74 protein-coding genes and 4 pseudogenes (1 of these 78 running past the window's edge) are annotated in these 115,343 nt (G+C 44.9%); 23 read left to right on the top strand and 55 right to left on the bottom strand.

Going from position 1 to position 115,343, the window contains the following annotated elements; genetic code table 11:
• Window positions 1-742 carry the 3' portion of a hypothetical protein gene (locus QUA83_RS03710; protein ID WP_333291603.1) on the top strand. The gene continues 17 nt to the left of window position 1, outside the view, so the window shows 742 of its 759 coding nt (coding positions 18-759); the start codon falls outside the window, past its left edge; it ends in the stop codon at window positions 740-742.
• A 265-nt stretch (window positions 743-1,007) separates the two neighbouring features.
• Window positions 1,008-1,634, top strand: a complete 627-nt coding sequence (locus tag QUA83_RS03705; RefSeq protein ID WP_333291601.1) for a hypothetical protein — start codon at window positions 1,008-1,010, stop codon at window positions 1,632-1,634.
• A 144-nt stretch (window positions 1,635-1,778) separates the two neighbouring features.
• On the opposite strand, the gene QUA83_RS03700 is transcribed toward QUA83_RS03705, so the two are convergent.
• Window positions 1,779-7,223 (bottom strand): CHAT domain-containing protein, encoded by a 5,445-nt coding sequence (locus QUA83_RS03700; protein WP_333291600.1) that lies wholly within the window; start codon window positions 7,221-7,223, stop codon window positions 1,779-1,781.
• 710 nt (window positions 7,224-7,933) lie between these two features.
• Here QUA83_RS03700 and QUA83_RS03695 point away from each other — a divergent pair.
• From QUA83_RS03695 to QUA83_RS03675, 6 genes and pseudogenes are all read left to right on the top strand, one after another.
• Entirely contained in the window at window positions 7,934-8,629 is a 696-nt protein-coding gene (locus tag QUA83_RS03695) for a calcium-binding protein (protein WP_333291598.1), read from the top strand.
• 59 nt (window positions 8,630-8,688) lie between these two features.
• Entirely contained in the window at window positions 8,689-9,702 is a 1,014-nt protein-coding gene (locus QUA83_RS03690) for a calcium-binding protein (RefSeq protein ID WP_333291596.1), read from the top strand.
• 624 nt (window positions 9,703-10,326) lie between these two features.
• Window positions 10,327-10,566: a DUF1496 domain-containing protein gene (locus QUA83_RS30525; protein WP_333483986.1), complete on the top strand. Its 240-nt coding sequence runs from the start codon at window positions 10,327-10,329 to the stop codon at window positions 10,564-10,566.
• 727 nt (window positions 10,567-11,293) lie between these two features.
• Window positions 11,294-12,130 (top strand): hypothetical protein, encoded by an 837-nt coding sequence (locus tag QUA83_RS03685; protein WP_333291594.1) that lies wholly within the window; start codon window positions 11,294-11,296, stop codon window positions 12,128-12,130.
• A gap of 1,041 nt (window positions 12,131-13,171) precedes the next feature.
• Entirely contained in the window at window positions 13,172-15,094 is a 1,923-nt protein-coding gene (locus QUA83_RS03680; RefSeq protein ID WP_333291593.1) for a serine hydrolase, read from the top strand.
• Between the two features lie 389 nt (window positions 15,095-15,483).
• A pseudogene (locus QUA83_RS03675) lies at window positions 15,484-16,443 on the top strand (IS630 family transposase).
• A 169-nt stretch (window positions 16,444-16,612) separates the two neighbouring features.
• Here the strand turns inward: QUA83_RS03675 and QUA83_RS03670 are convergent.
• The 6 genes from QUA83_RS03670 to drmA all read right to left on the bottom strand — a co-directional run bounded on the left by QUA83_RS03670 (window position 16,613) and on the right by drmA (window position 28,460).
• Window positions 16,613-17,911, bottom strand: coding sequence for a ParB N-terminal domain-containing protein (locus QUA83_RS03670; protein ID WP_333291591.1), 1,299 nt, complete (start codon window positions 17,909-17,911; stop codon window positions 16,613-16,615).
• Window positions 17,912-18,511: 600 nt separating this feature from the next.
• The gene (gene holA / locus QUA83_RS03665; RefSeq protein ID WP_333291589.1) at window positions 18,512-19,507 is read right to left on the bottom strand and encodes a DNA polymerase III subunit delta; all 996 of its coding nucleotides are present in this window, start codon (window positions 19,505-19,507) and stop codon (window positions 18,512-18,514) included.
• Entirely contained in the window at window positions 19,504-21,048 is a 1,545-nt protein-coding gene (gene dnaX / locus QUA83_RS03660; protein ID WP_333291587.1) for a DNA polymerase III subunit gamma/tau, read from the bottom strand. The genes holA and dnaX overlap by 4 nt, the downstream gene beginning before the upstream one ends.
• Entirely contained in the window at window positions 21,045-22,481 is a 1,437-nt protein-coding gene (gene dnaN, locus QUA83_RS03655) for a DNA polymerase III subunit beta (protein ID WP_333291585.1), read from the bottom strand. The genes dnaX and dnaN overlap by 4 nt, the downstream gene beginning before the upstream one ends.
• A 201-nt stretch (window positions 22,482-22,682) precedes the next feature.
• Window positions 22,683-24,548 carry a DUF1998 domain-containing protein gene (locus tag QUA83_RS03650; RefSeq protein ID WP_333291584.1) on the bottom strand — a complete coding sequence of 622 codons (1,866 nt, stop codon included), beginning with the start codon at window positions 24,546-24,548 and terminating at the stop codon, window positions 22,683-22,685.
• Window positions 24,549-24,656: 108 nt separating this feature from the next.
• Complete coding sequence (drmA, locus tag QUA83_RS03645; protein WP_333291582.1) at window positions 24,657-28,460, bottom strand: DISARM system helicase DrmA; 3,804 nt, start codon at window positions 28,458-28,460, stop codon at window positions 24,657-24,659.
• Between the two features lie 158 nt (window positions 28,461-28,618).
• Here drmA and QUA83_RS03640 point away from each other — a divergent pair, with 158 nt between their 5' ends.
• The gene (locus tag QUA83_RS03640) at window positions 28,619-29,035 is read left to right on the top strand and encodes an element excision factor XisH family protein (protein ID WP_332968503.1); all 417 of its coding nucleotides are present in this window, start codon (window positions 28,619-28,621) and stop codon (window positions 29,033-29,035) included.
• The gene (locus QUA83_RS03635) at window positions 29,023-29,370 is read left to right on the top strand and encodes a XisI protein (RefSeq protein WP_333291580.1); all 348 of its coding nucleotides are present in this window, start codon (window positions 29,023-29,025) and stop codon (window positions 29,368-29,370) included. The genes QUA83_RS03640 and QUA83_RS03635 overlap by 13 nt, the downstream gene beginning before the upstream one ends.
• 139 nt (window positions 29,371-29,509) lie before the next feature.
• Here QUA83_RS03635 and QUA83_RS03630 read toward each other — a convergent pair whose 3' ends face one another.
• The 15 genes from QUA83_RS03630 to QUA83_RS03560 all read right to left on the bottom strand — a co-directional run bounded on the left by QUA83_RS03630 (window position 29,510) and on the right by QUA83_RS03560 (window position 52,932).
• The gene (locus QUA83_RS03630) at window positions 29,510-33,589 is read right to left on the bottom strand and encodes an Eco57I restriction-modification methylase domain-containing protein (protein ID WP_333291578.1); all 4,080 of its coding nucleotides are present in this window, start codon (window positions 33,587-33,589) and stop codon (window positions 29,510-29,512) included.
• A gap of 66 nt (window positions 33,590-33,655) precedes the next feature.
• Window positions 33,656-34,258 (bottom strand): hypothetical protein, encoded by a 603-nt coding sequence (locus QUA83_RS03625; protein WP_333291576.1) that lies wholly within the window; start codon window positions 34,256-34,258, stop codon window positions 33,656-33,658.
• Between the two features lie 81 nt (window positions 34,259-34,339).
• Entirely contained in the window at window positions 34,340-37,492 is a 3,153-nt protein-coding gene (gene drmD / locus QUA83_RS03620) for a DISARM system SNF2-like helicase DrmD (protein WP_333291575.1), read from the bottom strand.
• Window positions 37,493-37,835: 343 nt separating this feature from the next.
• The gene (locus QUA83_RS03615) at window positions 37,836-39,233 is read right to left on the bottom strand and encodes an AAA family ATPase (protein WP_333291573.1); all 1,398 of its coding nucleotides are present in this window, start codon (window positions 39,231-39,233) and stop codon (window positions 37,836-37,838) included.
• 465 nt (window positions 39,234-39,698) lie between these two features.
• Complete coding sequence (locus QUA83_RS03610) at window positions 39,699-39,893, bottom strand: hypothetical protein (RefSeq protein WP_015211718.1); 195 nt, start codon at window positions 39,891-39,893, stop codon at window positions 39,699-39,701.
• A 385-nt stretch (window positions 39,894-40,278) separates the two neighbouring features.
• Window positions 40,279-40,593, bottom strand: coding sequence for a helix-turn-helix domain-containing protein (locus tag QUA83_RS03605; protein WP_333291571.1), 315 nt, complete (start codon window positions 40,591-40,593; stop codon window positions 40,279-40,281).
• Window positions 40,565-40,912 carry a hypothetical protein gene (locus QUA83_RS03600; protein WP_333291569.1) on the bottom strand — a complete coding sequence of 116 codons (348 nt, stop codon included), beginning with the start codon at window positions 40,910-40,912 and terminating at the stop codon, window positions 40,565-40,567. Before QUA83_RS03600 ends, QUA83_RS03605 begins: the two co-directional genes overlap by 29 nt.
• Before the next feature lie 100 nt (window positions 40,913-41,012).
• Window positions 41,013-41,597, bottom strand: a complete 585-nt coding sequence (locus QUA83_RS03595) for a hypothetical protein (protein ID WP_333291568.1) — start codon at window positions 41,595-41,597, stop codon at window positions 41,013-41,015.
• A gap of 91 nt (window positions 41,598-41,688) precedes the next feature.
• A complete protein-coding gene (locus tag QUA83_RS03590; RefSeq protein ID WP_333291566.1) occupies window positions 41,689-42,306 on the bottom strand; it encodes a hypothetical protein in 618 nt (205 codons plus the stop codon).
• 1,066 nt (window positions 42,307-43,372) lie between these two features.
• Window positions 43,373-43,918 (bottom strand): tyrosine-type recombinase/integrase, encoded by a 546-nt coding sequence (locus QUA83_RS03585; RefSeq protein ID WP_015211723.1) that lies wholly within the window; start codon window positions 43,916-43,918, stop codon window positions 43,373-43,375.
• Window positions 43,919-43,973: 55 nt separating this feature from the next.
• A complete protein-coding gene (locus QUA83_RS03580) occupies window positions 43,974-44,177 on the bottom strand; it encodes a hypothetical protein (RefSeq protein ID WP_333291564.1) in 204 nt (67 codons plus the stop codon).
• A gap of 236 nt (window positions 44,178-44,413) precedes the next feature.
• Window positions 44,414-45,007 (bottom strand): hypothetical protein, encoded by a 594-nt coding sequence (locus tag QUA83_RS03575; RefSeq protein WP_333291563.1) that lies wholly within the window; start codon window positions 45,005-45,007, stop codon window positions 44,414-44,416.
• A 725-nt stretch (window positions 45,008-45,732) separates the two neighbouring features.
• On the bottom strand, window positions 45,733-50,421 hold the full coding sequence (locus QUA83_RS03570; RefSeq protein ID WP_333291561.1) for a plasmid replication protein, CyRepA1 family: 4,689 nt from the start codon (window positions 50,419-50,421) through the stop codon (window positions 45,733-45,735).
• 547 nt (window positions 50,422-50,968) lie between these two features.
• Entirely contained in the window at window positions 50,969-52,213 is a 1,245-nt protein-coding gene (locus QUA83_RS03565; RefSeq protein WP_333291559.1) for a helix-turn-helix transcriptional regulator, read from the bottom strand.
• Window positions 52,214-52,599: 386 nt separating this feature from the next.
• Window positions 52,600-52,932: a DNA primase gene (locus tag QUA83_RS03560; protein ID WP_333150568.1), complete on the bottom strand. Its 333-nt coding sequence runs from the start codon at window positions 52,930-52,932 to the stop codon at window positions 52,600-52,602.
• Window positions 52,933-53,698: 766 nt separating this feature from the next.
• Here QUA83_RS03560 and QUA83_RS03555 point away from each other — a divergent pair.
• Complete coding sequence (locus tag QUA83_RS03555) at window positions 53,699-54,022, top strand: transcriptional regulator (protein ID WP_333046225.1); 324 nt, start codon at window positions 53,699-53,701, stop codon at window positions 54,020-54,022.
• A 152-nt stretch (window positions 54,023-54,174) separates the two neighbouring features.
• Window positions 54,175-54,450 (top strand): lipase, encoded by a 276-nt coding sequence (locus tag QUA83_RS03550; RefSeq protein WP_333291557.1) that lies wholly within the window; start codon window positions 54,175-54,177, stop codon window positions 54,448-54,450.
• Between the two features lie 354 nt (window positions 54,451-54,804).
• Here QUA83_RS03550 and QUA83_RS03545 read toward each other — a convergent pair whose 3' ends face one another.
• From QUA83_RS03545 to QUA83_RS03495, 11 genes are all read right to left on the bottom strand, one after another.
• The gene (locus QUA83_RS03545) at window positions 54,805-55,578 is read right to left on the bottom strand and encodes a hypothetical protein (protein WP_333291555.1); all 774 of its coding nucleotides are present in this window, start codon (window positions 55,576-55,578) and stop codon (window positions 54,805-54,807) included.
• A 16-nt stretch (window positions 55,579-55,594) separates the two neighbouring features.
• Window positions 55,595-57,673: a hypothetical protein gene (locus QUA83_RS03540; RefSeq protein WP_333291553.1), complete on the bottom strand. Its 2,079-nt coding sequence runs from the start codon at window positions 57,671-57,673 to the stop codon at window positions 55,595-55,597.
• Between the two features lie 34 nt (window positions 57,674-57,707).
• Complete coding sequence (locus tag QUA83_RS03535; protein ID WP_325314634.1) at window positions 57,708-58,424, bottom strand: hypothetical protein; 717 nt, start codon at window positions 58,422-58,424, stop codon at window positions 57,708-57,710.
• A gap of 24 nt (window positions 58,425-58,448) precedes the next feature.
• Complete coding sequence (locus QUA83_RS03530) at window positions 58,449-59,579, bottom strand: hypothetical protein (RefSeq protein WP_333291551.1); 1,131 nt, start codon at window positions 59,577-59,579, stop codon at window positions 58,449-58,451.
• Between the two features lie 99 nt (window positions 59,580-59,678).
• Entirely contained in the window at window positions 59,679-60,686 is a 1,008-nt protein-coding gene (locus tag QUA83_RS03525) for a hypothetical protein (RefSeq protein ID WP_333291550.1), read from the bottom strand.
• A 5-nt stretch (window positions 60,687-60,691) separates the two neighbouring features.
• A complete protein-coding gene (locus tag QUA83_RS03520) occupies window positions 60,692-63,943 on the bottom strand; it encodes a hypothetical protein (RefSeq protein ID WP_333291548.1) in 3,252 nt (1,083 codons plus the stop codon).
• A 21-nt stretch (window positions 63,944-63,964) separates the two neighbouring features.
• Entirely contained in the window at window positions 63,965-64,675 is a 711-nt protein-coding gene (locus tag QUA83_RS03515) for a hypothetical protein (RefSeq protein WP_333291546.1), read from the bottom strand.
• Between the two features lie 21 nt (window positions 64,676-64,696).
• Complete coding sequence (locus QUA83_RS03510; protein WP_333291545.1) at window positions 64,697-67,024, bottom strand: hypothetical protein; 2,328 nt, start codon at window positions 67,022-67,024, stop codon at window positions 64,697-64,699.
• 110 nt (window positions 67,025-67,134) lie between these two features.
• Entirely contained in the window at window positions 67,135-67,557 is a 423-nt protein-coding gene (locus tag QUA83_RS03505; RefSeq protein ID WP_333291543.1) for a plasmid mobilization protein, read from the bottom strand.
• A gap of 487 nt (window positions 67,558-68,044) precedes the next feature.
• Window positions 68,045-68,302: a hypothetical protein gene (locus tag QUA83_RS03500; protein ID WP_333291541.1), complete on the bottom strand. Its 258-nt coding sequence runs from the start codon at window positions 68,300-68,302 to the stop codon at window positions 68,045-68,047.
• A gap of 689 nt (window positions 68,303-68,991) precedes the next feature.
• Entirely contained in the window at window positions 68,992-72,870 is a 3,879-nt protein-coding gene (locus tag QUA83_RS03495) for a hypothetical protein (protein WP_333291539.1), read from the bottom strand.
• A gap of 145 nt (window positions 72,871-73,015) precedes the next feature.
• Here QUA83_RS03495 and QUA83_RS03490 point away from each other — a divergent pair, with 145 nt between their 5' ends.
• A complete protein-coding gene (locus tag QUA83_RS03490; protein WP_333132173.1) occupies window positions 73,016-73,246 on the top strand; it encodes a hypothetical protein in 231 nt (76 codons plus the stop codon).
• 318 nt (window positions 73,247-73,564) lie between these two features.
• On the opposite strand, the gene QUA83_RS03485 is transcribed toward QUA83_RS03490, so the two are convergent.
• From QUA83_RS03485 to QUA83_RS03465, 5 genes are read right to left on the bottom strand one after another with little or no spacing between them, the layout of a single operon-like run.
• Window positions 73,565-75,076: a DUF2357 domain-containing protein gene (locus tag QUA83_RS03485; protein ID WP_333291537.1), complete on the bottom strand. Its 1,512-nt coding sequence runs from the start codon at window positions 75,074-75,076 to the stop codon at window positions 73,565-73,567.
• 37 nt (window positions 75,077-75,113) lie between these two features.
• A complete protein-coding gene (locus QUA83_RS03480; RefSeq protein ID WP_333291536.1) occupies window positions 75,114-76,814 on the bottom strand; it encodes an AAA family ATPase in 1,701 nt (566 codons plus the stop codon).
• 10 nt (window positions 76,815-76,824) lie between these two features.
• The gene (locus QUA83_RS03475; RefSeq protein WP_333291533.1) at window positions 76,825-77,655 is read right to left on the bottom strand and encodes a ThiF family adenylyltransferase; all 831 of its coding nucleotides are present in this window, start codon (window positions 77,653-77,655) and stop codon (window positions 76,825-76,827) included.
• A 22-nt stretch (window positions 77,656-77,677) separates the two neighbouring features.
• Window positions 77,678-78,409: a hypothetical protein gene (locus QUA83_RS03470; RefSeq protein WP_333132176.1), complete on the bottom strand. Its 732-nt coding sequence runs from the start codon at window positions 78,407-78,409 to the stop codon at window positions 77,678-77,680.
• A complete protein-coding gene (locus QUA83_RS03465; RefSeq protein ID WP_333291530.1) occupies window positions 78,393-79,109 on the bottom strand; it encodes a hypothetical protein in 717 nt (238 codons plus the stop codon). Before QUA83_RS03465 ends, QUA83_RS03470 begins: the two co-directional genes overlap by 17 nt.
• 208 nt (window positions 79,110-79,317) lie before the next feature.
• On the opposite strand from QUA83_RS03465, the pseudogene QUA83_RS03460 reads away from it, so the two are divergent.
• Window positions 79,318-80,913: pseudogene (locus QUA83_RS03460) on the top strand (IS1182 family transposase).
• A gap of 21 nt (window positions 80,914-80,934) precedes the next feature.
• Here QUA83_RS03460 and QUA83_RS03455 read toward each other — a convergent pair.
• The 8 genes from QUA83_RS03455 to QUA83_RS03420 all read right to left on the bottom strand — a co-directional run bounded on the left by QUA83_RS03455 (window position 80,935) and on the right by QUA83_RS03420 (window position 84,754).
• Window positions 80,935-81,642 (bottom strand): hypothetical protein, encoded by a 708-nt coding sequence (locus QUA83_RS03455; protein WP_333291529.1) that lies wholly within the window; start codon window positions 81,640-81,642, stop codon window positions 80,935-80,937.
• Between the two features lies 1 nt (window position 81,643).
• Window positions 81,644-81,892 carry a hypothetical protein gene (locus QUA83_RS03450; RefSeq protein ID WP_333291527.1) on the bottom strand — a complete coding sequence of 83 codons (249 nt, stop codon included), beginning with the start codon at window positions 81,890-81,892 and terminating at the stop codon, window positions 81,644-81,646.
• 2 nt (window positions 81,893-81,894) lie between these two features.
• Entirely contained in the window at window positions 81,895-82,092 is a 198-nt protein-coding gene (locus QUA83_RS03445) for a hypothetical protein (protein WP_333291526.1), read from the bottom strand.
• Between the two features lie 28 nt (window positions 82,093-82,120).
• Window positions 82,121-82,822 carry a hypothetical protein gene (locus tag QUA83_RS03440; protein ID WP_333291524.1) on the bottom strand — a complete coding sequence of 234 codons (702 nt, stop codon included), beginning with the start codon at window positions 82,820-82,822 and terminating at the stop codon, window positions 82,121-82,123.
• Window positions 82,823-82,884: 62 nt separating this feature from the next.
• Window positions 82,885-83,157 carry a hypothetical protein gene (locus QUA83_RS03435; RefSeq protein ID WP_333075417.1) on the bottom strand — a complete coding sequence of 91 codons (273 nt, stop codon included), beginning with the start codon at window positions 83,155-83,157 and terminating at the stop codon, window positions 82,885-82,887.
• A gap of 109 nt (window positions 83,158-83,266) precedes the next feature.
• Window positions 83,267-83,962, bottom strand: a complete 696-nt coding sequence (locus tag QUA83_RS03430; RefSeq protein ID WP_333291522.1) for a siphovirus Gp157 family protein — start codon at window positions 83,960-83,962, stop codon at window positions 83,267-83,269.
• A 3-nt stretch (window positions 83,963-83,965) separates the two neighbouring features.
• Entirely contained in the window at window positions 83,966-84,217 is a 252-nt protein-coding gene (locus tag QUA83_RS03425; protein WP_333291521.1) for a hypothetical protein, read from the bottom strand.
• A 42-nt stretch (window positions 84,218-84,259) separates the two neighbouring features.
• Entirely contained in the window at window positions 84,260-84,754 is a 495-nt protein-coding gene (locus tag QUA83_RS03420; RefSeq protein WP_333176504.1) for a hypothetical protein, read from the bottom strand.
• Window positions 84,755-84,949: 195 nt separating this feature from the next.
• Here QUA83_RS03420 and QUA83_RS03415 point away from each other — a divergent pair, with 195 nt between their 5' ends.
• The gene (locus tag QUA83_RS03415; protein ID WP_333291519.1) at window positions 84,950-85,954 is read left to right on the top strand and encodes a hypothetical protein; all 1,005 of its coding nucleotides are present in this window, start codon (window positions 84,950-84,952) and stop codon (window positions 85,952-85,954) included.
• Between the two features lie 31 nt (window positions 85,955-85,985).
• Here QUA83_RS03415 and QUA83_RS03410 read toward each other — a convergent pair whose 3' ends face one another.
• The 4 genes from QUA83_RS03410 to QUA83_RS03395 all read right to left on the bottom strand — a co-directional run bounded on the left by QUA83_RS03410 (window position 85,986) and on the right by QUA83_RS03395 (window position 91,568).
• Entirely contained in the window at window positions 85,986-86,477 is a 492-nt protein-coding gene (locus tag QUA83_RS03410) for a hypothetical protein (RefSeq protein ID WP_223300929.1), read from the bottom strand.
• A gap of 416 nt (window positions 86,478-86,893) precedes the next feature.
• Window positions 86,894-88,978, bottom strand: a complete 2,085-nt coding sequence (recG, locus tag QUA83_RS03405) for an ATP-dependent DNA helicase RecG (protein WP_333291517.1) — start codon at window positions 88,976-88,978, stop codon at window positions 86,894-86,896.
• A 472-nt stretch (window positions 88,979-89,450) separates the two neighbouring features.
• Window positions 89,451-91,133, bottom strand: a complete 1,683-nt coding sequence (locus QUA83_RS03400; protein WP_333291516.1) for a relaxase/mobilization nuclease domain-containing protein — start codon at window positions 91,131-91,133, stop codon at window positions 89,451-89,453.
• A gap of 87 nt (window positions 91,134-91,220) precedes the next feature.
• Entirely contained in the window at window positions 91,221-91,568 is a 348-nt protein-coding gene (locus QUA83_RS03395) for a plasmid mobilization protein (RefSeq protein WP_333291514.1), read from the bottom strand.
• A gap of 759 nt (window positions 91,569-92,327) precedes the next feature.
• Between QUA83_RS03395 and QUA83_RS03390 the strand changes: the two genes are divergently transcribed.
• From QUA83_RS03390 to QUA83_RS03375, 4 genes are all read left to right on the top strand, one after another.
• Complete coding sequence (locus QUA83_RS03390) at window positions 92,328-93,509, top strand: ParM/StbA family protein (protein WP_333291512.1); 1,182 nt, start codon at window positions 92,328-92,330, stop codon at window positions 93,507-93,509.
• Complete coding sequence (locus QUA83_RS03385; RefSeq protein ID WP_333291510.1) at window positions 93,502-93,981, top strand: hypothetical protein; 480 nt, start codon at window positions 93,502-93,504, stop codon at window positions 93,979-93,981. The genes QUA83_RS03390 and QUA83_RS03385 overlap by 8 nt, the downstream gene beginning before the upstream one ends.
• A gap of 158 nt (window positions 93,982-94,139) precedes the next feature.
• Complete coding sequence (locus tag QUA83_RS03380; RefSeq protein WP_333291508.1) at window positions 94,140-95,021, top strand: mobilization protein; 882 nt, start codon at window positions 94,140-94,142, stop codon at window positions 95,019-95,021.
• Complete coding sequence (locus QUA83_RS03375) at window positions 95,018-95,701, top strand: DUF6753 family protein (RefSeq protein ID WP_333291506.1); 684 nt, start codon at window positions 95,018-95,020, stop codon at window positions 95,699-95,701. The genes QUA83_RS03380 and QUA83_RS03375 overlap by 4 nt, the downstream gene beginning before the upstream one ends.
• A gap of 1,079 nt (window positions 95,702-96,780) precedes the next feature.
• On the opposite strand, the gene QUA83_RS03370 is transcribed toward QUA83_RS03375, so the two are convergent.
• Window positions 96,781-96,927, bottom strand: coding sequence for a hypothetical protein (locus tag QUA83_RS03370; protein WP_333291505.1), 147 nt, complete (start codon window positions 96,925-96,927; stop codon window positions 96,781-96,783).
• Between the two features lie 1,178 nt (window positions 96,928-98,105).
• Here QUA83_RS03370 and QUA83_RS03365 point away from each other — a divergent pair.
• The 4 genes and pseudogenes from QUA83_RS03365 to QUA83_RS03350 form a co-directional block, all read left to right on the top strand.
• Window positions 98,106-98,257 (top strand): annotated as a pseudogene (locus QUA83_RS03365) (IS701 family transposase); the annotation flags it as partial.
• Window positions 98,258-98,732: 475 nt separating this feature from the next.
• Entirely contained in the window at window positions 98,733-102,200 is a 3,468-nt protein-coding gene (locus QUA83_RS03360; protein WP_333291503.1) for a caspase family protein, read from the top strand.
• Window positions 102,201-102,230: 30 nt separating this feature from the next.
• Window positions 102,231-106,826, top strand: a complete 4,596-nt coding sequence (locus QUA83_RS03355; RefSeq protein WP_333291501.1) for an nSTAND1 domain-containing NTPase — start codon at window positions 102,231-102,233, stop codon at window positions 106,824-106,826.
• Window positions 106,827-106,993: 167 nt separating this feature from the next.
• Window positions 106,994-111,928 carry an nSTAND1 domain-containing NTPase gene (locus QUA83_RS03350; protein ID WP_333291499.1) on the top strand — a complete coding sequence of 1,645 codons (4,935 nt, stop codon included), beginning with the start codon at window positions 106,994-106,996 and terminating at the stop codon, window positions 111,926-111,928.
• 31 nt (window positions 111,929-111,959) lie between these two features.
• On the opposite strand, the gene QUA83_RS03345 is transcribed toward QUA83_RS03350, so the two are convergent.
• The 4 genes and pseudogenes from QUA83_RS03345 to QUA83_RS03330 form a co-directional block, all read right to left on the bottom strand.
• Window positions 111,960-112,163 (bottom strand): LysM domain-containing protein, encoded by a 204-nt coding sequence (locus QUA83_RS03345; RefSeq protein ID WP_333291497.1) that lies wholly within the window; start codon window positions 112,161-112,163, stop codon window positions 111,960-111,962.
• 65 nt (window positions 112,164-112,228) lie between these two features.
• Window positions 112,229-113,176 carry a glycosyl hydrolase family 18 protein gene (locus QUA83_RS03340; protein WP_333291495.1) on the bottom strand — a complete coding sequence of 316 codons (948 nt, stop codon included), beginning with the start codon at window positions 113,174-113,176 and terminating at the stop codon, window positions 112,229-112,231.
• A 273-nt stretch (window positions 113,177-113,449) separates the two neighbouring features.
• Window positions 113,450-113,893 (bottom strand): annotated as a pseudogene (locus QUA83_RS03335) (IS1 family transposase); the annotation flags it as partial.
• A gap of 60 nt (window positions 113,894-113,953) precedes the next feature.
• On the bottom strand, window positions 113,954-115,033 hold the full coding sequence (locus tag QUA83_RS03330) for a competence protein CoiA family protein (RefSeq protein WP_333291494.1): 1,080 nt from the start codon (window positions 115,031-115,033) through the stop codon (window positions 113,954-113,956).
• Window positions 115,034-115,343: the final 310 nt, after the last annotated feature.

The following is a 115,343-nucleotide window of genomic DNA, read 5'->3' as shown; positions in this document are numbered from 1 at the left end:
AAAACAAGGAGTAACTGAAATGGCAAATATCAACGGCACTAAATTCAATGACAACAATACTATCAACGGCGACGCTAAGTTGCACAAATCATTAGTGGGAACCGATCAACAATGGGAGCAAAGTCCGAATGGGCCAGTATTAACGCTTGGTAATGATGTAATCCACGGCTTGGAAGGCAATGATCTCATTGAGGGTCGTGGAGGAAATGACATCTTATACGGCGACAGTGGTGACGATCGCATCTACGGCGGTTATGGCAACGACAACTTGTACGGTGGCACTAACAACGACAACTTATACGGTGGCGCTGGTAACGACAAGCTGGATGGTCAAGCAGGCGATGACAATCTGTATGGTCAAGCAGGCAATGACGTTCTCACAGGCGGTAGTGGCAAGGATTACCTTAACGGTTTCGGTTCCGGCCAAGAATACGACATCCTCACTGGCGGTACTGGAGCGGACACATTCGCAGTGGGTTCCGCTGTCATTCCTAGCATTAACTACCTTGGGGCTGGCTATGCCACCATTACAGACTTTAAAAAGGTAGAAGGTGACAAAATTCAACTCTTGGACTTGGAAAGCGACAATAACCAATACTCCCTTGGGGCTGGCAACTGGCAAGGTAGCAACGCTCTAGACACTGGAGTCTTCTACAAGGGTGATTTGATTGGTGTTGTGCAAGACACAACCAATGTCAGCTTCCAAAAAGACTTCACCTTTGTCCCATACGTCGTTGGCTAAGCAATAGCTGTAGTAGGGTGCGTTAATAACACACCCTACAAAGAGCTTGCCCTCAAAAAGAACAGAGGGAATAAATCAAGTTTCAACGATTCAAAGCAATGTAGTAGCGATCGCACAGGTCGCTCAATCTCTACGTCCTAATTACTTCTAGGAGCTGGCACTTTTTTACCTCCTATTTATCCCAGACTTTCGGTATACCTGTGCATAAACCGGAAAAGTCTAACCAAATAAAAATTCTGTAACCCTCAAAAACAAACAAAAATTCATGCTTGTTTCAACTTTTGAAATTCTTCTCAAACCTCAGCTACCCAAGAATTTTTCCCAGCTAGGGAACGTCAGTCGTAAAGTCCTTCAAGGCTATTTTTTAACGATTGCTAATCCCAATAATTTCAACGTATCACTGGAGCTTAGTTTTACGGTTTCACCATCATTTTTTACTGAACTTGCCCCTGCTGCCCCTAATCAGTTACCGTTTGGTAAGATTGATGAACCTTCCAATTTTAATAGAGTTTTGGTTTTCTTTGATGTAAATGGAGGCAATCAGAAACTTACACTTCAGCCTACAGAGCGTCCTGATACAAGAATAGCTTCACTATCTATTCCGGCTAAAGATACAGGCTTATTCATTTTACAGCCCAGTCCTTTTGTACTAATCCCAGTTGCAAATCCCCAACCTCCTGATCCAAAAAGCAAAACACTACTGGATGTGGCAAATTTTGAAGTTCGTGGTTATGTAGAAATTGAGCGAACTTCACCAGCAAGCCCTGTTAAACTATTACTAATACCGGAACACCGAGGAACCTTTTTCAAAGATTTAACGAGTTCACCTCAGCTCGATCAAATTGCTTACAGCCTTCCTACTGCTACTGGTGGTTCTCTTTTCACTTTGTAAAAGCGATCGCCTAGAGTCCTGAAACTCTCGCCCCTTGTGTACCAGAAAATGACCCGTTTCTGGTACACATCATTTTTTATCGTGAAGCCAAACAAACAAACATCTAAAATCCGAAATATAAAATCTAAAATTGCCTCGGTCACTTTATTGGGCTTCACCCATCAGGGTAAAGGCTGCCCAGTTGTCGGGTTGCGGGTATTGTTTCATTGTCATCAGCATTGCCTGACGTAGTGCTTGGGCTTTGTCGGGATTTGAAGAGAGATGGCGATAAAACTCGGTCATCAACTGGGCAGAAGCAACATCCGGTACCGCCCACAGCGACACAATGGTACTCGGAACGCCAGCGACAATCAAGGAACGAGATAGCCCGATAACGCCATCTCCTGTAATTTTCCCCTGTCCTGTGTCACAAGCACTCAAAACAACTAATTCGGCGTTGAGCTTTAGCTTTAAAATTTCCCCAGCGGTGAGGAAGCCATCATCGTTGGCTGAGGGCGCTAGCGCTATGGCACCCGGTACGCCCAATTCCCTGATATCGTCGAGTAACCCATGAGTGGCAAGATGTATTAGCCGCGCAGAGGGCAATTGCTGCAAAATATTGACTTTGGTAGCCCGATCGCCGACGATGGCTTGGGTGTTCAAAAGTCGGGCAATCTCCTTGGCTTCCTGTTCAGACGCTGGTAACGACGCTAACCGATATGGCTTTTCTCCACTCTTTTTGAGTGTGGGCATTGTCGGATTACCCACTACCAAAACCTCTTTTCCTTGAGGCGGTTCGGGATATTTTGCCGCTAATTGCTGACGTTGTTGATTGGTTAGCGTCAGGACATCAATGGCTGGAGCTGTTAAGAGTGTATGTTTCTCAATTAGGTATCGACCAGCCGTGTCTCGTAAGGCGGGAAAGGGCAACAAAAACATAGATTCTTGGGGAATGAAAATGACACGCGCGTTGGGGTCTGTTGGCAGAAGATCGGCAATCGGTGCGATCGCCAATTGATGCAGTTTCGTTCGTGCTGCTTCTCCTTGACGTGTCCTCGGTCCCTTTAAAATTCGGCTGGTAGCTACGAGGTTTTCCAAGGATGTCTTTTCCTGTTGCAGGAATTTGAGGTCAACCCGACGAAAGGCGATTTCACCCGTTGGTTTGACAGCCCAAATAAACAGTTCGGAGTCCTGGGGTTCTCCCGTTTGTTGAACGGATGCGCCGTGCGGAGTCTCGACAAATTGCTCGCGAATAATTGAATATTCAACGAGCGTGGCATTCTGCTTTTTGGCAGTGCGTTGGATTTCCTCGATTGAAGGGAACTGAGCTTTTTCGCTAACCGCTTCCCTCGATTTGATGCGTCTGGCTAATAACTCCACAAAAGCACGGGCACGCCCTCGCTCAGCAATTTCTAAAGCGGCATTGAATTTATTCTGGGCGCTGAGGACTTCTTGAAGATTGCGGTAGGCAGTAATTTGCGTTTCAAAAATGGAGACTTTGAAGGCATCATTTGTCCCCAGTCCAGCACGCAGAGATTCCCAAAGCTTAATTCCATCGAATAGGACTCGTTCGGCTTCAACGAGCTGGTTTAAGCGAAACTGGGCATCTCCTAAATTGGTCAGCACGATGCCTTCACCGAGGCGAGCCCGGACTTCCCGGACGAGCACTAAACTCTGTTGATGGTATTCCAGCGCCTTGGCATAGTCTCGGCGGTAAGAGTAGGTCGTACCCAGACCCAAGAGGGCTTGTGCCTCCTCTAAGCGATTGCCTAGTTTCCGCGCCAGACTTAAGCTTTGTTGCAGGTACTCAGTGGCGCGATTAAAGTTACCGGAAATTGCATGGGCATTCCCTAAGTTTCCCAATGCCTGCATTTCTCCGTGGCGATCGCTAATTGTTCTAGAAAGAGCCAAGCTCTCTTCTTGATACTGAATGGCTTTTTGATAATCTTTTTGAGCGAGATACGCATTGCCCAGATTTCTCAGCGTTAACGATTTCCACTGCGGGGCAGATTCAACAGGTGTAATTCCTAAGCTTTGAGTGTAGTAGCCGATCGCTTTTTCGTAGTCCCCAAGGGCAGCATAAGCTGCACCCATGCCTGATAAAGCAATACCTTCTTGGGCGCGACTGCGAGCCTGTCGCGCTCTTTCCAGTTGCTGCTGGTGAAACTCAATTGCCTTAAGGTAGTCTCCGACTACGTAATAAGAAATGGCTAAATTGTTCAGCGCATAAGCTTCCCAGTCAAAACTTTTTTCCTGTTGGGCAACCTCTAGATTTTGCTTGTAACACTCGATTAGGTTGGCATAATTTCCTCCAGTGCGCTGACCTGCCCCAGTCGTGTTGATCGCCTTAACCTGTTGTTGGCAGTCTTGCATCTTTTGCGCGATCGTCGAACCCTGCTGAGTATTTCGTTCTGAAGAGGAAGTGGGGTTCTGCTCTGTTGATGCCGAAGAGGAACTTTCCGAAGGTGATAAGGCAGTAACAGACCTATCCGAATTGGTGCGTTCTGGTTTCGCAGACGGCGAATCGTCTGCGTCCGGAAGATTGGGTTCTCTGGGAACTGAGGAACCTCCCGATCCAGGCGGGTCTGTTACCTCTGGAACATCAGGTTGAGCTACTCGTGCAGGTGCGTTCTGAGGAATGGGTTCTCTGGCAACTGAGGAACCTCCCGATCCAGGCGGGTCTGTTACCTTTGGAACATCAGGATCAACTATTGGTTGAGGTGTTATTGGTATTGGTGGACGTTGAGGAGTTCCATCACCAGTTCCTTTATCAGGTGGGTTCACATGGGGTGGAAGTGACAAGATGAAATTAGGGTAATCTGGTGGCATCGTGAGGGGTGTCCCATCGCGTGGCGCGCCACCAAGTCGATCTGATGCAGAGCCGACAGCCGGTGTACTACCCGATCGGCGCTGCGATTGAGTTGGAGGAGTTAGTAATAGCGAAGGCTCGGGCAAAACGCCTTGAAAGATTGCCAGTTCTGTAAGGGAAGGTGACTGAGCTAGCGATTCCCCTGTTAGCGGTAGCTGTTCGCGTCCGGGTGGGAAGGTAAGGGGTAGCCCATCCACCGGATCGGCTTGGGGAGGTTGCGGTAGATTGGGGTCTTGGGGCGGCGGTGGATCGCCGCCTCGTGTGATCGATCCATCGCCACCTCGTGTGATCGATCCATCGCCACCTCGTGTGATCGATCCATCGCCACCTCGTGTGATCGATCCATCGCCGCCTTGGAGCTGAGTGAGATTAATCGCAATTGGAACTGGAGCTGATGTGGAGACGTTATCAGTTGCACGAATAGTAAAAGCGTTTACGGAACCCGTGGCATCTTGGGGTGGTGTGTAGACTAAAACATCACTGGCGTTAATCGTATCACCCGCACTGAGCACGACTCCATTTCTGGTCAGTGTTCCTGCTGTGATCGCATCAATCCGGATTGAGGTATTGTCGCCATTGGCATCGCTCGCGATCGGATTTAAATCTGCAAAAGTAAAGGTAACTGGCTGATTTTGTTGAGTATCAGTTAGCTGGGGATTTGCCGTTAGCGTCGGTGCTTTGTTAATAAAAGTCATACTAATCCCATCGATATTAGGATTACCGGCTACAAAAGTATTATCATTGGGGATTGAGGTATTATTATCCGGAATAGTTTGCGAGACAATTTGATTATTGCCCGTCCTAATTGCTCCAGCAGTACCATTATTAGTCGCATCCCCCACAACAAACTGAAAGTTATCCAATCCACCTTTATGTTGAATTAGAACGGAACCTGCCTGAAAATTTCCTCCGGTGAAGATGGTAGTACCTACAGGCACTGAAGGATTGCCAATTATTGTTCCCTCTCCCCTAACAACTCCGTTAGCAATGATGCTCACATTGCCACCAATTCTTATCCCTTGGGTGTTGATACTGTTAAAGCTGATATCACCATTAGTTGCATTAAGGTTAATATCGCCCCTATTACTTCCCAAATTAGCCGTATTTAGATTCCCCGTAGTGATGATTGCTCCGGAAATTGTTAAATCTCTTCCGTTAGTTGTAATGGATTGAGTTCGATCCATCGAAAAAGACCCAATTCCATCACTCATTCCTGCATCTGCTTTAAACGTAATCGACCCACCAGCAGACGCAAAGTTAAGTGATACACCATTGGCGATCGTAATATTATTACTAGCCTCTAGAACAACATTTCCTCTCTGAGCTTGAAGAGTTCTAGCATTGATCGTAATTTCCCCAGCCACATCACCTTGAAATATATCTGGCAAGGCGGCATTAACCCCTCCGGTACTGGGCTCATTAGAAATAATGATATCTGTCGGGTCAAGCAGCAAAGTCCCTAAATTGCCGTTACTAGCATTCACATTAACAGTGCCATCAAATATCAAGTTTTGCTTACCCGAAACCTCAACAAATCCCCCATCACCCGCCTCGCTACCACCACGAGCGCTAATATTGCCGTAGAAAGTAGTCACTTCATCTGCCCAGGCAATCACTCGACCGCCATTCCCATCAAGCAAACTATCCGCAATAATTGCCGAATTATTACTAATATAAGTGCGAGACGCATTCGGCACCGTTCCCTGACCTTTGTAATCACCACCAATTAGCACCGTCCCGCCACCCGACGTGCCAGACGCATTAATCAGGGCGCCCAAAAGCCCTACCCTATCTCCCAAAACCTGCACAGTACCCCCAGTTTGACCAGGTGCTGTATTTGACACATCTAGACGACCAGAGGTAATAACTGTGCCTGCATCTGCATCTACTTTTAAACCAGACCCGGTTAGTGAGATCGTGCCATCATCATTAACCGTCACTGCTTTAGCACCAGCCAAATCTCCCCCTGTCAGTAATTGTGCCAAAGACAGAGGGGTGAAGGGTAGAGAATTTGGTTGATTACTCTCACTAGAGCGAAGTTCCAAACTCAGCACCATCCCATCCTGGCTAATCCGCACTGAGCTGTTGTCCGGTACTGCTACTACTGTAATCCGCCCTCCCGGTGCTGAGATAGTGCCAGTATTAATCACAGTGCCACCTAGAAGAGTTAAGTTCTGCCCCTCTGCCACTGCCAAGTTCCCAGCATTGATGATTGAGCCGAGTTGAGAAGTCGTGAAGGCAAAAGTGTTGGGGTTTCCTACCAAGGCAGCATAACTATTAGCACCAACAGCATTAAACCAACTTTCCCCAAAACCAATACCCGTAGCTGTGGTTGCCGTGAAAGCAGCAGGCACGTTTAGCCTTGCATTGGAACCAAAAATTATGCCTGCTGGATTCATCAAAAAGAGGTTTGAATTTCCCTGCGTGACCTGGATTAAGCCATTAATCACCGAGACCTCGCCACCGACAATCCGACCCAGGATATTTTGAATTGCTGGGTTAGACACAAAGTTAGCAGTCTGTCCAGAGTTAAGTCCAAACTGCTCAAAGCTATGGAAAAGATTGGCTCCTGACCGAGTGCCGCCACTGATGTCAAAGCGATTTCCTTGAGGAGTAACAACAGTGTTAGTGCCATCTGCACCTGATTGCGGTGTAATGGGTTGTGCTTGGCTGTGTCCGGAAGCGAGTGCCGGGAGAACTAAGGTTAGCAACCAACCCAAGTGTTTTGTGGATAGTTTCATCACGCGCTCCTTCAAAAGCTCTGATATAGAACTCCAGCAATGTCAATTTATCCTGGTTGATTAAACCTTTTACAAAAATTAGTTTTTGCCATGTCCCTATAGCACTTACTGCCCTTATCGCTCCTATTCAGCCAGATGGGCGGACGAGTGTAAGGGAACCCCAACTTCTCAAACTGTAGCTCATCGAGAGAGCTTTTCCTTCACCTATGACCAAAAACTAGCACAAACTACTTGTTCAGGTTTCAGCACTTACCTTCTATCAAAAATTGAAGTCCAAAAGCTCATACTTGCGTAAAAGTACATACTCCGAAAAAACTCACCTCAATAAGCCAATCAAAGGGTTCACAAGCTAAGTTTCTTGCCAAAGTGCATAATCCAAAAAACTTACCCCTAATAAGCCAATCACAGGGTTCATAAGCTAAGTCTATTGCCAAAGTGCATAATCCAAAAAACTTACCTCTAATAACCGAATCACAGGGAACACAAGCTAAGTCTATTGCCAAAGTGCATAAACCAAATAACCCATCCCCAATAAGGCAATCAAAGGGTTCACAAGTTAACGTTCTTACCAAAGTGCATAAACCAAAGAACCCACCCCTAATAAGCCAATCAAAGGGTTCACGAGCCTTAGCTCTGGCTCAAATACATCATCCTAAAACCCAATTTCAATAAACTTTCCCCAACACTTTGAATAACAAGGAATCACTGAAATGGCAACTATTAATGGCACCAACTTCAATGACAACAACACTAATAACGGTGGTGAATTTCGCCCATCGCTAATTGGAACTAATCAAGCTGACTCAATCTATGGCAAAGCAGGAAATGACATATTGTCGGGTCTTGGTGGAAACGACTATCTGGAGGGTGGCACTGGCAACGACAAATTGTACGGTGGCACTGGCAACGACGACCTGCGGGGCGAGGCTGGGAACGACTATCTGAATGGCGGTATTGGCAAGGACTATCTGGATGGTGGCACTGGCAACGACAAATTGTACGGCGGCAGTGGGGACGACAATTTGTGGGGCCAGGCTGGCAATGACATTCTCACTGGCGGTATTGGCAAGGATTACCTTAACGGTTTCAGCAACGGTACCGAATTTGACACCCTCAGTGGTGGCGCTGACGCGGACAAGTTCGTGCTGGGCGCGCAATCCTACTACAATTTCTACACCGGAGATGGTTTCGCCTTAATTACAGACTTTAACTCATCACAAGGCGATAAAATCGCACTCTTTGAGACTGTAGATAAATACTCTTTGGTGTCTGGAAACTTTGGGTATGGTAACCCGAATGTTCAAGATACTAAGATATTGTTCGGAAAGGATGAAATTGGTGTGTTGCAAGACATCACCAATGTCAAAGCAACGGACTTCATCCTTGGTGATCCGTTTCCTGGCTAAGCTGACAACCCTCTGCCTGGTTAAACTTAGCCGTATTATTTGACGGCGCTACAAAAGTTATGGCAGAGGGAATAAATCAAGTTTCAACGATTCAAAGCAATGTAGTAGCGATCTCACAGGTCGCTCAATCTCTACCTCCTAATTTTGAACAACAAGGAGTAAGTGAAATGATTATTAACGGCACTTCTTTTAATGACAACGGTATCGACAAACCAAAGTTAGTCGGAACTAATCAAGCTGACTCAATCTTTGGCAAAGCAGGAAATGACATACTGTCTGGTCTTGGTGGCAGCGACTATCTGGATGGTGGCACCGGTAGCGACGATATGTTTGGCGGCGCAGACAATGATACCTACGTTGTCGATAGCTGGAATGACAAAGTTACCGAGAACTTTAATCAAGGCATCGACACCGTTATCTCTTCCGTCACCTTTGGGCTGGGCTACCGCCTAGGCGAGAATCAGGAGAACCTGAAGCTGAGCGGCAACGCATATGAAGGCTACGGCAATGCCCTCAACAACACCATCACAGGTAATGCCGTTGGCAACTGGATCGATGGTGAAGCTGGTAATGACTATATTGCTGGTGCAGGTGGTAATGACAATCTCTATGGTGAAGCCGGAAATGACACTCTCATCGGCGGCTTTGGTGATGACTATCTATTTGGTGCAGCCAATAATGACAGTCTCGTAGGCGGCTGGGGTGATGACAATCTCTATGGCGACAGTGGCAATGACATTCTATACGGCGGAATCGGTAAAGATTACCTTAATGGTTACGGCAACGGCACGGAATTCGACATTCTCACTGGTGGCACTCAAGGGGACACATTCGTACTCGGTTACTCCACCATCGGTTACTACCTAGGAAATGGTCACGCCACAATTACAGACTTTAACTTATTACAAGGCGATAAAATCCAGGTTGCTGGCAGTACGCAGGATTACTCGCTGGTGAAGTTTGGCAACAACACTAATATCTTGTACAAAAACGATTTGATTGCTGTTGTCCAAAACGTCGAGCTTAACCAAACAAACTTGGTTTCTGCCCCTATCGTCCCCCCTCCACTTTAGGCTTAGTTCTGGGATTTGGAGGCGCTGTACGAGTTGGTGGTGATCACTGAGTGGATTTCTAGTTCCAGGCATTCTATTGGCAAACATAAAGCCTGTAACTAGAAATCGACCCTTGATAGCGCGAATGAATTCTAAGAAACTCTGTTTTTCCCAGAGGCTGAGTTTCTCACTGGGCTGAGAGCTTGCCCTCAAAAAGAACAGAGGGAATAAATCAAGTTTTAGCGATTCCGAGAAATATAGTAGCGATCGCACAGCTCGCTCAATCTCTACGTCCTAATGTTGAACAATAAGGAGTAACAGAAATGGCAACTACTAATCGCACCAATTTCAATGACAATGGTATCGACAAACCAAAGCTAATTGGAACCAATTATCTATTGAAATAATTTCCCATACCCCCTATATTAATAATAATGGTATCGACAAAGTAAAGCTAGTTGGAACTAATAAAGGTGACTTGATCTATGGCAAAGCATGAGATGACATAAGGCTATTGATCAATCAAATGCATAATCTCAAAAACCCAATCTCAATAAGCCAATCAAAGAGTTCACAAGCTAAGGCTCAAGCTCAAATGCATAATCTCAAAAACCCAAACCTACATTTTTTTAAGGAGGAAATTTCATGTTGAATCGCAAGCAGATTTTATCAATGGCATTCCTGGCTATCGGAGTAACTATGATACAGACAACAGCATTGGCGAGTCCAACACCAGTAAATGCTCCCACCAACAGAATTACACAACCTCGAATTGTAAAAGACTGTTACTATGCAGGGCAGCGATACAGTGAAGGTTCAGTTATTAAAGGTAGCGATGGAGTACAAGTACAGTGTTCTGAGAATCGATGGGTTCTCAAGTCATAGTAGCGATATCGTAGTTTCTGTTTGTCAAGGATGGACGGCTAGCGATACACAACCATTAGATCGCAATCTGTATAACAAATACGCTGTAGGTGGAGTTAGCTTATTGTCTGTCTAACTTTCTTCTTCTCCCTCTGGAATTGTCCAGGGGGAGATTTTTTTGTCATCCTTTAAAGGCACTCCAGACAGCGAACGCTCTTTTTACCCATCAAATCTAATTAATTGCTAATTCCAAAGTCTCTTACCTTGCCTTTTCGCAAACACACAGAAAGTCCCACACCCCACAAGCATACTAACTCTAATTAGTAAATCAAATAAATTTATAAGCTAAGGCTCTTACTCAAATGCATAATCCTAAAAACCCATCCCGAATAAGCCAATTAAAGGGTTGATAAGCTAAGGCTCAAGCTCAAATGCATAATCTCAAAAACCCATCCCGAATAAGAAGTCAATCAAAGGGTTCACGAACCAAGGCTGAAAAATAGGTGGAAGTCAAGTTGGGAAGGCGACCTCTAGCAAGCTGCCATCGCTCTTAACCGAGTTAGTCGTCCAAATTAAGAGGAGAAAAAGAAATGTTCAAACACTAAAAAATATTGATTGGTTCAATGAACCAATAATTTTATTCCCCTTTTCACTTAACAGTTTTAGCGAAAAAACTGCTTACATAAAGTGAATTGTGCAGTCAAAACACTAACATTCAGTTTCTCAATATCTAAAAGGACTCTAAACCATGAAACGCCAAATAATAAACTGTAAAACACTCGTAGCAGCACCAATTGCCATAGGACTAATGCTCGGCAGCATCGCTTCAATCGGTTCAGCAGCGCCCGCAAAAACCGTAAACATTCCCGTTCCAAAGGCTGCTGTCGCCGCCGCCTTCAACGTTGCGTTTAGTTCAACAAAGATCCATCTCGACAATTTTGGGCCGAAGGATGGAACAAGCTGGCATAAAGACTCCAGTTACGTTCAATTGCCTAACGGAGCGGAGAAAGCATTTCCGATTAGCGAGTTCACCTTTGATATTACCAAGTATCGGAAGCTCAGGTACTATGTTGATGATGTGAACACGTCGTCTATTCAAGCCACTATTAATGGTAGCAGCATTGAGGCAACAGCACAGTTTGAAAGCCAGGGTGAGGAAATTAAGGCAAAATGTATTCGGAGGCTGGTAGGCAAATGGAATGAGTGTTCGCTCGACATGGAACGTGACATCCACTTGGACAACTCGGTTCTTTCTATGTCTCTCACACCTGTCGCCTACAATGGCTCTATTTCATACGCGAATCCGAAAGTAGACTTCAAGACCGACCTCCGTATCCCCAACAAGCTGTGCCAAGCTTTCAGTGGTATCTGTAGCAAAATCGAAGGCAGAATCAAGGGAGAGTTAACCAAGACGATCGAAGATCGGCTTACCCATGGTCTAAACGATCCAAAGGTGAGAGACAAGGTTGCCGAAGCTGTGAAGAAAGCGCCTAGTATCAGCAACTACATCGGGCCGAAAGCGAAGATTACCAAAATCACCTCTCAAGGCAACAACTTTGTGGTGACTGTGGAGCTTCCAAACTAAATCAACGGTATGTCAGTCTTGGACTTTGGACAAATGAAGAACTCCTTGTGTAGACGGGACACTACGTAGCATTAGTTCACGGTCTTTGGGAGTTTGTAATCCCTAGCCCAAAAAAACAACCCTAATAAGCGTTCACTTAAACACTAGAAAACTTACGTCAGAGGAAAAATAATGAAATTCCCAACTAAATCCATCTGTCTCGGAACTTTGATAACTATCTCAATGGCAACTTCCGCTCTAGCTTCAATTTCAATAACCCAGAGAGTAAGCCAATTGCAACCCAATCGCGAGACAACCGATCAATTGCGCCGAGTTCCACTAGAGCAAGGTTCCCGCACTCCAACTGGGAATCCATCAGGAGATAACCTCAATCGAATTCCGAACAAGCCTAAAGATACAAATTATGAATGTAAGGGTGTTCACTGCAGTTGTTCTGGTGATGACGATTGCAACAACATGTTCCTGAAGGCAGGGTGCGGAGATATCGCTGTTTGTTATGAAGACGGAACATGTGAATGTCTACTGGTTCCCTAGTTGGTTTTCATAGAGGAACACCCCAGCGAGAATCCTATCTACTAGGTGAAATAGCTCTCAGTTCCCACTAACAACTAATAATAACTAAATCCATCACTGACCTCTAGTGTCAGTGGTGTTTTTTTTTGCTATAGCTTAACGTACAGGTTTCCTTTTTAGTGCAGTCACCTCCGCGTGCATAAAAAGATGGATACAAACCTATGGAATCAGTGAAGGAAGACAACAAAACTTGCTTGGGAGAGCTTCTCCTTCATCTATGACCAAAGACTAACATAGCTACTCGCTTAGCCCCCAGCACTTAGCTTTTGCCAATAAATAGAAGCCCCAAAGCTAACCCTTCTTTCAAAGTGCATAAAAGTAAAAAGGCAACCCCAATAAGTCAATCAAAGGGTTCACGAGCCTTAGCTCTTGCTCAAATGCATAATTCCAAAAACCCAATCTCAATAAGCCAATCAAAGAGTTCACGAGCTAAGGCTCAAGCTCAAAAACATAACATTAGAGGAAATTATGTCAGACTCCCCATTTTCCGTCACTGCAAAGCATGACATGACCAGCAAAGAATACGCCGACGCCTATTTCAATCTCCAGGATAAAGGCTATCGCCTTCAATGCGTCAGCGGTTACGAGGAAGGCAGCGCGATCAAATTCGCCGCTGTTTGGAAAAAGGAGATAGGTTCTCCTTTGGCGAGCTTCCACCAACTTACTGGTGCCGAGTACCAAGAAAAATACAATTTCTATGATGGGCAGGGCTTCAAGCTCACGTTTATTAATGCTTTCCGGGCGCAAGGCAAGATATGGTACTCCGCCATTTGGGAAAAAAAGGACGGACCTGATGTGAAGGGTTTCCACGGCATGACTTCCCAGGAGTACAACGACAAGTATGTCTCCATGAAAAATTCGGGCTACCGCTTGCGTTGCGTCAGCGGTGTCGACGGTGGCAACCAGGCATATTTTGCGGGCATCTGGGAAAAAACAAGTGGCCCTTCCCTTGCCACTCACCACATGATGACCTCGGCGGATTACCAGGAAAAATTCAACGACTATGGCGGTAAGGGCTATCGCCTTTCACACCTCCAGGCATTCGTCGCGGACGGCAAAGACTACTACGCTGCCATTTGGGAAAAAAACGCCGGTCCTGCACAGTGGGCTCACCACCGCCTGAGCGAGCCAAATTATCAAACCATGGTGCTCAACTACTTCTACCAGGGCTTCACCATCGAACAAACCTGCGCCTACACGCTGAACGGCAAAACGACCTTCGCCGCCCGCTGGAGTCCTGGCAAGTTCAGCGTCACCGAAATCAAGAAAATCAGCGACAAGGTGGATGCCTTCCTGAAAAAACACGAGCTCCCCGGCTTGACCATGGCAATTGCGAAGGACGAAAAGCTCGTCTTTGCAAGGGGCTACGGCTATGCCGACACCGAGAAAAATTTGCTGATGGGGCCTCAGCACATCGGTCGAATTGCCAGCGTGAGCAAGCCTATCACCGCCGTCGCCATCTTGCTGCTCGCCGAAAAATTTCCAACCAAAATCACTTTGAACAGCAAGGTTTTCGGCTCCGGCAGCATCTTCGGCTCCGACTACGGAACGAAGGATTTGAGCGCCAACGAAAAAGCCATCCAAGTGGACAACCTCCTCGAGCACACCGCCGGCGGCAACGTTTGGGACAACAACGACGTGCAAAACCAATCCAACGCCAGCCCCCAGGCAAAAGAAGATCCCGTCAGCTACGATCCCATGTTTCAATATCCCGGCATGTCCCATTCGGAGCTCATCACTTCGGTGATCGATGACCGCGACCCTGATTATCCGCCCGGCAAGTTGTTTGCTTACTCCAATTTTGGCTACTGCGTGCTGGGAAGGATTGTCGAGAAAATCAGTGGCGAAAGCTATTCCAGTTGGGTGAAAAACAACGTACTCAAGCCTTGCGGAATCACCCAGATGACCATTGCCAAGAATGATTTGGCGGATAAAAAACCCAATGAATTTGTGCTTTACGGTCAGGATGGGGAAAAACCTTATGGCTCGGATTGCACCCGTATGGATTCGCACGGCGGCTGGCTTGCTGCGCCCATTGATTTGGTTCGCTTCGCTGTGCGGGTAGACGGCAAGCCAGGCAAGCCCGACATTATCAACGCTGCCTCTTTTGCAGCCATGACTAGTTCCACCAGCTATGCAACAAATCCAGTCAACACGGCGAGGTACGGAAAAGGCTGGACGCTGACCAACGGCGGTTTCCAGCACGGGGGCGACTTGCCGGGCATGAAATGCAAGCTTGCTGTTCGCAACGACGGGTTCACTTATGCCATCCTTGTCAATTCCCGCGTCATTGACAAGGACACAAAAGGGGCTTTTTCTTCGGATTTCGACAGCTTGATATCCAACTTAATTTCGGAGATTGGGTCTTGGCCCGAATACGACCTGTTTTAGTAGATTAGGGGTAAGGAGATTCAGGTCATATCAAAATAGAAATAGGCTGAAACAACTTCCCACTCAGCTTTCAGCCTAAAACTTCAGAGAAGCGGATACGAAAAACCGCTTATGCAGTTCAGAGATAACCTATTTCTCAATCGAGTTATACACACGACTCGATTGAGAAAATTTTTTGTTATATAGCCTTTCTCAGAAAGATGAGGTATGATGTTACTGACACTCACTCGTGAGGGTCAAACAGAGAAAACAAGCTCAAATAAACTATAATTACATGGTTCAGTAAAGCCACGCGAAAGCGATACCACACATAATAGCATTTTTTTGACAGCACGATCTGCTTGACTCACACCACGTTTACTTGTACCCCACTTCATACATTGTTAAAAATGAAAGCTTATTCGATTGATTTTAGGCAAAAAATTCTTGATACTTATCATGCTGAACCCATTTCACAAAAAGCAATAGCTAAGCCTTTTTCTGGAGCCTCGGAGTTTTGTACAAAAATTGCTTAAACAATATCGTGAAACAAAAAACCTTACTCCGAGAACTGACAGATGTGGAGTCAAAGGCAAACTCAATGCAGAGCAACTACTCATCGGGAGCGGAATTGGTTGAAGGAAATAATGATGCAACTCTTGAAGAACTCCGTTATTTACTTTATGGAAAAATTTGATTTTCCGTTAGTAGAGCAACAATAGGAAGAATGATAAAACTCTTAAACATTACTGTCAAAAAAAAACTTTCTTCCCTTCAGGTAAAGGCACGGAGCTATTTCTAATCCTGCGAGGTGAGTTCTGGAAAATAATTAAAGAGATTAGTTTGAAAGACTTAATATTCCTTGACGAATCGGGAGTTAATTTGGCAATGGTTAGGTTATATGCTAGGTCTTTAAAAGGTGAAAGAGCTCTCGTGACCAAAACCAACTAAACGTGGCAAAAATGTCTCAATAATTGGAGCAAGGTCAGTCAAAGAAATTTTGACTTCGGTTAATCTAATAGGCGGAACTGATGCAATTACATTTGAAGCTTTTATTATCAGAAAACTTGTGCCAAAACTCTGGAAAGGTGCTTGTGTAGTGATGGATAATTGTCCCATTCACTTGGGAGAAGAAGTGAAAAAAGCGATCGAAAAAAAAGGGGCAAGATTAATATACTTATCACCTTATTCACCAGATTTTTAACCAATTTAAAATCTGTGGTCAAAACTTAAAATTATTCTCCGTTCTATCAAGACTACTAATTATCAAGAATTAGGAAAAGCACTCTTAGTTTGCGTTCGGACAAGTTACATCGTCAAATATTTTTAACTGGTTTACACACTGCTGTTATTATACCTCATCTTTTTGAGAAAGGCTATAAGAGGGTAGGGGCGATCGCGTGACGCCGACAAATTCTAGTTGTGCGATCGCCCGAACGAGGGGTTGTAGCAGTAGCCAAAATACCTAGATTTACCGAGAATTTAAAGGGTAAATTCAAGGGCTAATTACGAATTTAGTGCCAGCAAACAAGAGCCTAATTATAAAGCCTGCTCGATCGCCCGTCGCGCCAACTCCACCTGTTCCACAGCATCCAGATAAGCTAGCGCTGCTGCATCCCAAACCACTTTTCTCTGCATCCTGTTCAAGACGATTTTCCCAAACTCGTACACCGTGCCGAAGCTTTGCAGCCTGAGAATTCGCTCAGCTATTGAGCAAAAACTCGGCGTTGGGTTCAATATCGTCACCACATCCGATTGAAGGAGCGATACCACCTCTGAACCCATATCGACTTTCAAAGTCGCTCCAACTTCCACAATCCGGCCCCAAAATCCATTCCACTTCCTTTCCGCTATTTTTTCTTTAGGAATAAAAGGGATTTTGACAATAACCCATGCCCCCGCGTTGTCTGAACCAAAGCGCGTTTTGACTCCCTCACCCGTAATTGGTTCGCAAGGAGTGCAAGTTTTACATTCTTCACCGCAATCGCTTTCTTGAACCGGCTCGCTATTACTGCTGCCCTCGGTTTTCTTCGAGGCGGAAGATTTTCTCAAAGCACCCTTAATCAGAGCTTTAGCTTGTTTCGGGGTTTTCGCTGCTCCCGACGCGATCGCTGCCAACGCCACTACTCGCTTGTCCTCCTGCATCTTCGCAAGTTGATACCCTACATCTATGCTGTGGTCATTAATAATGTCCAACCACTTTGCAGCCAATTCGGGGCGATCTTTCTTGAGCTCGTCGGCAGCTTTGACGGCAATGCGCCCTTTCCTGTAGTTCCTGCCGCACCCCAACCCGACTATAGCCGCTACAATATTTTCCGTCAGTTCCATTTCCCTTGGAGTCAGACCTAAGTCGATCGGGTTCAATGGAAAATTTTCCATCAGCGGTTGCTGGTTGTCCGACGGCGGCTCTGCTGAGTCAGCAGCTTGGTGGGGAGCTTTCTTGGCAGCATGTCTGTTCCTCAGCTCTCTAGCTATAGGCTCCACAACAATTCCTTCCCGAATTCTCTGTACTGGACTTTGGTGGCGGTGGCGGTTTTCTGCCACCAAGACGAAGAGCTCGTAATCTTCAGTCTGGAAGTGGCGGACAATAACTGGGACCGACTCCCAGCCCAGCGCTGCTAGCGCCCTCCACCGCCGATGACCGCTAACGATCGTGCCATCTGTTTTGATGGTCAGCGGTTGGACGTAGCCTTTGAGTTGGATCAACTCTACCAGGTCAGCAATACTTTCGGTGCACCCGTAAATTTCCTCATTGCGAGGGTGAGGCTTGAGTTGGTCAAGACCAATATGCTGAATCGCGTCGCTGACTGAGAGCGACACAGTTTCATTTTTATTCATTTGGATAGCCCTGGTTGTTTATTTGGGGATTGGGGCTTTGTACCTTTGCCTGCTAAACCCAATAAGGTTTCCTAACAGAAAGTTGGGGTTATTCTCTGTCGGGGCGGCGCGGGTTGTATCGGCAGGTCGCCTTCACTGTCAAAAGGTTCGCTGCTTTTACATTCTTAGAATAGCATATTTCTTAAACTAGCAATGCGCTACATTCTGGTATAAGAAAAGACTATTATGCTTAAAATCTTTTTAAATAATTATTGATTATAATGATAGCGTTTCTGATTAAAACGGGAGAAATAATTAAAATTAATTATAACAGAGCTTTTATCACGTTGTATTTCAAATTAACAATTACTACAAACATAATGTATGTGGGAGACTTTAGCCCAGTCCTTACGTATTTTCCACATTTCGGGCATCTCTGTGAGGGTTTTATTTTTTGATTAGCAAGCATTAACATTGGAGTGACTTTAGTTTAATTAATAAGTTTTATAAGGTGTTTTGGTAAAAAAAAATTCCCCGTTTAACTTGTTGCATTAGTTAAACGAGGGAAATGAACACTCGCGCTCGCCCCTATATCGCCCCTACATCACTTCTATATCGCCCCTATATCGCCCCTACATCGCTTCTACTTCGCGTTTCCTTGCTTTCTTGAGGAAACAGTTGGGCGATCGCCAGAATTGCAGGCAACATGGAATCCCCTTTACGCCCAAGCTTCAGCGAACCCTCTAAGTCAAGCAGCAGGGACACCGCAGACGAAAGGGATGTTAGAGAAGCAGCAGCTACTTCTTTTCTCAGAAAGTACACTCGCTTCGGGTTGACAATTTGACAAATCCGGGCAATTTCAGCGTCTTGCTTAACTCCTCCAACTATCGCCGCTTTCACCCACAACCAAGTTCTAAATTGAGCAATCAGCGTCGCACAAATCGCCAGCGGGAAAGTTTCTATTGCCAAAAGGTCAAGCAGCAAATAGACTGCTCTCTTAGAGTTATTTTCCCTCAGCGCTTCGGCAAGCTGAAGGCTATTTTGAGTGGTTGAAGGAACCAGCGATCGCACTTGGTTTAAAGTGAGGGAAGCGCCGCTGCTCAGGGTCGCCAACTTGTGCAGTTCTGATTCGGCGCGAGCCGGATTGTTGCCGATCGCAACCGCCAAATAATCAATAGCATTTGAGTTCAGCGACAGCCCTATTGCCAAAGCTTGAGTTCGGATAGATCGGGCAATGAGATCCGTTCGCCAGGGGGGGATAAGGTCGAACTCGAACAGCTTAGCTTGAGAAAGCAGGAATTTTGCCACCTTCAGGCGTTTGTCAATAGAAGGCGCTACAAAAACCAGGTGCGTCTTTTCCGGTACCTGCGGGAGCACCTGAAGAACCTCCAGCGCCTCTTCAGTAAACTGTTTGAAATTACACCCTTCTACCACCACTAACTTTGCTTTTTCCGTTCCCAAGGCGGGAGTCAGGGCGCAGTCAACCGCCTCATTCAATGCCGAAGCATCAAAGCGGTGATAATTGAAGCCAATCCAAGCGGGGTTGAGGTTCTTTTTAAAGGCAGAAAGCTTTTTGTGAATCGCGTGGAGGTCATCCCCTATCAGCAAGCTAATCATGGGTTCTTCTCCTCGAACAACACTTGATAGCGGACGCCCGTTGCCGCTAGAAATATCTTCTGCACCTTAGCTGCGTTTCGGTTGAATTTGTCCAGGTATTGGGCGGGCACTGCCAGCACCGCTTTCTTTTCCGTCAGTGCTACCAGGGAAGCAGCACAGAGTAAAGCGCGGTTCTTCTCAGAAGTTGCTGAGAGCACTTTTTCCCAAATGGCTCGCTCTTTGGAACGGGGCGATCGCAACTTGGAGGAGGTGGGCAGCTTCTGGGTGCGGTCGGGCTGCCTGGGGTTAGCAAGAGCGCCAAGAGCGACGTGGGGTTTTAATTGTGGCACCTTTGCCAATCCCAGCAAGCAGAGTTCCAGCCACAGCGTTGGGTGAGCGCTTTTGCTGAGCTGCCATTCCGAAGCCTGCAACTGTTCGAGGCCAGCAGCGATCGCATTGCAGTCCCAAGCAGAGGCAATTTCCATCAGGGCCGAGTGCGAAATGCCGCTAACTAGCATCAGCGAACAGTCCGGCACGCTCGTTGCAAGCAACAAGTCCCGGTAGCAGGCTAGCAGCGACGCCAGCAGCATTTTAGGGCTTTTCCCGCTGTCAATGAGTTCGCGGGACAGTTGCAGCAGCTTCAGCGCGTTGCCGGTGCGGGCCGATTTCAAAATTGCAACTAAATCCGACTCCGGTATCCGCCCCGACAGCTCCAATACGTGAGAGCTGGTAATTTCCTCTCCTAATAAGCTCAACTGGTCGAGCAACTGCAAGGCGTCCCTCATCCCGCCATTCGCGGCGCGGGCGATCGCAATTTTAGCTGCTTCGGCAATTGCAATTGACTCTTTTTCAGCTACCATTGTTAGCTGTTTGACAATGGCTGGGATTGGCAGCGATCGAAACAGAAACGTTTGGCAGCGGCTGTTAATTGTTGGCAGCACTTTGTGTTGCTCTGTTGTACACAAGATGAACACTACATGATGCGGAGGTTCTTCCAAACATTTTAGAAGAGCGTTAAAAGCTTGGGAACTTAGGCAGTGAACTTCATCTAAAATAAACACTCGGTAGCGGCTGATAACTGGTGCGAAGTGCGATCGCTCGATCAGGCCGCGAGCGTCATCCACACCGTTGTGGGAAGCTGCGTCAATTTCAGCAACATCTAAGCTGCTGCCTTTTTCAATCGAGCGGCAGGACTGGCACTTGCCGCACGGCTTTACTGTGGGTTTGTCTGCACTGGTGCAGTTGAGAGATTTAGCTAAAATGCGGGCCGTTGAAGTTTTGCCCGTTCCCCGTTCGCCGGCGAACAAGTAAGCCGGAGCAATTTTATTAGTTTTGACCGCATTGGAAAGTGTCCTTTGGATGTACTCCTGTCCTGCCAGTTCAGACAAGCTACGAGGGCGGTATTTTTGAGGCAATGCTGCGTACATGATTGAATGGTTAGGTGTAATTGTTTGCTGAGAATTAGAGTCATATTTGCGGAGTTTGCACTCAGAAGAAGAGAGAAGTAAAAAACTCAATATTTTTACTTCTGCCAAGCGAGCCTTTTCTGCAACAGACATCATTCTTTGAAAATCGGCATTAACAAGTATTTGGCATCCATTAGGATGTTGGGCTTGGAGCGGTTGCCAGCAGGAACTAAAATGGCGGGGCCGTCGCGCTGAGTGAGGTGCATTTGGAGTTGGGAACTAGCGATCGCTTTTGCACCTTCCAACAGGTATTTTATGTTGAATGAAATTGACAAATTGCCGTCTGGGTTAACGTGCGCTGCCATCTGTTCCAAACCGTTTCCAAATTCTCTGAAAAGCGACAGTGACACTTGCTGTGCTTCGCTATTAATGCGGATGCTGAGCGTTTTTTCTTTCTTGTCTGCCAGCACAGCAATTCTCTCTATAGCTTTGATGAAAGGTGCTTTTTCCAGCGTTACCTGATGTTGGAAATCCTGCTGCAATAAATCGGGATAAGCTGGGTATGCGCCTTCTAAACAGCGCGTTACTAAGCGCTGCGCTCCCCACCGGAATTCTATCAAAGCGCTCTCAGTGCTGTAAGAAAGCTCTACTGGGTCAGCGGATGTCCTACTCGATAAAATTCGTTCCAGTTCGGCAAGCGATTTAGCTGGGACTGTAAGCTCTAGAGGCTGTGTAATTTCCGCTTGTTTCTTCTTAGAAAAACCTTGAATTGAAGTATTGAGGACAACTAAACGGTGACCGTCTGTGGCAGCAAATTCGAGGCTATCTTGGCCGATTTTGAAGTAAACACCTGTTAGGATTTGCTTGCCTTCATCGGTAGCGGTGGCAAACAGTGACCCTTTCAGCCCTTCTTTCAAAATTTCAGCGGGGATGCAAATTGTTTGCGCTGTTTTTACTTCAGGAATAGCAGGGAATTCTTCACTCGAAATCCCTCGAACTTGATAGCGACCGCAAGCAGCAATTAGGGTAGCAACTGGACTGTTGCTAACAGCCTCTGGCAAGGTGATGTTATTCCCGCTATCTTCGCTATCTTCACCTTCGCGATTCAAGGCTTCGCGACTGACTAAAGTGATATCTCCGGGCGAGAATTTCCCGACAATATCACTGAGAAGTCCGACTGGAATAGTCATGTCGCCGGGAGATTGAACGTTTGCCTCAAAGGAGGTTTGAATAGCCAATCTCATGTCGAAGACGGTAAGTTGGACTCGCTGCGTTTTTTTGCAAGCAACTAAGAGGACATTTCCTAACACGGGGTGGGTGGGTTTTGCTGGGACAGCTTTGCTGACAAGTTCGAGATGGTTGGCTAAATTTTCTTGCGTGCAGACGAGCTTAATTTCTGCTGGCAAAAGCTGGGGAGAATCGCCTGCGCTATTGGAGGAATTGCGATCGGATTTTTCTTCAACTTTTAGTTCATCTTCGACCAAAGGTTCGGTTTGTTCCAAGGGAACACTTGCCTTTGGTTTAATTTTGGAAAATCCGCTCTCTTTTTTTCGGCTTTTAGCTGTCGCGGTGTGGGATTTGGTTTGCATCTTTGTGCGTTAAAATAGCTGCTAAGCGGGGGCAGCGCTAGCTGCCCAGAGAATAGCTTGCATTAGCAGCTTGTTAATTGACTTTAGATATAGCAATCAATCCTAAATCATTTGTGAATTTCTTACTCCCTCCCCAAGGCATCGGGGAGGGCTGGGGTGGGGTAAAAAAATTACGACTCCTGCAAGGATTACTATATAAGATTATTGAAAGAAAGCTAATTCTGATAAATCAGCATTCATAGTAGGAATTAACAAAGTGCGATCGAGATATTTATTTCCCCGTTCGCAGGATGTTTCAGGACTAAACAAACAAGCATGACAAGCCGCCCAATGCAAAGAAGTTGTATTTTGTAAAGGGCTATGTTCTGCACATAAAGGGTCAGAAGCACATAAACCAATTTGTTCTAAAGCTTGGTCAATATGACGACCCAAAAGGCCCGGTTCACCTAAACTGACTAATCCCCCTAGCGTACCTTCGCTGTCTGGTGCGGCTGTATAAATCAATACACCTGCCATTGGGCCATTATCTTCATTAGGATCTTTTGAGTAAATGCGTTCCCGCAAACTAGCAGCATTGTAACCACATTCTATTACTAATTGCCGCATCAAAGCATGAGCAAAGGAATGAAGTAAAATATAACGAATACCGGGAAAATTAGTATCAGGGTCTAAGGAACGCGCCCTGCGCCAACGACGATGCGCGTCTAAGCTTTGTTGTTTGTATTTTGTTAATCGAGGTGTGCTGGATAACCATTCTTGTAATATTTCCTCTTGAAATTGCATAAAAATACCTTCGCCGCGCACTTCAGAAGCTGGCACCCATGTAGGTTTAGAACGACTCAAAGGAGCCCAGTATTCTTCGGGTAATTCTCCTGTTTCAGCATAATCACCAGGAGATTCGATGCGGGTAAAACCAACTAAAGCACGAACTTCTCGCAAGCGTTCTACTAAGACAACTTTTTCAAAATAAGCTTCGTAACCATCAGGAGCGGCGACAGATGTTAACCGAAAATCAGCGCTATTTAAACTGGTGTTTACGTTAGAAAAAACTTGCCATTCGGGGGTTTTGATATCTTTCACATCCAGAAGGGGGGCTTCCCCAGCCCCCTGACGTTTTTGTGCGATTTCTTGCCAGATTTCACCATCTGAATATTTAGCAAATTCTTTGAGTTGACCGATTTGGCGGAAAGCAGCTAAAATATCAATCGTAGTAGCTTTTTCTAACACCGTCCAATGTTTATCAATTAGTTGCCCCAGTTGATTAATAGTAGTGGGAATCGAGAGTACAGAAAGGGTGATAGGAAACCAGCTATTTGATGCACCGAGTAAGATACTTTTCATTTGCTTGGTACATCCGTCTTCTGCAAAGTTGCGTAAATGGGGATGGCGGCCGCGACACTGAGGCATATTCATTTTACCAAGTTCGCCAAAGGCATCGGACATTCGGCGAGATTTACCGCAACTATCGCATTTTACTTCAATATCGGTGGCAGACCCAGAGATACCATATTCATAGAGACGCAGAGAACCTTTGCAATTACTGCTACCTCTATGAACGAAGTAGCGCCAGGGAAAATCATCTAAGTGTCCGTGTTGACAAGCTACTAAAAATCTCGCAGGGATGGCTGTTGGAGAAAAATTGCGGCAATTACTATGAATGTAGCGATTTTGGTCGGGTCGATGGCGGTCGGTTTTTAACTCAAATAGCCCCGCTCTTAAAGGTGCGAGTAATCGACATTGGGGACAAACTACCCAGGTGGGGAAAGGTGAGACTGGAATTCCTACTTTGGCGCTTTCATCAAATAAGTTAGGGATAAGGTTGTTTGATTGAGATATAGGTGGCGTTAGCAGTTTTTTGACTTGAGTACCGATTTCTTTTTGCACTGCTGCTAGTAACCGGGCTTCTCCTAATTCTGAGGCGTGAGTGAGTTCCCAATCATCTAATCCCATTACCATAGTTGATAAGTTGGGTAAATCTACAATAGAACCAATGCCTGAAGAAAATAAAATTTGGCTGGGTCGGAGTTCGCCGACTTTGTTTTTAGAAGAGGATTGATTTGTTGTCATTGTATTAACTAATATATGGCGAACCTAAATGATTTGTGCAAATATCTAGCGGTTGTGCCGACGGCGTGCCCGCCCGTCGGCTGACAAGGGAATCGTGGGGAATTGCTTCTACAACTCTAAATCAAGTGGGGTAGTTTCACTCCTTGATTGTATTGGACGATCGTCATCATCGGGGATACGATCGTCTAAAATTAATCCAATATTCGGTTCAACATTTCGCAAGGAATTTAAACAAGTAAATGATTGCCAATTGCTTTGTCCGGGTTGTTCTAATAATCCCATTGTCAGCCCGTCTTTTTTAGTCTGATATCCTAATATTTTTCCTCCCGTTGTATCCGCTGCTTCTGCTAACCAATAGTCTAATTTAGCTTCTAATTCCTGTTTTACTAAATCGCGGGTTTTAGTATCTCCTACTGCCAAAGCCCGATCGCAAATCGCATTAATAGCAGCTTCCACATAAGGATGATGGCGAGAAATCCTACCGGCTTTATCATTCGCGTTTAATTCGCTACCTGCCAAACGCACTAAAGACACGAATAAAGCAGCTAACCCTCGGTCAATGGCCCGGGGAGCAAAAGGAGTAATTGAGAGGGCTTCAACGTGCTGATAGAAGGTAGCATGATAATGTTCAAATTGCTCGTAATGAGATAAATCTCTCGGTCTGGCCCAGTTATAAACAGTAAATACTAAACCGGGGAAACTTCGCCCTACCCGCGAGGTTGCTTGGATGTATTCAGCAGTGTTTTTTGGTTGACCTGTCACTACCATTACGCCTAAACGTTTTACGTCTACGCCAACAGAAATCATGTTAGTAGCTAGTAAAACATCTAACGGTTTACGATTGTTATTTTTGGTGGACTTCTCTGAAGAAAAAGGAGTTTCTAACCAATTTAATACGATGGGAATATCGGTAGAATTTTTGCGCGATGTCAATTCTTCTACTTCCAGCCTCAGACGTTTTGCTAACCCTCGGCGGTCGGTTTTTCCTAAGCGAGATTGAATGTCATCATCCACTAAACGCCTGGTTCCTCCTAATTCCCGCATGGAGTTAAAATAACCCACTAAGGTCATCCAAGGATCAACAGAATCGCCATATTTTTCAAACAAATATTGAGAGGCTGCCAATACTGCCGTATAAACGCGAATTAATGCTGCTTTTAATCGCCTTCCTGTGGCACAAATCCCCAAATATCGCCGACCTGGATAATCCTCTGAAGGCGGACGCTGACAGGAAAAAAAGTTATCTTCAATATCTAATCCTTGGGGGGGGAAAACTTGTACTTGGCGCAAAAATAGGTTATGTACTTGGTCACGCGCCTGTCTAATTGTCGCAGTGGAAGCGATTACTTTTGGGCGGACTATTTTACCGTTCACTTCCCACGATGCAAGTCGATCTACGGCGGTTTCATAGAGTCCGACTAGGGTTCCTAACGGGCCACTAATTAAGTGTAATTCATCTTGAATAATTAAATCTGGTGGCCGCAAGGGATTGCTAGGAATTGTTTTAGCAGTGGGGAGTCCGTATTTACTGGGGTGAGAGTTTGTATCTTCGATTTCAGGAGAACGAAAACCGTGACGGGTGCAATATCCGTCTACTTGTCCGAATAGCATTTGTACAGCACCATTCCAAGGCATTTGGGCAAATTTGTCAACAGTTGCTATCACTAATGTTGGCAAACGACGATAGATTTCTTCATCTACAACTACGATGGGTAAACCTTCGGTGGGAGATTGTTTTTGGGTAAATAAACATTTGCCTAAAGCATCACCACAATAAATTAAAGTGCGTCCTTGTCCTTTGGCAAAGGATTCTACTTTAATATGTTGTTTGCCGGGGTCAATTTGAGAACCACACCAAGGACAGTTAGTTAATTGATGGGGGGAACCGCTGCTAGTGGGTTGGTATTGTCCGAGTTTTTGTTTGAGAAATTCATTGCTTTGTTCGGTTCGGTTTGGTGTGGTTTTCATCCCTACCCATAACCCAATTCTAAACGGTTCTTTTCCCCATTTATTTTCATCTTGGCGGCGGATTTCTTCGCAGGCGCAAATTAAGGTTGTGGCGCGTTGAAATTGTTGTAATGTTAAGAGGCGGAGGGTGTAGCGCATGAGGACAGCAACGCCTGCTGCGCCGGAACGTCCGGCAATATTTCCTTGCAATCTTCTCAGTCCAATGGTGTAGGCTGTTAATCCTAGATAGGCTTCGGTTTTACCGCCGCCGGTGGGGAACCAAAGTAAATCTGCGATCGCATCTGTGGGATGACATCGATCTGGGTGGTCTAATTCCGTGATACTGGGAAGATTTAGCAGGATAAAAGCTAACTGAAACGGTCGCCAGGTGCGATTTTTGGGAATATCAATATTATCCCATTCGCTGGCTTCGCCGCGCCGTTTATTTTCGGCATAAATTGAGTGAATTCGCTGTTTCCACATGGCGACATTCATAAATTGGAACGCTTCAGCAGCCTGATTATTTGTTTGTAATAAGGTGATTCCTGCTTGAATACGATCGCAAGTTATTTGACAATTTGCTAAGGCAGATTTTGCCGCCTCCTGATAATCGCCTAAATCGGCGGTGGAGTCGGCAATTTTCGCAGTTTGTTGGGTAATCCATTCACTATAAGCAATAGTTAAAGAACTTAAAGCAGTTGATAAATCGGGAATTTCTGCGAGTTCTTTCATATCTAAAATTAATCCCGCCAGTCCCGGTATTTCCTCAATAGTCGGCGGCGTAGTTTGGGGAATTTCGTAGGCGGGGACGACTTTAGTCGCAAGGCGGATAGCCCGATGCTTTTGGCTGGCTTCCCCATCGCACTTTCCGCCTAAAAGTTCCGCGTGTACGCCTGTCCCGTGTCCAACGGCAAATTCTATGCAGTCGCGGTACTGCATCGCCATTGCTTGTTCTTCGGCAAATAAGACGGGGTTGAGTTTACCGAGTTGGCGTTTCAGCCGCCGTTTAATGAAAATCTCGGGATATTTGGGGTCGGCAGACTCAACGCTTAGTTCTGGTTGAAATAACCAAGCGCTATCGCGTCTAATTTCCGGTTCTTTTTGTCCATTAACTAAAAAGAGAGTCACAATCCAATCTTGATGCTGTTGGCGAATTTGACCTTGAACAAATACTGCTTTTTCTGGATCGATTTGCCAAGGATTAATCGCGCCTACTTTTAAGATTATATCCGGTGAGGTTCCTCGAATCGGGTAGCGTCGCCACAAGGTTTTTGCTTCGCCAGTGGAAGTTTGGACGCTTTCGCTTTTCCCTTTTTCGTATTGTCCCCACCCTGCTTTTACTTTAATTGCTTTGGCATTTCCATCAACACAAAAAGTCATGCCAATTGCCGAGGGAAACATTTTCTCGGCGGGGAGAATGTTACTTTCGGTTGTGCCTTCTTCTAAAGTACCGCTACCGGAAATGGCTAATTCATCCATTTGTTCGGGCGTTTCTTCGAGTTCTTCGGGTACAATATGCCGATCGCTAGGTGCGATTAATCCGACGAGATAGCGATCGCTAACTCGCATTTCGTCTATTTCTTCATAGTCTCCCCCCGCAGGGCCGAGTAAATCATCTAATATTGCTTGTTCTAATTCTGCCCGAATTTGATAATAAGTTGGCGTTTCTAAAATAGAAGGATGATTGTTTCCACTATTTTGATTGGTATTCTTTTCAATATTTGGATGGGTATTGAAATAATGTACAACTTTTTGAGCAATGTTATCGGACATGGTAGGATTTTCTAAGTCGATGACATCGCTATCATCTAAGCTAAGACCCTTTAATAAAACTGCTAAATGTTGTTCGTTGGCAGAAATGACGCTACTCCAATCTAGTTGGGCGGCGCGATTTTTTAACTGTTCGTTAATCGCTGCGAGGTCTAAGTTGCCAGGTAGTATAGCAGGGAGTTGGATAATATTCATAACATTGCAATATTTCGTAATATTCATAAATTAGCAATTTAGCATTTTAGCATAATACCACATTTAAATACGTAGGGTGCGTCACGGCTACGCTTAACGCACCATCTTTCACTAAATGTGATAGTTTTAAATTGCACCTTTATATCAAATCGTCTATTGTGGCTAAGGATCGTTTTCATCAAGTTGTTAAAACTGCTCTTACTAAGGATGGGTGGAATGTTACTCACGATCCACTTAAAATTAAAGTGGGCGGTGTAGATATGGAAATTGACTTGGGGGCAGAAAGATTACTGGCAGCAGAGCGAGGAAATGAGAAAATTGCGGTAGAAGTCAAAAGTTTTTTAGCTAGTGCATCGGCAATTTCTGAGTTTCATACAGCACTGGGGCAGTTTATTAACTATCGGGCTGCATTGCGTCGTGAAGAACCCGATCGCATTCTCTATTTAGCCATACCCGATTTAATCTATAACAGCTTCTTTCAACGTGATTTTCCAGCATCAATGCTGCAAGAAAATTCCGTAAAATTGATTATTTACGATATTGAACTGGAGCAAATTTCACAATGGAAAAACTAACGGATCAATTAACCAACTATCAGCAAATTGTACAGCAATTATTGATAGATTACGCAGAAATTAAGCCAGCTTATGGTGATATTGAAGTTGAAACTATCTTTGATACACAGCGAAATCACTATCAAATTGTGCATCTGGGTTGGCAGCATAAACGCTGGGTACATGATTGTATAATACATCTTGATATTCGCAATGAGAAAATCTGGATTTTTTACAATTCAACAGAACATGATATTGCAGCAGATTTAGTCAATTTGGGTGTACCAAAACAAGATATTGTGTTAGGTTTTTATCCTCCTTTCATGCGGGAAATGAGTGATTATGCAGTGGGCTAAAAGTAGAATAAATTTCGTAGTAAGCACTTTAGTGCTAGAGGGACTAAAGTCCCTACTACGAACATTTTACGTTTGTAGTAAGCACTTTAGTGCTAAAGGGACTTCAGTCCCTACTACGAACGTTTGTTTCATCTGCTAATCAAAATAAGCTTAACTGTCCCTCAGATGATACCTGTTTTTTAGCAGTTTTCCCCCCACTTTTCCCCTTTTTCTTCCCTTTATCGTGCAACCCTTGGGCGACTTCTTCGGCGTAGCGTTCGTGATTCAGCAGCAAGAGTCTATCTAGCACTTCCCGGCGTGCCGTTTCGCTGATGGTGTAGCGCAATCCTTGTTTGGTTTCGTGGAAGTCATGCCCTAAGTCTATGTCTTGCCAACCATAAGCGGCGGCAACGGCGTTATCCATTTCTACGTGCAATTCTCGCAGTTGTTGAATATCGGCGGCGGTTTCGTCTCTGTTGTGGAAGCAGTTGTAGGTTTTGGTTAATCCTTCTTGGCGAGTTTGCATGATGTTTTGGCGGTGGGTGTAATATTTTTCGCCTATTTTTTCTAGGTTTGAGGTTAATAGGGGGAAGGGAAAGGTTTCAAAGGCATCAGAACCGGAATATCTTAAGTCAGTTCTCATATTGCTACAGTATTCAAAAGTCCATGCGCGATTAAGAGAACTCATCATAACCGCCAATAAATCATCTGAATCTATTACAAAAATGTAGATTGTATTAGCAAATATACTGTTGTTAGCTAAGAATGTAAAAGCAAGTGTTTGGCTTGTTGCTGCTACGGCAAGCACCCGATCGCATCCTGTGATCGCATCATAGAGTCCTGGACATCGTTCTGCAAACTGCCACCATTTATCCCTGTAAACCTTTTTGTTTACTTTATCTCTTTGGGACTTAACCTTCTCTTCTACAATCGCCAAACAATTGGGATAATCAGCAGCATAGGGCGCACCTTTCGGCTTCTTCGGATCGTCATGTTCAGCATCCAAAGGCCAATCCTTAAAGTTTATCACCCAACGACTCGGAGATTGATCCAGGCGAGAATTCAAATCTTCACCATTCAAATAAGGAAACAACACATCTTTATTTCGAGCATCTTTTTCAATCAATGCTTGTGCTTCTTCTGGAGTCAAAACAAAACCCATACCCAGCACAACCGAACCTTGAAAAGATTTATCTTGATTCGCTACTAACCGATGAGGTTTTCCTATGGCTTTACCTGGCGTTGTCAAAAATGCTGTAATTCCATCAACAGGCTTTTCATCTAAAATAAACTTCCCCTGCCACTTCCCTTTTCGTAACCAAACATGAGATACTTCTAAACTAGCCGTTCCCTCCCATTTGCGGCTAGAAACAGCACGGGGGATCGCACAACCATTGGCAACTAATTGGTCTAAACCTACTTCGCGGGTATCCCCTTGGGCGATCGTATTTGTCGCTACTAAACCAAATCCTCCATTAGAACTAAGTAGCTGTTGCGCCCTTAAGAAAAAGTAAGCACATAAATCAGCAACTCCTTTTTGTCCACCTGCAATCCTTTCTACTAGAAAATCTCGATAATCCGTACCGAGTACACCCGTAATCTTTTTCCCTCCCTGAAACGGTGGATTTCCCACTAAAGCTGCAAACCCCTTGGGTGCTGAATCATCCAAAAACACCTCTGGAAACTCCAGATGCCAGTGAAACGGTCGCAACTTCTCCAAATCCGGCAACACCTGACGCACCCGATCAGAAACACTTGCACCATCCCGAAACACCGTTAACAGCGTTTGCCTTAACCCTTCTCGTTCCACCTCAGACAAATCGTTAAAATAACTCGCAACCAGCAAATCGCAGCCATCGCGCAAATCATTTGCAACAGCATTTGCCTTCGCCAACAAATAAGCCTTCTCGGTTTGGTCTTGCGCCGTCATCCCTGGTTTCGCTGCAATTTGCCGCCGCAACTCAATAACCTGTTCAACCTCCCGGCGAATCTTATCGGCAAACAAAGCAGGCGTACCAGTCGTGTCCAAATTCCAGTAGCGCAACTGTTCCAAATTCACCCCAACCAGCGAATCCCCCCACTTGAAGGCATGATCTAAAAACGTAAACGGACGCGCTTTCGCTAACGTAATCAACCACAGCGATAACTTCGCCATCTCCACCGCCAGAGGATTTTTATCCACCCCGTAAAGACAGCGTTCCGCCACAATCCGCCGCGCCACCGTCAACCGTTCGTCGCTATCTTTAGGAATCGGACACTCATCAGGACGAAACTTAGATAAAGTCCCCTCCGGCGCAATCACCACCTTCCCCGGATTTTCCCGTTCCAACCCTTCCCACGCCTCCACCAAACGTTCCGCCAAATAGCGACAAGTCTGCACCAAAAACGCCCCACTCCCCATCGCCATATCGCAGACTTTGAGTTGCAGTAACTCCGTCGCTGACTTGAGCCGCCACTGTTCCTTCGGCTTCCCCTCTGCCACCCCTTCATAAACCAACGGTTCCAGGGTATATTGCACGATAGGTTCGGTTAAACTGCGCGGTGTATAATGCGTCCCCGTTTCCCGACGATTTGAACCTTGGGTGACGTAGACACTGCCCTCTGGAATCACCATTGGGTACTCCAGCGTGTCCAGGCGAATCAATCCGGCAAACGGCAAAACGCGCTGATACAATTCCCCATCATTATTGCAAGCCGCCCGCAACCGCTCCTGCACCCTTGGCGAAATCACCACTGAGAGAGCCTTACGCAGCGCAGCAGGGGACTTATTCGACTGCTCTTTGACAAATTTGACAAAATCCTCCTCGCCCTTAGCTTGCAGCCGCTCCAACTCCAAAAGCCCCACCTCTGGTTCCCGTTCCCGCGTCCCAATCAATCCTAAAACCGGAGACGTTGCCCGGACTGCGGTATGGTCGAGCAAGCCTTCATAGACATGACCGATTTGCTCAATATCCAGCGCCCGAAACGAAAGTCGGCGCGGTTCCAGCGTCCCACCCACTCTGATTTGCAAAATTTGCAACGCTTCCAACAAATGCAACACAATCCGATTGTTCACAGGGATAGGTTCAGCAGAAATCTCCTGCCAGCGAGTTCCCCGCCCTCGCCCCTCCAAAAACGGGAATCTGTCCGGGTCGAACAAACTGCCACCATAGGCCGGAATATCCAGCAAATCGTGGCGAATTCCCCCATGCACAGCGCGAAACGTCGCCAACAACCGACACCACGCATCGCTGCGGCGTTCCAACACCTCCTCACCAAACTTATCCGCATCGCTGCGCAACTTAGCGGAAATGGTAGAAACCGCATAATATTCGTGATAAAGCGCTTCTCCCCCCGCCGAAGGAATCAACTTCCGTTCCTCCGCTGAAAACAGAAACACCAGACGCATCATCACCGTCAGCGCCGCTTCGTAAAGCTGAGGTTCCGAAATATCTTGCAAAAGAGTGCGATTTCTATCTTGGTCGATGCGGTCTAATGCCTGTACCAGCACCTCCACCGCCCGCCGTACCTGATAACCCAATTGGTCAGTAACTTCTTGCTGGTCGCTAATACTTTGAATTAGCAAAGTTTCCAGTATTTCGGAGTCATCCACCCCAAAAAACCGCCTTACCCCCAACAAACTGCGAAACGCCCGCAAAGTCAAATGTTCTTCCAACCACAGCGTCCCGTACCAAGAAATAAAACCCGTGGTTTCACCTCTAGGCGCATTGACTAACATCCAATGTTCGCCATTAGTTACTAACCCCAACCGCACATTAGCAGCGTGCAATAATTCCATCATCCGAGTTGCGGGACTTGCTTTCCAGCGCTGTCCTGCCAAAGGTTTCTCCAAATCCTGTTCGGCAGGTACAATCTGAACTAATAGCCGGGGCCTCCCTGCATTGGGTGTTTCTTGAGGATTAACAATTACCCAATCCGGCCGGAGAGTTTCGCCCTGTTGTGCAACAGTGGTTTGCAATCCAGGCGGAATGCGCTGCCCTTCTAACAATACCTCCTCCGGCAATTCCAAAGTCTGCCGCAAAACAAATTCCACCCAAGCGCGATGAATCGCTTTTTCAGGACGCGCCCCCAGTTGATTATCCTGCCATTCTTCATAGGCTAACCGTAACAGCTTAAAATGTTCCGAGTCATGGGCATCTAACCCGCTGGGAAACACTTTCAGCAATACCGGTAAACTTAAAAAAGGCCCGGAAGCTTCAACCAGAGATAACCATTCAGCGTGGTGACGTGCGGTAGACATGATGGGTAATGGGGAATGGGGAGTGGGGAGTAGGGAGTAGAGAGTGGGGAGTAGGAAGTGGGGTTTTTATTGCTGTTGAATGGCGCTGACTAAGATACCTAAAATTTTCTTGATATCCTTAATATAATATTCGCTTAAATCGATCGAAATTACTTTATCCTGTAACTTTAAAAATTGCCAAATCGTGCCGATAGTGATTACTCCATAAATACTTTTAATTTCATTTTTTTGTTTTTCATTAAATAACTGTGCTGCTACCATTTCCGCAATACACTGCGCCAACCCCGATTTTAAGTTTTCATTGTTCGTCTCCACCACCGTAATTACCGGGGCGCGAATAAATAACTGTTCTTTCGATGAACTAATGATAAAATCACAAATGCCATTTAAACCTTGTTGGACATCAACCGGAAAGTCCACCCCCGAAAATAAACTAATTTTATCCTTAAATTTGCGCCTAATCTCTAACAAAACTGGACTAATAATCATTTCCGAACGGGCTTTTTCCGTATTAATCGCCACCGCCAAATCGACATTTTCACCGAGAATTGTCACCAGTAAATCGCTACATTCTGCTTCCGGTACATCCGCAAACATTCCCGACGCTTCATTCACCGTCAAACCAAACCGTTGACTTACTTCATTTAACTTAAAATCGCTGTACGCCATTTGTTTTATCTCCATTTGCACTAAAGTGCTTACTACTAACTTGTTTGTAGTAGGCACTTCAGTGCCTTTATTGATATTAATTTACCTCACAAGTTTCTGCGGAACTAAATAAGTAACCGCCAAAGGAAACAATCGCGGCGTTGGATTAGCAAATCTCGCCCTAATCATCCCCGTTTCCTGTTCAATCTCGCGAGGAATTTGCTCAATCCTCAACTTTAAACTATTGACATTTCGCTCAAACTGTGCCTGTTCCTCCGTATTAAATAACTCCAATTGCTTAAACTCCGGTTCCTCAAACTCTTTTTCAATACTAAGCTTTAACTCAGTTAAAATAGCCGTAATATCCGCCACCTCTTTATCAGCCCGGTTCTGCAAATCCCGTTGTAAACTAACAGTTCTCTCATTCATCCGCGCCTGCAAAGTTTTTAGCAATTCATCGGCATAATTCGGCCAAAAATTTGCTAATTTTTGTTGAACGCTATCTGGCGCTGCGTCTGGTAAAAATGCATTTAACGCCTTTTGCAATTGCATCACTTTTAACCGAGTAAATTTCCCATCCTTCAAGATTCCCCCCGCCGCAATCACCTCTTCATGTAACCGTTGTTGGTCGGTTCCTAAAATCACCAATCTACCATAAGCAACCACCGCCGGAGTTTCCAACCCCGAACTAGCAGAAACTAACCTCGCCGTCACGCGATGCAAGCATTTTCTTTCCTCCCCAGACCACACCTCAGCCCGCAACAAGCGCAAACACATTTGTACTAACCGATGATTCAAATGTGCTAACACCACATTATCTTTACCCTGGGCTAATTCCGGGTCAAAAACAATGGGGCGAACCGCCTTGGTATGGGGATGGGCTAACCCTTCGCTACACATCGCCCAACTGCTTTTTAGGGCTGGTAAATAAAAAGCTTTTCCCTTTAAACCTGCTATCTGAGTTTCTATCAGTGGCGGTTGTTCTGCTAATTCTAACCCAATTTTTACTACTGATTCTATATTATCAGGAGTCAACCGTAAATTTTGGCGAGTTTCGTTTAATTGTTCCCGCAATTTATCAATCTGTTCTCTCACTTTGCGCTCAAACTTTAACATCCGTCGCACAGGTTCCGATTCCCGTTCAGATTTGCTAGTATCTAAAGTAGTCCGATATCCTAACATTGCTTCTTCTACTTGCTGGGCAATCACCATGCCCACTTTACCCAAATCTTCTCTAATATTATTAACTTTTAATGCCGCCCGCATTAAAAATTCTAAATCACCTTCTAAATCACCCGGTTTAGTTCCCGTTACCGAATTTTGTTTATAATCTTTGCCGACAAAATGATAAACTAAAACCTCCCGAGCTTTTTGTCCGTGACGGTCAATTCTGCCATTCCGCTGTTCCATCCGATTCGGATTCCAAGGAATTTCATAATGAATCAATTTAGAACAATAATTCTGTAAATCTAACCCTTCCGAAGCTGCATCAGTTGCCAGTAAAATCCGCACAGGGGAAATATCAGGGTCGGTTTGAAAAGCTGCTTTGACTTTTTCCCTATCTTCCGAAACCATCCCGCCATAAAGAGTCATCAATCTGTCTCCTTCGATTAATCTTTCGGCTGCTAATAAATTATACAACCATTTTTGAGTAGCGCGATATTCGGTGAAAATAATAACCCGTTCTTTCGACCATTTTCCATTAGGTTTGATCTGAGTATGAATCCAATTCAATAACTCTTGAGCTTTGGCATCCGGTCGTTTGGCGGCATCTTCTGCCCATTGTCGCATTTCTTGTAATAATTGTTGTTCTGCTGCCGAAAGTGGGCGAAATAATCTGCTAGTATTAGTAATTGCCTCATCAGTTGCTTCTTCGTAAACCGCATCATCGGCAAATTCTTCTTCAACTTGCTCTAATTGACGGCGTAAAATTCCCTCAGTTGGTCGTGATAGAGTGGTAGCAGTCCGGCGGCGGGCAGAAGTTAAAGATTTTTCGTGCTGGGCTAAGGTAATCGCAAAAGCTTCTGGTGAAGAAAACAAGCGTTTCTTTAACAGTTTTAAAACAAATTCAGTGGCATACTTTTCTGTATTATCGGCCACACCTTTACCGCGTAATTCGGTGTAATGTTTTAAAGCTGCGTGCGCCCTCCGTTCTGCTGCGGGATAATCTACTAAAATAGGGGCTAAATTCCGTACTGGAAATAAAGGCGAACCATCCCAGTTTTGCATCTCCTGTTTTAGTCGCCGCACCATGACAACTTGCAGTTGGTTTTTGTCAGGAGAAACACCCCTAGCAAATCTTTGGGAGTCTAACAATTCTAATAAAGCGGTGAAACTTTCGGGATAACCGTTATGGGGAGTGGCGGTTAAAAATAATTTGTGTTCAAAATGAGGAACTAATAATCTAATTGTAGTGGTTCGGAGGGAGTCAACTGCATATTTTCCGCCGCCGGATGGTGCGACGTTGTGCGCTTCATCGACAATCAGCAAGTCAAAACGGCGGGGATAGAGGGGTTCGCCTTCGGCGGGGAGGAGTTCGCGAAAAAGACGCAGGGGGCGAGCGCGCTTGATAAAGTCGATCGAGGTAATCAATCTGGGAAAATGCTGCCAAGGATTAACATGAATCCCGCGAGAACGCCGTAACTCCTTCATCAAGTTACTATCCACAATCCGAAAATCTAAACCAAATTTATCCCGCATTTGGTCACGCCATTGAATTTGTAGCGCTGAAGGGCAGATAATCAAAATGCGACGGCAACGATGGCGAATTGTCAACTCCTGCGCGACTAATCCCGCCTCAATGGTTTTCCCTAATCCTACATCATCAGCAATTAGTAAGTTAACACGGGGCATTTGAATGGCACGCACAACGGGGTCAAGTTGATAATCTTCAATATCAATACCGCTGCGAAAGGGAGATTGTATAGTACGAATATCAGCAGTTGAAGCGCCCCCCCAGCGTACCGCATCCAAAAAAGCGTCTAATTTAGCGGGTTCATCAAAACCTGTAGGTGGCGGTAGTTCCATCCGTTCGCGAATAAAAGCCCCCGGTTCTAATTCCCAGATTACCTGTAATTCTTCTCCCAAAGCATCATCTTCCACAGAGGAAAGCATCACCAGGTTTTGCAACTGCTGTAACCCTGGTAGCATGGGATTAACAGGTATGGCAGTTGGACGTATTTCGGTGACGACGTATTGGCGCGATCGCACTTTGACTAACTGACCCAGTTCTGGAATTGCTCTAGTTAAACTCATACCATCCTCTGGAAAACTTTGGCACTACTTCCGTCTGTGTGGCACTGTTTTAAGTTGGTGCAACTTTTTTGGTGAGATAAAGAGTGCGATCGCAACCTAACAATTTTCTCAGCTTTTACTCCCGTATTGTTATTGTACCCCATGCTATCTTTATATAAAGATTACTGTAATCGCCCTTGAGTACGATTAAAAAAGTAGCACATTTCAAGGGCGATCGTCTGGTCAGACTGCAAGCAAGTAGGAGTAGCTAGCGTTCGACGGTTTGCGCTCAGCCGGAACCGTCGAAGTCCGCAGGCATCGCCCTTAAACTCTAAAAGTGCCATTCAGCCAATATAAACTAGGCTTACTTAGTAACAAAAACCCGCTGCTTCGCACGACTACAACTTACGTACATAAGCTGATTGTGCGCTCGAATACTGTCGCGGTATTCTTTGAGAAATTGAGCTTTTTGATTAGGCAAAATTTGAGCGAGATACAGCAATTTACTAGCGACTTTCCTGCCGATATCACTGCTATCAATTCCCACCTCCGTGAAGGTAGATCCTTGAGAATTGTGTACAGTAATTGCCCAACAATTTCTCATATCTGCAAAGATTTCACAATGGTCGTACCATGCCTTCCATAAGCTCGGATTGCTTTTAGCATTTTGCAGCAACCTAGCATTGTCCTGTTGGAATCGGCAAGCGTCACTTTCGTGGAGGATGTAGATTTGGCGTTGGTCGCCTGCATCGGTTTTAACCTGGAGATTCCAGGCTTTATAGCCAGAGTACCTATCCTCTTGAAATTCGGCAATTTCCACTTCTGCTGATGTGGGCAGGATGACGGTTTTGCCGTCGGGAGCAATAACGGGAGCTTTAGCAATCAACCTCTCTCCAATAATAAATCTGGGAGCATTTTTTCCGTAGATTTTGGCTCTGATTTTGCTATTCCAGTAGGCGACGCGCTCGTTAGTGTAGCAGAGGATGCGAAAGCAATCAGGGTCTTGAGGGAAAGTAGAAGAGAACTTTTTTAAGGCGTATTTCAGCAGCGTTTTTTCTCTGACTAAGAAGGCTCCGTTTTTTTTATCAAGGCTGAATTTGGAGAAGGGTTTGAACGCCTCTTTGCTCTTGACAGCCGTGCGGCAAGCTGTTACGAATTCTAGCAGGGGGCTGCCCGCACCTTGCCTGACGACCTCTGTTAAAACGGCTTTTTCAGGCACGCTGAAGGATTGAGATTTTTTCTCTTCTATTTCGCCCTTATTAACAGGAGGCAATTGTGCGGGGTCGCCCATAACAATAAGCTGCCGATTGCTGCCGATGAGTAAAGCGCTAGCAATTCTTTCTTGAATAATATTCCACAGTTCTGCTGTAACCATACTGCACTCATCGAGAAAAATGGTGTCGTACAGGTGAAGGAAAGAAGGAGAAACTTGTTTGAGGATTTTATTTTGCCCCTGTTTGACTGGAGCTAATCCCAATAGCTGGTGGATGGTCATAAAGTCTACTCCTCTCAGTCCTTTTTCAGCAGCCATCCGTCGCAATACGCCTACAGCTTTATTGGTGGGAGCGGTGAAAACGACTCTCTTTCCGGCGCTGACTAATTGTTCTGCTACCAGGTTGACAAGGGTTGATTTTCCCGTACCTGCATATCCAAATAGCCCGAATACCCGTTTAGAACTTGCTACAAATTGTTCGAGGAGTTGGAGGGCGTTGTTTTGTTGAGAAGTTAATTGAAAATTCGGTTTTACCAGTGTTTGAATCATAGGGTTGGTTTCTTCTACTATCTTTCAAACACTAATCAGCGCTAGCTGAAATTTACACAATAATTAATTCAGGACTTACGCAAGAACAACGTATTTCTGTCATTACGAGGGTCGCGAAGTAATCGCAAAGCCTTGTTACACCGTTACAATGCGTAAGTCCTATAATTGATGGAGACGATAATAATAACTCTAACAGGACTTACGCATAACCTCTATATGTAGGGTGAGCCGTAAGCACCTTACCGCTACCAATAGTGTATTTAAACACTTGGGGCGTAAGTCTTGTATAATTTGTTCTGTTGATTTGACTGCTACTCAAATTTTACATAGTTAGGACTTATGCACCCATCAAAAACTCTCCCAGTTATCAGTTGGATTGATAACTAGGAGAAATTGTGGAGAAGCGGAGTTATTAATCTAATGCAGGTACTTTGACTAATTCGACTTCAAAATAAGCTTGGCCCATCAATCTTGAGGCAAAACAGGCTGTTCTTGACTATCAAAAATAATCACAAATGTGCGATGTTTAACCAACCGTTGCAAAACCCGCAGATGCTCATCTGCATCGTTTCTCTTGCGAAATCGCGCCACAACAATACGCTGGCAATTAGGAAGTAAGCGAATTAAGCACCACGGGTGCAACTTCTCAAAATAGGTCATTTTAACCTCCTGATAACAGTAACAAATTGTGTTTGTGTTTGATTACCTGCCATTACCTTAATTGAAACAATATTGTCAAAGACAGGTCACGGTGATATTGACAATTGACTATATTTGTGCTGAAACCAGCTCAAATTATCTTTTGATGCTGAAAAGGCTTGATGTGTATAAAATCACAAACAATAGTGGCGCGTCTATTTGGAAATGAGGCATTAGAAATCTCCTCAGAAACTCGCAGGGAAGAAGGGGAGAAGGGGAGAGGGGGAGAAAGAGTTTCTTTGATCCATAACGGGTGCTGGGCCTCCGTGAAACGCTTTGAAGTTTATCAATTTGAGAAAACACGGGCAATTGTTCAATGCCCTAATTTCAAGCAGACGCGCCACTACTAATGCACGCTATTATCTTCAGCAAGCCGACATAGCAAGGTTGCCAGTGCCTCTGGAATTTCCTCAAAATGTTCCAGCAGAAAGTCCATTACTGCCAGATGACGCAAATCGACAGGAGTAGGAAATCTTCGATTTTTTCCCTTTTTAAACCAACCCCGCACTGTAGAATTAGAACGGGAACAAATAAAAGCGATTTCCTCGTAACTCACCGCCCACTTGCCATAAAACTGCTTCGGCGTCATTCCCAATTGGCATTGGCTGTAAGCTGCAATTAAATTGCGCTCTCTATCTGTCAAAGTCTGCGGCTTTTTCATCCTCAAACCCCTCCAAATCTTCCTCCCACGCCGTATCAAACTGACACCAAGCTGCGCTCTTGGAATTAGCAGCCAGCCAAATTATGTAGCACCACATCCAACAGTACCGGCGCGGTTCGCAGTTGTAAAATTTGCCAATAACTATCCCCCAATCAGCTTCTTCGCCAACACCCGTCCAGCGCACCATCTCCCCGCACTCAAAGCGCGGCCTGTGAATTTTGGCAAAATTAGCAGGCAATTCGATTGAAGGTGGCATCCCCTTCAAATCTCTTAGCGGCAGCGCCGAAATCAAATCTCGACTTCCTTTTAAGATTGACATAAGTTCATAGCTGTGAATCGATTGCACCTGACTTTTTTTGACAGGTTTTTAGGCAAATTTCTTGATAAAGAAATTGCAGCGCGATATTCCCCTAAATCAATCAACTGAAATCAAGCTGTGTAAATTCCTTTCTCCGGCATAATTGCCCTGTTTTGAAGTTAAATGCTAACCCGTGACCCGGGCAGGTTCCTAAATTAGGGTGCTTGGTATTTGGCAAAAGTTTATAACCTTTGTGGGGGCAAATATTACCAGGCAGCAAGGAGCAATTCGAGTAAGCTTCCTCCAAGCGTGGCAAGAAGTTGTAGTCGGCTGAAAGGATTGGTATATTGCGGTAGCACAAGCGCACCACTTGTTTTGTTTCGATAACTTCACAAGCTAATTGAACTCGTGCTTGCCAATCTTCAGCAGTTTCCCCATCTGTGAAGAATAAGTTGATAAGTCGGTCATGCCAAAAGCGAAAGTCAAAGTGATAGTGGAGCGGTTCAAACTTGAGAATTTCTGCATCAGAGTGTGGTCGCTCAGGAAGTATAGGAATCCAGAAAGGGATGATTTTCCCTGGAAATCTTGATTCCAAACTGGGAGGACACCAGCTTTTAACGCATTGTACAAGCGCTCTTTCTCCAATGGCTACTACTTGATTCTGTGTTTTATTTTTGTTAGGGGAATAGGCAGAGTTTTTGGCCATTAATTAGTGTTGCTAGGAATTGGCACTAATACCAATCTCTCTCATAGTTACAAGGAAAGATTGCGTTCGCTTAATGGTAATGATTCTGTTGTCAAAATTTTTTATGGATGCGTTGCAAAAATCTTTGCAGTACAGAAATCGCTGTCCAATTACCTTTATTAGCAGCTTCGAGATATCGCCGGAGCAAATCTTCAGTTACTTGTTGGTCAAGCCAATGCCCCAATTCTACTAGCTCCTGCTTTTGTTGTTGATTGTGCCCTGCCAACAACTCAAACATCCCCAACTTCTGGAAAGTGGAAATGTCAAAGTTTGCCAGTTCTTCCTCAATCCTTTGCCGTTGCTGTTCAACTTCTTCTGGTGACAGAGTGGGCAGCGGCGGGTGCTGGATGTTGAGAAATTTCTCTACTTCTGGGTAATATCCGACGTACATCTTTCCTTCCAAGCGATCGCACACAATTGCATGGGTGGGAAATTCATCATCGGAACCGAGGTGGTATGGTTCCAGATCGAGGGCGAGAGCGGGATGTTCAGTAAGTGGCTCGTACACGGCATAGTAACTGAAAGTCCCTAACCCTCTACCATCAGTCCAAGTAGCTTTGCTGCCCATATAAAACATGGCGAAGTATCGGGAATCAGCAACGATACCCACCATTTCTGGCAGCATGGGCGGTAGTGGTACTGGCAGTAAATTCAAGTTTTGTCCGTTCATGGCGAGATAGCCTCCCTCTTTGAATTTTGTGTGGTTAATTGAAAGGGAGCCAGTTAACTGAAATAGAAGTCAATCCTAATTCTTAACAGCTAACTGGCTTTTTTGAGGGCGATCGCCCGTGATGAAGGCTTTCCTAGGTGAATGCGTTCGCTATTGTTAAAAATGGATGAAACTTAAATGAGCAGGTCACTCCCAATAGCGGCGATAGCCGCTCTTTGACCAGCCCGCTGGCTGAGTGCGATCCTCTTCGAGAGCTGCGCTAACGACGTATTTACGTCATCCTAGGTACTCGCGATCGATAATCAACAAGATTTATTGTCGATCGCGGTTGAAAAAAATCAGAGCGAGCGATCCTCTTCGAGAGCTGCGCTAACGTCGTCAACCAAATGGAAGGTGTTTGAGAGCCTTCTTCACCACGCTCCTACTGGGCTGCCGCTCTTTGACAACGCCAAACCTGTCTTGAACTGACAAATTTGTCAGTTCAATCTTCTGACTATCAATGAATATCCCTAAATTTTTACAAGGGCTTTTCGCCCGAAAATAGCTTAATTCTTTGAGCTTTTTTTTAGTGATATAGTAGTTGCTACCAACCAAAATTACCCCAAATATCTAACTTTTAAGGGGTCAATATTGGCGGTTTGTGGGTGTAATGACAATCATGATTCCGGTGTATTTACTGCTGGTGTCGCACTGATAAGTACCTTCGGATTGTTGATTGGTGGAGTCATTTTTAATGATTTGGGCATTTCCTAGCATTTGCAGCAGTACGTATATATCTATCTGCCCTTTGACTGGTTCCGTAAGATAGTTTTTATGGAGTTATGGGGATTACGTCAATTACAACTCAAGAGTCAGGAAAGCTTATTCACACCTCACTCTTGAGCAGGCGGCTCAAACCAGTCAGGATTGTCGCGGATAGCAGTTGCCTTTGTTTTAGCTAGCCAGACGGGAAGAAATGGGTAGCCATCGCGAGCCTTGCGTCCAAATATCGCCTCAATTCAAAGAAGACTTACGGGAGAGCCCTTCAACTGTTGAAACAATCTGGCGAACCAAAGTCGCGATAGCTTCACTTCAGAATCCCGAGTGCCTTGACAAGCTGTTCCGGCTGCACTTCTAAATAGCGCTGGAGGCTCGACAAATTTTTGTGACCTGATATCTCCATAATCACCCGCAGTGGCACCCCAGCATTGCTCAAATTCGTGAGTGCTGTCCGCCTCATCGAATGTGTGGAAGCTCCCTTAATTCTTACCCGTTTGCAAGCTTCTTTAAAAATCAAGTCTGCCTGAGAGCGTGTCAAAGGCTTCGTACCCTCTCGCCCCGGAAACAAAAAACCCGCATCTGGATTGTAAGCCAATAAAAACTTAGCCAACATGGGATGTAGCGGCAGCGTTCGCGTTGCTGACTTGCCCTTAGTTGTCGCTTTCCGCAGCGTCACCACACCGCCAACAATGTCCTGAGTTGTTAAAGCTAATGCCTCTGAAATACGACAGGCACAATAAAAAGTCACAGCAAACAAAAGCCTATCCCTTGCTGTAACAAAACCCCGGTCGAACAGCCTAGATATTTCGGCGGGCGTCAAAATCTTAGCACGCCCGTTGCCTTGAACCTTCACGGCGCAGCCCTCCAAAATAGAAGCTCCCTTATTATTGGACGAAAGTGCGTTTTCGTCAAGTCTGCCGAAAAGCTTTTATCGCTTGATGGGCCACTTGCGGGGCGCTGCGCCGAGGATGCCGGAGCCCGCGTCCTTTATTGCAGTTAGATTGGCTTTTATTGCTACTCAACTGACTTAAATTCTCAGGCAAATTGATAATTGGCAAGGTGGCGATCGCATCTATGAGGTCTAGGAAGGTAACAGGTTTAAGTGCCGCCATAACAGTACGCTCAAATAGAAGTGGCGCTTGTAAGAATTTGATTATACTATTTTTTGATTCACTTTGCAAGTTGTTTTGCTAGTTTTGTTCCCCTTTAATAAAAAATTAGGATTTTATTGGAAAATCGCTTATTCTGGTCAAAAGAACTGCCCAAGCCTTCGTAAGGCTTGGGCATTGTTATAAGTTTCGGAGGGTAAACGAGTACGCTGGTTGGTTGAGAAACTTTTCGTTCGCTGTTAGGACACTGAACGCGCACTTTCACCTAGTTCGGAAGTAGCAGATGCTAGAGTATTTGCAATCACCGCTTTGGGAGCAAGCTTGAGGATGATAGGCATCACAATTAGGGGAGAATTTTCCAGCCGATTTTTGATTTGAGCCTGCAACCATTCAATAGAGGAATCAGAGCCGTTAACTTTTTGCTTGAACCCCAGTTCGGGCGCAGCAGCTTTGATGGCGCTAGCAATTTTGCGAGCTTGCCTAAGTGAAATTATTGAAGTATTAACGGCAGGAACTGAGGTTGTGCTTGCGCCTGAATGTGCGGCAAAATCAATTGGTTTTGCTGGTTTGTTCGGTGTTTTTTTGCCTGTGGTCTGATGGCGAGTGTGATGGGAGCTGGCTGGTTTCTCAATTTCAATTGTTGCTCCATTTACGGCACTGCCAATACCATCGGATGGTGTTGCGACTGTTGACACATTTACTTCTTGGGTTCGATTGTCTGTGAGTTCTTCTTGGGCTGCTTCAGGTTTGTGCAGGAATACTGAGGCTAAGCAAAAGAGAGTGGTAAAAAGGAAAGGGGGAAATAGTACATCGTTGATAGTTTGGATAGTCATATTAACAGAAAACTCCAAATCAAAATTTTCGCGGTAAGCATTGCTAACCTTTTTTAGATTGCAACAGTTGACAACATGGTGCAGCATGGCTACACGGGCTGAAAAAACGGATAATTAACTTCAGCCTTTTGGATGATTAACTGAGGAGAAATACACCTCCTCTGATAATTAATTCAAAGGCTCCGACCTGCTGTACGAGGATCTAAGCGGTTTCAGGAAAGCGAAAAGTTGTGTTTTCTTTCTTTGCGATCGCCTCGCGCGTGACGGGCGCCAATGCGAACGGGACATTGGCGGATGAGCGTTCAGTCGTCACAATTAGCACTTTCTGCGGAGAGTGGTTTCAGTAGCTCGCTTTGTTTGTAGGCCGGGTGCGGGAATTGTTAGTTCAACTGTCTTCCACTCCGCGACGGTAGGCGCGGAGATAAAAGTTAATCAAAAATTAATCGGACATTACTGTCATTTCACCCATAACTTGGCACGCTAGATGGAACCCTAAAATTGCACTAATAATGCCTGCAATGCTTAGAACTTCGTACCGCTGCTATAGAGGGAGCAAGCGCATAACTTACGTATACAAAAGCAGTAGCTTGCTGAAAGGATAAAGTGGCTACTGCTTTCGTTATGGGTGAAGTGACAATTACCGAATGAGCAACTTAAAAAGTATGTTGAGCAGCAGGCAACTCCTGAATAAATACTGAGCATCAATCGCGATCGCCATAAATAACTCATCCTGTCCCCCCTTCTGCAAGCTCCAAGCGGTGTGTATAAGTGTTGACGAATTGCCCCGAAAACAGGGATTTCACCATTACCTGAGCCCCTGCAACAGCTCTAACGACATATTTCTGAACTTCACCGCAGAACCTCACTACCGAGCCAACTTTCAGCTCAGACGGTGCTATTTGGGGTACTTTTGTCTCATAAGTGGGAATAGCATGAGTTTCGGGCTCTATCGCCTGATATGAAGCTGCAACTCCCATCCCTTCTGTTGTTAATGTCTCCCCAGGTGCAGCTTCCACTCCAAACACTTGAGTAGTGTGATCCCATTCCTCATCCAGAGGCGACACACCCTCTGATATCTTTATATTATTATCCGACCCTGTGCCAGCAGTTCCCACCTCATTAATCTGTTGAGGAAAACCAAGGGGAGGCACACCCCCTGACATCTCTATACTATTATCCGACCCTGTGCCGACAGTTCCCACCTCATTATTTTGTTGAGGAAAATCCTGAGAAAACACACCCTCTGACATCCCTATATTATTATCCGACCCTGTGCCAACAGTTTCCACCTCATTATTTTGTTGAGGGAAATCCTGAGAAAACACACCCTTTGATATCCCCATATTATTATCCGACCCTGTGCCACTAGAAACCCCTTCTAAACACTCTCGTGCACCTTCCGCCGACACGGCCTCTTTATCCCGCTGCTGCCAAACCTCAAAAATCGCCTCCCTGCCATCCTGGGGAAACTCAAACTGGTAAACCCTAATGCGTTTGGGCCGACCTTTAGCATCTCGTTCCTCCGACCTTTCTTGGCGAACCCGCCGCAAAGTAAAGCCCAGCTTACCCCTTAAAATATACTGCACCACTTCCATTGGTGTCATCTGAGGACTGACACTAATACCCAGAAAATCCTTAATATCAACACTGCACTGCTTCACTCGCTCCGCAAAAGCTATCACATCCGCGTCAGTCCCCCGGTACTCCCGGTTAACATTAAACAATGACTTTATCCCCAACGCCTTCAAAGCTTCCACACTTGCCGTCAGCAAACGCAAATCTTGAGGACACACCTTTCCTTGCCCCCTTTCCCGATGCCCCGCCAAGTGATTTTTATCTCGAAATCTGACCAACTCCGGGTCATAAATTAAATAGTAATGTAAGCGAATTTGAGGCAGCCAGCCAGCATCATCCTTCAACTTAAGTTCAGGCGTGATGGGCACTCCATAAGTCTCTTGTAATTGATACTTGCGCTGCTGGTTTAGTTCATCACGAGTCTTAGCCCGTTTGTCCTTCAATTCTAAGTATTTAGAAAGAGTAATGTCAGAAGCATTATTAACAGCCTGCGCTTCTAACAATTTATTCTCTTCTTTGATAGATGTCGCTTCTGCACGGATGCAAGCGGCTACCGTTTTCCGCCTATCTAACTCCGACTTTAATTTTTTGTCTTGGGACTCTAACTCTTCCAATAAATCCCAATTTTGAGCATTGTTTGCTGCAAGCTGTCGTAACAGCAAAATTTTGAGTTCTTGTTGTAATTGATTCTCTCGACATAGCGAAATAGAATGCCCTTCAGCTTTTAAAGCTTCCCAAATAGCCTCCCTGTAGTTCCACATCCCAGCATTAATTCTCGCCCCCATTTTAGCCCAAGTCCGCAAGTGAATTGGGTCGTAAGCTTCATCAATGTCAAAATCCACATTTTGCAACAATTTGAGATTGGTTGTGATGACTTTTTTCTGAGATTTGAGAATTGCTTGGTAACTTGAACTGCCATTGCCAATTTTACCCACACCAAAGGGCGCAGTCCAGACAAACCAAGGCACTGTTTCATCTCGAACTCGCGCTAGGGCTTGCAAAGCATCGTTAACAGCAATTGCTCCTTTAAAAATGCCGAAAACGGCTGTAAAATGATGGCGAAGGTCAATGCTAACTCCTGTGCCAATTGTGGGACTGGCGATGATGATATCATAGTTTTGTATGAGCGTATTTAGTTGGTCAATGCAACCGTAAGCGGGATGATTGGGATCTGATACTGATTCGCTATCAATCCTGAGAATTCGCTGATGAGGAAAGCGTTTTTGCAGTTGGGTTTCAAGGTTGCGACAAGACCAATTTCCTGTAACTTTTTGTGAGTCTTCTACAACCATAATGCGCGGTCGATATCGCTCTACAGGGTGATATTCAGTAGGTGTTTTTAAGTTACATTCAGTAAAGTTTATTGGGCGACATTTTGCGGTTGTTTCACAATCACACTTAGCAGGGTTTTTACAGTCATATTCACTAGGGTTTTCCGAAACATATTTAGCAAAGCATTTAGAGTCACATTCAGTGCATTTTACAATAGGACATTCACCAGAGGTTTTTTGATAATATTCAGCACGGATTTTACAGTCACATTCAGCAGGTTTTACAATAGGACATTCACCAGAGGTTTTCTGATAATATTCAGGATAGCTTTTACAGTCACATTCAGCAGGTTTTACAATAGGACATTCACCAGGGGTTTTCTGATAATATTCGGGATGGCTTTTACAGTCACATTGAGCAGGTTTTACAGGACACTTACCAGAGGTTTCTTGACCATATTTAGCACAGATTTTACTGTCATATTTAGCGCATTTTACAGGATATTGATCTGAGGTTTCTTGACCATATTTAGCACAGATTTTACTGTCATATTTAGCGCATTTTACAGGATATTGATCTGAGGTTTTCTGACCATATTCAGTATGGCTTTTATAGCCATATTTAGTACAGGTTATCGGAGAGCATTTTGCAGGAGTGTTAAAGCCATATTCAGCACAGGTTATAGGACAAAAATTGGCACGGCTTTTTAACCCATATTCACCCTGGATTACAGGAGAACATTTGACATGGCTTTCAGAACTACATTCAGCAGGATATTTACCACCAAATTCGGCACAATTTAAGCTTATAGGACAGCATTCGGCACGGCTTTCAATGTCACAAGAAGTGACTTCTTGAGAGAGAATTTGCTCCATTTGCACATACAGCGAAGCCGGATTAGAAGTGGCAAAAAACGTCACATCTCGCCCTCGTTTTGGCTGCCACTCATTGATAACAACCCAAGGGGAAATAGGGATGCCTGCTATGGCTATTAGGTAGTCGATGCTGTAATCGGATAAGTCGGCATCTTGGGCAACAACTAAGCCGCCACTTGTCAAGACATTGTGGATGAGTTCTTGCAGAGTTTGCAAGATGGTGACTCGGTTTTCGCGGCAAGTTGAACTGTTTAAGGCGTGCCAGATGACTTGTTCGCACTCATCGATGATGACGATCGCGCCTTCCCAATCTTCAGGATTAAAATTAGCTTGAGATAGGGGGTGGAGGCTGTCTATGCACAAGCCGTATCCGAACAGTTTACCCTCGGCTGAGTCTCTGGTTTCGTCGATGTAGTTGATTCCTAAGCTGGCACAGATAGCCCTACCCAGTTGAATCCTATGGGTAATTATCAGCACGCGGCGATCGCCTGTGGAAAGGGATTGTGAGACTAAGTTAGTCAGGGCTTGGGTTTTGCCGGTGCCTTTAGGGGCTTTGATGCAGGCTAACCCGGACTCTGGATAGGGGAGTTTTCCCAGATAGCGAGAATTTAGCTTTAAAGAGGCGGGATAGGTTAAAAGCCATGATTCCCTATCAAGCCAGAATTGGAAGCCTTGCGCTTCATTTTTGAGGGCGCTGAAGGCATCTTCGCCCTTTGATAGCACGAAATCGTCAACGCCTTTTTCTGGCCCTGGCAGGTTGATGACTTTGACGGGGCATTTGGCGGCTGTGAACAGGCGACCGAGTTTGCCAATTTCCCGGTTGACGTTTTGGATGGTTTGGCGTTTGCTGTCGCGGTCGAAGCAGATGTAGATTTCCCGCCCTGGGGTGGCGAAGTGTTGGAGTTCGGGGATGAGGTAGGGGTCGCATTTTTCCCCTTGAGGGGTTTTGGTTCTGACACCGCCGGTGACACCGGGGAGGGCGATGGCGGCGTAGCCCAGTGTTAGTAGGCATCCGGCTTTTTTTGCGCCTTCGACGATGATGACGGGGATGTTGTTGAGCCAAACCCATTCCCAGAATTGAAGCGGGTTTGGGGGAGAGGGAGCGGGGGAGAGGGGGAGAGGGGGAGTATAGGAGAGGGGGAGATTTTCGTCCTCCATCTCCTCTCTGCCCCTAGCCCGTGCTGCCCCTAGCCCGTGTTGCCCCTCTGCCCCTCTGCCTCCCTGCTCCCCCGCTCCCCTGCTCCCCCTCCCCCCCTCTCCCAAATCCTCTAGGTCGATGGGGACGCCGTGGCGTTCTGCGACTTTTGCCCAGATGTGGTCCGGGACTTGCAGGAAGAAGGCTCTGGTGGGGGTTTTGGGGGGGTGTTCGTATTTGACGGGCTTGGTTTTACCGTTTGGGTCGAAGCTGTTGCGGGGCTGATAGGGTTTGAAGCAGCCCCAATACATGGGCTGCCAGTTGTTGAGGGGGTCAAGGCCCGAACACCACCAACCACCGTGTTCGATGTGGCTGTAGTGTTTTCTGGCCCACCGCCATTGTGCGTCGGGGTGGACTCTGCCGGAGGCGGCGGTGATTTCGTACAGGAGGTATTGGTACGGGGTGTCGCCTGAGAGGGTTTGGATGTTAAGGGCGATGAGGTCGGGGTCTACGCCTGAAGCCAGCCATTCGGACAGGGGGGAGATGGGTGATGTCATTGGACACCCCCGGTGTTGGTGGAAGGTAGGGGTGTGAGCCTTTGTGGGTTAGGTGGAGTTGAGCGGGCTTTTCGTAGGGGTAGGGGTGTTTCTCTGGTGTCAGCAAGGCTGCGGGCAATTCCCGTACGCTTGGTTTGACGGCAATGCTTCCAGCACCTCAGATAAATTTCTCTCGTCACGTTTTATATTGGGCAGAATTTGAAATCAATCCTTAGCCTGTCTGACTCGGCTGCTGTGGTTAGTGACACTCCGTTAAACTACTCAAACTACTCAGGAGATTTTTAGGCGCTGAAAGCTATACAGGACAAAGGTTTCAAATTTACAACTTTTCCGAATACCCCCTAAACTTTTCCGAATACCCCCTAAACTTTTCCGAATACCCCCAAAGTGTTTAGGCGCTGAAACCATTGTCAGATAAGAGATTCAAGCAAATTTGCCAATTTTTTAGGTGTTTAGCGGTTTAAACACTCTGCTGCTCAAAAAGCTAAAAAGACCCCCTGAATTGGGAGTCTTTCCGCTGGATGCAAGATGCCTTTTGGTTGGCTAGTTACTCATTTAAGCCAAGGTGACGAATTATCTTGGTTTTCAGGCTGGGCTTGATGGTATGTGGATAGCAGCCGTTCTCAATCTGAGATAGCTGGGATGCTGAGATACCCAGCTCTTTTGCCATTGTTCTCAGGCTTTCTTCCATAGTTTTCCGAGCTTCTCTCACCCATTGACCAAAAGCTATGGGTTCGGTTAGGTTGGCTGCTGGCTGAGCTGACTTCTGCTTGTGGGCGGGTCTTTTGGGCGGTTGCGGTTGCTCTGGTTTTGGTTCGGGTTGTTGTGGGTGTTTGGGTAGCGCTTCTGGCTGGCGTAAAGTCCCGTTAAGTTGTAGCCAGGTTTCAAACCAGTGATTAGGCTTTTTGACTTTGCTGTTTGGATGCGCCCAGTCAGGGACATCGGGCTCGTAGTCAAAGAGGTAGGGGTATTCAAAATTTCCCAGTGTTTTTAGCCCTCGATCGAAGCTGCGCTTTAAATTCGAGGCAGTAACTCCGTTTCTCTTGGCTGTCTCTATGTCGTTCTTATACCCGATTCGCGTCAGCAGTGTTTCTATTTGATACCGACCGCTTTTGTGCTGTTGCAGGGCAAATAGGGCAAAATAAGCCAGTCTGAGAGCCATTTTTTCCTGGTAATTATCTAGTTTTAGCGCCTCGCTGGTAATGTAGCCAAATTCCCGCAAGTATTCGTGACCTGCAAATTTGTCAAACCATTTGCCAGGGCGATAAGTGATTTCAATATCGATCAAGGTGTTTTTTTCTTGATGAAACACCTCGGTAATTTGAAAAATCTCCCAGAGATTGGAGTGTTCAATAGTAAATATTTTATTGCGTATCCGCCAAGCTTTAACGGAAACTTCTAATCGTTTTAGCAGATATCCATGATAGGCTAAGGCTCTTAGTTTTTCTTCTTTAGAAAGGTATCGGGCTGGCTGGCTATTGGCGTCTCGTTCGGCTTTTGGGATGTAGTGTTTCTTTTTGTTATTCTCACCAAAGTCAGCTAGGAGTTTAGATGCTGATACTGTAATTTGCTCTCTCCCGACTTCGGGCTTGCGGAAGGCAATCATTGCCAGTGCATAGTGCAGTTTGAGGGTTTCTTCTCCGAAGTTCTGGGCGATAATTTCCTTGGCTTGATAGGCAATTTCAGCAAAGTCTGTTAGGTCGAAACGATCGCGGATTTGCAATTCCACTCGACCTTTGGAAAAATCTTTTCGACCATTCAAACTGGTTTCGCTTATTTCCCAGAAATCCATACCAGTGACTCCAGCCGTATAGATTGTATCTGTGATTGCACTACTGGGGCATTCTTCGTAGAATTTTCTTTGGCAGAGGCGGGGTTCTGTAGATGACTTATGTGACCGTTGCGATTGCTTTGGCTCCGCGTAGGAGCTGTTGCTAAGGTTATTAGAGTCTATATTAACCTCAAGGTTTTGATGATCGCAGATTTTCTTGCCAGACATGGGGGTGATCTGTCTCCACCTGTTATGGTCGGTCCATCGTGCTTGTCAGGTTGATGGGTTTGCTAATTACAAAGTTTTATCGTCGCATCACGAAGTAAATCGCTCTTCTGTGGGGCCGTTGCGATCACTCACCCAGTAGCGGCGGTGGCAGGGCTGGGGGTAAATGTCAGCGATCGCGATCAACTCTCCTCCGTCTTCGCGGTTTCTGAGTTCTTTTGCTTTTGCCAGTCTTTGATTGCCCTAATGACTACGTAAGCAGCGCCGTTGGCGGCAATTGGCGTACCGGTGATCAGTCCGTAGCCTTTGGGGTAGCAGCGGTATTGAGTGCCATCGGCTTTGTCTACCGTCCAGCCGTTGGTTACGGCTTCTTTCATTTGGGCGGGAGTCAGTGGCTTTTGCTGCCAGCCCGTGCCTTGAGGGACTTTCTTGCCGTCGAGCAAGCAGAGTTGCCAGTCTTGAGGAATCCGCGACAAGCCCTGGTACAGGCGGGTGCTTAGGTCGTTGTAGTGCATTTTGGCTCCTATTCCAAAGGGTAGAGGAAGCCGAATGTTGGAGCAGTAAATGTCTTAAATACTAGAAATTCTAAGACATACCTATTGATTCAGTGCTTCTAATGGTTTAATATGGAAAAACCATCAAGGCAGCTTTAACAAGTCGGCCAGAGATGTACCATCATCAAAAGCTGGTTTCAACAAGTCGGCCAGAGATGTACCATCATCAAGAGTCGGCTCCAACAATTCGGCCGATAGATGTGATGTACCGCCATCAAGAGTCGGTTAAGTCCGGCCGATGGAAGTACAGTCAAGAGTCTGCCCGGTCTGGCAGTTAACTCTTAGTCAGATGACAACTTCAGTAGCTCCGGTGGCTATCGCTGTCAAACAGCCGTCGGTGTTTAATGTCTGGGAAGAGTCCAGTTCAGAAAAAAATCAGAATGGGGATTCTAAGGTTGTTTTTCTGTACAACTGTATCTCTTCCACTGGTAGAATAGCCTCACTTGCGATTCCGACTAGGATTAGGGTGAGGCAAAATTTTTTGAGGGTCTGATAAAAGTATTTATCATTTAACTAGCATATAGCCGAGTAGAACTTTGATCAAGTAAAGAATTGTTACGTTTTGGGTCAAAGTATTAGTGGCTATCATTATCCCGTCTAAGGCTAGCGATTGGAGCTTAGATTAAGTTAGGCGAATCATACTATTGACTGTAAAACGAGTTATTCTGGTATAATACAGGCGATACAATTATGCCTGCGGCAACTCCTTAGCTATTAGAAAACAGGAATGTCAACGAAAGTAGAGGAAAATTTAGCGCTCGATAGTGGAATCCAGAAACGTCTCGGTCAGTTAATAGAGGCGTTGGTGGAGGATGAGCGCGTTGGTAGTTCTAGGGAACTAGGAAGGATTACAGGAGTTTCATTCAACACCCTGGTGAACTGGAGCGAGGGCAAAGCCGATCCCAGATTGCAAAAGTTAGTCCAGTTTGCCTATGCGATCGGTTGGTCTATGACAGAGTTGATGCAATATGCGGAAGGGGATGAAGATCCCTATGAGGCGATCGCTCGTAAAAAAAAAGCACGACAGCAGAAGTATCGGAAAGTATCTTAACAAGAGAAAAATATCCATTTATTCAATATTTCAATGCCACGCTAACTGCCGAACAAATTCAGAAGCGTGACTTATTTTTACAGCGTATTAAAGCTGATTTATTACCGGATATAACATCCCGCAAAAGGCTTTATGTCTTGTTAATAGACAGCATGGCAGTTAAGGGTATTTCAGAATTAGAGATCTTTGAAAAACTTTCCATTTCAGAGAAATTACTGTCGAAGATTCGGAATCTCAACATGGAATTTCAGTTCGGTCGTTCCTACTTAGAACAGTTAGCGCCCTATCTTTTTCAAGTGGAGGATTGGGAAGAGTTAAGACCTGTTTTTAAGGTGCCATACATCTCTTATCAGGGGTGGGTTGATAATCTGATTGAAGACTTACAAGTGGCTGAACCCCTATCTATAGCTATAGCTTCAATGAAATAGTTCCTAAAAAATGACCGATAAATTTGAGATGGGAAAGTAAGAACTGAGGTCAAACTTAGAGTAAAATAACCAAGTTTCTACTCTAGCAAGGCAGAAATAACCTACCAGTTCTTCAAAATCATGCAACAGTAGCAACAGTAGGTTGATTGTAGGAGCTCAACCCAACGATGTAGATTATTGGAAATATTTAGGTCAAGTCCTACAACTCCTGAAGTGACAAAATTAGCAGGTTTTTGATAAGGAAACCCTTTATTGATGAGTTGAGCATACCAGCAAGGATTTCAGGCTGTGAGCTAAAAACTGTCCAAACTATTGCTTGATACGAAGTTGAAATTTTTGGTTGAGTAAACGGATTTAATTTCCTGGAGTTCGAGTTAAAGGGGGGAGCGAAGGAGATGGCGTTTTTGGAATTTCATACAAAGGTTCCCTGGTCAAACCTAACTGCCCTAGTGAAATAACAACAGACATTGATAGATTAGTTCTCTCAGCAGCTTTAGCAATAGCTGTGCCATTTCGAGCTAGAGAGATGAATTCTCGAACTTTGAAGACAACGGGGTCATTGGGAGGCGTGTAGCCTCGAAGGATGGCAAGGTCTAATCCCCGTTCGATGTCGCTGAGTGCCGCCGTTCGATTGTCTGCTAAAGTTACGCTGGGTTCCTGCCCAGGCACTATCGTAGAGATGGCAATACCATTATTAGTAGGTTGCCCATTCTGGTGAACGATATTAAAGGTATAAAGGCGTTCAATTCCTTCTGGAGAGCGAGTTTTAACGAACAGGTTAGTAATGTTTGCTGTTGTAGCGCCAGGGAAGTGTAAGGGTTGAATCGGTTGGACAAATATGGTTTTAGCTTGGTTAGTTTTTAATTCAGCATCAGTGTTAAAGACGGCCCTGGAGGGATCTGCTAACCGGATGTAAATAATGACTTCACCAGTCTGGCTAAAATCAATAACGCTGGAACGGCCAGACCATACTTGAAGGTTGGTAGTTGTATTGATTGCTGCATCTCTTCCGACAATTTTTAGCGCTGATGTTTGAGCTTGCCCAATATTAACTGTACTGAATACAGTGGCAATTATTAAGGCAGGAGAAAGTAAAGCCAAACGAATTTTTCGAGTGAGTTTGTTCATGGTTATTTTACCTCCGTTATCTTTGCACTGTGACAAAGGCATTGACAAATACTGAAACTTGAGTTCCTTCTGGTACGATCGCCACATTGCCTCGCTTCAAAAGTTCTTGTGCGTCGCGATCCGATCTTTCTCGCAGCCGTTGGGCAGTAGGTGTAAAGAATCCCTCTAAAGCGGCTGCTAAAATGTTAGGTTCAGGTGAGGTTGTGGTTTTAACAGCCGTACTTCCAAAAAAGCCGCTCTGCTGGCTGAAAGTTTCTTGGGCTGGTCGATTGATTATTTCTCCTACCCGCCCCAAGCTGCCAAGAATTCCTACTAAAATATCAGCCTTGGCTATTTCAGAACCTCTGTCAAATAAACTGTCGGCAATGAGAGGTTGGTTATCGGTTCCGCGAACGATTAAGTTTCCGGGTGGAATGGGTACTTGTTGGATGCGGCCAGCAGCATCGGGGTAAACAAGCGCTACTACGCTTTGAGAAACCAGCCGATTTCCGCGCGTGACATTTTCTACTTGAGTGATTAAGACGGTGCCAGATGGTAAGGCGATCGCCCCGTCAGTTGCCATTATGTCCTCGGTCAATTGGACGGCAAACCTTCCGGCTGTTGGGCTTTGGCCTGCTTCGTCCCAAATCATCGGCACGATTACCTTGGCTTGAGCAGATGACCCGATGGCTATCTCTCTCATTGCTGTGCTGCCTTCAGTGTTTTCGCCGGCGGTCGTGCGGTTGAGGATTCCAGCTTCTCCAGGGGTCATTCTATTGGCGTTTGCAGCAGAGTCAGTAACTCCAATTGCGATCGCTGGTATCTCTTGCATTGGTGCAGACGATTGTGGGCTTTTTGGCGAACTGACTAGCACTGGCTGCGGGTTTTGAGAAATCGGCGGCACTGATTGCTGTTGAGGCAATGGGACTGGTGCAATTGCTACTGTGCTGGGAATTGTTGCCTGTGCTGCTGTTGGTGCAATTGCTACTGTGCTGGGAAGCGTTGCCTGTGCTGCTGTTGGCGCAATTGCTACTGTGCTAGGGGGCGGTGTCGTTACTGGCATTACTGACCGCACGGCAGGGTAACTTGTCGCTGTTATCCCCGGTGCGATCGGGAAAATTGCGGAACTGGCAGCAATACCTTGACCATTTAGCTCTTTAATTTCTTGACCTCTGCTTTGCCCCAGAGAAGCTAATTGGGCCCAGCGCTCGTAAGGGTCTACTTTTTCTGGTGGTGGCACAGGTCGAAGTGCCAACGGCGCGGGCGGTGGGACAGGGCGCGGTAATGGCGTAAGATAAGGGCGAGGCGGGGGCGGTGCAGGCTGCTGTGCAGGGCGCGGTAATGGCGGCTGTGGAGGAGGAATGGTCTGTACCGTCCTTGGTGGCGGATTAAAGTTTTGAACCGGCCTCGGGGGTTGAGACCTTCTAGCGGCTGGTGCAGGTTTTGGTGCAGGCATCGGTTTGGGAGCAGGGGTCGATCGATTTTTAGGTTCAGGAGGCTGAACTTCCAGCGCCCGCTGCTGATCTTGAAATGCCAGTCGGCTTTTTAGTTCTCCTGACTCGTCTTCAGAAACTTGAACAGGTTTAGGGTTCGTCGTTTTTGCCTGTTGGCGGACGGGTTTAGGAGCAAAGAACACAAACCAAAAGAATCCCAAGATGCCGAGAACTGCGCCAGTACCCATTAATACTGAAAACGTCCGAACTTCGGGCTTCTCAGAAACAGGATGAGTTTCTGCTCCTTCGTTGTCCTGTTTAATTCTGTGTTCAGAGGTCAATAATTCATCGGTTTCTCCGTCATGTCCAGCTAATTCTCTTTCCTCCTCACGGCTCAACGGCTCAACTGAGCGCAAGCCGAACGTCTTTTTACCATTGCTGCCAGCGCCATCAGGAGCGTTAGCTGCCTGAAAACTGTTAGAACTGTGGGAAAAGTTATTGGCTTCATTAGAGGAGTTGTTGCCATTAAAACTGTGGGAAAAGTTATTGGCTTCATTAGAGGAATTGTTGCCATTAAAAGGATGGCTAGTTGTGCTGTTAGGTGGCGTATTGTAGGAAACTTCTTCAATTTCATCGGGTTCGCCATCAAATTCGTGTCCATTTTGAAGTTCTTTTTCACTCATGTTTTTATCTCCTATTATTTCGATTTTTATCCTATTATTTGGGTTTGAATTCGGTAATTTTGTTGATTTCTAAGCCGGCCGAGCGAAGCTCATAAACTTTCTGTTCAAAAGCTGAGGCTTGACTACCTAGCGGCGGGGTTTGGATTTCTACTGCTTTGATTCGGAAAGTGCGATTGAAAGGAATTCTTTGATCGATTCCTGACGTGCGATCGACAAGCAACCGAGTGGCAATCATGTCAATCTCCCATTCGCCGGGACGGACTTCTCTGGGTTCGGATAAAAAAGAAATGATGACAGTTGCTCGCAATTGACCCGTAAAAACTTTATTGGGGACGAGTTCAGCTATGTCAGGGAGAGAAGCTTTGCCAAAATTGGGTTCTAGGAGTAACGAAGCAAAATAAGTGCTGGTAGGAACTCGTTTGGAATTGACTTTAATCCCTGAATCTGTATCGTTAGTTCCTGGTATTTTATTGTCCCAGTTGAAGGTTAACTCTGCCCAATTTTTGACAAAATTTTGGATGACTGAGGGATACCGAAAAAACCGATCTCGTTCTGCTACGTAGTAAGTTTGACCGTTGATTAGCTGGACTTGCGTTGTCTTCATAGCAGCTACCGAGTTGATTCGGTACGCGACGAAGAGGTGCAGAATTAGGGCGAGGATATTTACTCCAGTTAGGATGAGGAAGCACAATGCCAGTAGATTTTTAGCTTCTGGCAACAATGCAGTTTGTGAAAATCTTTGTAGCTTCATAAAATCTTTTGGTAATTAGTGACATTACTTAAATCCTTTGTTCATCGCCAAATTAGCGGCTGCTCCTATGGCGTTGCTCAAAACATCAACGAGTTGTTTAGCATTGCTAGCAATGCCGTTGTATAGGGCAATTCCTCCTCCGCCGGCGATTAATAGGGCTAAGCCGGGTGCGAAAATGCTGATGAAAAAGAGGAAGGCGACATCGCTGGCTAATTCGGCTCCAGAATTGACTAGCACGGTGGCTGCTAGCCCGACAACGATGTTGTATCCAAGTTGGACACCAAATAAGCTCAGAAATCCAGTTGCCCAAGCCCAAATGGGCCTGCCCTGCAAGGGAAGTAGCGACAGCCCCATCGCGATCGGCGAAAAGAATGCTGTTAGTAAAAGGGCTGCTTCAAGGATGTTGACAAACGCCCACTGGATGCTATAAAGAATGAATCGGATGATTGGTATTGCTTTTTCTCGAAACACTGAACCGGGGTCAGTTATAAAAGTCGTGGCATCTTGAGCAGCACCGAGCAAGCTATTATTCCAGAGGGTTTCACCAAAAGCCCGCAGCGCTTGCAGAGGGGCAGAGCCGGCGGCTTGCCTTTCAGCTTCGCTAACGATTTTCTGAGCCGCTTGTTGCTTGGAATTCCAGCAGGTTACCAGTTCTTGTCCGACTTTATTTCGGCATTCACCGTAGAGATTTTCTAGTTGTTGGCGGCCGATGTTACTGATAGTGACGTTGGCGATCGCGTCCCTAAATGTCATTTCTCCTAGTTGCGCTTCTAGGACACTCTGGACTTGTCTGTAGGCAAAACTTCTGGTAAAAATGACGGTATTGGCTAGCAATTTGCCGTTAGCGCCGAGGAACAGCATGATGACGAGCGGCCAGACGAACAGTGCTGCTAGTTCTGACCATGACTGCTTTTCGATAATGTCTTTCCCGCTGCTTAGAGTTAAGAACAGGATGCTGACGGCTGCTAGGGTGATGCCGAGGGATACTAAGCCGACCCACAGCCCAGAAGCGATTGGGTCAATCGTGCTAATCCAAACTTTGTCCCAAGATTCTGAGGTAGTCTTAGCCAGGTTAATTGACTCGCTAACGATGTCCAAGGATGATCCTTCTGCACCACTCGTCGGTGGTGTAATTTGTGCTAGAAATTCTTTCATTTTTCCTCGGAAAAAACTTTAAATTTGTATTCGACAAAACTGTCAGTCTGTACCTAAACTAGGTCAAGAATCGCGGATTCAATTTAACGGATCGGAGCATTAATTGGGAGCGACAAACCTGTTAGTTGAAATCGGGGTTGTGCTGCTGTCATTCGGTTTTCCCAAATAGCCACCGCCGGGGAGCATCAGCATTCCCGCCTGATAGCTGGCTTGGTTTCCAGACGCAGTGCTGCCTCGGCGCTCTCCCGTATTGAGCGCGGATATTTCCTTAGCAGCTTGCGATAGCAGCACGTTATTAATGGCTCGATCTGTGCGAGCTTGCTGAGCTTCCTGTAAATTTCGCATCTGGACTTGTGCGCTCAATGCGGTCTGTTGGGATAGGTTTTGGAGAATTTGTTGAGTAACGTCGAGACTCTGGGATTCTTCGCCCAATTGGATGTTTTGTTCGGTATCTTGGCGAGTGGCTTCTAACACTTGGAAGCTGTTGGTTTGAGCTTCTTTGCTGAGGGTTGCTCCGTCAGCTATGCCGATAGCGGCGCTGCGCTGAGCTTGAGCGTCTAAGTCAGACATGATGTTATATGAACCTTTGCCGTCTAATTTGCTCGATTTAGTTTCGAGTAAATCTGATAGTTTTGTTCCTTCTGTCTGGGATGTTGGAGCTTTAATAATTTGGCTGCTGACTTGGCTCAAATCAGGAATTTGGATAGCTCCGAGAGAAGAGGAAAGGAGTTCGTTTAAGGAGCCAAATAGCTCGTTTTGCACGAACCCTTGGATGTCGCCGATAAAATCGTTGACTTGTTTGAAAACATCTTGAATGGGTGCTAAGAAACTTCCCGCAGTTGGGGTTGGAGGTTTCACGGTCATTTCTTGTGTACTTGGCAGGAAAATGTTTTGGGCTGGAGATTTCACAGTCGCTTCTTGTGTACCGGGTACGAAAACGCTTGGGGCTGGAGTTTTCACAGCTACTCCTTGTGTATTGGGTACGAAAGGAGGAGTTGTTTGAGCTAAACTTGGCCTGACTTGAACGATTAATTCCCAACTGGCTAACAGGGAAACTGCTGCTAGTTTTGTAGCAGGTTGCTGCATTAATTGAAGTTGATATTTCATGGCAGTTATTTGGGGATTTTTGCAAAAACTTGAGAATTGTTGCTGTGAACGTCGGATGCTACTTTTGGCTGAGCATAGGCAGCTATGGTGGCAATTTCTAAATTTTGACCAATGTGGTCGAAGCCTTTTCCTTCTTTCACCGCTGCAATGTATTCTTGGGTGAAATGCTTTAGCCCTTGAAGCTGCCCTTTGAGGGTAGGAGGATATTGAGCCATGATGCGATCTCGGGCCTCTTTTTCATTTTGATTGTTAGCAATTGATGCCAACATCATCTCTCCGGGGTAGAATCGCGATCGCCAAAATCTTCCTCCTTTCTCAATCAGCCAGCACGAGTAGAGGTCAGCAGCTCTGGGCAGAAAAGATTCTGTGGCATTGGAACTGATAATTTGCGGGTCGTACCCTAAATATTTGTGAGCGGCTGCTACCCCAGAATTGGTGATTCTGCCGGTAATTCGGTAGACCATATTTTGTATAATTTGCGCTCCTGCCGAACATTCGCAGATAGCATCAAAATCTTGGCTCAATAGCAAGACGGCTATGCCATCTTTTCTACCAGTGGCGCAGAGTTCGCCGACAACTGATGCAAAACCATCTTTTTTGAGTAGGACGCTCAATTCATCTCCAATAAATAAGCTTTTGGGGTGAGAAAGAGCGTTGCGGATGCAAGCAGCATGGGCGTTAATTGCCATTAAATAGGCATCTTGTTCGTTAGAAAGTCCCGATAGGGCGAAGAATTTAACAGCCGGTTCAGGGGAAAATGTGCTGGGCTGACCGATGGCTTTTCCTAAGCGGGATGTTAGCAAAGCATTTCCTTGGCTGAGGATTTGATTGATGGCTAGTCTGTCTAACTCCTCAAAGGACTTAAGATTGAGCCTTTCTTTGCTGCAAAACCTTAGCAAGTCTTGGAGAGTTGGTATTTGCTGCCATTCGGGCGATCGCCAACCTTTTTCAAATGCCTTGTTGTAGCGAGCGATGATTTCGGGATCTCTGAGGTACATATCGAGCATTCGCAGGATAATTGAATCTACTCGCTGGGCTAGGTGGGGGTTGTGAATTTTGCCCATGGCGATCGCCACCACAGCTTTGCGGATAAATTCTTTCCAAGATTCCATTCTTCGTTCTCTTTCAGCTTTGTCGAACTTGCGGAGGTCTGGCGGTTCTACTAAATTGCTAGACCCTTGGCTGATGTCGTAATAAGCACCTTGGTCGCCCAAAAGTTCGATTGCGGTTTTGAAGGTACTGTTACCGCCGCTGCTGATGTCCATCCCGACAACAGGGATGTTATTAGCTAAGGCTTCAAGAGTAAAACGCCAACCCAAAACGCTTTTGCCTGAACCTGATTCGCCAGTAATTAAAGCGCGGCTAATTTGGTTGTAGAACAAATCGATAAAAATTGGCTTTCCGCCTCGATGGGTGATAAATTCAACTCCTTTTTTATCCAAGTCGCGGGGAACTGTTAGCGGTAGAATTCCAGCGGCAGTTTCAGTGTCGAGGGTGAGGCGGCGTTCGCTCAAAAATGAACCGCTATGCAGCAACCATTTCCAAGTAATGGGCAGGCATTGCAGCCAAATATCCCAGGCAACGTTCCGCTCGCGGATGACTTTCGCAGTTCCAAAACTATTAGAGAGTACATTGCAGGCTTGACTCAATTCTTCCGCTGTGTTTCTGTACACTAAAAAGGCAACGGCTGCATTTAGGGGTACGGCTCCTTGGTAAAGTCGGCGCTGGGCATCGAAAGATTCCTCCTGTTTAATTTCAGCGCCAATATCGCGCCCTTGCCCTTTAGTTATCGCTCTGCTACTAGCGGCTTTTGCTCCTTTAGCTTGTCGGGCTAAGTTATCATTAATTACAAGGGAATTTCCGGCGCTAATTTCTATCCAAGCTTCTGTATCGCGGACGTAGCTTGAGGACATTACCTCCCAAATCCATTTCAATTGCTGGCGGGTATTAATCCAGCCTGCGGGCGCGTCATACATTGTCAGAACAGCGCATTCTTTTCCCTTTCCCGTGAGATAGACGCGGTTGTTGGTCTTGCGGTGTTCGGGGCAGGAGGATACCCCATTCGTTCCTTCAATTAAAACTGTACAAATGTGTTTGTCAGTTGTCTTAATTTCGCTGATTTGATAGCCAGAATGGGTTTCTTCAAGTTTAACAATTTGAGGGATTTGCGGTGGTTTACTGCTGTTAAATCGCAGCCACAGCCACTCCCAAAGTTCTGAGGAATTCATAGGACTAATTTCTAGCCCCATTTTGGTGTTCAGGAGAATTTCCCAGCGGAGGAATCCTTGTTCAAAAGAGTTGAGGAGCAGCTTGGTGTAAAATTGCTCTCTGTAAATTCTGGTGTTCCCTGCAATGGTTTCCACAATGGAATCGCACAATTTTTTGACTCCATCAATGGCTTTGCCAATGAAATCCCTGGAGATGGTTTCGCCTTCGTTATCGGCAGTCCAAGTACAGAAAGCAATTTGCTCCCATACTTGTCTAGTGCCTTGATTAGTTTGTTGTTGGAGGCGGCGCTGTTCATTTCGGAGCAGTACAGATACGGGTTGGAGTTCAGCGGTGTCAGCTAGTTGCTCTAATTCTTTTTGCCGATCAGCATCGCTACTGTAACAACCGGTGCAGAAAGTGATTTTTTCACTGGGTGGGATGTCTTTCATTCCTTCTTCAAGAGAAGCTGCAAATGCCGATACTTCGTTCCTAAACAGTAGGTTGTGAAGCCCTCGGAGACGGAATCCAAATACCAGTTGGTAGCTAGTCCCGTTATTGAGAAGCATCCCAGACACTTGTCTGCCATCTTTTTCAATTTCCACTAAACAGCAGAGGTTAATTTCATTTTGGAAAGGCATAAATTTGCTCCTTCCACCATATTGATTGGGTACAATTTTGGGCTTCAATTTGATGCGGATTTGCGAATCGTAAGGTTTGCCTTGGATGCTAGGAGGGCGCAGGGAAGAGATGGGAGAAATATAGAAGCTGTCGCCGCTGCACCACTCATCTCCGGGGGGCTTGCGGAATTTGTCAGTAAAGAGGTGGGGTTGATTTCCTGTGAGGAGCCACCAGCTTACAATCAGCCAAAGCGAGACAGTGAAGAACCAACCCAATCCCAGGCTAAATAGACCCATTGTTAAGGTGTAGGCAATGGCGGTTAAGAAGCACCAAGGTAGAATTTGATTGGCAGGGATGAACCCGATACTTGCTTGTTTGCCCAGGATTTTATTGACTCTGATAAAGTCTTTTTCGGGATCTCGTAAAGCCATTAGTGACTCCTTTTTTTAGTTCTAAAAGGTCAAAGTTGTAATTACTCCCAGCGGTGGCAGGTTGGGGGCAAAACGAGCTGTTGTACCGCTACCGTCGCCGATGAATAAGAACGTTACTACGTCTATGGCAATCACAATGCCGAAGGCGAGGGCAATTTGGGTGACAATTGGCCGCCAATCGTTGCCTTGCTGCGCTTGGTTGTAAGCGAATAAAGCTGCGGCGGCTACTAGCAAGAGAAATATGCCTCGAATGGCATTGAAAATTAAAGCGATTGTTGATTCGTCAATGGCTGTTCCTCCTCCGGCTGCTCCAGCTTCGGTTGCTAGATTGGTCATAAATGCTTGGAGACCGCTTAGAAAAACGGCTTGGGCTGGGGTCTGAAAGTTATTCAGGAACATTGTTACTGTGATGACAGCAACGGCTAAGTGCCAGAAGCGAATTTTGCTGCCCAGCAGTTTTTCGAGGATGGGAATGCTGCGGGTAATTTGCCATAGTCCGAAGAACACCAGAGATGCACAGCTAAATACGCTGACAAATAAGGGCTGGACAAGAGTTAGATAAATGGCTGCAATTAGGCAAATTGCAATGAAGGCTAAATCGGCGTTATTGAGTTTGAATTTACGCATGAATTTGCTAAAATGGCTGCGGCGTTTGTGGATAATGCTTTGGTTAGCAACGCTGGTGCGATCGCCATGAGAGTGGTAGTTGTTGTGTAAGTAATCGTTTTGCATTGGATTTGTCCTCAAAGTGGTTTAAGCTTGCAATTCGTTGCTGTCTTCTTGCGATCGTTCTTTGCGTTCTGGCGAGGTATAGTTGTAGTCTTTAGATGCTTGAGAATCTCTAAATTGAGTTTTTTGTGGCTCTGGGGAGCCGACTACAGCCTCCATTTCTTCAACAGCAATGTGGCACTGCCGAACGTCTGGTGGCTTTCCTTTGACCAGAACGGCATCGAACACTTGTGCATCACCTTGGCGGGGGTCAGTTCCTATCAGTTGTTTTGACCCGTCCGGCAGATCCAGGATTTCAAATTCGTATTTGACTGCCCCTGGAGTGCCGTCTTCGCGACGCGATTCTTTCCAAGGAAACACTGGATCTTTTTCCCCGCTAAAGCGTTTGGGGAAGGTGTCCTGAAACTTTTCAACTAAAGCCTGGGCAGTTGCTAGCTTGTTGTATTCTTCTTCCGACTGAGGCAATTTGAAAATGGCTTCTCTTTCTTCGGGAGTTAGTTTGTCCCGATTCGGTTCAAATTTCCAGCGAGATCCATTCTTGGTTCCCGAAAAAATTTCGGTATTATCGCTGTCTTTGACGACAACTTTGACTTCGTGGTTTTCAGCAGTTACATTCAAGCTGCCGCCACCATTAAAAGCAATATCCGATTGGGGAGACTGCCCCGTAGCGAAAGCATAATTGACTAAGCAATCTGCTACAGTTTCTCGTTGCTGCTGTACTTTTGTTTGAGCTACCATTTTACTAAGAAGATCCTTTGGTTCGCTTTCCTCCTTGTCGATACTGTTAGGTGAAGTAACGGTGGGCTGAACTTTTTGACGAGTTTCTGGCACTTGTGAATTAGGATTAAATTCTGATTCAACAGGCATCTGAACGGTCATTTTATGTTCCAGTTTGTCAACGATACTTTCAAGGCGATCCAACCTTTTTGAGAGGTTGCCTAAATAGTCTTGAATTTGGTCTAACTGTTCGCTGATGCTGGTATCTTTATCGAGCTTTAGAGGCGTAGATTTCTGGGAGTTTGGGTTGAGCTTGCTCTCTAGATCGCCAATTCTTTCGCCAATTTGAGCTGCCTTGGTTTCGGGATTGCTGATTTTAATTCCCTCGGTGGCCTTGGCTTCAATGTCGCGATCGCTTCTCTGAGGCTGGCTCGTTTCCAATTCCTCTGGTTCAGTTGCAGCAGGCGGTTCTAATACCTGCTTAGCCCGTTCAGCAAGTTTTTCAGTGCGTGTATCTATCGCCTCTATGCCGGAAATGACATCAGCGTGTTTAGCACGAGTCGCAACTCGGTCGGCGCGATCGTTTAATGAGTCAATTTGTTCGAGAATTTTTTCGAGTTTTTCTGCCTGTTCCTTTTCCCTCGCTCGTTCAATGTAATCAATGAGATCCCCAATACTCTTGGCTCCAAGTAGACCCATTAAAGAGGCAGTTTGGACGGTTAAGCCACTTACGGTTAAGCCGTTAATTTCGCTTCCCATAGAAGCGACATTTGCACCTTGGCGTTCGGTTTCTTTTAGAACAGTTTCAAGGGTGTCGAGTAAGGGATATTTTGCTTCTGGCTGTTCAGCCACTTTTTGCTTGATTTGTCCGTTACCATTCTGATTGAAAACGCTGCGATTTTTAGCTATATTGCCCAATACACCATTGGGGAGAGGAGCATCTTCATCATCAGAAAATAGTTCTTCAATATTATCTTCTTCCTCCTTTTTTTGCGTTCTGCTGGTAGCATTTTTAGGAGCTACTGACTTTCCTAGCTGCCGTTTGGACTGCGATGACTTGCGAGTTTGCGTATTGTGGCTGGGAAGGTCTGTATCTTCTTCTAGATCGCTTAAATCATCCTCCAATTCCTCATCTAGTTCTTCATCAAATTCTTCGGAAATGCCGTCCTCCTCTAATTCATCACTGGTATCCAACCCGATTAAGTCCATAATTTGGGATGGAGTATAGTAATTGTTATTGTCTTTCGTTTCAACGTCAGCCTGTTTCAAATTTTTAACTAAATAGACACCGCTGGTTCTTTGGCTGGGGTCTTTAGTTAAATAGAAAACAAAGCCAGACACCTCGCCTCCTTTTCCTTCAGTAACTAAATCCATGCTGACACTAGCTTTATGATTGCCAGATTCATTGACTCTGTCGGGTCGTTTGTTGAAGGATTCAACGAAGTTTTTGAAATCTTCCCAGTCTTCAATGCCACCTTCTTCTTGGATTGTTTCTATGGCAGCATCGAGGGTTTCCTGAATGTGTTCCAGTTTTTTGACGTGTTTGGGCTCTGTAGCCGTTAGGACAGACCAAGTACGCTTTGGGGCAGAAAATTGTCTTTTGGAGTTGGTCTTAGTTGAGAGTTTTGCCGCCATTTTTTCTCACCTCATGAGAGGAAAATCGAGGTTATCATTAGGTTTGAGCTTAAATTTTCAGCAGCGCTTGAGATTGTCAAACAGGATTATTAGCTAATTGAGCGATTGCTTTATTGGTAATCCACAAGTGGGGGTGTTTGTTCGCAGGTTTCGCTCAAAAGTTCTCTCCTGACTTTCCCTCTTAGTTCTTGGTGATATTCGCCTAGCATTCTGCTGAATTTTTGCAGAAGTTCTAGACTTTGTTTGGGTAACTTTCCTGCTTTGACTGCTGTCTCTACACCTCTGGTCATTTGGCAAATGTGCGTGCTCATTATTCGCAGTTGGGCACAAGTTCCTTCATTGATAGCGGGAACTGTGTGGTTAAGGCTAAAAGCGCGTTTACGCAAGTAGTCAGACAGGCTTTTTTCACCTGATTCTGCGGCACGCTTCACTAAATCTGCCTTTTCAAAGGTGGTTAGGCGCACTCGGACTACTTCAGTCTTTCCGTTGGGTTTGGAAAGTTGGTTTTTGGGGAGAGTTGCAGTTGTAAGCACATCAATTTTCTATGGCTAACTAATGGTTTATCAAGGCTAAGTTGAACAGCAAGGGATTAGGTCAGAGCAGTTGTTGGCATTAAGTTAATTTAATGCTGAGCAACCGATGTTCGCTACAATTTCCTGAACCTTGATGGCAAGGTTTGCGCGGTGATTGATCCATTGCTTTTATTGATTCAATTTTCAGCAATTCTGTTGGAGATGAGGCTGTTTCTTTCGGTTTATGTTTTGTTCGGTCACAGGTTGCATTAGTGAGAAGTGACCGGAGCAGTTTTTATCATCCATATGGCTGATTCGAGGGTGGATACTGCTGCCTGGATTGCTTGTAGCCAATGAAATTGTCAAAGTCGGACATTGTTGTATGGAAGCCTGCAAATTACATCATTGTTGAGCATGGTTTGCAGCCCATCTTGCTTATTTGTTGAGGACGGCTCTTAGTTTGCGATCGCCGCCGCTCAACAAAGTCTTAATATTTCGTACTGGTAGTTTAAGCAAGTCTGAGTTGATATTCCCAGAAGAATCGCTCTGTATTGTTCGGGGCGCGACACAGGTATTTCCAAATGTCCAAGTGTGTGTCCATAGCCAAACCTATGACGATATAAGATTCGTCGTTGGTTTTCACCGTATCCCCAAATTTGAAATCCGGTTGCGCCCAATAGTCAGGCAGGGCGATCGTATTTGGTTTAGGGGCGGTAGCATTGGTTGGATGCGCCATTTCAGTGGGCGTGTAGTGTTTTTGTGGCATTCGGTCAATTTTAAGAGTAAGTGAGCGCCCCAATACTGGCGGTAGCCAGAGGAGAGGTATCCGTCAGCCACTTGTGCTGAAGCGAAGATATGTCGTTGTCCTTTCACAAATTCTGATAAGTGGGCGGTTTGGGCGATTTACTCCTTTTTACCCTTCTTGTACGTACATTTGACATGGCTTGCTATGCGAGTAGGACACTAACTAGGAGGATTTAAGAGGTGTCGGAGTACAAAAAATCTGTTAAAAAGCAGCGACAGTTAATTCAAGTTAATTAAATTTTGTGAATTTTGGAGGAAATATTAGGAAATATTAGGGACAAGTAGGAGATATTAGGAAAAAAGAGGAAATAAGAGGAAATATAAGGGTTAAAATATAAAGCTTTTTGTAGGCCTCAGTAACAATTGTAGTGTTGTTTCTTCTCACAAGAAGTTGCATCCCTGTGTGAAGGATGCAACTCGCGCTTATTGCTGGCAGGCATTACTTCTTAGAAGAACCTGACCTTTGTCGTAATATCAGTGGGGTTAGTACCTGAACCAGCGAGGCAACAGAGCGGATACCGATTTTTGGCATGACTTTTAAGAATTGTTTAGACTACTTCGCGGTAATTCAGTCCTTCGATACAACAATCTCCTCTGGTTCGGGGTTAAAGTTGTGCGATCGCCCCCAGTTCCCCAACCACCCCTTATCGACTAAACCATTTCCAACTCCCTCGGTTTCGATTCAGACGCAGGCGCGAGAGTAGGCCGGGACTGGGACAAAGCTTTCTCTCGCTCCACAATCATCTCTTGAAAACGAGCCGCTGCTTGCTCTGTCAGAGGAATTTGAACCTCCCCGGTGTTAACGTTGGCTTTAAACACGGTGCGCTTGGACTCGTTTCTGACAAAGCAATCCCCGTTCGGCTGCACGTAAGCCGTCCACTGGTTGTCGCCAAATTTGAAGTGCTGGGTACTATCGGAAGGAAGGTGCGATCGCCGTTGCTTGTAGGTTTCCGACACGACGCTAAAGAGTGTGTCTTGCAGAGAAAGCCGCCAGTTGTCAGCTTTAGCGTTGGTGGTGTCGCGTTTTCCGTTATTAACTGCCGTTTCTGGTTTTGAAGCAGATTCTTGTTGGAATTTTGGCGGTTGATACGTGCTACTGTTTTGAGCGATTCCGTTTGGGCGGATCGCTGAGCGAATCGCGTTTCCCGCAGGCTTCGCCAAATCAGAAGTCTGAGATACTTCAGATGAATCGATCGCGGGCAATTGAATTTCAGGCAACCGAATTGATTCGCGATCGACTTTCAGCATCACCGACCTGCCGCCTTTGTCGGGGGAAAGCGTCGCCTCAAAAGTAGTTCCAGGGGGAAACTTAGGACTTTCGGGGGAAAATGTACCCAAGTTTTTATCGTCAAGCTGGATAATGGGAGTGCCTTGAAATCGGTAATACTTCTCGTGAGTGGGAGGTAAATCGATCGTTCCCACTTGCACAGTGACTTTCCGATCCTTCCATTTTGACTTGGAGAAATCTTCCTCTGAGTAATCGTTATCGGGATGTTTGACATTGACTACTTCTATCTGATTTACCCGATAGTTTGACAAAGCATCAGAGATTTCATCCATGAATAATTTGTAAACAAGTGCGCCTCTACCTGCTTTATCTTGAGACTCAATCCACCGACAATCGACGGGAGGTACGATGAGGAGTCTGGTTTCATTACCGGAGTAGTTTGTTACCTTCAAAGAGTCGGTGTCGATATGGTCGTTGGAATTATCTCCATATTTGCCATCTAGTTTCGCCACCATGCTCTGGGGTAAGTTTTTGAAGGCGAATTCAACTAACGGCAATTCGGGATGAGCAGTGGCTTCGTATGCAATCCCTTTGCTATCGAGTGCGTCTTTCCATTGGTTAGGAAGGTCAATGGTTCTGCCGTCTTTAGTTTTCACTTTCTGGAAAGGAACTTGTAGGACGTAGACATCTCGCGGTAAGGCTTCGTGGAGCAATTCGTAGTCTTCTTGTAGGGAAAAGGTAATTTCCAAATCCTCTGCTACCTTCTGGCAAATTGTCCGGTGTTTGCTCAGGTTATCGGAAGTGTGGGTAGCTTGGAATAAGGCATGAGCAGCCCTGGTTTTTCTTTCAGGAGTATCCCAAATTTCGTCAATCTCCGCTCGATAACTGTCATAAAGTTTGCCCATTTCCTCTTTTCGAGTTTTGATATCGCTGCCAGTGCGATCGTAGATAATGCTTTTGTCCTCTTGAAAGCGCTGCACCAGGTCTTTCGCCCATTGCAATTCGTTTTCTTCCCAATGCAGGTCATTTTCTTTGCTGTGTCGGTACTCGATTCCTCTCTCTACTAAGGCATTTTTGTACTCATAGGAAACGTGCAATTCCTTCCCTTCTTTTTCATACTCAATGCCTGCTGCATCCAGTTGCTGGCGATTGTCTTTCGACACGATTAAATGAGCCGGAATTGGGGGAAGAATGTGCTGAAATTCATCTCGGTTGCGGTGGATGAGCCGCGTCTGTTCCCAATAAGGGTTAACGGCTTCTTTGGCTAGGACGTAAACAGCATTGGGAAAGTCGGCGGGCATGGGAAATTGTTTGTACAGTCGCTCGTCTCCTTTGTACTGGAAAAAGTAAGTGCAGCTTTTGTGTTTCTCGCACCATTCATCTACTTTTTCTAGTAAAGTGTCGGGATTTAGATTTGTTTTCTCTTTCACTTCTTTGGCATCTTTACCGCGCAGCGAGTTTTTCTGGTAGTCAACTTCGTACTGTTCCATGATGCTGAGAGCAGCGATAAATCGCTTTTGCTGCTTGAGAAATAGCTTTTCATCTTCGCCGGGGTTGGGGAGTGCTGCTGCTACTTTGCCAATGGCTAAGGCGACGATTCCGACTTCATTTTGAGAGCTGGCAACTCCAATTTGTTCTAGGGTGGTAAATTTGCGTTGACCTGCTTTAACTTTACCTTCTCTGACTTCGGGGTCGTCTTCTCGATACCGAGCTTTAGTATAGGGAACTTTCTCCGCTTGTACCACTTCTCCGAAGTCAAATAATTCGTCTTGTGCTGGTAAGATTTGTTGGGCAATTTGAGGGATTTTTCGAGATTCGATGCCAAACGGTTCGTCACCGTCAAAGTCTCCTTGATGGAACTTTTCTAAGTCTTTGGGATTGAACCAAATTACCCCTTTGATTTTCGACATGACACCGCGGGTTTCCTCTGGAATATTTTCCAGGTTTTTTGCGTGTACATTTTGATATATCCTCAGACCATCTTTGTTGAGAATTGGGAATCGACCTTGAACGCATTCTCCTTCTTCTAAATGGTTAGCGCAAACCGTGCCTTTGGGTAAATCTTCGCAGGGTAGAGCCATTGCAGAAGTCATTGATAAAGCTCCCCTGGTTGCCAGATTTCGCCATTTGGATGCCAGCCACCTTTCTGCCATATTGGTGAATTCGGGACTGCCTATCATCAGTCCGAATTTATCGGCTTTGAGCATCTGGATGTCCTGTCTTTCCCGCTTTTTATCCTCGGTACTTTCCTCGCTGTCACCGTTAATTTCGTCGTCAATTGTAGTTGATAGCTTTTCCTGCTGTTCTTTGAGTTTTTTTTCATTCAAACGCGCTAAAAATGCTTCGCGCTTGTCATAATCTTCAATCATCGCTTGGCGCAATTTCATGGGATCGCGTTGCAGTGCTGCCAGTCTTTGGGCTTCGGCTTTAGTTGTTGGTACTAAGTCTTGCCTTTGGGCTTCTTCGTCGAACCAAACTCCAGTAGACTGCCAGCTTGTTTGGGTGATGCCGATTTGACTGTTTTTGCGGTTTCCAAGGATGGCTTTTGGTAATTCGTAATCGCCACAGGGAATGAGTTCTTTGAGTTGTTTTTTATTGATGCCTTTGATGCTGGAACGGTCTAAAATAAGTTGAGGTTTGTTCCCTTCTGAGTCGGCGTCGGATTCGAGTAAATTGTCATCGGGACGGAGGGTTCCTTTAGCCAAAAAGCTGACTTGGGGTGAGGATTCTGTATTTTCTGAATTCCAACTGCGTAGCCAAGCGAAACGGAATTGGCTGGCTCGATTTTTCTCGCCGCCGATGCTTTTGAGTAATTCGGAACTGATGGCACCGTGACAGTCTCCGGTTCGATATTTAGCATATTGCGGGTCGGTGAAATCAACAATTTTTACTCGTAGATGGTCGCATTCTGATACGCCGGACATACAAGTGCTGACTAGAAGGGAACCGTAGCGACAGGCGGTGTCTTTTTCGGTTACGAATAAGTCTCCTATCTTTTTGGCTAGGGTTTCGTCACCAAAATAATAGCTGTTTCCAGATTGAAATATCATGCGTCGCTTGATGCCGTCTTCTGGGTCATGGATGCTGGCGCGTAATTGGCTAGGATCTGGATTGGATTTGTCAAGTTTGACAATCATTAATGTCTTCAGTTCCTCTGGTTCAAATATTGCTTGCAAAATCGAGTGCCGCAGGATTTCTGGGTTGTTGAAGAATTTTCCTACATTTCGACCTTTGGCATCAGTGTAAGCGGCATCAAAAACGGGAATCTTGAGTCCTTGTTCGGTAACAACTGTGGCGACCATGAGTTGATTTCTCCCTAGAAACGAGGTGTTAGAATAAGAATTGTTGAAACAGTTGGTAAGGCAGGTAAGAAAAGTCTATCTAAGCCTTAGCAGATTGAAACTTGGTCAAGTGTTGACCGTTGGAAGTGTTTTTGAGGTGATTGAAATGGAACTAAAGGTTGATACAATTGTTAATCCGGCTCTGTTTGAAGATGAAGATACTGAGCTGGTGGAATTGGCGATCGCTCCTGAAGATGAGGATAAATACCCATTCGTGCGTCCCAGCAGTGCTCCTGCGGATTTGATGGACAGACCGGGGAGGGTTATTGAAGAATGGGAGAATATGGACTTCGACGAGCGAATTCAGGCTGACCCTACATATATCGATAGGGTCTAGGCGTAGGGGGACACATAGCAGAGGCATGGGGTGTTTGGTTCGATGGGGCGGCGGTAGCCGCCCTGATATGATCTTTGAGCTTGGCTAGGCTAAATGGAAAATTTTCCATTGAATAAGCAGTTGCGGTGGGACAGTTTGCGACCAAACGTTCTTTGGAGAGTTTTCATGCAGGTTTGATTGTTTAGGTTCCTGCTCATCGTGAATTTTTACAACAAATTCGCTTGTAGGCATAGGAAATATGAAACATTTCGATTAGATATTGGCTTAATAGGATAGGAGTTTTTACTTTCCTAATTGCAACCAACACTATTTCCTTAATTAGAAATTCATCGCCGATTCAAAGACTTGGCGGAGATAATTGTGCAGTAGCCCAACTGACAGAGGGTTTGTGGGTAGTGCTTCTAACCCGTCATCATATTGCACATAATTTCCAGGGTACAAGATAGCTGCATATTGAACTACTCGCACCCCACCAACTCCACGAATGGCATCTCGATAGCTGTGCATCTTGTCAATGTCCTGTTTGAGAGGAACTTTACAACCTTCTCGCCACTCCACCTTGTACTTTGGATCGAATAGATAGATGCTAGGAACCTGACTAGATGGATGCTTTACTTCGACGACAATATCTGGGCGCTGCTTAAAGCTAATGCTGTAGGTAGCTGCACTTCGGTCGGTTTCAAAGGTACGCTCTGGGGTAAGCGTCACCGATACTCCGGTCTGTGGATGCACCAGTTCTACTGCTATTTCTCCGTTTGGTAGCACCACCACCAACTCGTTTTCAATCGGACATGTCAACCGATGGTGCTTTAACCGATATCCTTGCTCTGCTGCAACTTTCAGCAATACTTGGATTACTTGAAGTGTTCCCCATAATTGATACAGGTATGGCAGATTCTGCAACGGCACATCCAGCGCCGATTGCTCCAATCGGACTTCGATCTGTCTGCAAAACTCCAAAAAGCCCTCTAGAACTGCCCGGTAAGCAGGACGCTTGAGGAACACCATTGTCAACTGGTTGGTCAAAGACTGCGGTAAGCTGACTTCCGAGAGAAACTGTGCTTGTCTCTTAGCCTTTTTTAGGCTATTTACCAAATTCTGTAGCTCTGGGATACAGTCGCTGTAATCATCGCGGCATGTCAGCAACTTTTCTAGTCGCAGCAATCGCCGCTCAACTTGATGCACGTACAACTTCACCAGACGGTTTTCATACACATCCAACGTATGCTCTACCCGACAGTCCAAGACACGCACTGGTTTGCCAAATTTGTCTACATTGTGACCCCGCATTGCCTGCGGTAATCCACTGATGGAAAGCCGTCGTGCCTGAGCCTGCGGAACCCATACCTCCTGCGATCGCAGAACTTGATGGGGGTCAAGTGCTAAATTTGGTAAAAGACTTTGCAATCCGGGTCGTTCCTCTGTACCCAAAATCGTTCGTCGTAGGCGGTTAAGTTCCTCTGCTACCGTCGTTTCCTGGGGCGTTCGGAACACTAAATTGCCAAATGCTCCAACCCGTTGTAGTGCCACTGCCACTGCTGCTGGTAATCCCATTGATAAATCGGTTAGCAGTTGAGTAAAGGCATCCAGTGTAATCTTCTCCGGTAGAATTGTGATGCTCTGCTCTTCTTCAACTGTACTTCCACACTCTAAGCGCAACTGATAATAGCCAGGGTCTGACCGTTCCCACTCTGCAACTATGCAATCCCGCTTTTGGATAATGCGCCGTTGCACATCTAGCTGACGACCTTGGCGAAACAACTTTACCTGTAACCACTGGTCAGGTGGCAACAGCACTTCGATCAGCGCTGGTTGCCACTCTTTCGGCATATCCAAACTCTTGCCCTTGATGCTGCAAAACCTTAACTTACTGGAAGTATGAAGTGAATCCATGTAATTGAAATTTATTCAGCATATCTTTGGCTTTGGTAACGCTCAGTTCCAACTTATTCTTCTCTGCAATCACTAAAAAATTTTCTAATGCTTTTTCCACACGGCTATCTACTCCTTTAAACTTAGGTAATACCTTCTGGAGCAACTGTTCATCTAACGCTTCGTTCCACGGCACGCTCAGTTTTTCAGCTTGTTTCACGTATGTCACTATTTCATCCATGACCCGGAATGCAAACGGCGCAACAAAGTGAACAGCATCCCAGACCTGCATCAGTACCTCAACACAGGCCTTATCACAAGCTTCTTTTACCAGATACTCCTCCAACTGCGGCCCATCAACAGTTAATTCAATTAATTGGGCACGGTCGTAAACTTTATCGGCAAAGCCATGAGTTGTCTCATCCACGTTGACCGTACCTATAAAATAAAGGTTTGGTGTCAATAACTCGCTCTCTAGTATTTCTTCGCCTGCGGTTTCTTGTCGCATTCGCACCTCCATTACAGACAGAAACTTTGCAAAGTAGTACTCTACCCTCGCTAAATTCATCTCATCCAAAACTAAGTGATAAGGCTTTACTAGTCGCTCTTCCTTTTTTGCCCGTCGATATTCCGTCGCTGCTTCTCTCAAAAAGCGGTTAAAATCCGTATCATGGTACTTCAGAGTGATCGGGTTGAAATATCCTAACAAGTCTTCATTAGTTGTCCAGTTGGGAGCTACGGGGACTAATTGGTACTCTGCATTTATCGCTTCTGCATACGCCTGAGTCAACCAGGTTTTTCCTGTCCCGCTAACCCCGGACAAGATTACGAACTTTCGAGTCTGTAGTGCCAGGTGATAACGTCGTAGCAAACGATCATCTATTCGCAATCCCTGTTTAGCAACTCGCTGTTGAATGTCCTTCAAAGGTGGAGTAGTTAAATCTCGTCCCGACGGTTTTTGCTTCACTAACGCCAGCACCTGCGCGGCTGGCTTATCCTCATGCTCTGTCCACCCTGGCAACTCTTTACATAACAGATCTTCTAGTTTCTGCAAGTCAAATACCGCTTCTGCAAGCGTTTGGTGATAAGGACTCTGTTCTATCGGCGATCCATTCTGGTCTGAACCTCTGTAGATATCCAGCGCCTCTTCATACGCTGTTTTTGCAGATCGAGTCCAAGGGAACGTCATCAAGTGTTTAGTCGGCACTCGATAATTAGATCCTTTTAGTAACTCTGGTATTCTGTGATGTTTTGGTGCTGTTTTGCTAGTTATCTTCGGGGTTCCAACGAATGGAACAATGAGTTTCCATTCAGGCGGATGTGAAAATGTGCATACTCGCCACCCCTTGAAGTCAAGAGTCAAAATCCACTTACTGAAACAAAAGTCGTTGACTAATGTCACAGGATCTACTAATGCCACTATCTCTTGATAGCGAAAATCTTCAAAGCTCTCGACCCCTATTACCTTCAATAGTTCCAGAAGATGATCTGGGTGAATAGAGAGGCCCAGTTTTATGCTCAAATGGAACTCTGAGTCTTCAGCATCATTAACACGTAAGAGGTTTAGAGTGTGTTTTAAGAATTCAAATGCTTTCTCTGCCTCTTTCCTATCTGAGAAAATTTCTGAAAACGGCTTTACCAACATAAATAAATCATAAATAGGAACTAGCTCTAGTATTCCCTCTGTCTTTTCCAAAGTCTTGATATCAAGCTTTAGATTTCAATGCCACAGTGACCGACTGCTGGGTAATATAGACCGATCGCGCCGTCCCACTCTCCAAATCAAAATAGGTCGCAAACCGCTTGAGATTGCCCGCAGCCATCCGGTACAAATAATCCGCCGCCTCAGCCGCCACTCGAACATTCACGCTCTCGCTCTGCACATTCAGCACTGCCATCTCAGCACAAGATAGATTATTTGTCAACTCTTCAGGTTTCGGTTTCAAAAGGTCAGGAGCCAGGAGCACCGGAGATGGCAGCCTAGCACATCCCAACCCCCCAAAATTATAGAAGTCCGGGTCAGTTTCCAAAGAACTGCCCAGCAAAATTTGTCCCGCTGCTGCATGATTTCCGCAATCCAGGTACCACACGCGGGGAATTTCAGAACGGCTGTAAAATTGGTTTAACTCCAGAGCCTGATTAATTGCCGCTCTCCCGGCTGCTGTATCCACGCACCCCACCAGGATGGTCAGTTTGTCGTAAGCGTAGCGGATTAGCTTGGGGTCAAATACCTGCACGAAAGCCGTCGTGTCAACTCCCCAAGCGATAGAGTATCTCAACGCTAGAGCCTGCGCCTTGGGCAGTCCGATTTCCTTATCGCAGAAAGCTTGTCTGCTGATGTTGGCTTCTTCAACTCGATCGGGATCTGCGATCGCAAATTGCACCTTTTTCCCCGACTTACCCAAACTCCGTGCCAGTCGCGCAATGTGATACGACAGCCAGGAACCAGTTCCTCCCGCCCCAATAAGCCAAAAATCTATCGAATCAGCTTGTCTGACAATCAGAGGCGAAGCTTCCAAATAATCATAATTAAACATGGGGTAAATCTCCAAATCTTGTTTACAATTCGATTGGGTCATCTAACAAAGATGGCGCAACAGAACTAGAGTAGAATTTAGAAATCAAATCGTCTTTTTTCCCGCCAACGGTGACATCTGCAATGAAACTCGGCAATTCAAATATCCAGTCAGCCGGAACGTGCCAGAATTGCCGATAAACTCCCACGCGGCAAATAATTTCAGCGCTCGATTCAGTCACTCTCCCTAAAACTACGAAAATGCGGAAGCCCCCTTCATCTGCATCATCTGCACCTGAGAAGAAAGCTGCCATCCGATTGTGCGAATGTACCTCTACAGTGGCGTTAATGTACGAAGAATCTAAACCGTATTCAATTGCTCTACATTTAGCAGAACTTTGCGTTTGCTCTGGAATTACGAGCCGCCATTGTCCTTGTTCCTGATGAATATGGAAAGTGATTTCTAACGGTGGTTCTGCAAGCGCGGCGATACAACTTTCTTTCCACATTTGGATGAGTATCTGCTGAGGGATTCGTCCGGGAGTTAATCGGACTAAAGGCTCAATCGGTTCTAACCCTCTGATTGACGCGGTAAAAATCTCCACCGGAATTATCACTTCTAACCCCAGTCTAACCGCTCTCACAAAGATGCCATTGCTGCCAATCAGATACTCGAACATACTGCTAGAGTGAAACGGCAGATTGTCTCCGAGTTTGACAATCTTATAATCGACAAATTCTAAGTTGTAGTGATTCTGTTTACGTGGTCCAATCATCAGTTATTGCTGAAACTAATTTGGCAATCGTTTGGTTCGTGCTGACTAAATCTTTAACTGGGTAAGATGAACGTTTAACTACTTTTTCGAGCTGCAAGCGCACGTCACTGGGTTGTGCCCTAGATTTGCCGTCACTCAAATGTCCGTTGAAGGGACTAGAGATGAACAATTCCCAAGCTTTTTTAATAGTATTGGGCGAAGCTACAGGCGGTTTATTATCTCCCCAGCAGATGCGTCCACAGGGTTGATAGGAATGCAAATAGACGTTGGGCAGCGGAACGTGAAAAGCATCTGCTTCCGGGTCAAATTTAGAGCCTTTAATTGCCCAAATCCAGTAATCAGATTTCAACCCCAAGAACACCAATGCTGGTAAACAAACCCAGTGCTTTGATTCCAACAAATTTATTTCGTGTTTCTGAGGTAGCACGAATTTGATTGTCCATTCCCCGGCGCTGCCAGTTCCCCAACGTACTATCCCCGATTCAGGGTTTATCCAACCCGAATCAATTGGTGTATTGGCAAAAGCTGCTCGCAGAGTTGCTGGAGACAGGCATTTGTACTTGGAACTGCCCCCCGATTGATAGTGAAAAATGTAAGTACCGCCCTCAATAAAGAGAAGTTCGGCTTGAATAGTGGACAATTTTCGGGGGGCTACCTCCAGTACCTCTCGAATTATTTCAGATGTAATGTCAGATTCCATAATGCTAAGAGGTGTGAGAAATTGGTGTTAGGCTCAGATTCAATCCAGTCAATCAATTCGCAGGCTTTATCTAGTAGATGACTAGCTTTTTTCCATTCACTTGCTAGGGCGTCGGTTCAGTATCAGGAGTTGACAAAACAAACTGGAAATGATATGTGAATTGAGAAGCCTGTTAAATTCTCACAATCAGGAAGAAGCAAGAAACCTTATGCGCCCTCACTTATGGCATCCTCCAATTGAACTCTCAGAAAGAGAATCGTTGATTATCAAACGCATTAAACGAGCCAAGTTATTCACGTTTCTTCGACTGAACCGTTCATTTATATTTAATGATGAGTTTCAAGAAGAACTTGCTACAATTTTTAAAGACAGCACAGTAGGTCAGGGCCCAGTTCCTCCTGCACAACTTGCCTTGGCAATTATTCTGCAAGCCTACTTAGGCATTTCTGATGATGAAGTCATTGAAGAAATGCTCATGGATCAACGTTGGCAGTTAGTTCTTGATTGTCTCAATTGTGAAAGTCCTCCTTTTAGCAAAGCCACTTTGGTGAGATTCAGAAAGGGCTTAATTAAAAAAGAACTAGACCAACGTTTAATTGACCGCACCGTAGAAATTGCCAAACAAAAAGGTGGATTTGGCTCATCTCAACTTAAAGCGGCTTTAGATTCCTCCCCGTTATGGGGAGCCGGGAAAGTCGAAGATACATATAATCTATTGGGTCATGCTTTGCGGAAAGCAGTGAGCATGATAGCTGCTGTGCAGGGGCGGGAGCCAGCAGAAATTGCCCTGGAAGCAGGTGCACCCATCCTGAATAGTTCCAGCTTAAAAACGGCCTTAGATTTAAACTGGGATAATCCAGTAGAGCGTCAAAATGCACTCTTAATTATCCTAAGTAGCTTAGATTCAGTGGAAGAATGGATGCAAAGCCAGTCTGATTGTGATGAATTTGAAGTAGTTCAAGAGACTCTGGATGTTGCCCGAGTCATTGAATCCCAAAATGTGACTTTCGACTCACAAGGCGTTCCGAGTTTAAGTAAAGGGGTCGCCAAAGATCGTCGCATTTCTCTTGAAGACCCCGATATGCGGCATGGGCGTAAAAGCCGCTCTAAAAAAATAGATGGATATAAACGCCACGTTCTTAAAGATTTAGAGAGTGGTGTAGTTTGCGCGGTGGCGTTGACACGCGCCAATACTCCAGAATCTGCTGCTACAATTGACCTAGAACGTGACTTGAAATTTCAAAATATTCACCTATCTGAGTTACATATCGATCGGGCTTATTTATCTAGTCATTGGGTGACACAACGGGATGATAAATTACAGATATTTTGTAAGGCGTGGCCGGTCAAAAATTCTGGACGGTTTGATAAAAATTATTTTTTTCTTGACTGGGATACGCATTTAATTCGCTGTCCCAATCAGGTAAGTATCCCATTTTAACCGGGGAAAACTGTTCATTTTCCTCAGAATGAATGTGCAATTTGTCCTCTGAGGTCTGGTTGCACAAATAGTAAAAGAGGACGGACTGTATCAATTCATCCTGATGAAGCCTTAATGCAAGAGTTGCGAGCACGTCAATCCACTGCTAGTGGTCGCCAAGAATTGAGAAAACGTACTACAGTTGAACACTCTCTGGCTCATATTGGCCATTGGCAGGGGAATCGTGCTCGGTATCTTGGACAGCGGAAAAATCTCTTCGATTTACGGCGAGTCGCTGTTGTTCATAATCTTCATGTCATTGCTCGAATGGATCGGGTTCGGCCAATTAAACCGGGCGTAGAGTCTTACTCATTGACCGGGTAATTGCATACATCTCTTTTTTTGTCAACTCTTAATACTGAACCGACGCCCTAGGAATTTAATGTCTTCAATTGTCCAGGGTCTTGATTCAAAATTATGATTCCAGTAACTTTCACAGCAAACACTTTGGTCTAGCCAAATATTTCCTGTTTCTAAGTCAAGAAGTGCTAAGGCTGTAGGCAAATCGCTGATAGGAGGTGCAACGCGACGGGCTAATCTCTTGAGAAGTTTGAAGTTAGTTTTTTCGGGATGTGGAATGTCTTTCAATCTGTATCCAAACGTACATTCGTACCACGTTTTTTCTTCATCGCCTGCTACGGATTCCAACCACCACCGACCTGACTGCGAAAGCGGTAGTAATATCTGCCATCCGCTTCGCAATGCGTCAATTCCTTCTTCATGGTCTTGCCAGTCTACTCCTTTAGGCGAGACAGGAATTTGATAGAGGCGCTCTTCATAAGCGCCCTCTAAAATTATGTCGTCAATCGGAAATAAATGTTCGTTAACTAGCGAAATAAACTCCAATTCCTTCGGACTGTGATTTTCATCTTCCGAATAGAGTTCCGATTGGCTTTTTTCCCATTCCAAAGGAAACAATTGTTGATAAAGACTGAGTAGCTGATAGGTGTTCTGTTTAGCTAACAAATAATCGGTTGCTGATTTAAAGTCGATGATTGGTTGGCACTGCTGTAATATTTGCAGAGCGGATTTAGCATTCCAAATTGCAGCCATATTAAAACCCCATTGGAATTGCACTAGCTACAGAGCGACTATTTAACAGTCGTTCCTTGGTTTGCTCAACTGCTCTCACGTCGTCTGTCCCTTTTGAAATAGCTAACTCAATAGCTTTTACCATTTCTTTCATAGTCGCGCTATCGAGTTCGCCAGAAAGCTCTAACCGTTGTAGTTTCCGGCACATAGATAGTGCGGGATTGACTTCCTCTGGTGCATTGATGAGGAATTCTAAAGGAGTCATTTTCATGGTTATTTTACTCCTTTAGAGCCGTTGCGTTTAGCTATTCTAATCAATTCTCCAGGTTTTCTAATGATATCGGCGTTGGCGCAATCGGGGTAATAAGTTGTGAGCAATTTGCGGAGTTCGTTATCATCATTTGCTATTTCCTCATCAACAGGATGCTGTTGTCCCTCGAAGGAAATTAGCACTTTCTTTTTTGAAGTCATTTTCTTATCCCAAAAGTAGGTATGTTGTTCAAATCCCAAATAAGGTCAGTTGCGTTCCAGTAGTTTTAGACTCTGTAGAAGTTGTAGACGTAGTGGTGCTACTTGCTTCGCTTCCAGGTTTCTTTTGGTTAGCGCTTCTTTTCTTTTGGTTGCGAGCATTAGCAATCTGTCGCCGCACTTGGCAATTGGGAAAATCTGCTACAAGTTCCTTCAGCAGTTCTTTGAGAGGTGGCGGTAATTCTCCCAATGATGACTCTCTTATCTTTTCGCTAACTGGAAAGTCCCTGTGACTACTTGCGGAAATAATTACAATTCGTCCGTCTGGATGGCCGTCATCTGGTTTAAATGTCAGGTGCACTTCGACAGTACATTTCTCTAAGATATAAGGTTCTTCTTGATGTTCGGATTGTAACTTGTGGGATTCTTCAGTTTCAGATACAGCATTTTTTTCATCTTCCTCTGCCCAATTATCATCATCTATTGATTCTGAATCCTTTGCAGATGTTGATGATTCAGTAGCGACTGGTTTTTTAACTTTAGCTGGCGATAGGAGACCTAGATAATGTTTTTTGGCTTGCCAGCGATCGCGGTCAAATAGCAGTCCAATCTTTTGGAACTTTTCCTCTATTGTTTCTTGATCTTCGGGTTGAATTGTATACTCAATTAACTCTTCGCTCGTTACCGATAAATTAGCAGCCGCGACTGCCTCTTCTGGTGTCAACCATTTCATTTTTGCTATGCTATTTAATAGCTTGTCATACTACTTATGGGCGTTAGCCCCCCTTATTGGTATTAATTAAACTTATTTTTATTCAAAGATCCACTTAATAATAGTAGCGGCTCATCTCCGTAGGCTTCTACTTCCAAGTAATCGGTCATGGCTTCAGCTACAGCAGCTCTTATAGAACCAAGGAGGACGAATAATCGCCCATCTTTTATGGGAAACGATATATCGAGGCGGTTGTCTCCATCCTCAATTAAGATGGCAAGTTTACCTCGATAAATCCGGTAGGTAATGGTGTCAAATGTTGAAATGTCAAAGGAATGGTTGTTTTGTTTATTCATGGATTAAGCTGTCCTAAATTACTTCAAAAAAATGGTTTAGCAGATAGCGATATAACAACTATCTGCTGTTAGTTAAACCTCCCACGCTTGTTTGTCTGAAGATTTACCCCTAGCCGACTCGTGCTTTCATCTTCTTGTTAGAACCATCAACGCTTTTAGCGATCGCCTTTTCTTTTCGCCTACTATTTTGTGTTATAGTTGAATCATTCTCCTGAGTATTTGGTGCTGCAGCCCGATTAGAAATTACCTCAGTTGCAGAGTTAAGATTTGATGGTACTATTCCGTATTCAACTCTGAGTTTACGCTCAATTCGAGTGCCATCAACGGGAATGCCTTGTTTCCAGTCTGCTAGGATTTTGCGTTTGTTGGGTGTAACAACTAGCTTTTCTGTGCGGTACTCTGTTGGCAATTCACAAGGATTGATTAATACTTCGCAACTTGGCGGATTTTCCTTGAGTCGGATGTGACGCGAGATCCCCACAATCTCTGTGGGAATTACTCCCATTGAATGAAATTGTAGCAGGGTTTTATCCAGACTGCTGCGCCAACGTTCCAGTCGTTCAATTGCCTCATTATGCAGTTCTACTAAGTGTTTTAAGCGTGCTTTGACGGCACAAATTTCAGCATCTAGTTGATCTGCTAGTTCGGCTTGCGTGTCAGCAGCAATTTCCTGGTTTGTCTGGTTTTCCCAGATTTCTTTGAGAATAGCCTCCTCTTCTTCGGGAGTTTCAGCAGTTTCCAATTGATTCCAGAGTTCGACTGCTTGTATCGAATATCTGGCTAACAAATCTTTGGCTAAATACATTAGTTACCACCTTCCGCAACAATGAAAATACTCATCAAAAGTTTCAATGCGAGCGAGTATGTCTAGCGTTCCTGGCGTGAGTTCGTCTTCCAAACTATGAGAGTCAATGCTTTCATCGCCTACTTCCAAAATTTCCGTCTCTGGGATAAGTTCTAGGGAGTCGGATTTGAAATCCACTCTTCCCAGCAAAGAAGTATTAGTGTAGGAAATGAGTGTATTTGTTGTGTCGTCAACTTCACATTGTTGTAGGGACACGGTTGTGTAAAACCTCGTCTAGAATTTCAAATTCAACAATGCTTAATAGTGCTTTCCATTTCGCGTAGAAGCCCTTAAGCTTTCAACTTTTTTCAAAGCAGGAACCCGCTGCTTGCGAGAAGGAAGTTTTTCTTCAGATACATCTGATAATTCTTCTGAAAAGTTATCTTCGTCGCCTTCAAGATCGTCGTTAGTGAAATCAGCATCGTTATCCTCATCCGCGTCATCCACTTCGCTTTCATCTGTCTGAACTTCTGGTTCTGGCGATGCAGCAGCAGGTGAGGCAGTTGAGGTAGCGATGATGTCATAGCCGAGTTCTAAGATTAGCGATCGCACGACGCTTTCCATCTGCTGTTCCGATAACCCAGGAGTCGTTCTTTTGAGTTCCTGCCGTTTCATTAGCATCCACACTTCCAGAGTTTCTTCTGGTGTTGCAGTCTTCAATGCCAATTTGATTTTTCTAGTCAGTTTTTCCCGCGTGGATTTGAGACGGTCTGTGGCAATTTTTTGTGTATTATTGGGCTGATTTGTAGGCATAAGTAGTGGCGTAGCAAATTATTTTTTCACCCAAAAAGGTGGGCGTTAGCCCATTTATAAGTCGATGACATCGGAAATTAGGTAGAGGTGTGTATAATTCCTTGGACTGATGGGATACGACGCGCATATTTAGTAAGTTAAAGGCTGAAAATATACATAATTTTAGCTTGTACATCGCCTACAAAAAGCATAATTATGAGCCAAATAAGAGGCTTTTATCCAGTTATTCTTATCCCTGATTCAATTCGTCAGTTCTGCGCGGATAACCCGATACCTATTTTGGAAGAAAGTGCTTCTTCTACAAAAAAAATGCCTTTTCCGCCGCGACCGCCAGTTTCCAATAATTCTCGTTATTCTCTGGTAATTCAACTTTGGATAGCTAGTGTTGCGGTAGTAATGTTGGTTAACTGGCTGTTTGGCATGAGTGTTATGGCTTTCTGGTCATCGCTGACGTGTTCGTCAGTGAGTGTAGTGGCGACTTTTTCCTATCTGCGGTTTGTTGATTTTCAAGTGCGCGATCGCTACAAGCAACGACTGGCTGACTACCAACAACAATTATCCAAATACGAAAGTTATCAATTGTGTCGCTTGCAGTCAAAAGGTAAGGAAAGCGAGCAATATATTTTTCTGCTACGGAAACGGTCTAAGCTGCTTAAGAGGTTATTGAAAGAGATTGTTCAACCGCCTGCAAGTCATGGAAAGAAAGAAGCACAGCAAGGGGTAAGCGAAAAGCAGTTTTTTGTTTACTTATGTCGTTATTTTTCTGGGTTTTATAACTTCTGCATGGGTGGCGAGTTTCCTATCCCAGGTACATCTTTACGTTACACTGCTGATTTTATTCTAGTTCATCAACCGACGGGTTTAGCTATAGATATCGAGATTGATGAACCTTATGATGGGAGAACGGGAAAGCCTCATCATTGTGTGGATAGGAATAAAGATAATCAGCGCAATCAGTTTTTCTTAGAAAGAAATTGGGTGGTGATTCGGTTTTCTGAGTTGCAAGTTGTTAAATATCCTGATGGTTGTTGTAAGGCGCTCGCTAGAGTTGTTTCTCAAATTACAGGTGATTATAGAGGATTAGTTCAGTTACAAAATGTAAAAGAGTTACTGCCCCAAAAACAATGGAAAGTTAAGGAAGCTGTTTATATGGCTAAGGCTAAATTTCGTAACTCTTACATAAGAAATAATTTTTGTTAATTAAGGAATTATATTAAAATTTTCAATAAATTTATAGGCTTGCTAAATGCGGGTTGTTTTCACGAATTTTTTGTAACTTAGCTCCCTCAAGTTTAATAGCTGCGGTTCGATCCAACCAAGAGTAAAGATTAGCTGCCAAAGAAGCATTAAGGCTAAACGGTTTAGAATTAAAGCCCGCTCTCATACCTCGACGAATTTCAGGTAGGGTCAGTCCTTGTTCGAGCAGAAAAGGAAGAATATCAATTAATTCTTGAAAAGCGTTCTGTGGCTGAAAGCTGTTATCTGGATCAGCTTTAAGGGTGAATCTGCGACGACGCTTAAAAGGATGTTGCCAAGCCCAACGATAGTGATCCAGATATGCTTCATCAGTATCAATAGTAGCATCGGTACGATCTATAGTATTAGCATTTTTCCAGTAAGTTTTTTCCTTTATAATAAATACCAAATCACAATAAAGGTTATTAAAATTTGGAAAAGTATCGCCACTGACCCAAAAATTGATATTATTTACTATGGAAGACATTTGTGTAATGTGACAATAGGAATGCAGGAATTTACAATTCCAAATGTATGGATCTTGATTGCCAACAATAGAATCGTGATAAACTACGATGCTATCGAGCACTGATTTAGTACGAGATGGATGGTAGATAAGATAACCGTTCAAAATACGACCTCAATAGTAATTATAAAATACAATTATATAATTAAAAGTATATCCTATGAAATAAAAAATCTGTTAATAGATTGTTTGAGGTTAAGTAAAAAAATATTCTCATAAAAAGCTAAGAGGATATTTCAAAAGCTAAAGAAAGCTATATTTAACTGCTGATGAAAGGAGGGAAGCAAAACCCTGCGATGTGAGCCAATATATTGACATACTCGATCGGGCTGGCACTCTGTTCACCATAATTTTTTAATATCCTCTAAGCAAACCTATTAATTAAGAGTGCAATCCCAACTTGTCAGCCCTCGTCTTTTGAGTTCTGCAACCATCAAAGGATGTCCCTCTAAATTCGGGTTACTTTTGACGATCGCTACTGCCATCTCACGAGCTAAATTCAGCAAACCCTCATCATCCAGTATATTTGCCAGAGCAAATTCGGAAATTCCCGACTGGCGATAGCCCAGCACAACACCTGGCCCACGCAGTCGCAAATCCATTTCGGAAATAAAGAACCCGTTGCTAGATTTTTCCAATACCTCAAGACGTGCCTTAGCTTCTGTTGCTTTACTGGTATTTAACAGAAGACAATAGGAACGGTGGGAACCCCGACCGACGCGACCTCTTAACTGGTGCAGTTGAGCCAAGCCAAAGCGATCGGCATGGTCGATTAAAATAACTGTAGCATTTGGAACATCCACGCCCACTTCAACCACAGTGGTGGAAACGAGTATCTGGGTTTTGTTGTCGCGGAATGATTTGAGCGCTTCATCTTTCTCGGCTGATGTCATCCGACCGTGCAGCAATCCTACGCTAAATTCGGGGAAGATTTCTGTTGAGAGTCGATCGTATTCTGCTACCGCTGCTCTTAAATCTAGCTTTTCCGATTCTTCGATCAGGGGAAGGATGATGTACGCTTGACGACCTCGAAGTACCTCAAGGCGGATTAAATCGTATGCTGAAGCGCTTTTATTAAGCACTTTCGTGTGAATTTTCTGACGACCGGGCGGTAACTCGTCAATCTGACTGACATCCAAATCCCCGTGCAAGGTCAGGGCTAAAGTACGCGGAATAGGAGTCGCGGTCATCGTCAGTACATGAGGTCTATTTCCCTTGTTCAGTAAATCCTGCCGCTGTTGCACCCCGAATCTGTGCTGTTCGTCGATGACTACCAGACCGAGTTTGTTGAAGTTGACCTTCTCTTGCAGAAGCGCGTGAGTTCCTACCAATAGTGAAAGTTCACCCGTCTCTAATTGGGCGTGGATTTCTCTGCGCTTGGCGGTTTTGGTAGAACCCGTCAGCAATTCAACAGAAACGCCTTGGCGTTCAAACCACGTCGCAATCTTCCTGTGATGCTGTTGGGCTAGCACTTCTGTAGGTGCCATAAGTGCCGCTTGGTAGCCAGACTGGATGGCAGCGAGGATAGCAACGACAGCAACAACTGTTTTACCAGAACCGACATCCCCCTGTACCAGTCGGTTCATCGGCGTTTTGGAAGTCATGTCGTTGAGAATGTCGTTAATCACCCTACGTTGAGCTGAGGTAAGCGAGAAGGGAAGTTGAGAGTAAAATTGTTGGATTAGAGGACCAGCAGGAGTTATTTTTGTAAGAGCCGATCGCGCCAAAAGCCGGTGGCGACGCACTATAAACGATAGCTGGAGATAGAAAAACTCATCAAATACCAGGCGACGGCGGGCAGCTTCTAGTTTGGTTTCGTCTGGGGGCTGGTGGATGTTTGCGATCGCCTCCTGTAATTCCATCAAACCGTGTTGTCGTCTGAACTCCTGCGGCAGGGGGTCATTTAGCAGCTTGGCAGATTCCAAAGCTGAGGTTACTGCATCTTGGACAATTTCGTTGCTAACTCCCTTTGTCAAAGGATAAATTGGGATAATGGAATTTTTCGTATCCTTGGCTTCGTCTAGACCGATTAATCGGATTTCAGGGGAAGTTAATGCCATTCCGCAATAGCGATCGGCTTTGACTATCCCAGATATAGCAACAATGCCTCCAGCAACATAGGTGGCGGCTTGCTCGTTCCTCCACTTTTTTGATTGGTAGTACGGGTGGTTGAAGAAACGCTTGCAGGCTATTTTACCGGTTTTGTCCTTGAGAATAATAGTCTGAATGGTTAGCCTAGAATTTTTAGGCGGACTCACTACTTCCTGATGTTGAATCTTACCTACAACCGTGACTGAATCGCCTACTTTCAACTGATAAATTTTTACTCGCCGATACTTGATGTAATCACGTGGAAAGTAGAGCAGTAAGTCTCGTACAGTTGCAAGACCCAGCCTTTCTAGCATTTTGTAATTGCTTGGGTTTAACCCTGGCATATCGCAAATGGGTGAATGCAGTTTCATGATGATAGTTGGGAATTTCTCAAATTCAAATTTTTGTTAGCAAGCCATTCATAATGCTGCGCTAGCAGCCACTTCACCAATGGCAAATCGCTGAATTTAATTGAGAGATACACTGCTTTTAGTCCTTCCATTACTTCTAACAAAGCAGAGTTCCATTCTCGCTGGTTGCACGAAGATTTAGGGCGCAGTCGAGAGAAGTAAGTGAGGTAGATTCATAATTTTAAGGTGGCGCTTCCACTCTTTCACACTACTGATAATAGAGTCTGAGCCACGGCTTGGACAAGCCGGTTTGGAAAAAGCTCTTTTCCAAATAGCATATTGTTTGGTTTTTAGGTGGGTTGCAGCGACGGTTTTACTGCTCAAACAAGTCGAAAAGGGCGTCGTAAAAATAAGCCATTTGTTTATCGCCCAACTTCAGTCATCGTTTCCTGGTCCCATGAAAGCTGCGTAAAATACTAATAGTGAGCTTTGATTAATCCAAAATTATGCCAAAATTGCGATCAATTGCTTCATCACGATCGTTAAAACCATTTTCGTTTTCTTGCTCTTGAGATGCTAAGATTGCGTTCCAGCCGGCAAAGCCTGGATTGATTCGCTTTGATTGAGGGAATGTTTCAATAATTTCTTTTGACAGTCGATCGCCGTCTCGATCTCCTTTGAAGCCGGCTACTATAGTTTCTACTTCCTTAAGAAAGTCGGTTGGCAGCGAAGAAACCGCATCAATGCTTAAGTATAAAGTCGGCCTCTTATTGAAATCTGGATCTAAAGCAATTACAGACAGGAGTTCTACCGGGTTGCTGGCAATAATGGCTCTTTCAATATTGTTTTGAACCGCTATCCAGAAAACTCCCTTTTCACTGTCGGAGCCTGCGCCTCCCCCGTGACTGTCAATGGAAAATTTTCCATTGGCGTCTAAGGTGCAGGTTCCTCTGTACTCTCCTGTAAGAGTGCGGAGTTGGAATACAGGGCGGTTCAGGCTGTCTGCGTCTATCCATCCCCTGTCGTGTAGCAGGTCGATTAATTCGACTGGCAGACAAGCATTTTCTATTAAATTGCTTCGTACAGACTCCCAGTTAAGTGAGTCGATCCCCGATGTTTCGCGATCGTTGGGCAAGTCGGGTTTGCCTACATCTTCTGACTCAGAGATTAGAGAATCTTTGTCGGTTTCTGAGGAAGTCCCTGTGCTGCTTCCTTCTCGCTCTGGCCTGTCAATATTAGAGTAGGTCTGCAAGTATATTGGTGAAGAATTGCTCTCGATGCTGCTGTTCCTCATTTCGCCGGAGTCATCAGCATCACTATCAGTGTTCGCGTCGCTATTTGGTTTAGAGTTGTCTGTTTCCAAAATTTCGTTCAATTCTCGCTCTTGCAATGGGGGAATGGCTTCCACATTTATGTCAGTATTAGCAGAGTAAGTGACTCCTCTGTATTTTTGCAGCCCCTTGAAGGTGTAAGCTTTGCCTAAATGAGTGCCACTAAAAGCAATATTGCCTAATTTGTAGCTAATGCCTAATTCGCCGGCGGGGGTAGGTTCTATTTTTACACTAATGCCTTGTTCAATGAGTCGGTCAATCAAAAGAGCGATCGCGGGACTGTCAGTGGTTGCTCTATCTAGTGCTGTTTGCAGTTGTTCCCGCGTGCTGATTTCCCTCGTTCTTGCTAACCGTCGGTGTTCGCCAGTCGTGGGAGAACGGCGTTCTTTATGAAAACTGCGGGAAGCTGGTGTCAAGTCGTACTTTTCTTCCAATTCTTGAATCAATTTTTCGCTGCGTAGATAGTTCCAGCTATCTGAGACGCAAGTTCCTTGTTCATCCAATTTGATACGGCTGGCTGCAATGTGAATGTGGTCGTGGTCGCGGTCGGTATGGCGGATGATAGCAAACAGATTTTTATCCAGTCCCATTCCTTCTAGGTAATCTAGAGCGATCGCCCGCCATTTGGCATCAGGGATATACTCGCCAGAAGGCACACTTAAGGTCGCATGGTAAACTGGTTTTTTAACTCTAGGGTTGAGTTGTTTGGAGAAGAGAAACTCAGCAGCTAATTCCTGGGCATTTTCTCCTACCATATTTCCTCCCATAAGTGAAGATCCTTGTTTGGAGAAGAGGTAATTTAGCAATTGGGTAAAACTTTTACCGATTTTCTGCTTGCCAATCATTATTTACTAAACTTAAAACTTGTGTAGTAAAAAAGTGAGGATTTTTGGATATTTTTATAAAAACTTTTCGCTAGGAGCTTCTAAATTTTACTCAAAATCGCTTAAATTCATTAGAAGTTGGACGTTCATTTGCTGTTGCTGTACTTGCTTGAGCAGTGCCAAAGTTTGCTCAATCAGATTCTCAAAGTTGGCTGGTTGTGTAATTCTTTCCCCCATCCATAATGCTTGTTCTGTAGCAAGGGCAATCGGTTTGAGCCGGAGGTTAAGTTCGGCTAATTTTTGGCACAAAGCTGGTTGATGTTGTTGTTTAAAAGTGTGGTATCGGAACAGACTGCTGACGCTAACCTGCAGATTTTTAGCCATTGTCTCAGCAAGCTGAAGTTCTTCTGGCGTCAGGCGTATCTCTATTCTTTTGATTCGTTTGGATCTCGACATGGCTAGTTTGCTCGCTATTTGGTGTTGGGGTAACGAACTTTATCCTTCGGCTGCGATCGGGTAGCGTGCACGGAGGGCAATCGCGCCTCAGCCACGTGCAGATCGCTTGTTGCCTGGAGGGGCTTTAAGGCATGGAAACTCGATGTCAGTCTTTCCAATGGAAAATTTTCCATTGCCACTGGGGCTTAGACTCAGGTTTGCCTGAATTCAACAGGCGTGGGAATTTCCAATGGAAAATTTTCCATTGTCACTGTGGCCCAGAGCCAGATTTGGCTGAACTTAACAGGCGTGGGAATTTCCAATAGACATCTGGGAAAATTAATGATGCGTGCTCTTCCACTTTTGCTTGCATACGCGATCGCCCTTGTCTCTACATCTTTTTTCGAGATGCCTGTCTAATGGAAAATTTTCCATTGAACAGCGACAGGCTGGCAGCAGCGCTCTCCTCATAGGGGTGCTATCCCGTTAGAGAAAGCAGTTTGCACGCACCTCTGACACAGCTTGCTACCAAAAGCTTTGTCCCAGCCTAAGCCGTGAGTCCGATTTTTGTAGATGCTGGGATTCAGACAACTGGCTGAGGGAGGCGAGGTTTTAAGAGGGTTAATAAGTAGTAAGTGCGTTTTAAACCCTCAATAGCTGTTGTTTTGCAACCTTCTTTTGAGGCGCACTTGGCTTAGCGTAAGGGTTATTTCTGCATGTCCAAACGTACAGGGCTGTTTTTTTACCACTCTTGAAACTTCAATTAGGAAGACCTGCGATATGAGCGAAACTACTATCGAAACCATCTGGCCTCAAGCGATCGCGGCTTACGATTACGGGGGGTCTGCTACCAAAATTCTCTACGCAGGGCCAAAGAATCAAATTCGACTGCTGTGCATGGAACCGGAGGTCGTATCTGTACCGCACGAATCAATTTTGGCTTATGGCAGAGACCAATTGGGGTCAGCCGAGCCTGAGAATACGGCTTGGGTTGCCTTTAGGAACGATTACAGGGCAGTAGGGTATTTGGCGAAAGAGAGGTTTCACGCCAATGCTGGCCTTTCGGAGCTTAAGTACGAGAGGGCGCTGCACAAAACTCTGGCTGGGATGTGGGCGATTAAGGAAAAGCTGAATTTGCCTGCGAAATTTACGGCGGCGATCGCCGTATTGTTGCCACCGGGGGAATATGAAGACCGAGGGAGGTTCGAGCGGGTGCTGCGGGAAGCTTTAGCAGATTACCAAACTCCTACAGGTCAGATGAGCGTGGAATTGTTGGCGTTTAACTGCAAGCCCGAGGGGGGTGGCATTTACCTGATGCACAACAAGAAAGTCGGCTCTTTTTTGAAAGAGCGGGTGTGCGCGATCGCCATGATTGGCTACCGCAATGCTAGCCTGCTGGTGGTTCAGCGGGGAGATGTTAGGCCGGGAAAAACAAGCGATTTGGGCTTCATCCGCATGGTGGAGAGGGTGGTAGCTAGGACTTCAGGGCAGACTGCGGAGCGATTGACTCCGGCGATCGCAGCAGCAGGATGTGAGTTCAAGGCAGCTCCTTTAATGCGGTTGACTCGCAGCACGACTAAGCAAGGGCGGGCTGAAGAAGTGCAGCAGATGATAGCAGCCATCAAAGAGGCACGGCTTGAATATGCGCGGAGTCTTACCAGTTGGTTGGATGAGAATTTGCCACCGGATTGTGATGAGTTGGTATTCTGCGGTGGGACGGCTGATTATCTCCGCAAGGAGTTAAACGAACATTACGATCGCTTCCCGGTTATTTGGAATGCCGAAATTGCTATGCCACCTATTTTGTCAAAGAAAGGGTTTGAAAATCGGCTCAATGATGTCTATGGGATGTTTTCGTATTTCAAGGGTACTTTGAAAAAGCAGTTCAATTCTCAGGTAACGGAAGACGCTGTTTGTGGGTCAAAATATTCCACTTTAAAGGAGATAGTGACTCATGGCTAAGGAAAAAGAAAGGGTTGATTTTCTTTGGCGCTATCAGCCTTTAAAATCTACCCCTGATGGAGTTTTGATGTCCTATATTAAAGGCAATTTATGGCTGCCTTCGAGAGAAATGATTCTCCAAGCTTTGCGACCTTACTGGCTGCCGCTAGCATATCTGGAAAAAGAGAATATCGATCCAGTTATTTTAGGGCGGTTATTTAGAAATGCCGTCTATGCTCTGGAAAAGCACGCTCTCTATTTGCGCGAGCGAGGCGGGATTGAATATCCTCCTACTAATATAGGGGGAATGCCTATTTCCCAAATACCATCTTCGCGAGAAGTACCTGCTGGCATTGAGGAGGCAGACCGTTCTCTGCTTTACGGTGTGGAAAGCTTGACGCCTCCTAATCATTCCACTCGTAGCGGATTGACTGCGGATGACTTCTTTGAATTAGAGGGTGGCGAGGATTTCGATGATTCAGGATTCGCATGAATGAGTTTCAATTATTGAGCGGAATTTGACCCTAATTACCTCTGCAAATACAGGTAGGCTAGTCATTGTATTGGATTTGCGAATTTAGATATTAGGCACATTTTCTTGCTGGTTGGGCAGTTATTAGCTATCCCTAAAAAGCAGAAATAACTGTATTTGTGTTAGGAAATCAACCTGAAATAGGACAGTTCGACATGGCAAGTAGAAGTAGAAAGTCGAAGGAGCAAGTGCAACTAACAGATTCTGTGGTTAAACAGGTAGATGAAGGAGGAGATTCAGGTATGGATACAGCGATAGAAAACTCGAATGATTTCAAAGAGTGCGGGTTAGAGAAGGTTGAAAAATCGGCTACTAAAATTCATCTGATTGATGGAGAGAAAGGCGGGGTTGGCAAGAGCCTATTTGCTAGGGTTTTGATTCAGTATTTCTTGGACAAGAATTTCCCATTTTTTGCCGTAGATACCGATCGCTCTAATCCTGATGTATCTCGAATCTATGAAAGCGTATGCCGTGAAGCTCTGTTTAGCGAGGACGAGAAGAAGTTTTACGAAGCGGATAGGATTTTTGAATTGGCGTTTGAGAAGAGCGTAATTGTCAATTTACCGGCTCAGGTTTATCCTTTGGTAACTAAGTGGATGGGAAGAAACAATTTAATTGAGTTGGGGAAGCAGTCTCGCATTAGTTTTTGCAAGTGGTTTATTTGCACGGGGGGCTACGATAGCGTGCAGCTTTTTTTGAAGTCAGTTAAGCATTTTGACAATAAGATTGCTCACGTTCTCGTCCGCAATTTGGGATTGGAGGATGATTGGAGTTCTGTGGAAGAGATGGAGGAGGTGCAGAATGCGATTAAAAAGTATGAGGTCAAGGTCATTGATTTTCCTAAGTTTTATTCGCGGGAAAGGAATGCGATCGATGCACGGGGGATAACTTTTGATGTGGCAAGGAATAGTCAGGAACTCGGTGTGTTGGGCCGGCAGCGGATTAAGTCATTTATGTTGTCAGCTTATGAGGCGTTTGAAACTACAGGGATGTTGCCGTGAGTTATGGTGCTGTTGATACTAAATCTTTGCTGGATATTGCTTTAGAGGGGCAATCTGAGGAGTATCGGCGCAAGGTTTTGGAGTTGGCTTTTAAGGGGAAAATTGAGCCAACTGACCCGATTTTTCTGATTTTGTTGGCTACTGGCCGATTGGAAGTGCTGATTCAAGAGAGTCCGAAACCGGAGGATTTTGAGTTAGCGTTCAATCGGTGGGTGGGGCGGATTAACAAGACTTTGGCGAGTTACGAACGGGTGGCGGTTGAGAAGCAAGAGGGGCAAATCGCTGAGGCTGTTAATTCTCTGGTGCGTCAGACCCAGTTGACTCGGTGGAGGACATCGGCTCTTGCTTTGATACCGGCTGCGGGTATCCTGTTGGTGGCGTTAGGTGCCGGTGCTGTGATGGGGTGGATGGGTTTACTTTGGTCGCAAGGAGGGTTTGCACCGGGGGAAGGAGTTTCTTTAACTCAGGAGCAGGCGGAGACTTTGCGGTGGGCAACGAGTGCTGAGGGGAAGTTTGCTCGGAATTTGATGAGGTGGAATTCGGATAGTCTTACTGATCTGGAATGTAAAAAGGATGTCCAGCGTCTGGGGGTGACTTTGGAAGTGGCGGGAAGGCCAGCTATTTCGGGATTCTGTACAATTTGGGTAGAATCGCCAGAGTATCGTCAATTTAAGGATTGAACACTGGTGTGACTTTACCCAGAAGTTAGCTAACTTTTCCAAGTTTTACTGCTGGGGGGGTGACCAAGAGGTCTACGAGATAGACTGTATAAGGGTTGCTGCCCGCATACCTTGTTGATAAAAGCGGCGTTTAGAAGGAGTTAACTTGCGTTTACTGTTCCACCTCCAAAGAATATTGTTCTAGATAATTAACCCACTTTTCTCCATCTAATCCAACACCAGATGTACTCCGTCTGCGATATTTTTTCTTGGGTTCTTTGCGACGAGATACATATTTTTGTACCTGCTTTTTTTTCAATTCAGTGCCTTGAAATATTGCTGAACTGTACGCAAGTGTTATGAGCAGAATTATGTTAATAAGTCGGTTGCCTTTGAGGTTTATTCCTTCAATATTATAGCCTCCTTTTTTACAGTTTCGGAACATTTATTCAAGGTTCATCCGCTGCTTATAAGCATTGAGCGCTGCTCGCAATGAGCGTAAATCTGTGAGAAAAAACCAAGCTTCTTTAACTTGATATTTCCCAGAGTTTCTTCTCCACTTACAAGCCAGAGCAAATCCGGTTACAGGCCCGTGTTTTCCTCACTCTTTTTCCTGAAAAATACAAAGAAGTTCCTGGTACTATCCCTAATTCATCCAACCGTTGCCAAACTAAATGTTCTGTTTCGATGGCTCTCTAGGACTTACGGTGATATTTTTACCTAATCAGAAAAACAAGCTAATACGCGCTCTCGAAAATTATCAAAGTTTGAAAACCCATAAAGCCGAACTACTCAATCGCCCAAGTCCTGCGCCGACCGTCTCTACACCGCCCCGATCGCTCAAAACATCCCATCCAGCATTTCGGTAACATCTTGTTGGTCGCGACCCCAGTTGTCACATAAATCATGAGAGTGTCAAGCTTTCTGTGCCTGCTGAGTTTCTGAACTTTTCGCACATCCCCGTCTGTTGCGGTGAGGAGATATCTGTTTTTTGATACCAGCATTTTCGCTGTGACGGACAACAATCTTGCAAATACCGTCGTCGATTAACCGATGTCCTAGTTAGAAAAACCAAGCGCTGTGAATAAGGGGTCAGTTTCTCAGGCTCGAATTGGTTTAACTTCCTGCCAATTGGCGATCGCTTGAACCGTCCCCGTCCCCAAGTCAACTACTTCCGACTGAGTACCACGTCCCTTGCCAAGAATCCGCAAAGTCTTACTGGTTGGGGCAAAATAACGAACACTCAACTAACTAACTTCGTTTCGTCTCAAAGCATTATCCGACAGCAGCCGCAACAAAGCATAACCACGCTTACCAGACAAATTTATGGGATTGCGCTGTATGACGGTCAACGAAGGAACGGGGGCGTTGCTGATTTACGGTATGAAGCGCTAAATATACCCGTCATAGAAACCAGTACCCACAAAGCTTTTGGATTTTAAAGTTATTTTTTCATACCCTGATTAAGCAACGCCAGAACGGGCTAATTTTGTCTAGCCCCGTCTTGAACCAAGTGGCAGTTCAGTAGCCGAATGATGTCGAAACCAGGGGTCGGTTTCTTCCTATTCATCGGGAAGTGCCACCCAGGTTTTGATGCCGTGCAGGATGGCTTCAAAGCTCCGCTCGTCCAGGGGCGTGCGTTCGGAGTGGAAAATGCCTCGTCCTGCCGTCATTCAATTTACGGCACCAGGACGGGTTTCTTGAACGCTGCCTACACTATCACAATCGAGCACAACGCCTTCGTGGTTGTTGTTGCAAAACTTTACCTTATGTCATATTTTGCTTGTATCTTGTCGGCAAAACCCCGGTTGTAGCTAACTTGGAGAAGAAACCTATACTTTTGGCCAGGTAGAAAACTAACCAATAAGCTAGTACCTGATTTGAGGTTGTTACTTTATATTAGTTTCGGTCGTAGTTATTTTTTAGTTATGGTGCATAAAATTAACATTGCAATAAAAAGCTGATTATTTATCGCTATTTCTTTAGGGTTACTTTCTGGGTTTTTATATTGATATCCAAATATGTCTTAGCTGATTTTTATTGCAGAGGATAACATAAGGATGGATTCCCATCTGGTTAAAAGAAATTCAGCCATTAAAATCACCCTCCAATAAGGAAAATTTTGTTTTGACCAAGTTATAAACTAAAACAACCAAGATAGCATATTTGAGTGACATAACAATAATTATTATTGTAAAGCTAAATACAAATTTAGCCACTAACTCTGAAACTGCTACCTTAATAAATACAGCCTTCTCATTCGTTAAAATTAGTTAGAAAAGGCAAGCAAAACTTTTTATGTTTGAGTCCGCCCAGATGGTTTTTTTTATTGAATGTACTAAAAAAAAGGAACAACTAAAATGCCAAGAAGATCGCTCGAACTCTATGGGGATGATCGATGGTCAAGATATTGAATTCACTCTGCCAACAATATAGTGGCAATGAACATAAAGTAATTCGAGGTATTGGATTAGTTAAATGTGTCTACGTAAATCCTGATACTCACTGTTTTTGGGTAATAGATTACCGAATCTCTGACCCGGATGGGGAGGGGGAAACCAAAATAGACCATTTGTTATAAATGTTGCAAGGGGTAGTATACTTCAAGGGTATAGCCTTTCTAAGAAAGATGGAGTACGCCGAAACGTGTGTGTCATCGGGGACAATTCCCCTTCTACGAGTATAGCCTTTCTAAGAAAGATGGAGTACGCCGAAACCCTGTGTTGTCAAGCTTTTTAAGTTGAATTGTGTACCTCATCTACCCAAGAACCGCTATATAGCTTTTAGGACAGTCTTAATGGACACCTGGTACGTCAGTCAAAAAGTCATGCAAACTATTGACAAGCTGGGCAAAATATATTACTGTCCCTTAAAGAAGAATTGATTGGTTGATAACACCCAAGGTAAAAAAGCTTATAAATCCGTTGAATCTTTAAGTTGTACACCAACGGAAATATAGGCAGAGAAGCTGATTAACGTTAAAGCTTTTCCCAAATTTTAAAAACTGAAAATATTCCGATTAATTGTTTCCACCAACAAGAAGGAAATACTCATGACTCGTAACATCTACGCACTACTGGTTGGAATTGATGAGTACAGGAACCCGGTAAGCCCTTTGACAGGATGTATTAACGATATCACTGCCATCGAAAAATATTTGACAGGATCTGTTCCTGCGGATAAATTACATATACACAAACTCCTGAACGAAGAAGCTACCCGTCTGGCAGTAATTCATGGTTTTCAGCAACATTTGTGCCAAGCTGGAAGCGAAGATGTAGCATTGTTTTATTTTGCTGGACATGGTTCTCAAAGCGAAGCTCCCCAAGAATTTTGGCACCTAGAGCCAGACCGCTTAAATGAAACCATCGTTTGCTACGATAGCCGTAATCCAGAAAGCTGGGACTTGGTAGATAAGGAAGTAGCCAAATTAATAGCTGAAGTAGCTGCAAAGAATCCACATATTACCATTGTGATGGACTGCTGCCATTCTGGCTCTGGCTCTCGCATCTCAGATACTCGCCGCGCACCGATAGACAAACGTAAACGCCCAATAGAGAGTTACCTAATCTCTAAAGTAGAAATCGAACAACAATCAACATCTCGCAGTTCCGATTCCAACCCTAGTGGCTGGGATTTACCGGGCTCAAGATATGTCTTTTTAGCTGCTTGCCGAGATATTGAGGAAGCCAAAGAGTACAGTGGAGACGGAAAACGTCGGGGGGCTTTCTCGTACTTTTTAATGGATACTTTACAAAAAGCAAATAGCAATTTAACCTATCGAGACTTATTCAAACGTACCCAGGCACTGCTTACAAGTAAAGTAAAAGCACAATCTCCTCAGTTGGAAGCCACCATACAAGCAGATATAGAACAACCGTTTCTTGGTGGGGCGATCGCTCCTCGCCTTCCCACTCCCTACTTTACTGTAAGTTATCACCCAGATCACGGTTGGGTTATTGATGGCGGAGCCATTCACGGGATAGTTCCCCCTGCTGATACAGAGACAACTACCTTAGCTCTTTTTCCCTTTGACAGTTCTCCACAACAGTTATCTGAGCTATCGGCTGCTCTAGGAGAAGTGCAGGTGACTGAAGTAATGCCGCAGTTAAGTAAAATCAGCATCAGCGGAATTTCTGACCTAGATTCAGAAACCACCTTTAAAGCAGTTGTTATCCATTTACCTCTACCGCCAATACTGATTTCTATTGCGGGGGAAACCACTGGAGTAGAACTAGCACAGGAAGCATTACGCACCGCCAGTCCCGATGGAAAACCTTCCTTGTACGTCCGCGAAATAACCACTTCAGAGACAGCCGAATTTCAATTACTTGCCCGAAATGGAGAATATGTAATTGTGCAACCTGTGGATAGCCGCCCCTTGGTTGCTCCGATTGGGGATTATACACCAGAAACGGCAACTGTTGCGATCGCACGCTTGGAACACATGGCACGTTGGGCGAATATTGCAACTCTTTCCAGTCCGGCAACCAGTCGTATTCCTACCAATGCCGTGCGAATGCAGATTTTCCAAAATGGTCAGGAGATAGAATCTCCTGAAATCCACCTGGAATATCAACAAGAACAGGGGAAATGGAAAGAACCAACATTTCAGATTAAGCTCAAGAATACTAGCCACGAATCGCTCTACTGCACTGTAATTAATTTAACCGACCGTTATGCCGTAAAGACCGGTTTATTTTCAACTGCCGGAATCTGGCTGAAACCGGATGAGGAAGCTTGGGCATTAGAACGTAAAGTCATTTACTCTCGCCTATCAAAAGAACTTTGGGAACAGGGAATTACCGAAATTAAGGATATTTACAAACTAATTGTTAGTACCGCTGAATTTGATGCCAATTTTCTGACACAAGACCCCTTAGATGCACCTCGGAATCGCTCAACGCGAGGCTTAGCAGGAAAACGGAAAAGCACACTAAACCGTCTCATGAATCAAGTGCAAACCCGCGATGCTTACGATCGTCCTGAAGACGAAGAACTTTACGACGATTGGGTAACCAGTCAGGTTATCATAACTACGGTGCGACCCCAGCACACCGCTCCTATCCCCGGTGGCGGCGAAACGGTTTCTTTAGGAGCGGGTGTTAAATTGCAGTCTCACCCTAGCTTACAAGCAAAGGCACGTCTTACCACAGTCACTCAATCCACTCGAAATTTAGGCAAGCACATTTTGCCCCCAGTTCTGCGAACAGAGGATAAAAATGTTCAACCTTTTCAATTTACTACCAGTCGAGGAAATGACCCTGGTTTAAGTGCCTTAGAGTTGAGCGAAGTCCAAAATTTATCAGCAGTTACACCAGAGGCTCCTTTGAAGTTACTGGTTGACCAATCACTAGGACAAGAAGAAGAACTTTTACCTTTAGCTTATGATGGCGAGTTTTTCTTACCTTTAGGTTATGCAAAGACCAAGCCAGATGGTACAACAGAAATTATTTTGCAAAGATTACCCGAACCTGTCAGTGAAGGACGGCGTAGTTTGGGAGGGTCAATTCAAATCTTTTTCCAAAAACTTCTGAGTGAGAAACTAGCTTTAGAGTTTCCTTATCCCATTTTAGCGGCAATTGATGTTAGCTCAGAGACGCCTATTAACTATATTGCAGATATAGAGCAAGTCAAAGCCAAGGTTGAGAAAGCTGAGAGAATTTTACTCTACATTCATGGCATTATTGGCGACACTCTGAGCTTAGTACCATCTGTGCAAACAGCCAAGATTGATGTTAACGGTCATTCTCGCTCATTAGCACAACTCTACGATTTAGTTCTCACCTTTGATTACGAAAACCTAAACACTTCTATTGAAGAAAATGCACAGCTTTTGAAGCAAAGATTAGCTGCTGTGGGTTTAAAGGAAAATCATGGCAAAACTTTGCACATTGTTGCCCATTCAATGGGAGGACTGGTTTCTCGTTGGTTTATTGAGCGAGAAGGAGGAAACAAAATTGTTCAACATTTGATAATGTTGGGCACTCCCAATGGCGGTTCTCCTTGGCCGACGGTACAAGCTTGGGCAACCACAGCTTTAGCGATTAGTTTAAATGGTTTATCTACGATTACTTGGCCAATACCAATTATGGGTCAGTTGCTAAGTCTTTTGGGTATCGGAGTAGGAGCGATTGAAACCATTGATATAGCTTTGGATCAGATGCAAGCAAATTCACCCTTTTTGAAGTCTTTAGCTACCAGTCCAGACCCCGCTATTCCCTACACAATTGTAGCCGGAAATACATCTCTAGTACCTGCTGTATTGCAAGCTAAATCAGAATTACAACCTGCTGTTATTGAGCGGTTAATGCAGAAGTTGTTTAACAAAGTTGTAGCACTGCCATTTTTTGAGCAACCCAATGATATTGCTGTTACGGTACAGAGTATTAAAAATGTGCCGGTACGAGCGCTTTCGCCAAACGTGCTTGAAATTGCTTGCGACCACTTGGTTTACTTCACGCATCCAGAAGGGCTGAAGGGGCTGTCAGAGGCAATCATTAAGGCTCTTTCACTGTAATCAAGCAAGCTATCACATCAGGGGGTAACTATGTCTGAATTTTTGCAACGCTTGGCTGTTGTTATTGGCATTAACCAATACGAAAATGGTATTGCTACGCTACGAAATGCTGTGAATGATGCCGAAAAAATTGATTGGCTCTTGAAAGAACAGCATGGCTACCAAACTTGGTTACTCTTAGATGGGGATGCGACTCAAGCTAAACTAAATGAACTACTAACTGAGACTTTGCCTAAATACGTAAAATCGGATGGATGTCTGCTATTTTATTTTGCGGGACATGGAATCGCATTAGAAGGAGATGATGGCCCACAAGGTTATCTAATTCCTCAAGATGCAATTAATGGTAATAGTAGTAGTTACTTGCCAATGTCGCAAGTTCATGACGCGCTTACAACTTTATCCTGCCGTCATTTTCTCGCGATTTTAGATTGCTGTTTTGCGGGTGCGTTTCGCTGGTCGAGTACGAGAGATTTTGATACGGTCCCCGAGGAAATTTATCTTGAACATTACTACCGTTTTATCAAAGAACCAGCTTGGCAGGTCATTACCTCTGCTAGCTACGACCAAACTTCACTAGACAAACTTTCTTTAAGAGATTGTAGAGGCGAAAAAGGTAATAACTCTCCCTTTACGGCGGCTTTGATTGATGCTTTAAAAGGTGAGGCAGATACCAGCCCCCCTGCTAAAGATGGTAAGCCTCAAGGAGATGGTGTCATTACTGCTACTGAACTTTATTCGTATTTGCGCGATTGCATTGAACCCCCAACCAATAAAATTGGAAAACGTCAGACTCCCGGTTTGTGGCACCTGAGAAATCATGACCGAGGTGAGTATATCTTTTTAACGCCGGGGCATGATTTAAACTTACGTAATGCACCCCCGTTGGATAAATCGAAAAATCCTTACCGAGGGTTAGAGCCGTTTGATGAAGACCAGCAGCATTGGTTTTTTGGTAGAACAGCACTTGTAAATAAGCTATATGAATTTGTGAATAATAAAGCCCTTACTGTTGTATTGGGTGCTTCAGGTGCAGGAAAGTCTAGTCTAGTAAGAGCAGGTTTAATTCCTGAATTGAGGAAAAATCAACCAGCTTGGACTATTTTAGACCCAATACGTCCAGGTGAATCACCATTTCGGAACTTGAATAATGCGCTCAAAAAAGCCAACTTTTCAGAAGTCGAAGTTCCCAATACTGCTTTGGCGCAGTCGATTAAGAACCTGAATAACAGTATTAAAGTTTGGGCAAGTAGCAATCCCGGCTCCAAGGTATTGCTGTTTATTGACCAGAGTGAAGAACTGATTACTCTCTGCAAAAATGACATAGAACGCCAGGAGTTTTTGAGCCAATTAGCTCATGCTATTAGTACCCATTCCCATCAATTAAGAGTAGTAATCACCGTTCGCTCTGATTTTGAACCTCAATTACGAGATTTTATCGTCAAATTACTTCCAAATACTCTACATTTGGATAACACCGCTATCAATGATAGTTGGCAAACAGGGCGATTTACAGTGCCTGTAATGACGCGAAGCCAGTTGCGGGAAGCGATTGAAAAACCTGCAGAAGCACGGGTAATGTATTTTGACTCGCATCAGCTAGTAGAGGACTTGATTACTGAAGTGGCGGATATGCCTGGGGCATTACCATTATTATCTTTTGCTTTGAGTGAGCTTTATCTAGAATATTTAAAGCGACAGAAAGAAGCGAAAGATAAAGGAATTACAATTGACCGCGCTATAACTCAAGAAGATTATAAAAAAATCGGGGGAGTCACTCAATCCCTGACTCAACGAGCTGACCAGGAATATCAGAAGTTGGTAGATGAAAACCCAGCTTACGAGCAAATTGTACGCAATGTGATGTTGCGAATGGTGGCTCTTGGTGGCGGTGAATTGGCACGGAGGCGAGTGCCAATGTCGGAACTGAATTATCCAGAAGCGATTCAAGCGCAAGTAGAAGAGGCAATTCAGTGCTTTAGTAAAGTTCGCCTACTCATTCCTGGAAAAGATGGGGAAGATAACCCCTATGTAGAACCTGCCCATGATGCTTTGGTCAGAGGGTGGTCTAAAATTAGAAACTGGTTAGGAGAGAGACAGGAAAAGACCGAGAAAATAAGCCAATTTAATAAAATCAAAAGCTTGTTGAATGAAAGAATAGCCAATATCAGGTCTTCCCGGCGATTGAAGAGAAATAATAGTATAGCTAAGCAACAGGAATCTGAAAAGCCATTAAAAGTTAATCTTCCTTTGCAACGGCAACTGACTACCGCCGCGAACAATTGGTTGAGCAAACAAGAAAAGGAAGGAAATCAAAAAGCTAGTGGTTTTCTCTGGTATGATGACCCACGACTGCCACAGTTAGAACAAATTCAGCAATCTAGCGACAATTGGTTTAACCAAATGGAAGCTGCGTTTATCCAGCGTAGTCTGCAAAGAAGACGCAACAATCGCCTTCGCACGACTGGCATTGTTACAACATTTCTTATTGGTGTGCAGGTATTTGCTTTTACTCGGGCGCAAGAGGCATATAGTAGAAGCTTAGCTACATCTTCAGAAGCATTCTTTGCCTTAAACCAAAGATTGGAGGCGTTAGTAGAAGGTATAAAAGCAGGAAAAAACATCAAATGGGTCATTGGGCCAGATGCCGATACTACCAACCAGATTATGACTGCACTGCATCAGGTTATTTATGATGTGACAGAGCGCAATCGATGGCAGGGACGAGGCAAGGTGGTCAATAGCATCAACTTCAGTCCCAATGGCAAGATGCTGGCTTCAGGAAGTGATGATGGCACCATTCAACTTTGGAATCTAGAGGGGAAAGAACTCCGGACACTTCCAGGGCATAGTCGGGAGGTTCAGAGCGTAAGCTTTAGCCCTGACGGTACTATGCTGGCCTCGTCAAGTAGCGACGGCACGGTAAAACTCTGGAATTTGGATGGCAAGGAACTTAGGACGCTTAAGACGCAGAGCAACAATTGGGCCTTCAGCGTTAGCTTCAGTCCTGATGGTAAAATGCTGGCTTCAGCGAACAGTGATGGCACGGTAAAACTCTGGAATCTGGCTGGCAAGGAATTGAGGGTGCTCAAATACACTGCTGCGATCAATAGCGTCGCCTTCAGCCCTGATGGTAAAGTGCTGGCTTCAGCGAACAGTGATGGCACGGTAAAACTCTGGAATCTTGATGGCAAGGAACTCAGAATGCTTAAGGCAAATACACATAATGATTGGAGGAGTCCAGTTAACAGCGTCAGCTTCAGCCCCGACGGTACAATACTGGCTTCGGCAGGTAATGATGGCGCGATAAAACTCTGGAGCTTGGACGGCAAGGAAATCAAAACGCTCAAAGGCCGTAGTAAAACCATCTGGAGAATCAGCTTTAGTCCTGATGGTAAAATGCTCGCTTCGGCGAACTTTGACGACACCATTACACTCTGGAGCCTAGACGGAAAAGAACTCAAAACGCTCAAGGGGCAAAATCGGGAGGAGTTTCGGAGCGTTAGCTTTAGTCCAGACGGCAAAATGCTGGCTTCAGGGAGTAATTACCCTAGCGTTACAATCTGGAGCCTGGAAGGTAATCAACCTAGAATGATCGAGGGAGATAGTACCAGCATTTGCTTCAGCCCTGATGGCAAGATACTAGCTTCGGCAAGTAATAATGGCACGATTAAACTCTTGACTATAGGGGACGGACAGGAGATCAGACTGTTCAAATATGATAATCATCCGGTTTGGAGTATTAGCTTTAGCCGTGACGGCAAGATGCTGGTTGCGGGCTATGTTGAAGGTACAATCAAACTCTGGAGAATAGAGGATGGCAAGGAACTGAAAAGCTTTAAGGGAGATAGCTATACGCTTAATAGCATTAGCTTCAGTCCTGACAGCAAAATACTAGCTTCACCCGCTCTTCACAATAGCATTAAACTTTGGAGTTTGGAGGGAAAGGTACTCAGAACACTTAAAGGGCATAGCAGGGAAGTATTGGGGGTCAGCTTTAGCCCAAACGGCAAAATATTGGCTTCGGCTAGTCGTGATGGCACGATTAAACTCTGGGGAATTAAGGACGGCAAGAAACTCGAAACACTCGCAGGGCATAACGATGCGGTCGTTATGGTCAGATTCAGCCCCGATGGCAAAATGCTGGCTTCGGCAAGTTATGACGATACATTAAAACTTTGGAGAATAGAGGATGGCAAGGAACTTAAAACATTCCGAGGGCATAGAACCGATGTTTCTAGCCTAAGCTTCAGCCCTGACGGCAAAATGGTGACTTCAGGGGATGTTCGTGGCACGATAAAACTTTGGAACTTAGATGGCAAGGAACTCAGTACACTCCAAGGATATAGCAATCAGGTTGCTAGCCTAAACTTTAGCCCCGATGGCAAGATGTTGACTGCGGCAGGTGGTAACAAAATTTTGCTCTGGAATCTAGATTTAGATGATTTATTGGAACTCGGTTGCAATTGGGTGCGTGATTACTATTTAAAGAACCCTAACCTTAATGAGAGCGATCGCCACCTCTGCGACAACATTCCTCCTATTAGCCCATCTCAGCAAACCACTGGAGTTTCGACGGATACACCAAGTTCATCTGTTCTTCCCCATACTCAAACCGTTCCTTAGAATTCCCCCAATTAGGCAAAGTTCGACAACAACCTCTATTGATTTATCAATGTTTGAGCGTTTACAGAAGCATTAACCCATTTCCTTTTGAGGCAAAGTTGCGCTAAGCGTATCTTTCGGGTCGCTTGCTCTTTACATCCCGCCAACATAAATATCAGGGAGTAACCATGTCAGATTTTTCTCGCCGTCTTGCTATTGTCATTGGCATTAACGAATATCAGGAATCAAAAGGTATTCCCGTATTGCGAAATGCTGTCCAAGATGCGGAAAGAATTGCTGGCATTTTAAAGCAAAAGCCTCACGAATATGAAGTAAAGCTGTTTTTGGATCGGGACGCTAATAAAGAAAAACTCAAAAATCTGCTGAAATTACTTTTCCAAGAGGTTACATCCGATGATTGTCTGCTATTCTACTTTGCAGGTCACGGAGTAGCTCTAGAAGGAAAAGATGGGCCGCAAGGATTCCTAATTCCCCAAGATGCCCAGAAAGATAATATTAGCAGTTATCTGCCAATGATAGATGTACACGACTGGCTTAGCAATTTAAAATGCCGTCATTTTTTAGGAATTTTAGACTGCTGTTTTGCTGGGGCTTTTCGCTGGTCGATTAACAGAGACTTTTCAACTGTTCCAGAAGAGATTTACCAAGAACATTACGAACGTTTTATTCAAGACCCAGCTTGGCAGGTAATTACCTCTGCTAGCTATGACGAAACTGCCCAAGATGCTTTTTCACTCAGCTCAAAGGGTAGACAAACTAGCGAACATTCTCCTTTTGCCACTGCCTTAATAGAAGCCCTAGAAGAAGGGAAAGCAGATCTTTACCCTCCGGCCAATAATGGCCAACTACCTGGAGATGGGGTGATAACTGCTCACGATCTCTACAGCTATATGTTGCAACGCTTGATCGAACTAGAAACTGACGGACATAGCCAACGGCAAACCCCAGGCTTGTGGCCTCTCAAAAAGCACGATCGAGGTGAGTATATCTTCCTCAATCCCAAGCATCCACTCAACTTACCCCCAGCACCACCTCTCGATAAATCCCAAAATCCTTATCGAGGGTTAGAGTCGTTTGATGAAAAGCACAGCGCTTTGTTTTTCGGGAGAAAAGCGCTCATAGAAAAGCTGCACGAAATTGTTGCCAAACAACCACTAACTGTAGTGTTAGGTGTTTCTGGATCTGGCAAGTCAAGTCTCGTAAAAGCTGGATTAATTCCTAGTATACGAAACTCAGGAGAAATAGAAACTAAAAAACAGAATCAGCCAGAAAAGAATGAGGAGGGAAAGAAAAGCGCAGAAAATTGGTTCATTCTACCTCCCATCCGTCCGAGTAAATCTCCCTTAATTCCTCTCGCAGAAGTTAGCTTATTCATTGCTAATGGCGCAACCAAAGATGAGCTAGCCAAAATTGATCCTCTCAGTAAAACACTACAGGAAGAACCAAGGCAACTTCCGAACATCATTGCAGCTTGGGAAAACAGCAATCCTAAAGTGAGAGTTTTTCTTGTCAAGGATTACTTGAAGGAATTGGTTGAGCTTTGTCAGAAACACTCAGAGGTAAAAGAGAAAGAATTTTGCGAGCAGTTAGAGCAAGAAGACGAATCATATCGCCAGAAAGTTCTCCAACTTAGTGAGACGCTACGAAAAGACCCACAGGAGTATGTCAAAAATGTTAATAACTGGATTGAGGGGAATCCAAAGACTAAACTTCTGTTGGTAATTGACCAGAGCGAAGAATTATTTACTTTATGTCAGGAAGAGCGAGAGCGAGAGACTTTTTTAAACCTTTTAACACAGCTCACTGCCTCCCATCCAAAGCAGTTACGTTTGGTGCTGACACTACGTTCAGATTTTGAACCTCAATTTAAAAATTTTCTTGACTCCACCCTCAAATCAGATCGGAATCAAACCGAATTAATAGTGTCACCTATGAATCGCCCGCAATTGCGGGAAGTTATCGAGAAACCTGCATTAGCAAAGGCAATTTATTTTAAATCGAAGGATTCTGAAAACCCTTTGGTAGATAAGCTGATTGGTGAAGTAGAAAATGTACCTGGTGCATTGCCTCTACTATCTTTCACGCTGAGTGAGCTTTATTTCAAGTATTTAAAAAGACAAGAGAAAGCTCACAAACAAAATGATAAAATTGACCGCTCCATTACTGAGCAAGATTACGAAGAGTTAGGAGGAGTGAGACGCTCACTTATAGAAAGAGCGAACCAGGAATATAATAATTTAGTTCTGGATTTTGTTGGAAATGATAAAAAAATGATGGAAATAACTATCCGTAATGTCATGATGCGGATGGTAGCAGTTAGTGGTGGTGAAGTAGCTCGTAGAAGAATATTAAGAGACGAACTTGACTATCCCGAAACTGCCAATAAGTTGGTCAACAAGATTATTGATTGTTTTGTAAAAGCACGGTTATTAGTAGAAGGAAAAGATTCAGAAGGGAAATATGTAGAACCTGCTCATGATGAGTTAGTCCGGGGATGGAGTAAGATAAAGTTTTGGTTAGAAGAGAGACAAGAAAATACAGATAGAATAACCAGAGTTAATAAAGCGAAAATAAGGTTAGGGAAAAATTTAGATAATGTTATATTATATTTTGGATTGAAGGAAAAAGATAGTAGGTTTAAGCCACAGGAATCTGAAAGACCATTAAAAGTTGATCTTCCTTTGCAACGGCAACTGACTACCGCCGCGAACAATTGGAGCAAAAAAGAAAGGGAAAGGGATAAAAAGGCTGTAGGGTTTCTCTGGTATGACGACCCACGACTGCCACAGTTAGAACAAATTAAGAGATCCGACGACAACTGGTTTAACCAGATAGAGGACGTGTTTGTGGAGTGCAGTATTAAAAAAAAATACCAGAATATTATTTTAGTTTGGAGTTTTGGATTGGGCTTTATAGTTGTGTTACTTGGAGGTTTGTTTTTCTCTTTAAGGGGTCAAAGACAGGCACAAATAGATCAAACCCGTACTTTGAGACAAGCAGCAGAAACCAACTTGCGCTCGAATTTAGGGTTTGATGCACTGCTGAGTAGTTTACAGTCAGTAAAGTCCCTAAAGCAGCCACTGTTGCAGATAATTAAGCCAGATAATCTCTTACAAAACCAAGTGAGAGAAACGCTGCACAAGGCACTTTATCAGGCGAAAGAGTTTAATCGTCTGCAAGGGCATGATGGCAGTATCCCTAGTGTCAGTTTTAGTCCAGATGGCAAGTATTTTGCTAGCGGCGGAGATGATGGCAAAGTCATCTTGTGGAATTTGCACGGTCATAAATTGAGAGAGTTTTATAATGAACACCAGGGACGGGCGCATCAGGGTATAGTTAGGAGCATCAGTTTTAGCCCGAATGGACAACAAGTGGCTACCGCAGGCGATGACGGCAAAGCCAGGTTATGGGACTTGCAGGGTCGGCAGCTTGCAGAATTCTCAGGACATAATGGCAGTGTTTATAATGTTAGTTTCAGTCCTAATGGAAAGCTATTAGCTACAGGCGGATATGACGACACTATCCGGTTGTGGAACTTGCAGGGTCAGCAGATCAAAGAATTCTCAGGGCATCAAAAAGGAGTCTGGAGAGTCAGCTTTAGTCCAAATGGTCAGCTATTGGCTACAGGAGGAGATAACGGCATAGTCCGGTTGTGGAACTTGCAGGGTCAGCAGGTTGCAGAATTACGCGGACATCGAAACTCCATCTGCGGGCGTCAAAACTCCATATGGGGTATCAGTTTTAGCCCAGATGGTCAGAGGTTAGCTACAGCAGGATATGACTGTACAGTCAGTGTGTGGAACTTGCAAACTCATCACCAGATAGACGATTTAAAACATGAAAGTCCGGTCTGGAGCATCAGTTTTAGCCCAGATGGACAGCAACTCGCTACTGGAGACGATCAAGGTACTATCCGCTTGTGGAACTTGCAAAGCCGTCAGCCAAAAACGGAACTCAAAGGTCATCAAGGCGCGGTCTGGAGCATTGCTTTTAATCCGAATCGCCAAGGACAGGCTACTCCAAGAGTTGACCTGGTGACTACAGGAAACGATGGTACTATCCGCTTATGGAACTTGCAGCATAAGTATGTTGCTGAATTCAAAGAGCATCAAGAGACGGTTAAAAGCATTGGTTTTACTCCTGATGAACAGCACTTGGCCACCGGAGACGAAAAAGGTTTTGTCCGTTTGTGGAACTTGCAAGATAGACGGTTGGCAGCAAAATTTGGAGGGAAGTGTGATGCCATCAATAGCCTTAGTTTTAGCCCCACTAGCCAAGAGTTAGCTACCGGAGACGAAAAAGGTTTCGTTTGCTTGTGGAACTTGCAGAATAGACAATTAGTAGCTAAATTTAAAGGCTACTTTTTTCCAATCACCACTCTTAGTTTCAGCCCTAATGGACAGCAATTGGCTGTTGCAGGGAAAGAAGACTTCACCACTCACTTGCGGAACTTACAAGGTCAGCTTTTGGCAACATTTTCCCACGATCAGCAGGGTGTTAACGGCATCAGCTTTAGTAGGAATAGAGAGCAACTGGCTACTGTTGGTAACGACTTGACCGCCAGTTTGTGGAGCTTACCCAATTCTACGGCATTGACAAAAATTCCCCACTCTTATTTTCAGCCGTTAGTGAAATTTCCACATCAAAGCTTTGTTCGCAGTGTAAGCTTTAGTCCAGATGGTCAGTTACTCGCTACTGGGGACGATGCAGGATTTTTATATTTGTGGAACTTGCGGAACAAGAAACTAGAAGATAAATTCAAAGCTCATCCCATCAGTGTGCTTCAAGACCTCAGTTTTAGTCCAGATGGGCAGCAGCTAGCTACTGCTGGAGGGGATGGCTATGTCCGCTTATGGAACTTACAGCGTCAGCAACTAGCAGAATTTAAAGTAGATTCAGGTGTCGATTCAGGTAAACTTCTAAAAGTTCGTTTTAGCCCAAATGGCCGTCAATTGGTAACCTTGGTAAAAGACGGAACTACCAAGTTGTGGTCTGTTGAATCATATGATGAACTAATCGCACGAGGTTGCACTTGGGTGCGGAGCTATCTAGAAAGCCAGCCGCAGGTTGAAACAAACAATAAATACCCATGTAACGGCTAGGCATTTACTCCAGATATGTCTCCACGAGCTATTACAGTCGGGTACTATTGCCACTATTCCGCTTCCTTGGGTCGGGTGAATCGGGAATATGAATCGTTTGACCTATTGGAAGGTTATTGGGGTCTACCCCTGGATTGGCTGCCTGAATATTAGGCCACAAAGCACCATCTCCGTTATAATACTGTTGAGCAATTTTCTTAAAGTTATCGCCTGGTTGAATTTTGTGTGTTGCCATCTCTGCTGCCTCCTGAGAGAATATTTCTTATGAGTTTTTCCCAGTTTATAGACGTTGCTGAAAGATTAATTAGGTATGCTAAATAGTGGGTGTTGACAATTACCAAATCCAAAAGATTTACAGATTGTTTGTGCAATCATTTCAGCATTCGGATTGTCTTCTGATGGTTTATGTGGCTGACTTTGCAGACTCCATATCATTATTCCCGCAGCATCATTCTCAACAACTGCCTGTGCCAGAGCTCGCACTTTTGCTAAAGTATAGACGTGACCGCCCCAATCTTCGGGTGGAACTTTCACTCCAATAACCACTTTGCCTTTGAAATAGTTTTGGTAAGCTGCCAAGGCTTCTTGAGGATTGTAGGTTGAACCTCCATTAAAAGACATAATGTGAAGTTGATCAATCATTTCACTTTCGGGCGATCGCAGTAAATTCAGCATCAATCCTGTTGTCACACCTTTGGGTTGGGCATCGACCCATTGCCCTTCACCGTAAGCACCAATACTCCAAGCTGCAAGCGTAACTAAATAGGGTCTGGGTAGAACTTGGCGAATTTGGTTGACAATGTTGCGAAACTCTGCATCTGTTGTACAGGAAATACGACCATCTACTAATGAACACTCAGCCTGATCGGGCTCGTAGTCAATATCAACACCATCAAATCCAAAATCTTTAACAATATCGGCAATTGCTGTGGGATTCAGTTGAGCAAAATTTTTGTAACTCGCTCCCCCAACTGATACCAGAACTTTGGTGTTGGGATTGCGTTGCTTCAACAAAGCGATTGCGTCTTTGAATATTGTTCCATCCTTTTCTTCATTATTATTTGCCCAGAATTCTAGCCCTGTACCATCAATGTTGCAATTACCACGGTAATTGCAATCTGGCTTTATAAAAGACACAATTACTGTGTTCACATAGGGCGCTAGATTTGCTAGGCTGAGTTGTCCAGGATTACTAGCGTACATCTCCGACCAACTCTCGAAGTAACCAACTAAAGTTTTCTCACTCATAAGCACCCTGTGAAGATCATTTTAGAGTTATACCAATATTAAATCCCACATTCGGCATCCGCAAGTGTCAAACATCAAGAAAAAGTCGATCGCCAGGAGCCAAGCAAGCTTTAATCCTTGCCTAGCAACGGTTTCACTCGATGAGAAACTTTTTTAAGTAGAAGACATCTTGTAATATAAGAACTTCCGCAGTATGGACAAAAGCGAAACTTCAAAGAAACCACAGGTTGCTCGCAACTCGGACACAGAGAGCGCTTTCGCTGTACCGCAAGCAAAACAACATTTCGCTCGTCCATTTTGAATGTCTCCCCACGCTCGGTCGCCCAACACAAAGCCGAGAATCCCTACCCTGAAATGGTCTACCGTTGTTGGCAGCCAGATGCAAGTTTTTTTTGAGCCGACAAAGCTTTCCAATTCGTCAAGTTCACCGACCTGCGGTGTGGTCTAGATGAGCGTAACCATCGGGCAGATTTTGCCCCACCTGTTTTACCCAGTACATCACAGTGGTATAGTGTACATCCTTCACCCGTTGGATACCCACCCCATGCCATTGACATACATTTTGAGGCACTCACGCCTGAGAGCCTCGCTAGCCTAAAGGCTGGTTCATAACGGTCTATGAATTGGCGACCACAAGCCACACAAATGTGATGAGTGTTTACCGCGTCGTTGCCCATTTTTACGGATGTACGTCGAGTTGCATTCAGGGCATTGCATGAAATTTGACCTCAATTAATCCCTTTCTTATCCAAGCCGAAAATTGATGCTATTGCTCCTTCAATCGCAAAAACTGCCTATTGTTGAATAGCACCAGTGAGGTCGTGAATTCAGATTAAGGGGAAAATTTAAACTTATTTGCAGCTCATGTTCGATAGTAGGAATATAACCGTACCAAGCTTCGGACATAGCCTCAAAATAGAAATGGTCGCCCCAAATGGCATCGCATTTTTTGCATCCAAACGGCATATAAGAACGCCTGACTGTTTTACTGTACCGTTTCTTGATCTCTCCCATGCAAATTGTTTGACCTGCCTCTGTTTTTAAATAGTTTTTGACTGCTTGGATCAGTTCAGGCTTAAACAGCCAAAAGTCGCTGTCGAAAGCCCCAAAAGCTCCCTCATCTAGTTTTATTCCGCATTCTGAATAATACCCAGCATTTGGGATGTAATAAAGGTAGTGCTGTTGTTGACATCTCCAACAAACCACAGCAAAAAAAACTACCTTAACTTGCTGAATTTGACGGACTCGGTAATGAGAAGCAAATTTAAAATGCCTTGACAGCAGAGCTGCCATAAATTCAGAAAGCGTCAGGGTTCTGGTAGAGGCATCAACCATTAGAGTATCCTTTGATTCCAGCCACAACTTAAACATAGGTAAGTTTTGGCAACTAAAATCAGGAGATGTAGGAAGTTTGCTCCACAGCCAGCAGCAGCGGATGCCATCCCGCTGATATTTGGCTTGCCTTGCAGCAGTTTCTTCTAAAGTTTGCGGACTCCACTGCACCTCAAAAGCTAGCTTGATTAACTTTCCCCGGTCTGTTTTGGTGGCTAAAACATCAGCTCTCCAATCTGAGCCTGAAACTTCCGTTTTTGCGTCGTAGCCAAATTGCTGACAGACTCGAACAATTTCAGTCTTGGCTAATAGGTGCTGCCACGTTTCCGGTGCCCAATTACAAATCCTGTCTTTGCCGTGAACAAAATGCTTGGTGCCGAGTTTAGACGTGCGTAAGTACCCAGTTGAGTCACAACAGCACAGTCTAACTTTTGGGCGCTGAGCTTTTAAATTGAGCCATTCTTCATCGGGCATCAGAGGGGCTAATAGCTCTCGACCTTCAAACAATGCTCTCAATGGCATCATTTCACCTCAACCGCAGCGCTTGTATTATTAACCAAACATATCAATAAACTGGACTGCGATCGCCCTTTCCTTCCCCTCGCTCTCGCTCAACCGCCGCATTAAGAAATACCCGCCTACCGGTGCAGCAATGCAGTAAGTATGTAAGACTTTGGAGCATCGGGTCGAGTATACACCAAGCATGAAGATAGAACGGCACGGGCAGGCAAAGATACTCACGCAAGAGGAAATCGAACGGGAGCATCTCAATTATGCAATAAGTAGAAATACTTATAAAAGTAATATGCAAGAATTATGTAAAATGTAAAAACAC

The organism is Microcoleus sp. K1-B1, from assembly GCF_036704705.1.
Taxonomy (GTDB): Bacteria; Cyanobacteriota; Cyanobacteriia; order Cyanobacteriales; family Microcoleaceae; genus Microcoleus.
This window is presented reverse-complemented; position numbering and strand designations above follow the sequence as displayed.

Coding starts and splice junctions, on each gene's coding strand:
- QUA83_RS03705 (WP_333291601.1), top strand. CDS start 1,008: ATGCTTGTTTCAACTTTTGAAATTCTTCTCAAACCTCAGCTACCCAAG.
- QUA83_RS03700 (WP_333291600.1), bottom strand. CDS start 7,223: ATGAAACTATCCACAAAACACTTGGGTTGGTTGCTAACCTTAGTTCTC.
- QUA83_RS03695 (WP_333291598.1), top strand. CDS start 7,934: ATGGCAACTATTAATGGCACCAACTTCAATGACAACAACACTAATAAC.
- QUA83_RS03690 (WP_333291596.1), top strand. CDS start 8,689: ATGGCAGAGGGAATAAATCAAGTTTCAACGATTCAAAGCAATGTAGTA.
- QUA83_RS30525 (WP_333483986.1), top strand. CDS start 10,327: ATGTTGAATCGCAAGCAGATTTTATCAATGGCATTCCTGGCTATCGGA.
- QUA83_RS03685 (WP_333291594.1), top strand. CDS start 11,294: ATGAAACGCCAAATAATAAACTGTAAAACACTCGTAGCAGCACCAATT.
- QUA83_RS03680 (WP_333291593.1), top strand. CDS start 13,172: ATGTCAGACTCCCCATTTTCCGTCACTGCAAAGCATGACATGACCAGC.
- QUA83_RS03670 (WP_333291591.1), bottom strand. CDS start 17,911: ATGAATAAAAATGAAACTGTGTCGCTCTCAGTCAGCGACGCGATTCAG.
- holA (WP_333291589.1), bottom strand. CDS start 19,507: ATGATTAGCTTGCTGATAGGGGATGACCTCCACGCGATTCACAAAAAG.
- dnaX (WP_333291587.1), bottom strand. CDS start 21,048: ATGATGTCTGTTGCAGAAAAGGCTCGCTTGGCAGAAGTAAAAATATTG.
- dnaN (WP_333291585.1), bottom strand. CDS start 22,481: ATGCAAACCAAATCCCACACCGCGACAGCTAAAAGCCGAAAAAAAGAG.
- QUA83_RS03650 (WP_333291584.1), bottom strand. CDS start 24,548: ATGACAACAAATCAATCCTCTTCTAAAAACAAAGTCGGCGAACTCCGA.
- drmA (WP_333291582.1), bottom strand. CDS start 28,460: ATGAATATTATCCAACTCCCTGCTATACTACCTGGCAACTTAGACCTC.
- QUA83_RS03635 (WP_333291580.1), top strand. CDS start 29,023: ATGGAAAAACTAACGGATCAATTAACCAACTATCAGCAAATTGTACAG.
- QUA83_RS03630 (WP_333291578.1), bottom strand. CDS start 33,589: ATGTCTACCGCACGTCACCACGCTGAATGGTTATCTCTGGTTGAAGCT.
- QUA83_RS03625 (WP_333291576.1), bottom strand. CDS start 34,258: ATGGCGTACAGCGATTTTAAGTTAAATGAAGTAAGTCAACGGTTTGGT.
- drmD (WP_333291575.1), bottom strand. CDS start 37,492: ATGAGTTTAACTAGAGCAATTCCAGAACTGGGTCAGTTAGTCAAAGTG.
- QUA83_RS03615 (WP_333291573.1), bottom strand. CDS start 39,233: ATGATTCAAACACTGGTAAAACCGAATTTTCAATTAACTTCTCAACAA.
- QUA83_RS03610 (WP_015211718.1), bottom strand. CDS start 39,893: ATGACCTATTTTGAGAAGTTGCACCCGTGGTGCTTAATTCGCTTACTT.
- QUA83_RS03605 (WP_333291571.1), bottom strand. CDS start 40,593: ATGAAAAAGCCGCAGACTTTGACAGATAGAGAGCGCAATTTAATTGCA.
- QUA83_RS03600 (WP_333291569.1), bottom strand. CDS start 40,912: ATGTCAATCTTAAAAGGAAGTCGAGATTTGATTTCGGCGCTGCCGCTA.
- QUA83_RS03595 (WP_333291568.1), bottom strand. CDS start 41,597: ATGGCCAAAAACTCTGCCTATTCCCCTAACAAAAATAAAACACAGAAT.
- QUA83_RS03590 (WP_333291566.1), bottom strand. CDS start 42,306: ATGAACGGACAAAACTTGAATTTACTGCCAGTACCACTACCGCCCATG.
- QUA83_RS03580 (WP_333291564.1), bottom strand. CDS start 44,177: ATGGCGGCACTTAAACCTGTTACCTTCCTAGACCTCATAGATGCGATC.
- QUA83_RS03575 (WP_333291563.1), bottom strand. CDS start 45,007: ATGACTATCCAAACTATCAACGATGTACTATTTCCCCCTTTCCTTTTT.
- QUA83_RS03570 (WP_333291561.1), bottom strand. CDS start 50,421: ATGACATCACCCATCTCCCCCCTGTCCGAATGGCTGGCTTCAGGCGTA.
- QUA83_RS03565 (WP_333291559.1), bottom strand. CDS start 52,213: ATGGATTTCTGGGAAATAAGCGAAACCAGTTTGAATGGTCGAAAAGAT.
- QUA83_RS03560 (WP_333150568.1), bottom strand. CDS start 52,932: ATGCACTACAACGACCTAAGCACCCGCCTGTACCAGGGCTTGTCGCGG.
- QUA83_RS03555 (WP_333046225.1), top strand. CDS start 53,699: ATGTCAACGAAAGTAGAGGAAAATTTAGCGCTCGATAGTGGAATCCAG.
- QUA83_RS03550 (WP_333291557.1), top strand. CDS start 54,175: ATGGCAGTTAAGGGTATTTCAGAATTAGAGATCTTTGAAAAACTTTCC.
- QUA83_RS03545 (WP_333291555.1), bottom strand. CDS start 55,578: ATGAACAAACTCACTCGAAAAATTCGTTTGGCTTTACTTTCTCCTGCC.
- QUA83_RS03540 (WP_333291553.1), bottom strand. CDS start 57,673: ATGAGTGAAAAAGAACTTCAAAATGGACACGAATTTGATGGCGAACCC.
- QUA83_RS03535 (WP_325314634.1), bottom strand. CDS start 58,424: ATGAAGCTACAAAGATTTTCACAAACTGCATTGTTGCCAGAAGCTAAA.
- QUA83_RS03530 (WP_333291551.1), bottom strand. CDS start 59,579: ATGAAAGAATTTCTAGCACAAATTACACCACCGACGAGTGGTGCAGAA.
- QUA83_RS03525 (WP_333291550.1), bottom strand. CDS start 60,686: ATGAAATATCAACTTCAATTAATGCAGCAACCTGCTACAAAACTAGCA.
- QUA83_RS03520 (WP_333291548.1), bottom strand. CDS start 63,943: ATGGCTTTACGAGATCCCGAAAAAGACTTTATCAGAGTCAATAAAATC.
- QUA83_RS03515 (WP_333291546.1), bottom strand. CDS start 64,675: ATGCAAAACGATTACTTACACAACAACTACCACTCTCATGGCGATCGC.
- QUA83_RS03510 (WP_333291545.1), bottom strand. CDS start 67,024: ATGGCGGCAAAACTCTCAACTAAGACCAACTCCAAAAGACAATTTTCT.
- QUA83_RS03500 (WP_333291541.1), bottom strand. CDS start 68,302: ATGCCACAAAAACACTACACGCCCACTGAAATGGCGCATCCAACCAAT.
- QUA83_RS03495 (WP_333291539.1), bottom strand. CDS start 72,870: ATGGTCGCCACAGTTGTTACCGAACAAGGACTCAAGATTCCCGTTTTT.
- QUA83_RS03490 (WP_333132173.1), top strand. CDS start 73,016: ATGGAACTAAAGGTTGATACAATTGTTAATCCGGCTCTGTTTGAAGAT.
- QUA83_RS03485 (WP_333291537.1), bottom strand. CDS start 75,076: ATGCCGAAAGAGTGGCAACCAGCGCTGATCGAAGTGCTGTTGCCACCT.
- QUA83_RS03475 (WP_333291533.1), bottom strand. CDS start 77,655: ATGTTTAATTATGATTATTTGGAAGCTTCGCCTCTGATTGTCAGACAA.
- QUA83_RS03470 (WP_333132176.1), bottom strand. CDS start 78,409: ATGATTGGACCACGTAAACAGAATCACTACAACTTAGAATTTGTCGAT.
- QUA83_RS03465 (WP_333291530.1), bottom strand. CDS start 79,109: ATGGAATCTGACATTACATCTGAAATAATTCGAGAGGTACTGGAGGTA.
- QUA83_RS03455 (WP_333291529.1), bottom strand. CDS start 81,642: ATGGCTGCAATTTGGAATGCTAAATCCGCTCTGCAAATATTACAGCAG.
- QUA83_RS03450 (WP_333291527.1), bottom strand. CDS start 81,892: ATGAAAATGACTCCTTTAGAATTCCTCATCAATGCACCAGAGGAAGTC.
- QUA83_RS03445 (WP_333291526.1), bottom strand. CDS start 82,092: ATGACTTCAAAAAAGAAAGTGCTAATTTCCTTCGAGGGACAACAGCAT.
- QUA83_RS03440 (WP_333291524.1), bottom strand. CDS start 82,822: ATGAAATGGTTGACACCAGAAGAGGCAGTCGCGGCTGCTAATTTATCG.
- QUA83_RS03435 (WP_333075417.1), bottom strand. CDS start 83,157: ATGAATAAACAAAACAACCATTCCTTTGACATTTCAACATTTGACACC.
- QUA83_RS03430 (WP_333291522.1), bottom strand. CDS start 83,962: ATGTATTTAGCCAAAGATTTGTTAGCCAGATATTCGATACAAGCAGTC.
- QUA83_RS03420 (WP_333176504.1), bottom strand. CDS start 84,754: ATGCCTACAAATCAGCCCAATAATACACAAAAAATTGCCACAGACCGT.
- QUA83_RS03415 (WP_333291519.1), top strand. CDS start 84,950: ATGAGCCAAATAAGAGGCTTTTATCCAGTTATTCTTATCCCTGATTCA.
- QUA83_RS03410 (WP_223300929.1), bottom strand. CDS start 86,477: ATGTCTTCCATAGTAAATAATATCAATTTTTGGGTCAGTGGCGATACT.
- recG (WP_333291517.1), bottom strand. CDS start 88,978: ATGAAACTGCATTCACCCATTTGCGATATGCCAGGGTTAAACCCAAGC.
- QUA83_RS03400 (WP_333291516.1), bottom strand. CDS start 91,133: ATGATTGGCAAGCAGAAAATCGGTAAAAGTTTTACCCAATTGCTAAAT.
- QUA83_RS03395 (WP_333291514.1), bottom strand. CDS start 91,568: ATGTCGAGATCCAAACGAATCAAAAGAATAGAGATACGCCTGACGCCA.
- QUA83_RS03390 (WP_333291512.1), top strand. CDS start 92,328: ATGAGCGAAACTACTATCGAAACCATCTGGCCTCAAGCGATCGCGGCT.
- QUA83_RS03385 (WP_333291510.1), top strand. CDS start 93,502: ATGGCTAAGGAAAAAGAAAGGGTTGATTTTCTTTGGCGCTATCAGCCT.
- QUA83_RS03360 (WP_333291503.1), top strand. CDS start 98,733: ATGACTCGTAACATCTACGCACTACTGGTTGGAATTGATGAGTACAGG.
- QUA83_RS03355 (WP_333291501.1), top strand. CDS start 102,231: ATGTCTGAATTTTTGCAACGCTTGGCTGTTGTTATTGGCATTAACCAA.
- QUA83_RS03350 (WP_333291499.1), top strand. CDS start 106,994: ATGTCAGATTTTTCTCGCCGTCTTGCTATTGTCATTGGCATTAACGAA.
- QUA83_RS03345 (WP_333291497.1), bottom strand. CDS start 112,163: ATGGCAACACACAAAATTCAACCAGGCGATAACTTTAAGAAAATTGCT.
- QUA83_RS03340 (WP_333291495.1), bottom strand. CDS start 113,176: ATGAGTGAGAAAACTTTAGTTGGTTACTTCGAGAGTTGGTCGGAGATG.
- QUA83_RS03330 (WP_333291494.1), bottom strand. CDS start 115,033: ATGATGCCATTGAGAGCATTGTTTGAAGGTCGAGAGCTATTAGCCCCT.